Here is a 115,343-nt window from a genome sequence, read left to right on the forward strand (position 1 = left end):
AATGAATTAACTGTTTCAGTCACTCTTCAAGACTTTAATCTTTTTTGCCTTTCGGCTGTCGATAGTGTCTTGCGAGTGCCCACACAGATTGTCTGATTATGTTGTTAAAGAGCGGTGCAACCGAACCTCTCGTTCCGGGTTGCGAGGCTGCGTATCTTACGCTTTTTGCCTCCGGAGTCAAGCGTTTATTTTCGCTTTCGTTCCGCTGTCCTGCGCGGCGTGTCTCAGCTCAGCGTCGGTCAGTGGTGGCGCATTATAGGGAGTTTTTCGGCCCTGACAATAGTTTTTTTGAAAAAAAATACCGACTGCTGGTTATTGCGCCAAATTTGACTTAAGTTGGCAGTTTTTCCAGCGAAATGAAGCCATAATTATATAAAACAGGCCGTAGAGACTCGCTATTAGCATCTATTTTGGTGCAATACGCTAAGTTATTTTCTGTCGTTACAGATAAATTTTCTCGATTTTTTATCAGCCATGCGGTTCTTCGTGCAATTGCAGCACCTGAATCAATCAATCTCGTGCCATTAGGCAGAACCTGAGACAGTTCCTCTGCAAGTAAAGGAAAATGAGTACATCCCAAAATAACAGTGTCTGGTGGTTCTTTCATTCTCAGCCACGGTTTTAATATTTTTTCCAGTTCTTCCAGAGGGATGGTTTCACCGTGCAGCTTTCGTTCTGCCAGTTCGACCAGCTCAGCTGAACCGATAGCATGAACCTGACAATCCGTAGCGAATCTGGTGATAAGTTCTTTAGTATAGTCACGATTGACTGTTGCCCGTGTTGCCAATAGTCCAACTACGCGGTTACAAGTGAGCTTCGCGGCAGGTTTGATAGCAGGAACAACACCCACAACAGGAAAAGAAAAACGCTCACGCAAAGCTGGAAGGCTGACAGTACTCGCGGTGTTGCAGGCAATAACGACAATTGCTAATGGATGCCTTTTCTGGATTTCATCAACAACTTTGACAACCCGCTCAATAATGACTTCTGCCGTTTTCTCGCCATAAGGGAAGGCTTCATTATCGAATGCATATATATAGTGGAGATCCGGCAGCAATTGTCGGATCTCCTGATATACAGATAAACCACCCACACCGGAATCAAATACCAGAATGGTCGGGCGGGCGGTTTTCTTTATATCGAATGTAGTTAAATCAGAAGTTGTAACTGCCTGTGATGAAGTATTCTCGTCCTGGAGTGCGATAGCCATACGCTGTCTCATAATTTTTATCAAACAGATTAGCTATTCTAGCATGGATTGTCAGACGGTCAGTGACTGGATAAGACCCGTTGATATCCCATAGACTGACTCCGCCTAATTTTATTCTTTTCGAGGGGAATGAATTAAAATCCTGATCAAAACGCTGCCCAATATATTGATAAGTGATTCCCCAATCGATATTGCAGATCTCCCAGTCTAACTGATACTTCAACTGCTGTTTCGCTCTGCGAGTTAATTGCTGATTATTGTTATCACGCGGGTCAACATATTGTAGTGTTAATTGGTGTTGGAATATGCCGGTATCCATCATTCCCGTCCATTCAACGCCTTTAATTTTTACCTGCCCTACGTTCAAATAGCGGTTATTGGAAAAATCAATCAATTGCTCAATATCATTACGATAAATGGAGAAACGCCAGCTAAGGTCTCCGGTTAATCCTTCAATTCCACTTTCCCATTGTTTACTATTTTCTGGTTTTAAATCCGGGTTAGCTCCCCAGCCATACAATTGCCCAAGTGTTGGTGCCTTAAACGCTGTCCCATAGGAAATAACAAAACGGTAGCCATCAAGGAATTCCCAAGCAGCCCCTGTTTGCCACGTCATGTTCCAGTTATATTCAGAATGACGGTCTGAGCGTATAGCTCCTTCAAGAATAAAATTCTCTACTTTCTGCTGACCAGTTAAATACACGCCTGTGTTATCAACACTTTTTTGTGCAGGAATATAGTTAGAACCAGCGGCTACAGATTCTCTTTTCCAGTCTACCCCTCCACTAATTGCACCATGACCTATCTGCCAACTGTTACCCCACTGCACATTGTATTGCTTCGAGTCACTTAGCGTTGTGTTTCCCTTATAGATCTTATGCTTAAAATTATAATCTTTAACATGGCTATAACTGGTAATAAGCTGAGATGAGTAGATATCCCGATTAAAAAGAATTCCTGTTTCGTAACTACGGCTAAATAACTTTCGAGTATCCGTAAAGGATCCATCATAGTTTGAGCGATTATCGTAGCCATATGTCCGGGCAAATCCGCTGAGTTGGTCATTAAATTTATGATTAATGCCCAGCCATAGCATTTTACTCATAAATCCGTCTCGATCCGGCTCATTGGTTCCTCTCCCCGCCACCACATCAAATCCTTTAGTATAGGTATAGCCCGCTGCGGCACTCAGTACTGTATCTTCATCCAATTTCTGCTGGGTTGAACCATTGTAATTCTGGTATCCATGCGAACCGATCCCTGCATTGAGGGTCGTCCCTTGCTGCTCTCGTGTTGTGATGATATTGAGTACTCCTCCAATCGCATCTGAGCCATATACAGCAGAACGGGCACCGCGAATATATTCAATTTTTTGCACTAAACTCAGCGGGATCTGGCTAAGGTCAGAAGAGCCTGTAATACCTGCTTGATTTAACCGAATGCCATCGACCAGAATCAAAACATGGCGTGAATCTGAACCGCGTATAAATAAAGAAGAGTTCTGCCCTATTCCACCATTTTGAGCAATATCAACTCCCGGTAAACGGCGCAATACATCAACCAAGCTATTTGACTGCCAGCTGTCTATTTCGTCACGGGTCACAACTGTTACTGGTGCCAGAACAGAAGAAACGGGCTGTTTAAAGCGGTTTGCTGTCACTACCAGCGGATCCTGATTATCTGCGGCGGAGAAATTGCTCCAGCCAGAAAACACCACAATGAAAGTGGCGGATATAAAAGTGTGTGTTTTATTTATCATGGGAAGAATGGAGTCTAACTATTAAAGAGTCATGCTACGATGAAGGCTGGGTAGTGTCCAGAATACCTTCCTATCAAAAAAGCCGGGTAATGAACCAGAAAACTGGACATCCTTTGTACTTTCCCTACAATGCCGCTCGGAAATTTTTCTTAATGTGATCATACGAGAACCAGATAATGCAGAATCTCTTGCCAACGGAAGATTATGAAAACCAATTGATGGAGAAAGTCCATCGTCTGAAAGAAATGATGGTTTCCTTTAGTGCGCCCGAGCCTGAAGTTTTCCGTTCCCCCGCATCTCACTACAGAATGCGTGCAGAATTCCGTATCTGGCATGAGGAAGATGACCTCTACCACATTATGTTTGATCAACAAACCAAGCAGCGTATCCGGATTGATCAGTTTCCCGTAGCCTGCCAACTCATTAATAGCATGATGCAGGCCATTATTGCGGGTGTAAAAAATAATTCAGTATTGCGCCACAAACTGTTTCAGGCTGATTATCTCGCCACTCGCAGCAACAAAATCATTGTTTCCCTCCTTTATCATAAAAAACTGGGGGATGAGTGGCGTGAACAAGCAATCGCATTGCGGGATCAGCTAAAAGCAGAAGGCTTTGATGTTCAGCTTATTGGGCGTGCATCAAAAACCAAAATTATGCTTGATCATGACTATATAGATGAAGAGCTACCTGTCGCCGGTAAGACAATGATTTACCGTCAGGTTGAAAACAGCTTTACCCAGCCAAACGCCAGTATCAATATCCATATGCTGGAGTGGGCGATTAACAGCACCAAAGACGCCAAAGGCGACCTACTTGAACTGTATTGTGGTAATGGTAACTTTTCTCTGGCATTGGCTCAGAACTTTGAACGTGTGCTGGCGACGGAAATTGCTAAACCTTCCGTTGCTGCTGCTCAGTTTAATATTGAAGCCAATCAGATTGATAACGTACAGATTATCCGTATGTCCGCAGAAGAATTCACTCAGGCAATGAATGGAGAGCGGGAGTTCAACCGTCTTCAGGGAATTGACCTGAAGAGTTATCAGTGTGAAACCATTTTTGTCGACCCACCGCGTAGTGGTTTAGATGAGGAAACGGTGAAAATGGTACAGGGATACCCACGCATTCTGTACATTTCCTGTAACCCGGAAACGCTCTGCCAGAATCTGGAAACATTGTCGCAAACCCACAAAATCAGCAAGCTGGCTCTTTTTGATCAGTTCCCTTATACCCACCATATGGAGTGTGGAGTATTACTGGAAAGAATCAATTAATTCTATTATTACTACAACCCGTTTTTACCTTACAAACGCCATAACTGATTATTATGGCGTTTTCATAACATATTTCTCAAACAGTCATCAGTTATGTTTTTCTGACAAGGTTGCCTGTTGTCTGCGCCCTTTTATCTTCCTGTAAAGCCAGAAGACTAATGCCGTTCCAACCACAACAGACAGGAAATTAGAGCCAATTTCTGGGTGGTTAACCCGAATAATTGCGTTATAGGCAAAAAGGCCTAAGAAGAAACAACCAACAGCCAGTTTTGGTAATCCCTCAGCCATGGGATAATTTAAATAACGCTGATGGAGACAATACAGAGATAGTGCAAGTGTGATAATCGGGAAAATTGAAAAAGGTACCAACGAATTAAAAAATGCTGAAAAAGTGCCGTGAGTTGCCAATCCAACGATAAGAGCCAGCAGCATTGTGCTTTTATCCTGGCGATATTGTTCCATCGTGTTGTTCTCCTTTCAGTCGTGTTCAAGGGGTTTTAGGGACAGAAGTCTTAGAGACAGCGGTTTTTAGGACAGTATTTTTTAAGTTAGCCGTTTTTTCTTGCTCCCGCCGATACCAGTAAAAAGCACCTTTGGAAATCATACGCAGTTGTAATACCAAACGTTCTTCGAGACGACGTCTTTTTTCTTCATCAATATCCAGCGCTTCTGCACCCGCACTGAACACAATTGTTACCATCGCTTCGGCTTGTATTTCGGTAAAATGGCGAGGCATATGACTGGCCTGCTCAAGGTAGTCTGCCAGTTCTGCAATAAAATGTTGGATTTCCCGTGCGACAGCGGCACGGAACTCAGCCGATGTACCGGAACGTTCACGCAGTAATAACCTGAATGCATTCGGATTATTACCGATAAACTCCATAAAGGTTGAAACAGAAGTGCGAATGATACTCCCACCTTTTGCGATACGCTGTCGAGCCTGACGCATAAGCTGACGCAGCATTAAGCCGCTTTCATCCACCATAGTCAGCCCTAATTCATCCACATCACGAAAATGGCGATAGAATGAAGTCGGTGCAATTCCTGCTTCCCGGGCGACTTCCCGTAAACTCAGGCTGGTGAAACTACGTTCAGCACTCAGTTGGCTAAATGCTGCTTCAATCAGTGAACGACGGGTTTTCTCTTTCTGTTTCGCTCTGACGCCAGTTACATTATTCACAGCAATCCTGATATACATACTCGACTATACTATGCAGCAAATATATCAGATTCTGCTACATTTGCTGTGATTGTTCTCTTAAAGATATTAACCAATGTTTCCTTCGTTTTATATCAACGCCGGAAACAAAAACCGTACTCTAATTAGGTTATTACGCCAACCAATGTTAATATAGAGTTGTTATTTTGTGTAAAAACAGGTCTTTCCTCTATGCAATATACTCATTTTGATGCCATTGTGATTGGCTCCGGACCCGGTGGAGAAGGGGCAGCAATGGGGTTGGCAAAACAAAGAAAAAACGTTGCAGTTATAGAGCGTTATAACAATATTGGCGGCGGCTGTACCCACTGGGGCACTATCCCGTCCAAAGCTCTCCGCCATGCTGTCAGTCGTATTATTGAATTTAATCAAAATCCTCTCTACAGTGACAACTCCCGCATTCTTCGCTCCTCGTTTTCAGAAATTTTACGTCATGCCGAAGTTGTCATAAATCAGCAAACTAAAATGCGGCAAGGGTTTTATGAGCGCAATCGGTGTAAGATGTTTGCCGGTGAAGCCACCTTTATCGATGAACATCATGTTAGTGTGCGTTATGCTGATGATAGTGTAGATATATTGAGTGCCGACAAAATAATTATTGCCACAGGCTCTCGCCCTTATTGCCCTCCCGATGTCGACTTCACTCATTCCCGTATTTATAACAGCGATACTATTCTGGAGCTGGATCACGAACCACGTCATGTCATTATTTATGGCGCAGGTGTGATTGGCTGCGAATATGCTTCTATCTTCCGTGGGTTGGGCGTTAAGGTCGATTTGATCAATACCCGTGACCATCTGCTGTCATTTCTTGATCAGGAAATGTCTGACGCGTTGTCTTATCATTTCTGGAATAGCGGGATTGTTATCCGCCATAACGAAGAATATGAAAAGATTGAAGGTCTTGAAGATGGCGTCATTATCCATCTGAAATCAGGCAAGAAAGTTAAAGCAGACTGTCTGCTTTATGCCAATGGCCGAACCGGCAACACAGATAAACTCGGGATGGAAAACGTCGGGCTGGAAACCGATAGCCGTGGTTTAATGAAAGTAAACCGGGTTTATCAAACCAGCAATGAAAATATTTATGCTGTTGGTGATGTTATTGGTTATCCCAGCCTCGCTTCTGCCGCCTACAATCAGGGGCATATTGCAGCAAAGGCCATCATGACCGGAGCTAAGAATGCCGAACAGTATCTGGTAGACGATATCCCAACGGGCATTTATACCATCCCTGAAATCAGTTCTGTAGGTAAAACTGAGCAGGAACTCACAGCGATGAAAGTTCCGTATGAAGTGGGACGTGCCCAGTTTAAACATCTGGCCAGAGCACAGATTGCAGGGATGAATGTAGGCAGCATCAAGATATTATTCCACCGCGAGACAAAACAGATCCTCGGCATTCACTGTTTTGGCGAACGTGCAGCGGAGATTATTCATATCGGTCAGGCGATTATGGAACAAAAAGGTGAAGGTAATAGTATTGAATATTTCGTTAATACAACCTTCAACTATCCGACAATGGCCGAAGCTTATCGCGTTGCTGCCCTTAATGGACTGAACCGGTTATTTTGATGTTGTTCCACTGATGTCGAAATAATTCTTCATTCTGGTTCGGATCGCCTCTGCCAGTTGCTCATAGCGATTACGCAGAGGTGAGCCGGGGCGATAAACCAGAATCACAGAACGTTCCGGCAAAGGATTATGACACTCAAGATAACAGATCCCATCACGCTTTTTCTCTTTAGGAACAGCCAAGTCAGGCAACAAAGTGATGCCGCTCCCTGCCGCAACCATATTACGCAATGTTTCCATACTGGTTGCCCTGAAATGAGTATCCTCTTTGGCTCCGGCCTGAAAACAGAACCCCATTGCCTGATCACGTAAGCAGTGGCCATCTTCCAGCATCAATAACTTTTCACCGGTCAGCTCGCTCATATTGATCTTATCCCGATCTGCCCATTTATGTTCTTCATAGACCGCAAGCTTCATCGGTTCCTCAAAAAGAGGAATTTCAATAAACGCTTCCGTTTCTTTTATTGCAGCCAGAATTGCACAGTCTAATTTTCCGCTATCAAGCTGAGCCAGAAGGCTCTGAGTCTGGGCTTCGTGCAGGTACATTTCCAGTTTGGGGAACAACTTATGCAGTTCAGGGATAATCAGTGGCAGGAGATAAGGGCCAACAGTTGGAATAAGACCGATATGTAATGGGCCGGACATACTTTCACCCTGAAGTGAAGCCATTTCCTGTAATACCTTCACTTCTCGCAATACTGTCTTGGCTTGCTCCACCAGCAACATACCCTGTTGTGTAAACAAGACCTTGCGGCTTGTGCGTTCCAGCAGCATTACGCCCAACTCATCCTCAAGTTTGCGTATCTGCCCACTGAGCGTCGGCTGGCTGACATGGCAAGAATCAGCAGCCCTGCGAAAATGCCGATACTCAGCAAGTGCCACAAGATATTCCAAATCGCGGATATTCATTCCCAACCTCATTGTTTTGATATCAATGATAGAATTGATCAATAAATCATTATATGCATGAGAGGAGAAAACTATCAATTCGTGGCGATTTCAGTTTTTTTATAAAGTTACCAGATAAAAAATGACGGAATTCATTCAAAAAATAGATAAATCGGACCACCGCAATAAGCAGGCAGCCCAATTCGTTGACCCGGGGAAGTTATATACTCAGAGGGATTTTAGTTAGCTGAGATGTAGCCTCTGTTTTGCCTCAGCAATAGCCAGCGTTACCTGTTTCTGTGCCACGCCACCTTTTGCCAGACGTTTATCCAGACAGGACTGTAACGATAAAATATCGTATACATCGATTAAAATAGTTTCACTGAACTTTTGTAATTCAGATAATGACAACTCTTCCAGCGCCTTACCTTTCTTTATTGCATCAATCACTACTTCACCAACGATGTGATGCGCTTCACGAAATGGAACACCTTTTGCCACCAGATAATCGGCTAATTCCGTAGCATTAGCGTAGCCCTGCTTTGCTGCCTCCCGGCAACGCTCACGTTTTATCTGAATACCATCCAATACCATTGCTGCCATATGCAGGCAAACCCGCCAGGTATCCAACGCATCAAACAGCCCTTCCTTATCTTCCTGCATATCTTTGTTATAAGCGAGGGGCAGCCCTTTTAATGTCATCATCATACCTGTCAATGCACCCTGTACCCGGCCACATTTACCACGGATAAGTTCCAGTGCGTCAGGATTTTTCTTTTGAGGCATCAAAGAAGAACCAGACGTTACCCGATCCGATAATTCAATAAAGTCCGCTTCTCCACTGTTGAAGAAAATCAGATCTTCGGCAAAACGCGAAAGATGGATCATACTGATGCTGGCATTTGACAGCAGTTCCAGCACATGATCACGGTCTGACACGCTGTCTAGACTATTACGGGTTGCTGATGCAAAACCAAGCCATGATGCCAGTTGTTCCCGATCAATATCATAAGCCGTTCCTGCTAACGCTCCACATCCCAACGGACTGACATCCAGCCGTTTTAAAGTATCCTGCAAACGGCTTTCATCACGGGCAAGCATTTCTGCATATGCGAGACACCAGTGTGCGAAAGTCACCGGCTGTGCCCGCTGTAAATGAGTATACCCCGGCATAACGGCATCCTGATTATTCTCAGCCGTAATCACTAATGCCTGTTGTAATGATGTCAGAGCCTGCCGGATATCCGCTATCTGATCCTTACACCACAACTTCAGGTCAGTCGCGACCTGATCATTACGGCTGCGTCCTGTATGCAGTTTTTTTCCTAAATCCCCAACTTTTGCGATCAGCTGACCTTCCACCCAGCTATGAATATCTTCCGCGTCGCTTTGCAAAATAGCCTCTGGGTTGGTTCTCACTTCATCCAGTAATGCATTCAATGCCAACTCCAGCTTCTGCTGCTCTTCAGATGTCAGAACACCCACTGTGACCAGCGCCTTTGACCATGCGACAGAGCCAACAATATCCTGCTCTGCCAGACGATAATCAAAACACAGGGAATCATTAAACTGCTTAAATTGCTGATCAGCTTCCTGACTGAAGCGCCCACCCCAAAGTGCCATAATTGCATTCCTCTTCTTTTTATTGGCCGGAAATTACTTTTTGCTTTTCAGCGCACGAATGCGGGAAGAAAGCGAATGGAGGCGGATAAACCCTTCAGCATGACTGTGATCATAAACTTCATCCTCGCCAAAAGTAGCAAACTCTTCAGAATAGAGACTATGAGGAGATGTTTTCTGAGTGGCTGTCACCTGCCCCTTATACAGCTTCAGGATCACTTCACCACTGACATTCTCAGCCAGCATCTCTGCCGCAGCCTGAATAGACTGACGCAGCGGCACAAACCAGCGCCCATCGTAAACAACATAAGACATTTCCAGACCCAGCTGCTGACGCCATTTAAAACTGTCACGATCCAGAACTAATTGTTCAATACCGCGCAGAGCCGCCATCATGATGGTTCCTCCCGGTGTTTCATAACAGCCACGGGACTTCATTCCAACCAGACGGTTTTCCACAATATCAATCCGGCCAATACCATGTTTAGCCCCCAGCTCATTCAATTCATTAAGGCATTGATATGGCGACAGTACCTTCCCATTGACGCCGACAACCTCTCCTTTCTCAACAGTGACAGAAAGATATTCAGGTTCGTCAGGAGCATCTTCCGGCGCTACAGTCCACTCCCAACAATCTTTATTCGCCGCATTCCACGTATTTTCCAACACGCCACCTTCGGTGGAAATGTGCCACGCGTTTTCATCACGACTGTAAATTTTTTCCAGCGTTGCCGTAGTAGGAATATCGCGGACTTTCAGGTAATCCAACAACGCCTCGCGGGAACGCAGATCCCACTCTCGCCACGGAGCGACGACTTTCAGATGTGGAGCCAATGCCGTATAGGTACTCTCAAAGCGAACCTGATCATTCCCTTTACCTGTCGCCCCATGCGCCAGCGCATCAGCCCCCACTTTCAGGGCCAGTTCAACCTGCGCTTTAGCAATAATCGGGCGAGCCATTGAAGTACCAAGCAAATAACTGCCTTCGTACAACGCTCCGGTTTTCAGTACCGGATAAACATATTCTTTGATGAATTCTTCACGCAGATCGGCGATATGGCATTCTGAAGCTCCGGAACGTAATGCTTTTTGTTCTATACCCTCCAAATCTTCACGGCTCTGACCAACATCGGCGACAAACGCAATCACATCACAGTTGCCATAATGTTCTTTCAGCCACGGAATGATGGCAGAAGTATCCAAACCGCCAGAATATGCCAGCACAATCTTTTTAATACTGTTTTTTACCGAAGTAGTCGTCGTTGTCATAGAGGTAGCCTTTTACTTTTATTCACCAGCAAGTTTTCACCAGAAAGGTGCCATGCTGTTAATCAGTCAAAACCGTTTTCATTCTCTGTTATGCCAGAATGGTTATGCCAGAATACGAGTGCCAACGGATATACCATTAAATAGAGCAATCAGTTGATCAGCATAACGCCAGCTGGCGATATCCACCGGACGCCCCAGTGTTTTTGCGGCTTCCAGTGCTGCATGGACTTTCACAACCATGCCGTCAGTAATCACACCCTGTTTAATCATCTGCTGTATTTCTTTTTCTGAAACTTCAGGGATCTTGTTGCCTTTTCCGTTCAGAATACCGCTGACATCTGACAGAAAAACTAAATCGGCATCCAGTGACTGTGCGACAGCTGTAGCAGCCTGATCTGCATTCACATTCATTAATTTGCCGTCTTCTGTAATACCAATAGAGCTAATAATGGGGATATAACCGATATCCAGTAAGATTTTCAGCAAATCCGGATTACCGGGGGAAGCCATGCCCGTGTGACCAAACTCCTCGTTAAACTGAGAAACTTTCACAACACAGCCATCACCCAAACATAGACCAACCGCAGGTAAACGGTATTTTATCGCCCAGGAGAGTAAGGTTTTATTGGCTGTGCCAGCCAGTGTCCCGGTAATAATATCAATCTGATCTTCTGGCGTTACACGCAGGCCCTGTTTCTTGATAATCGGCAACTGTAATTTCTGCATCAGTTCATCAACCAAGCAACCGCCCCCATGTACAATGACTAGAGGACGTTTATGCGTTTTTCGATATAACTGTAATGTGGAAAATAATCGTACCAACGCTTCATCACTATCTAATAACACCCCACCCAGCTTGATAACTAATGGCTCCATCAGATTTATCCTCTGTCGATATCAAATAATTTCTGAAATAAAAAAGCTCTGAATTCAAAACACACTAAATTAAAGTAACGCCTGAGTTTCTTCGAACCCAAAGCGAATATTCATACACTGTACTGCCTGCGCTGCTGCACCTTTCAGAAGATTATCCTCAGCCCCGACAATAATCAGATGCTGCCCTTGTACAGCAAAACCAATATCACAGAATGGCAACCCGACGACCCCTTTCAGGGCAGGAACACCTTTTTCATATAACCGAATAAGTGGCTTATCGTGATACGCCTGTTGATATGCATGCCTGACTTGTTCTTCTGTGATACCAGCTTTCAGCTTGCAGGTAATCGTAGCTAAGATCCCTCGCGCAAAATTGCCCAAATGGGGGGTGAAAATCACATCTATCCCTAAATGTGTAGCAATTTCCGGCTGGTGGCGATGATTGAAAACACCGTAAGGCTGCAAACTGACTTCACAAAAATTGTTATTTATTGACGCCTTACGCCCGGCTCCACTCACACCACTGACAGCATTAATAACGGGCCACTGTCCTGTATCCAGCAAACCAGCTTCCAGCAGTGGTTTCAGCGAAAGCTGTGAAACCGTAGGGTAACAACCCGGCACTGCGATCAGCTGAGCTGTTTTAATTTTCTCCGCCTGCCATTCCGCCAGCCCATATACCGCCTGCTCAAGCCAATCGGTATTTTTATGCTCAAATCCATAGTATTCTGAATAAAATAGTGTATTTTGTACGCGATAGGCACCAGATAAATCAAATACGATACAGCCTGCCTGTAGAAATTCCGGGGTAATGTCATGGCTGACTTCGTGTGCGGTAGCAAGGAAAACGATATCAATACCGCTTGCGGCTTCAGCCACATCAGTTAACGGCTGTAAAGGTAAATCAAGGGTTCCTTTATACTGTGGGTAAAGTTCTGACAAGCACTTTCCGGCATCAGAGCTTTGAGCAGAAACCATCAGACCCGCAAGATGTATATAAGGATGGCGTTGCAGACATGCTGCTAACTCCGCTCCGGTATAGCCACTAGCACCAACTATCAGCGTATTAAGCATGGGATTTATTCACCTTGTATTAACCCAATGTATTGTATTAACCCAATGTAGTAACCCGATTACACAATTGAATTTATATTCAATTAAATTGCATTAATATTGATACTATCTTGAATAAGGGCTGTCAACAGTGAATATTAAATTACCAACGTTTATTGAATTATATCGCCAGCTTATCGCAGCACCCTCCATCAGTGCCGTAGATGCAGAGCTAGATCAAAGTAATGAATCGGTTATCTCTCTATTGGCTGACTGGCTGAAACAGATTGGTTTTGAAATTGAGGTTCAGCCTGTGCCGGAATCTCGCGGAAAATTTAATATGCTGGCAACGTTAGGGAGTGGCTCTGGAGGGTTACTTTTATGCGGTCATACAGACACTGTACCATTTGATGCCGGGCGCTGGACTCAGGATCCATTCACACTGACAGAGCGTGATGGCAAATTATACGGACTGGGAACTGCTGATATGAAAGGCTTCTTTGCCTTTATCATTGATGCAATACGAGATATTGATATTAGTAAGCTGTCTCATCCACTCTATATTCTGGCAACCGCAGATGAAGAAACCTCAATGGCTGGTGCCCGATATTTTGCCGCAAACGCAACTATCCGGCCTGATTTTGCCATTATTGGCGAACCGACATCACTACAGCCAATCCGCGCCCATAAAGGGCATGTTGCCCATGCTATCCGTATTGAAGGGAAATCCGGCCACTCCAGTGATCCGGCGCGGGGTGTTAATGCTATTGATTTGATGCATGAATCCATCACTCAGCTGATAAAATTACGTCATACCTTGCAGGAGCGTTACCATAATCCGGCTTTCGCCATTCCCTATCCCACCATGAATTTTGGTCATATCCACGGTGGTGATGCAGCTAACCGGATCTGTGCCTGCTGTGAGCTGCATATGGATATTCGCCCGTTACCCGGCCTAACATTACAGGATTTGAATGAAGCACTGAATGAATCACTGGAACCCGTCAAGCAACGCTGGCCGGGACGCCTGAATGTGACAGAACTTCATCCCCCCATTCCCGGTTATGAGTGCCCGACCAATCACAAACTGGTCGGTGTCATCGAAAGACTATTAGGAACAAAAGCAGAAACCGTCAATTACTGTACGGAAGCGCCTTTTATTCAGCAACTCTGCCCGACAATAGTTCTGGGACCGGGCTCCATTGAGCAGGCCCATCAACCTGATGAATATATAGAAGTGTCGATAATTGAGCCGACAAGGAAACTGATCGCCCAGATTGTGGAGCATTTTTGTTTGGGTGTGGATTAATCTTATCCAAGATAACTTAATATCCTCCCCAGCCTGAAGGCTGGGGACTCCTGCGCACCTTATATTCCACGCCTGAATGCCAAAATTTTACGGCACACTGGATAAATACAATAAACTGACTAATATTAATTAGTTAATGGATAACATCATGAAATAAATCACAAAATAAATGTAATAATCACGTGCAGAATGACGGGTATATGAAAAAAAAGAAAATTTTAATAATCAGAATAGATTTTCTTGGAGATATGATATGTACAACACCTTTAATCCATACCATAAAGAAAACGTATCCAAATGCTGAAATTCATGTTTTAGCCAATAAATATAATGCTCCGGTGCTGGATAGAAATCCTGATATTTCATTTGTTCATACTTATGTTTATAGCAAAAATCGTGAACGCAATGTACATCCCGGGATATTAAATTCATTGATAAATAGGATTGCTCTTATTTTCCGGCTGAGAAAAATGAAATTTGATATTGGAATAATTCCGAATGGTGGATTAAATAAAAATAGCATCCAGTTTATTCGACAATTAAATATACCCGATTGTCGCTGGCACACAAAGGAAAGTGAATTTGATGATAGAGATCCTAATCATGTCACTCATAGGCCAATAAAACATGAGGTTTTATCTGGATTTGACTTGATCCCCGAAGTTGAAACACCCAAGATCAATACATTAAAACCCTATGTTTATCCTGATCCAATTTTACGCGGGGAATGGATGAGAAATATAGGACAGGGAAATAAACCTAAAATAGGTTTGTTTATTTCTAACAAATCAGAAAACAGACAATTGGATATAAGAAAATGGGCTGATTTAGTAAGATTGATAGGAAATGAAGCTGATTTTTTTATTTTCCATGACCAAAATGAAGAAATAAAAGAACAATACTTTACTGCTCTTTCAGTTCATTATCTTAAAACAGAACATGTTCAAGATATGATTGCAGCTACTAGCTGCATGGACATTATTGTTTCAGCCGATAGCGCTCCAGTGCACCTAAGTTCAGCATTACAAATACCTGTGGTCTCTTTGTTTGAAAATAGGCCTGAAAAATATTTACGCTGGCATCCTATTAATGTTGAAAATATCCTTTTAAAAGAAGGAAGTATAGTAAATGATATTGATGTGAGAAAAATATGTGATGCCGTCAATTTTTTACTGAAAAAATGTTACAGCCTCTCTCTGTCTAGTGACAGCTATAGTTAATTATTTATTGGTATGTTAAGTCAATTGATTCCCCTTAATCGTAAAAAGTAAAACAACAACAACTTAAAGCAGCATCCGTGCCATTGCTGCTTTTGCCAACAGCTACCCTCCATACCGAGCAGCTTCCACGTAGCAGTTTGTACAGATACCTTTCCCAACATGAATTTCTTTCCTGATCACACTGAATATTCCTCACTGGAAATAAGCCATTTCCTAATTGACTAAAAATCCTGCTTCGCTCATTCTGTTTGGACATCTAAACGGATAGACATATAAACACTTAAGCATCTAAATATAATCGGAGAAAAACTCCGTTCGTTCACGAGGGTACAGGGTATGAGTTTCTTTCACGCTAATCATCAAGAGGCACTAAATCAGAATCTGGCTGAACTTGAAGGTCAAATTCGTGTTTCCTTCGAATTTTTTCCACCCCAAACGGCTGAAATGGAACAGACTCTGTGGAAGTCCATTGACCGTCTAAGCAAACTCAAGCCTAAGTTTGTTTCCGTGACTTATGGAGCCAATTCTGGTGAGCGTGATCGTACTCATAGCATCATTAAGGGGATCAAAGACAGAACAGGCCTTGAAGCGGCTCCACATCTAACCTGTATTGATGCCAACCGTGAAGAATTGTGTAACATCGCCCACGATTATTGGAGTAGCGGGATTCGTCATATTGTGGCCTTGCGCGGCGATTTACCAAATGGCAGCAGTAAACCTGAAATGTACGGCGCTGATTTGGTTGAACTCTTAAAAAAAGAGGCTGATTTTGATATTTCCGTGGCGGCTTATCCGGAAGTCCATCCCGAAGCAAAAAGTGCGCAATCTGACCTGATTAACCTGAAAAGAAAAATTGATGCCGGTGCCAATCGCGCTATTACTCAATTCTTTTTTGATGTAGAAAGTTATCTTCGCTTTCGTGATCGCTGTGTTTCAACAGGAATTGATGTAGAAATCGTGCCGGGAATTTTACCTGTCTCTAACTTCCGTCAGCTACAGCGGTTTGCGACTATGACTAATGTTCGTATCCCAAGCTGGATGACCAGAATGTTTGAAGGATTGGATGATGATCCTGAAAGCCGCAGCTTAGTGGGCGCTTCAATAGCAATGGATATGGTGAAAATTCTGAGCCGCGAAGGAGTGAAAGATTTCCATTTTTATACTCTGAACCGAGCGGAATTGAGTTATGCAATCTGCCATACATTAGGGGTTCGCCCTTGTTGATTCGTTCACAAAAGCCGGACAAAACTTTAATCTCCGGCTTTATGAGTTTTCATACTCAGTAATAATATACTCTCTCCTACTTCTCTCAAGTTATAAAGACAACGCCAAAATTACATCTAAATATATTCTGCAATATTTATACTTTAGTGTACTTTATCAACTCTCTATTGAAGTAGATGTCGTTATTCACTAAATAAAATCTCATTCAACACGATATCATATCTACCTTTTATCACTAAAAACTCTAATTTATTATAAATAGTTAGTAAGAATCATGTCTAAAAGGAATAACTGCAGGTATGAAAACAAGATATCAGTTTCGCTTTAATCTTACCAACCAAGAGCAGGAACAGCTAGCGAAGTACACTAAACCCAGTAAAAGAGAAGCAATACAAAAAGGTTATAAGCTATTAGGTATTCTAGGAAATATAGCAAAAATCACATTCATGATAATTATGTTAGATAGTGTGTTACTTCTGATGATGTTAGCCAGTGGAAAAATACCTGTATCTCAGATAGATATGATCTTAGTATGGGCAGACATTATCGCAATTGTTTTGCTTTTCTCATTATTTTCTATCCGTGATTCATTAACCAACTATTTTATAAAAAAAAATGCAGTATACGAATCGACTTCACCTGATACTTTATATGTACTCAAAGCTAATCGCTATTTTGTTTATATTTATCATTGCAATATTGAAGTGCGCGTTTTTTGGCCTGACATAGATGATATTTACCGCAAGAAAAACAATGTCTATATACGCAGCAAAGTATTTCATGATATATGCTTCCCTGCAAAAATATTTTTGAACAAGCAAGAATCAAAAGAATTTTATACTTTCGCTCTACACCAGATGGCTAAATACGATTAGATTACTTCCTACCACATAGCAACATCATTTAAAGGATATAAAATGAAAAGACCATTCAGTATTTGGGTCATGTTAGTTCTTCTTCTCATCATGTCATTAGATCATCTTGTTGGAATACTTACCCTACTTATTCCTTTTTCTCAGATCATAGCTAAATACGGACTATTATCTGATGAAGCTCGTACCATTCTGGTGTATTTCTTGATCAGAGTAATTATTTGGGTCGTGCTATCTTATGGGTTTTGGATGACGGTATCACCAAAGAAAAATGCAAAAAAATTCCTTATATTCGCATGGATAATATTAATACTCGTCTTTATATTTAGAAATTATGAAGCATTCGCTGGTACTAATGACAAATATTTGAAGTATGAAAATCCGGCTGAACAGGGTGGTGCTATGATTGCCTTTATGATTCAGTTTATTCTTTATCTTGGCGTCCTATGTAATCTGATTTTCTCAAAGACGGTAGCCAACTACCTTAAAGTAAAAGCCGGTAAGGCAAGTACTCAGAAAATCGATACAAGTAATGAAGTAATAAACAAATCATAAAATTCTTCTAAAAATTAACTAAATAAAATGGCAACCGCAATAAAAATGACTTTAATTAAATATTGCGGTTGCTTTTGATAAACCAAAACACAAATCCAACAATAATAACCATACTATACACTTCGTCTTTCAAGTTGCCTCTTTGTTGGCTGCACTCGTTCCCCCCAGTCACATAGTTATCTATGCTCTTGGGGATTCACTCCCTTGCCGCCGCGATGCATCTTAAAATCCATTATGTATAACAATATTCAGGATATACCACCCAGCCTGATCGCTCATTACCATACCCACTGACAGAGAAGCAAGCATATTGGACAGATAGGTAATAAGCGAATTCGCTCCCTGTAATTTATGTTTGAATGGACTATTGATACGATAAGCAAAACCGGACAGTTTCCCATCCGGTTTCACCATTTTTCTCGTCAAGAAAACGAAATACTAACCTGTATTGCGCATCCCCGCCGCAACTCCTGCTATTGTTACCATCAGCGCCAGCTCTACGCGAGGATCAGGCTGTTCCTGCTGGCGGGAACGTTGTAATAGCTCTGCCTGTAAAACATTCAGCGGGTCTGTATAAACATTACGTAATGCGATGGATTCAGCTATCCACGGTAAATCCGCCATCAGTTGCCCATCACGTGAAACGGCCAGAACAGTCTCGATATCGGCTAAAAGTTGATTACGTAGTTTCGTACCCAATGACCACAGTTTTTTATCAACCAGACGTTGGTCATAATATTCCGCCAGCCATAAATCAGCTTTGGCGAAAACCATCTCCAGCATAGCGATACGCGTCGTAAAAAATGGCCAGTCACGGGACATTTCAGACAAAGTATCCTGCTGGTCAGCCTCTATCACATGCTGTAATGCAGCCCCTGCACCCAGCCATGCGGGAAGCATCAGGCGGTTTTGCGTCCACGCAAAAATCCACGGAATGGCGCGCAGGCTTTCTACTCCACCTGTCGGACGACGTTTGGCAGGGCGCGAGCCTAACGGTAATTTCGCCAGCTCCTGTTCAGGAGTTGCCGAACGGAAATAAGGTACAAATTCCGGCTGCTCACGGACGTAATCACGATACATATCACAGGAAATATCGGAAAGCGTATCCATGATCTGCTTCCATTCAGGTTTCGGCTCTGGCGGTGGCAATAAGTTCGCCTCCAGAATGGCGCTGGCGTACATTGCCAGACTACTGATCGTCACCTGTGGCAAACCGAACTTGAAGCGGATCATTTCTCCCTGCTCTGTTACACGCAACCCTCCTTTCAGGCTGCCCGGCGGCTGAGAAAGTAATGCCGAATGTGCCGGAGCACCACCACGTCCGATTGTTCCTCCCCGGCCGTGAAACAGTGTCAGTTTCACACCTTCTTTTTCACACACTCTGATCAGTGCATCCTGAGCACGATACTGTGCCCACGATGCTGCCATCACGCCCGCATCTTTTGCCGAATCAGAATAGCCAATCATGACCATTTGCTTATCCTGAATCAGTTCACGATACCATTCGATATGGAGCAATTGCTGGATCACGCTTTCCGCGTTATTCAGGTCATCAAGCGTTTCAAACAATGGTGCTACAGGTAATGACAATGAACAATCCGCAGCTTTCAGCAGTAATTTCACTGCCAGTACATCTGAAGGGACTTTCGCCATGGAAATCACATAGGCGGCAATCGCATCCGGTGGCGATTCTGCAATGACTTTACAGGTTTCCAATACTTCCTGAGTTTCTGCACTTGGCTGCCAGTGACGGGGAATTAATGGACGCTTCGAATTCAGTTCACGCAACAAAAAGGCCTGTTTCTCTGTTTCTGACCAGCTCGCATAATCGCCCATTTCCAGATATTGGGTCAGCTCGGCGATAGCATCAGTATGACGGGTACTTTCCTGACGAATATCAATGCGAACCAGTGACAGACCGAAACAACGGATACGACGCAGAATATCCAGCAACTGACCATCGGCGATAATTTCCATACCGCAGGCTTTCAGGGACTGATAACAGGCATAGAGCGGCTGCCATAATTGATCGTTATGCAGCAATAAATCTGTGGGAGGAATAACCTGTTCACCTTTCAGGCGTTTTTCCAGATATGCCAGCGTATTATTTAATTGAGTACGCAGCTGTTTAGCAATTTCACGATAAGGCTCGATAACCTCATCTCCTCCTGCCAGCTGACGTAGCTCTGGCGTGCATTCCGACATCGAAAGCTCGGATACCAGAACCTGAATATCCTTCAGAAACAAGTCAGCGGCTTTCCAGCGGCTAAGTAACAGCACATGGCGGGTAACTTCTGCGGTGACGTTAGGATTTCCATCCCGATCGCCGCCCATCCAGGAAGTAAAACGGATTGGCACCGCTTCCACCGGTAAGCTGTAACCGATAGATTCTTCTAATTGCTCATTGAATTCACGCAAAAACGCAGGAACACCTTCCCACAGGCTATTTTCCACTACCGCAAAACCCCATTTCGCTTCATCAATCGGGGTAGGACGGATCTTGCGGATTTCATCGGTATGCCAGGACTGAGCAACCAACTGGCGTAAACGACGCATGATATTGTTATGCTCGTAATCAGCCAAATCATCATGATCCAGCTGTGCCAGGCAGGTATTCACTTCAACCAATTTATGGATCAGAGTGCGACGGGCAATTTCTGTCGGATGCGCGGTCAGCACCAGTTCAATGGAGAGTTCATTGACCGCCTGAACCAAATCATCATTATTGAAGTTTTTACTTTTCAGCCGTTCAAAGAGTGCTGCTAATGCAACCGGGTTACTGGCTGCTTCACCATGCGGTGAGATGCTGTGATATTGTTCAGCAGCATTGGCCAGATTAAGAAACTGGTTAAACGCTCTGGCAACCGGCAATAATTCATCATTAGATAAATTTTGCAGTGTCGATAACAGTTGCTGGCGATCAGCGTCGTTTCCGGCACGGGATGATTTGGATAACTTCCTTATCGTTTCAACTTTATCAAGAATATCCTTTCCCTGAGCCTCTTTGATCGTGTTTCCCAGTATCTTACCAAGCATACTGACATTACTTCGCATTGCGGAATATTGTTGATTCATGTGAGTCCTGACCTTGTGTTGCTGTATGCATGTTTACCCTTCGCCTTTCAAGCTGCCTCTTTGTTGGCTGCGCTCATTCACCCCGGTCACATAGTTATCTATGCTCCCGGGGATGACTTCCCTTGCCGCCGCGATGCAACTTGAAATCCATTGGGTATATTTAATCTACTATTCATATCAGAAAACAAACAATTTGGGCGGATTTTATGAAATTTTGCTCAAAACTTTCTTTAATCTGAGTCAGACTATTGGCTTTGAAAATTCCCAACAATGAAGGAAAAACAACGAACTTTTGCTGGTAAATGGGGGCTACTTGAGCCTGCTCCAATCAAAAATAAAAGATGGAACAGGCATAAATCAAATATTCTGATAGAAAGTGCGGATTACTATAAAAGTTGCGATAAACGATTCAAATCTGACTGAATCGCACCGGCCGTGACATCACGCCCTGCGCCCGGGCCACGAATGACCAGAGGGTTATCACGATACCAGCGGCTTTCTATGGCGAACACATTATCCCCCGGTAATAACGAAGCTAAAGGATGCTCTGAACGCACCGCTTCCACTCCTACTTTAGCCTTACCTTTGGCATCAAAGCGCGCCACATAGCGCAGTACCATGCCCATTTCACGCGCAGCGTCCAGCCGTTTCTGCATTTGCTCATTAATCGCAGAGCTGTTTTCAAAAAACTCATCAATCGAGCCAACGCTGGCTTCTGGTGGTACAAGTGATTCTATCCGCACCTGATCCGGCTCAATCTCATAGCCAGCCTCACGAGCCAGAATCACTAACTTACGCATCACATCCTGACCGGAAAGATCAATGCGGGGATCAGGCTCTGTTAGCCCTTGTTGCCATGCCTGTTCCACCAGATCGCTGAAAGGAACTGTGCCATCAAACTGGAGGAACAGCCACGATAATGTACCAGAGAAAATCCCACTGATAGACAGGATCGTATCGCCGCTTTCCCGCAAGTCCCTGACAGAATAGTTAATGGGTAACCCTGCACCAACAGTTGCGTTATATAACCAGTGACGGCCTGTTTTTGTAAAAGCATCCCGTATCATGCGATAAGTATTACTGTCGGAGGCACCGGCAGCCTTATTAGCGCTAATCACATGGAAACCATAACTGGCAAAATCGATGTAGTTACTCGCCAACTCTTCACTCGCCGTCACATCAAGTACGACCAAATCATCATAAGGGTGCGCCCTCATCCACAAAAACAGTTCATCATCTGCATGAGTGGTGGCCTCATCATTGAAGAATGCCAATGCCCGGCTTGCATCAATCCCCTGATAATTCAGCAAGCTTCGGCGACTATCAACAATGCCTGCCAGAATGAATTCAAAATCACTGCGCGCCGAGATATTTTTCTGTTCACGCGCAAACAGCTCCAGCCAGCGTGAACCAATATTACCTTTTCCAAACAGAACCAAACCGATCTGTTTTTCTGCCCGGAACAAACTCTGATGTAGTCCCTGAATCAGATGAGATGTCTGACCCAAGCGCAGTACAGCAACCAGACTGATATCATCTTCAGCATGCCAGATAAACTCAACCGGCTGGTCTTTGAGCTGCTGATAAAAACGGTGGCTATGCAACGGATTTTTACATACTCCTGCACCGACCAACGCCACCAGCGAAAACCCTTCACGCAGGGAAAGTTTTCCCGGCAAAGAGGCATCCTGTAATACATCAAGAGCACTGTTAACTATTTCAGAGGTATAACAAAGCTGAATCAAATTGCAGTCAGTATGCAGCCCCGTCGCCAACGGCCTGATTTGGGCGCGCTTCAGCAATGAGTCGATATCTTTATAGGTTTGCTTAAAATCGAGGGCCGAAAAAAGGTGTAACTCAATCAGGCAGACATCATCATGGCTGGTTACAATCTTTGCTCCCATCCCGGATGCCAGAACCCGCTCAATACGGGTAGAACCCTGTTCAGGCTGGTAACTGCAACGTAATTGCAAATCGATATCACTGAGCGAAACAGGCTGTAATGTTCGGGTATGAAGTACAGGAGCAGCCAGACGCGCCAGTTCACTGGCTTCATCCAGACGCAATAATGGCAACAGGCACGCATCGCTGACTTTACGTGGATCGGCACTGTAAACCCCGGCCACATCACTCCAGATTGTCACTTTTTTGGCACCCGCCAATGCCCCAACCTGAGTAGCAGAATAGTCACTGCCATTGCGCCCTAATAGTACGGTTTCTCCTTTTTGGTTACTGGATATAAAACCTGTCACCACCAGACGCTTATCAGAATTCTCAACTAATAACTGGCTCAATAAAGGCTGGGATAAGATAACATCAACCTGCGGCTGGGCCGCCCGTTCAGCACGCAGGAACTGACGCGCATCCAGCCATGCGCTGGAAATACCCTGAGATTCAAGCACTGCGGCCATCAGACGGGCAGACCATATTTCGCCATGACCAACAACTTCAGCGTAGGTAATATCACTCACCGGTTTATCCAGTAATGCGCTCAGCCTTTCCAAATCAGCAATAAAATCTGCGATCAATGTTTCGGCGGCAGCTTCTGGCAACAATCCCCTGATTAATTCCTGCTGATAACGCCGTAAGGCCTGCTGAACCTGATGTGCTGAAATACGATCATTCTGGCTCAGTTTCAGCCAGTCAATCAGCTGGTTCGTCGTACTCCCCGCCGCCGATACCACCATCAAATCACCCGGCTGGCTGTAATTCGCCATAATATCCGCAACCCGCTTATAACATTTCACGTCTGCAAGGCTGCTACCACCAAATTTATGTAACTGGCGGCCAGATTCCGCCCCCGCTATTGCCAGTTCAACCATAATGAATGCTTACCTCGTTGCCGCTGCCTGAAATGCACTATCCAGATCAGCAATTAAATCCTGACTATCTTCTATTCCCACCGAGATACGAAGAAGTGAATCCGTAATTCCCGCCTGTTTCCTTGCTTCTGCCGACATACCAGCATGTGTCATCGTTGCGGTATGAGAAATCAATGATTCCACACCACCCAGCGATTCGGCCAGCGTAAATAATTTTAACGCAGATAAAAAGCCACGCATTGTTTGTTCATCACCAGCAAGCTCAAAACTCAGCATCGCACCAAATCCGGCCTGCTGCCGGAGGGCTATTTCATGACCCGGATGATCTTTCAGCCCCGGATAATAGAGTTTTTTCACCTGTGGCTGTTGTTGCAGATATTCCGCAATGGCAGCCGCATTATTTTGCTGTAGAAGTACCCGGGCTGATAATGTACGAATTCCCCGCAGCAGCAAATAACTGTCGAAAGCCCCGCCTGTTACGCCGATATTATTCGCCCACCATGCCAAATCCTCGGCAATGGCGGGATCTTTAGCAATCACGGCACCAGCAATCACATCAGAGTGCCCATTCAGATATTTTGTACAGGAATGAACAACCAAATCTGCGCCCAAATCCAGTGGCTTCTGTAAAACGGGACTCAGAAATGTGTTATCGACTACAGTTAATGCACCGGCTTCACGAGCCAGTTCACAGATGTACCGGATATCTACGATCCGCAGCAACGGATTACTGGGTGTTTCAATCAATACCAGTTTGGGCTTTTGGGCAAGAGCCTGCTTCAGTGCTGCATCATCCGACTGATCCACAAAAATAACATTGTAGGCTCCACGGCGGCTTAAACTGTCAAACAGGCGATAACTCCCGCCATAGCAATCATGGGGAGCCACCAGCAGATCTCCGGGCTGTAAGAATACCGTGCATAACAAGTGAATCGCTGACATCCCGCTGCTGGTCATCACTGCCCCTGCACCGCCTTCCAGTTCAGCCAGAACCTGCTGGACAACATCACGCCCCGGGTTACCGCGCCGGGAATAGTCATGCGCTCTGGGTTCATTAAATCCCGTGAAATTATACGTACTGGAAAGATAGACGGGAGGCACAACACAGCCATATTGTTCGTCAACATTGATACCACTTTGAACTGCAGCCGTTGCTTGTTTACAACCTGCTATTTGTTTACACCCCACTACTTGTTTAAACCCCATAGCTCTACCCATTATTGTATTTTAGGAGTGACAGAAGAATAACCTCCAGAAATATAGACGTCAATACATCTAGACATCCAAAAAGATTTGAGCTTTAATAATACAATCCGTCTATTACCCCCTGTTTTGATGTCAGATTAGGGCATATTTTCTGAAATCCTTAACCGTAGCGATATAGTCGATAGGGGAAATATGCTAAAATGCGGAATTATCGACACGAACATAGTTCAGAAATAATTTCTTTTATTTCTGATTTCAATTGCTTGATTTAAAACTATTTAAGGTATCTCATGGCTGAGTGGAATGGTGAGTATGTCAGCCCTTATGCTGAACATGGCAAAAAAAGTGAACAAGTCAAAAAGATTACGGTTTCAATTCCATTAAAGGTATTGAAGATACTGACTGATGAACGTACCCGCCGTCAGGTAAATAATCTGCGTCATGCAACAAATAGCGAATTACTGTGTGAAGCATTTCTCCATGCATTCACCGGACAGCCTCTGCCTGACGACGACGATTTACGCAAAGAGCGTCATGATGAAATTCCTGAAGCAGCCAAAGAGATAATGCGTGAGTGTGGGATTGATCCCGATACTTGGGAATATTGATATCTCTTTTATCTCAAGTCGTTGTTTATATGCTGTACTGCGACTTGAAATCAATCAGATGCAGGCAGTTAAAATTGCATTCGTTTAAAGCAAAAACGCCCGGCATATACACCGGGCGTTTTTGTTGGCAGTAAGAATTACTTCTTAGCACCTGGAACGCTGAAACGTTTGTTAAAGCGATCAACACGACCACCAGTCGCAACGTCACGCTGCTTACCAGTGTAGAACGGGTGGCATGCACCACAAACGTCCAAGTTCACATCGTGACCGGTAGATTTGATTTTGATAACGTTACCGCAAGAACAGGATGCAGTAATTTCTTCGTATTTAGGATGAATACCTTGTCTCATGGGGAAAACCTCTGTTAAGGCCGTGTCGCTATCCGGCCTTATTGCCGCCAGACACCACACGTCGTGTTGATTAAAATAAGTTTGGTAATTTTTATACCAAAGGCGGCGGATCATACAGAATATCGTTTTATCGCGCAATGAAATCTGCTGAGTTGCTATGATACTCTTTGTTTATATGTTTGCCATTAATCATCCGGAAATCACTTTATGACAGTTGTTCAGGTTGCGTTACCTGTCCCTTTGGCCCGTTCTTTTGATTACCTGTTACCCGAAGGATTGCCCGTTCCTGCCTCCGGAATACGGGTGCGAGTGCCTTTTGGCAAACGCAGTGCAATTGGTGTTGTCACCGGGATCACCGACAACAGTGAATTCGCTCCTGAACAACTGAAATCAATTACTGAACTTCTTGATGAAACTACCCTTTTCCCTGACGATCTCTGGCAATTACTCCAATGGTCCGCCCGCTATTATCACTACCCGCTCGGGGAAGTTCTTTTTCATGCTATGCCTGTTTTGCTGCGGCAGGGCAAACCAGCAGAATTTTCCCCGCTCTGGCAATGGCAAATAACAGAAACCGGCCAACAAGTGCCACCAGAACAACTTAAACGCTCAGCTAAACAACAACAGGCATTAGCCAAACTTCGCCAGCAATCCGTTTATCGCCATCAGGTTTCTGAATTAGAAATCAGCGAAAGTGCACTACAGGCACTGAAAAAAAAGGGGTTCATTGATTTGCATCCGGTACAACCGGAAGCGGAGAACTGGCGGGAACATTTTCAGGTTATCGGCGAACGGCTGAAACTCAACACCGAACAGGCCACCGCAGTTGGTGCGATTCGCGCAGAAGATAAAATTTTCGCTCCCTGGTTACTTGCTGGTATCACGGGTTCAGGTAAAACCGAAGTTTATCTGAGTGTACTGGAAAATATTCTGGAACAGGGAAAACAGGCGCTGATTCTGGTTCCTGAAATTGGTTTAACACCCCAGACTATTCGCCGATTCAGAGAACGTTTCAATGCACCTGTCGATGTTCTGCATTCGGCTTTAAATGATAGTGAAAGGTTATCCGTATGGTTAAGAGCCAGACGGGGAGAAAATGCGATTGTTATCGGCACCCGCTCCGCACTGTTTACGCCTTTTGCCCACTTAGGTGTCATCATTATTGATGAAGAACATGACAGCTCCTATAAACAACAGGAAGGCTGGCGTTATCACGCCCGTGATCTGGCGGTATTCCGGGCCAAAAAAGAGAGCATTCCCATTATCCTGGGAACCGCCACACCTGCACTGGAAACACTGCACAATGTACAGCAGGGTAAATATCGGCAACTCACTTTGACAAAACGGGCAGGTCACGCCAAACCAGCCACTCAACACCTGCTTGATATGAAAGGGTTACCGCTGACCGTCGGTCTATCTCAGCCACTGATTAACCGCATTAAAGAACATTTAAACGCCGATAATCAGGTTATTCTGTTCCTGAACCGGCGTGGTTATTCGCCTGCCCTGCTCTGCCATGAATGTGGCTGGATAGCAGAATGTCAGCGTTGTGATCACTATTACACCCTTCATCAGAATCATCGCCATCTGCGCTGTCATCACTGTGACAGCCAACGGCCTATCCCACGCCAATGCCCACAATGTGGGACAACAAATCTCATCCCGGTAGGGCTGGGAACGGAGCAACTTGAGGACGGTATCAGCCAACTATTTCCCGATATTCCGGTTACCCGTATCGATAGAGATACCACCAGCCGCAAAGGGGCTTTAGAGCAACAACTGGCTGACGTTCATCAGGGAGGAGCCCGCATTCTAATCGGAACCCAGATGCTGGCAAAAGGCCACCATTTCCCTGATGTCACACTCGTCGCTTTACTGGATGTGGATGGTGCCCTGTTTTCTGCCGATTTTCGTGCCGCTGAGCGCTTTGCTCAACTATATACTCAGGTTTCCGGCCGGGCAGGACGCGCTGGCAAACAGGGAGAGGTCGTCCTTCAGACCCATCATCCCGACCATCCGCTTTTGCAGGTATTGCTGGAAAAAGGCTATGACGCATTTGCCCGGCAAGCAATAGAAGAGCGCCAGCAGGTTCTTCTGCCCCCTTTTGTCAGCCATATCATGCTGCGATCAGAAGATCACGATAATCAGCAGTCTCCTGCTTTTTTACAGCAAATGCGCCAACTACTTGAACAACATCCCCTGTATAATGACCAGCTATGGATTATGGGCCCTGTTCCCGCTTTACAGGCCAAACGCAGTGGTCGTTATCGCTGGCAATTACTGGTGCAGCATCCTTCGCGTATTTATCTCCAGAAAATGATGACTGAGGTCTATCCGGGCATTACAGCATTGCCTCTGGCACGTAAGGTAAAATGGAATATTGATGTCGATCCGACTGAAGGCTAATAAAAATTCAAAACTAAGCAGAACCCCATGAAAAACAGTGAAACTTATTTCCTTAATTTGCGAAGCAGCTCTAAGAAATGATGCGTATCACATTTTTTATGCAAACAAAGTAACGGCTTGAACTGTTAATCTGTTTAAAATGGATTTATTAATATGCCTGTAGAAAACGAATCCGCCAGCGTTTCCCCACAGAAATGGCTGGCGTTTTTTTACTTTCGTTTTTTGACGTTAATTTTTTTAACTTTGCGGATAGCAATCGTTTCACTGCCTGTAGAAAGCGAGGAGTGGCTATGGAAAAAAAGAATTGTGCATTGGCGACAATGAAAGATGTAGCCAAAGTAGCGGGGGTTTCTACCGCAACTGTATCAAGAACGCTAATGAATCCTGATAAAGTTTCTGCGCACACCCGCCAAAAAGTAGAAAATGCAGTACTGGAAGTGGGTTACTATCCCCATAATCTCGCGAAAAATTTAAGGCGGAATGAATCCAGAGCAATTCTGGTCATTGTTCCTAATATCTGCGATCCTTTCTTCAATGAAATTATCCGTGGCATTGAAGAAGCCGCAGCACAACATGGTTATCTGGTTCTGATTGGTGACTGTAAACACCAGCAACAGCAGGAACATGCTTTTATTAACCTGCTTATCACCAAGCGTATTGATGGCATGATACTGCTCGGCTCAAACATTCCATTCGATGTTTCCAAAGAAGAACAGAAAAATATGCCCCCTATGGTGATGGCCAACGAATTTGCGCCTGAGCTGGAACTTCCAACCGTCCACATTGATAACCTGACCTCTGCTTTCAATGCCACGCACCACCTGCAAGCACTAGGCCATAAGCGCATCGCCTGTATCACCGGCCCAGAATCAATGCCCCTGTGCCAATACCGGCTTCAGGGTTACATTCAGGCATTACGCCGTGCCAGTCTGCCTATCCGGGATGAATACATTATCAGAGGCGATTTTACTCACGAAAGTGGCGCTGAATTAGCGGAAAAGCTGCTCACTCTAGCAAATCCACCCAGTGCTATTTTCTGCCATAGCGATGTCATGGCAATCGGGGCAATGTGGCAAGCTAAAAAAATGGGGTTAAAATTACCAGAAGATCTTTCCATTATTGGTTTTGATAATATCAGCACAGCGCAATATAGCGATCCCCCACTGACAACCGTGGCACAGCCATGTTATGAAATTGGGCATAACTCAATGCTTTTGCTGCTGGAACAGCTTCAGGGCCGTATGGTTTCGAAAGGTTCACGATTACTGGATGCTGAACTTCTTATTCGAGGAAGTACTTGTTCGCCTAAAAGCTAGGCAAAGAAAGGCATGTTCAGTAACATTAGGTATCTATTCCTTAATTTTTTTATAACTCAGCGAATTAAATACAGTGGCACAACGAGATTATGTGGGTCGCGGGCATTCTAATCCCCGCAAGAAAGGTTCTGGTAAGAAAAAAAATCAGGCTAAAGGGCTGCCTAAAACACTATTAGTCATTGCTGTAGCTCTGGTCGTCACATTTATTGGCGGGCTTTATTTCATCGTACACACTAAACACGAAAGTGAAAAAAATATACCGCCAGTTGCTCACCAGCCTAAAGGCCATAGTCTGCCACCAAAACCAGAAGAACGCTGGAGTTATATTAAGGAGCTGGAAAACCGGCCTGTGGGCCTGCCATCAATTCAGGATCCATCGCTAACAACCGGCCAGCCAAACAACCGGCCAGCGGAACTGACCCCAGAGCAGCGCCAGTTACTTGAACAGATGCAGGCCGACATGCGCCAGACGCCTGTCCAATTGGCTGAAGTCCCCTATAACAGCGAGCCAGTGCCTCGCTCACGTGTGATTATCAATCCACCGTCACAACAGCCGCCTTCAGAATACGCGCCACAGCAAAATAAGCCGTCAGTGCCACTACAGTCGCCTCAGGCTCAGGTTCCTCAATCACAAGCATCCAATGAAACCAATAAGCCCAAGACAGAGACGAATGGTTCCCGAATAATGTTACAATGCGGTTCGTTCCGTACGATGGAACAGGCGGAATCTGTCCGTGCCAACCTTGCGCTGGCAGGTATTGAGAGTAAGATCACAACCAAGGACAGTTGGAATCGGGTGGTATTAGGGCCGTATAAAAACAGAGAAAGTGCAGAAAAAATGCACAGACGTGTGACTAATACAGGTATTCCCAGCTGTATTCTCCGCCCTGCCGGGGGTTGAAAAACCAAAAAGTTCCCCCCATCTTGATTTCTAATAACGTGCACACGCTGCTTTTGATAAACAATTGTGGCTTACAGCCAAGGTGTTGGTAAGCAAAAGTGTCGTGTGTACCATCTTCTATTTTGTAACCAGGGGCTAACTCGTGACTACAATCGTAAGTGTTCGCCGTAATGGCCAGGTCGTCATCGGTGGTGATGGACAAGCAACAATGGGCCATACCGTTATGAAAGGCAATGTCCGTAAGGTACGCCGCCTTTATAATGACAAGGTTATCGCGGGTTTTGCCGGCGGTACTGCTGATGCCTTCACCCTGTTCGAACTGTTTGAACGCAAACTGGAAATGCATCAGGGCCACCTGACCAAAGCTGCTGTTGAACTTGCAAAAGATTGGCGGACAGACAGAATGCTCCGTAAGCTGGAAGCCCTGCTTGCTGTTGCAGATGAAAATGCATCTCTGATTATTACAGGTAATGGTGACGTGATTCAGCCAGAAAATGATCTCATCGCTATTGGCTCCGGTGGCTCATATGCACAGGCAGCTGCGCGCGCGATGCTGGAAACCACTGAACTCAGTGCCCGGGAAATCGCAGAACGCGCCCTGACTATCGCTGGCGATATCTGTATCTACACCAACCAAAATCATAACTTCGAAGAACTGCCTTCAAAAGCGTAAGGATAGATAGCATGTCTGAAATGACTCCTCGCGAAATTGTCAGCGAACTTGACAACCACATCATCGGTCAGGATAAAGCAAAGCGTGCTGTTGCCATCGCTCTGCGTAACCGCTGGCGTCGTATGCAGTTGGATGAATCACTGCGTTATGAAGTGACCCCGAAAAATATTCTGATGATTGGCCCAACTGGTGTAGGTAAAACCGAAATCGCCCGTCGTCTGGCTAAACTGGCCAATGCGCCTTTTATCAAAGTTGAAGCAACAAAATTCACTGAAGTGGGTTATGTCGGTAAGGAAGTTGATTCCATCATCCGCGATCTGACTGATGCGGCAGTAAAAATGGTGCGCTTGCAATCCATTGAGAAAAACCGCTATCGCGCTGAAGAACTGGCAGAAGAACGTATTCTGGATGTTCTTTTACCTCCAGCGAAAAACAACTGGGGACAAGCTGAAGAGCAACCAGAACAATCTTCTACCCGTCAAGCATTCCGCAAGAAACTGCGTGAAGGCCAGCTGGATGAGAAAGAGATAGAAATCGAAGTGGCAGCTGCTCCGGTTGGTGTTGAGATCATGGCTCCTCCGGGCATGGAAGAAATGACCAACCAGTTGCAGTCTATGTTCCAGAACCTGTCTGGTCAGCGTCAAAAAAGCCGTAAGATGAAGATCAAAGACGCATTCAAGCTGCTGGTGGAAGAAGAAGCTGCGAAGCTGGTGAACCCTGAAGAACTGAAACAGCAGGCAATTGATGCCGTTGAACAGCACGGTATCGTCTTTATTGATGAAATCGATAAAATTTGTAAACGCGGTCAAACCTCCGGCCCGGATGTTTCCCGTGAAGGTGTCCAGCGTGACCTGCTGCCACTGGTTGAAGGCTGTACTGTTTCCACCAAACATGGCATGGTAAAAACTGACCATATTCTGTTCATCGCTTCCGGCGCATTTCAGGTTTCCAGCCCTTCCGATTTGATCCCGGAACTACAGGGTCGTCTGCCTATTCGCGTAGAACTGGAAGCATTGACTACCGAAGATTTTGAACGCATCCTGACTGAACCAAATGCTTCACTGACAGAACAGTACAAGGCATTAATGGCAACGGAAGGCATGCACATTGAATTTACCGCTGATGGTATTCGCAAAATCGCAGAAGCAGCATGGCAGGTTAATGAAACAACCGAAAATATTGGTGCCCGCCGTCTGCATACTGTTCTTGAGCGCATGATGGAAGATATCTCTTTCGACGCCAGCGAATCTCAGGGTCAGTCAGTTGAAATCAACGCTGACTACGTCAAATCACACTTAGACGAACTGGTCGCTGATGAAGATCTGAGTCGATTCATCCTGTAATTGATCTGGATCCTGCTTAGTAACAGTAAAAATGGAATGGGAGGCTTGCCTCCCATTTCTCTATTCTGCTTAAATCAAAATTTATCACATATGACATATTTGATGACAATATGAACTCAACAACGACAAGCAGTCAAATGCAGGCATGGCTGGAAAGTTTGCGTCCGAAAACCCTCCCGCTGGCGATAGCGGCAATTATGACAGGTTCAGCCCTTGCTTCATGGACCGGTCATTTTAGCTGGCCTGTGGCCTTACTAGCCTTCCTGACAGCTTCCCTACTGCAAATTCTGTCTAACCTTGCTAATGATTATGGCGACGTCGCCAAAGGCAGTGATACCGAAAAGCGTATCGGCCCAATGCGGGGTATGCAGAAGGGGCTGATTACAGCCCAACAAATGAAAACCGCGTTAAAAATTACCGTGCTGCTCTCCTGTTTGTCAGGCATTGCGCTTATCGCCGCAGCCTGTCATAGCCTTGGCGATATTATCGGTTTTCTGGGATTAGGTTTACTGGCAATTATTGCAGCCATTACTTATACCGTTGGTACCAAACCTTATGGCTATATGGGGCTGGGTGATCTTTCTGTCCTGATTTTCTTTGGCTGGCTCAGTGTTCTTGGCACGTATTATTTACAGGCCCATACTTTTTCTTTAAGTACCGTTCTGCCAGCAACTGCCTGCGGTTTACTCTCCGTAGCTGTACTGAATATCAATAACCTGCGGGATATCGAGACAGATAGCCAAAATGGCAAAAATACACTGGCAGTCAGGCTCGGTGGCAAAAAAGCACGCTATTATCATGCTGCTCTGCTTACGGGGGCTATGTCCTGCTTTATCGCCTTTACACTTCTGTACCTGAACAACAACGGGTATAGCTGGTTATTTCTGCTGGCTTTCCCCATGCTATTGAAGCATGTACTACAGGTACTGCGCGATCCAACAGCCGAAGGTATGCGTCCTCAATTAGTACAGATGGTCAAAGTGGCACTCCTGACCAATATCCTGTTTTCGATTGGGCTGATACTTAATTAAGCGAGTACATATCAATTTTATCCTCACGTTTTAAGATTGATGATTTTGCCAACGTTAGTCTTAAAAGGATATACTGTCCGTTCCTTGCATAAACCAGACGTAAATCCCATGAAATATGATACTTCCGAACTTTGTGATACCTATCAAGAAGATGTGAATGTGGTAGAGCCATTATTTTCTAACTTTGGTGGGCGTACTTCATTTGGTGGTCAAATCATCACGGTGAAATGTTTTGAAGACAACGGACTGCTCTATGACTTGCTGGAAGAGCCGGGACGCGGGCGCATTTTACTGGTTGATGGTGGTGGATCGGTACGCAAGGCTCTGCTCGATGCCGAGCTGGCCCAGCTTGCTGTCAATAACGAATGGGAAGGTATTGTCATTTATGGCGCTGTGCGTCAGGTAGATTACCTTGCTGAATTTGATATTGGTATTCAGGCGATGGCAGCAATCCCTGCTGGCTCCAGCAGTGAAGGCATCGGGGACAGCGATATCAGAGTGAATTTTGGCGGAGTGACTTTCTTTTCCGGTGATTATCTTTATGCAGACAACACTGGAATGATTTTGTCAGAAGTTCCGCTGGAAATAGATGGGGATGAAGATAGTGATGAAGTGTCATAACTCATAGCCCAACTATCATTCCTGATCATTGATAAAAAAGGGCGCAGTAATTATCGCCCTTTTTTTGCAAAATAATTTCTGCAAAACTCTCTTTCGGTAAAGCCAGCGGATACTTTATTGCACGTCTTCCATTTTACCCAACAAGGTACGTAAGCGTTCTTGCCATGCTGATTGTTCTTGTTTGAGCTGCTCATTTTCACGTACCAGTGAATCACGGTTGTCTGTCGCATTCTGGACATCCTGAGATAACACTGCGTTCTGTTCTTTTAATTCTTCAATTTCCATTTGCAGCAAAGTAATGGTATCAATTGCCTGCTGAACTTTAGATTCCAGCTTTTCAAAAACTTCAAATGACATTCTCGAGCCCCTCTTATAAGCAATGCCTTGATTGTATTTAGCCTGTTAACGCCTGTCTAGTTTCATACTTCTAATGTGTGGCATATACCCTTCATCTTACGAGCTACCTTCTCGTTCACTATACGAACGAAGAAACCCGAAATCTACCGGGTATGACGAGAAATATAGTGACTAATCCTAAATGAAGATAAGATCACATTTTAACGATGAATAAAACCCCAATTAAATGCGAATTCGCTCATTTTGTTGACGCAACACGCAGATTTCAATTTCGCTATTTCTCGTTTCCGCTCATTAACGATAAATTCACACTACCTTTCTCTGCGTAATCAGAACACAGCAAGAAAGGACTAATAATTAATCTCCTCTCTGTACTTTTTATAGGATATAGAAATGGGCCAGACCACCACTCCAACATTATCAGGTCAATGTATTTCAGAGTTTCTGGGTACAGCATTGCTTGTTTTCTTCGGCTTAGGCTGTGTTGCTGCTGCACGTCTTGCAGGTGCACAACTTGGACTGTGGGAAATTAGCATTATCTGGGGCTTTGGTGTTGCCCTGGCTGTTTACCTTACTGCCGGCATTTCTGGTGCACACCTTAATCCCGCAGTAACTATCGCTCTATGCCTATTTGCCAGTTTTGACAGAAAAAAAGTACTTCCTTACATCATTGCCCAAATGCTAGGCGGTTTTGTCGCCGCAGCTCTTGTCTATATGATGTATTACAACCTTTTCCTTGATTATGAGCAAGTTCACAACATTGCTCGTGGGTCGCAAGAAAGTCTTTTCACGGCTGGCGTCTTTTCCACTTACCCTGCAACACAAATATCCGTATTCCATGCATTTATTGTTGAAGTTATCATCGCGGCTGTTTTGCTTTGCCTGATCCTGGCTCTGACAGACGACGGCAACGGTATTCCACGTGGCCCTTTGGCACCACTGACTATCGGCATTCTGATTGCCGTTATCGGTGGTTCTTTTGGTCCTCTGACCGGATTTGCACTGAATCCCGCTCGTGATTTTGGACCTAAATTAGTTGCTTATTTTGCCGGATGGGGAAATATTGCTCTGACCGGAGGTCGGGACATCCCTTATTTCCTTGTTCCATTGGTAGCCCCCATCGTTGGTGCCATTCTGGGTGCATTTGGTTACCGCAAATTAATTTCCCGCCATTTACCACGTGAAAATTAGTTTTGCCTATATTTAGAAATGATAACAGATTAAAAAATAAAAAATTATTAAATAAGACCAGGTTATAGTTATGACAACAGAAAATATCACTGATAAAAAATATATCGTTGCACTGGATCAGGGAACAACCAGTTCAAGGGCGGTGATTCTTGATCACGATGCCAATATTGTCAGTATTTCACAACGTGAATTTCCTCAAATATACCCTAAACCAGGCTGGGTAGAACATGATCCGATGGAAATCTGGGCCAGCCAAAGCTCAACGCTGGTTGAAGTATTGGCAAAAGCCGATATTCGCTCAGACCAAATTGCCAGTATCGGGATCACGAATCAACGGGAAACAACGATTGTCTGGGAAAAAGAGACAGGTAAACCCGTTTACAATGCCATTGTATGGCAGTGTCGCCGAACAGCCGATATCTGTACCCGCCTGAAGAAAAAAGAAGGCCTGGAAGAGTATATCCGTCATAACACTGGTCTGGTTATCGACCCTTACTTTTCCGGAACAAAAATAAAATGGATTCTGGATAATGTTGAGGGTGTCCGCCAACGTGCTGAAAATGGGGAGCTACTGTTTGGTACTGTTGATACTTGGTTAGTCTGGAAAATGACACAAGGTCGCGTACATGTTACCGACTATACCAATGCTTCCCGCACGATGTTGTTTAACATCCATGACCTCGACTGGGATCAGAAGATCCTTGATGAACTGGATATTCCTCGCGTGATGCTGCCAAAAGTTGCGGCCTCCTCTGCAATTTATGGTCAGACTAATATAGGAGGTAAAGGCGGTACTCGTATTCCTATCGCAGGTATCGCAGGCGATCAGCAAGCCGCACTGTACGGCCAGCTATGTGTCCATCCGGGCATGGCAAAAAATACTTATGGCACTGGATGCTTCCTGCTGATGAATACCGGCACCGATGCAGTACGCTCCAGCCACGGTTTGCTAACCACTATAGCCTGTGGCCCACGAGGAGAAGTGAATTACGCTCTGGAAGGTGCCGTGTTTGTGGGAGGAGCATCAATCCAGTGGCTGCGTGATGAACTGAAACTGATCGCTGACGCAGCAGACTCCGAATACTTCGCCACAAAAGTACAAGACAGCAATGGCGTTTATGTTGTTCCGGCCTTTACCGGGCTTGGCGCACCTTATTGGGATCCGTATGCCCGTGGTGCCATTTTTGGGCTGACCCGCGGAGCAAACAGCAACCACATTATTCGGGCGACTCTCGAATCAATCGCTTACCAGACCCGCGATGTACTGGATGCAATGCAGGCTGATTCCGGCGCACGTTTACAGGCGCTGCGCGTAGATGGTGGAGCGGTCGCGAATAATTTCCTGATGCAGTTCCAGTCTGACATCCTCGGCACCCGTGTAGAGCGTCCTGAAGTTCGTGAAAGTACTGCATTAGGTGCGGCATTCCTTGCTGGTCTGGCTGTCGGCTTCTGGAAAGATCTTGATGAAGTGAAAAGTAAAGCGACCATCGAAAAAGAATTCCGCCCAGGCATAGAAACCACAGAGCGTAACCACAAATACAATGGCTGGAAAAAAGCCGTTGCCCGTGCTCAGGAATGGGAAGACCGCGCTTAAAAAGCGTATACATGCGAAAGCTCTGACGCTAATCTGTCAGAGCTTTTTAATATCCGGTGAATTCAATACACAGCGCAATAAGTATCTCAGACAGTACGTTCCTGCTGCTGGATCCTCTGAGAGATTGGCAGCCAACACAATAAAATAAGTAACGCCATACAGAACATCAGCATACCCACGCTGAATTGGCTATTTTGTGGCAGCATCGCCGATAACCATGTAGCCACGCCAGAACCTACATTCTGTAATCCGCCCACCAGCGCACCCGCGGCACCCGCCAGATAAGGGAAGGGTTCCATCGCACCTGTCGTCGCCAGCGGAAATAACATACCCGCTCCAAAAAAGAACAGCGCAGCCGGAAGCAATAACGTCCAGACATTCATAATGCCGAACCAACCGGGCAGCCACATCAGCGTCCCCGCCAGCAGACAGCACATAACAGCATTCCACACCAGCTGATAAAACGTTTTGTTTTCACGCCCTGCATACCATGCCCCCAGAAATGCGGCAGGAATAGGCAGAATAAACAAAATACTGACAGTTAAACTATCCAGCCCTAAAACAGCTCCGAGCAAAACTCCACAGCTAGCTTCAAACACAGCCACTCCCGCCAGACCGCCAATCAGCATAATCAGATAAGAAACAAAAATGCCATTGGATAGCAGCTGATGGAAAGAAACCAGCATTGTATTCTGCGTTGTCTGCTCCGGGCGGGTTTCCGGGAAATGCCGGAATAAAAATAGAATCACGCCTGAACCCAGCAACAATAAAAACCAATAGCAGGCACGCCAGCCAAAATAATGGCCCACGACACCACCAATCATCGGCGCTAATAACGGGCTGACCAGTATCGCCATATTCAACAAACTATTAGCACAACGCAGTGATGCCCCGGTGTATAAATCTCTTGGCACAGTACGTATCATTACGCCTGCGACTCCCGTTCCCAGCCCCTGAAATACACTGACTAGCACCAATGCCAATAAACTGGAAGAAAACAGTGCACATATCGTAGCAACCAGAAAAACTGACATTCCTGCTAAAATGACGGGGCGACGACCGACTTTATCCGACAGTGGCCCATAAAAGAGCTGTGAAAACCCATAAGCGAACAAATAGGCCGCCATAACCCGTTGAACTTCCCCCGCCGGCTTGCCGAAGCTATTCGCTATATCAGCAATCACCGGAACATAAATTGTCTGAGTCATCTGCCCAACAGCAGCTAACGCAATTAACATCAGCAATAAATTGAAATGTGCTATTTTTCTCATCGCATTTACATACAATTTTATTTAAGCAAAATATACCGCCTGATTAAGGTACATTCTCTATCAATCAGATGGGTATAACGGCAACAGCGAAGCCCTCAGGTTATTAATGAACAAACCTGACTACAGACTTCACTAGATTAAATTTTCCCGAGCAATGTATATTTTTTATCGGCAGTATACAATTTTACATGAGGAAAAAATTGCAGTCATATTACCCTGCAATGTCAATAAAAGTGTACATATCCATCTTAAAATACAACGAAAATACAGCTAATTAGACTGCAACACGTAATCGATAAGCCTATTTCCCTCAATCACGTAGAATCACCAGTTGATGAGTCACTCACTCCGTACAATTTCATTCTGTAAAATTTTATTTCGTATAATTTTCTTTCATAATAGTGCAGAGAGGCTAAATGCAATGGCAAACTGGGTTACAGGAAAAGTCACTGACGTCACCAATTGGACAGATTCACTATTCAGTATCAAGCTACATGCACCAATAGAAAAATTTACTGCTGGCCAATTTGCAAAACTTGCTCTCGAAATTGAAGAAGAACGCATCCAGCGGGCCTATTCTTATATCAACGCTCCCAATGACAATAGTCTTGAGTTTTATTTAGTCACTGTACCGAATGGAAAACTCAGCCCTCAGCTTGCCACTTTGCAGGTCGGTGATGAAGTTCTGGTAACAGAACAGGCAGCCGGTTTTTTTGTTCTTGATGAAATCCCTGATTGCCAAAACCTCTGGATGCTCTCAACCGGAACGGGTATAGGGCCTTATCTTTCCATTCTCCAGCTGGGAAGTGATTTGGAGCGGTTTGAAAATATTATCTTAGTTCATGCGGTCAGGCTGGAGCAGGATTTAAGTTATTTACCTCTCATGCGGCAACTGGAAAAAATGTTTCAGGGGAAATTGCGGATCCAGACCATCGTTAGCCGGGAACAGTGCCAGAATTCGCTAATGGGGAGAATTCCGGCACTGATTGAAAATGGTGAACTGGAATCAGCTATCGGCTTATCAATGCAGGCAGAAAACAGCCACGTGATGTTATGCGGAAATCCTCAGATGGTCAGAGATACCCAACAATTGCTTAAAGAACAACGTGGCATGACAAAGCACCTGCGCCGTAGGCCGGGGTATGTGACCAGTGAGCAATACTGGTAGTATACACTTCGTCTTTCAAGTTGCCTCTTTGTTGGCTGCGCTCGCTCACCCCAGTCACATAGTAATCTATGCTCCAGGGGATGAACTCTCTTGCCGCCGCGATGCATCTTGAAATCCATTGTGTATATTCATAAATCAACTCATTGGATATATGACCATTTAATGTTTTTGTGCAGAATTGCCGGCAGAGATGTACTCAACCATTTCTGCCGATTCACCAAAACGGTTTGCACCTTCCGTACCCCGGAATACTCCACAGTCCAGTATGATCATGACAAAAATCAGTGTCGGGATAAAACGGCCAATTCCCCACTGCCATATGGGTGCTAGCATATTCCAGTCGAGAGAGAGCAAAAACCAGGCCAATATCAGCAATAACGCCCACCCTCCGCGTTTATTGCGATCATGCAGGCGCTTCGAAAAAATCGCCGCTGTCGGATACAATATCAGTGCCGTGCATACTGCCGCAAAATTCATGGGGAGAACGTTCATTCCATGCAGAGTGAGGAGAATAAAAATCAGAGCAAAACAGATACCAATTCCGATCCAGAACTCCCGTCGCCCGATGCGACCTTTGAATGAAAATCCCCATTGTTGTAATGTCATGTATTCTTTCCCAATTGTGGATACTGTTTTTCTGCCATTGACACTTTTTCCGCGACTTACATTCGGCGAGTAACAACATGAAAACAGGCATAAATAAACTTCTGCTGACAATATTAATCGCTTTTGGTATCGGTTTACCATTCTCAAGCACTGCAGGTGAGCCTTCTGTCACACCAGATCTGCGCCCGCAGTTAATGTATCTCCTGCCTGATTCCCCGACTTTTGAAGACAATATCCCGGCCTTCCGGGAAAAATACAATAAAAGTCATCCTGATATTCTGCTGCATGAATATAAAGTTATTACGAGTACAGATATCTCTCTGCCTTTTATCCGTGCTGCCAGCAAGATCAACGAAAAAATCTACTCTTCCGCCGTACTGGAAAGAGGCAGTGAAAAAATTAAGAGTCTGCAAATTACATTACTGCCATCCCAACTCGCACAGGAAAAAGAACAAAATCTGCTCCTGACGAAAAAGTATATCGCCGCCATAACCCGCCAGTTTGAGCCCACACTTTCTCTGGAACAGGCTCAGACACAAACAGAGAAACTTTTTAAGATGGCGGAAACACAACCTTTTTACAGTCTAAAAATCGGGGCGATACGCTATATCATCGTAAACAGCAGCGAAAATATAATGACCTTCGCTATTGAACCGATTAAGCTATCACTATCTGACGTACCAGCAAATGAAAATTAGTGACATAGCGCAGAGCTATTCGAGCCGATGATCTTTATACTGTCGGCCTTTCACTGATAGAGAATGGCGTATCACTATTCACAAGAGCACATTCATTTAGTTCGCAATTTGATTATTTTTCTGGTTGGAGGGAAAAACATGCGACATCCATTAGTTATGGGTAACTGGAAACTCAATGGCAGTACCCACATGGTTAACGACCTGATTGCAGGCCTGCGTAAAGAACTGAGCAACGTTGACGGCTGTGGCGTCGCTATTGCACCACCAACTGTTTATGTCACTCTGGCAAATAATGCACTGGCTGGTAGCCGTATCGCACTGGGCGCTCAAGATGTAGGCGTTAATCTTTCCGGTGCATATACAGGCGAAACATCCGCAGAAATGCTGAAAGATGTGGGCGCAAAATATATCATTATCGGTCACTCCGAACGCCGTACTTACCACAAAGAAAGCGATGAGTTCATTGCGAAAAAATTCGCTATTCTGAAAGAACAGGGGCTTATTCCGGTTCTGTGCATTGGCGAAACTGAACAAGAAAATGAAGCAGGCCAGACAGAAGCCGTCTGTGCGCGCCAGATTGATGCCGTTCTGAACACACTGGGAGCAGAAGCGTTTAAAAACACCGTTATTGCTTACGAACCTGTCTGGGCTATCGGCACCGGAAAATCTGCTACTCCTGCACAAGCACAGGCTGTTCATAAATTCATTCGTGATCACATTGCTAAACAGGATGCAGCTATTGCTGAGCAAGTCATTATCCAATACGGTGGCTCTGTTAACGCCAGCAACGCAGCAGAATTGTTTACTCAGCCAGATATCGATGGTGCTCTGGTTGGCGGAGCATCACTGAAAGCAGATGCATTTGCCGTTATCGTGAAAGCAGCAGCTGAAGCGAAAAAAGCCTAAGAGCTTACAAAGATAATCGCCACCGCAGAACGCCGTGGCGATTATCCTTTTCTTACTTGTCAGTTAACGGCGAATAATCTCATCAAATACCCCACCTGTGGCAAAGTGTTCTTTCTGCGCTTTTTCCCAGCCACCAAATACGCCATCAACTGTGAATAACTTCAGCTCAGGAAAAACGGCACGGTATTTTTCGATAATCGTTTTATCACGAGGACGATAATAGTTTTTTGCAGCAATTTCCTGTCCGACCGGTGAATACAGATATTTCAGGTATTCTGTTGCCAGCTCACGCGTGCCTCGCTTATCGACAACTTTATCGACTACCGCTACAGTTGGCTCTGCCAGAATAGACATACCCGGAGTGACAATTTCAAATTGTCCTTTCCCCTGCTCTCCGTTATCTAAAGTATGAATTGCCAGTAATGCTTCATTTTCCCATGCAATCAACACATCCCCAATTCCACGCTCAACAAACGTATTTGTTGCGCCACGGGCACCTGAGTCTAAGACTTCAACATTTTTATACAATGCCTTCACGAAAGCTTTTGCCTTAGACTGGTCCTGATTATTATGAGCCAGCGCGTATCCCCATGCAGCCAGATAATTCCAGCGTGCACCACCAGATGTTTTAGGATTTGGAGTTACAATCGAAACATCAGGCCGGATCAAATCTGACCATTCTTTGATATGTTTAGGGTTTCCCTTTCTTACCAGAAAAACAATCGTTGATGTGTAAGGCGCTGAATTATCGGGTAAGCGGTGAAGCCAATTTTTGGCAATCCGGCCACGCTCTGCAATCGCATCCACATCATAAGCCAGAGCCAGTGTTACCACATCGGCCTGAAGACCATTGATAACTGAAGTTGCCTGTTTGCCTGAACCACCGTGTGATTGCCGGATTGTGACCCGATCTCCGGTTTTCTGCTGCCAATATTGGCTGAATGCCTGATTATATTGCTGATATAACTCACGCGTCGGATCATAAGAAACATTCAGGAGCTGTAAATCTTTCGCCCAAGCATTTCCTCCGGTCAGAATAACCAGCAACAGCACCATCAATGGGGAATACCGGCTTATTCTCCATTTCATCCTCTTCCATTTCATAGGCGTAATCATTGGAAATGCTCTCCTCAATATTGGATATGATTTTCATCGTAAAATTGACAGAAAGCGTTATGCCGCAGAAATAATTTTAAATTTCCACTTATTCATTATGGGAATATGGAATATGAAAAGGAGAGAGATAAAAAGAAAAACAGCCATATAAATATCATATGACTGTATCGGAAAAGCGCTCTTATGAAGGTTAGTAAAGTTTCTTCGCTGTATCTAACCAATCTTTCTTGAAAATACGCTGCATATTCTGCACCGCATCAATAATGTCATGATGAACAAGTTTTTCGTTCTGGATACCAACACAACGGCCACCGCATCCTTCCAGCAACAGCTGAACAGAATAAGCCCCCATACGTGATGCCAGAATACGATCATAAGCCACTGGCGCACCACCACGCTGAATATGACCTAATACCGTTGCCCGCGTTTCGTGACGTGTTTCCGCTTCAATATATTTTGCCAGCTCATCAACATCGCAGACATGCTCCGTAATCGCAACAATGGCATGACGCTTACCTTTCTGGATACCAGCTTGAATTTCAGCCAACAATTCTTCGCGATCAAACGGAATTTCACGTTCAGGCAGCACGATAAACTCACATCCACCTGCAATTGCCGCAGACAACGTCAAGTCACCGCAGTAACGTCCCATCACTTCAACAATAGAAATACGCTTGTGGGAGGTTGAGGTATCGCGCAGACGGTCAATAGCTTCAACAACCGTATCCAACGCTGTAAAATAACCGATAGTGTAATCTGTTCCCGCAACATCATTATCTATCGTACCGGGCAGGCCAATGCAGGGGAAACCCGCCTCAGTCAGTTTTTTCGCTCCCAGATAAGAACCATCACCACCAATCACCACCAGCGCATCAATTTCATTCTTACGCATGTTTTCGATAGCAATTTCACGCACTTTATCATCCCTGAACTCAGGAAAACGTGCGGAACCTAAAAACGTGCCGCCACGGTTAATCATGTCGGAAACACTGTAGCGATCGAGCTTTTTCATCCTGTTTTCATACAGCCCCAGATAGCCATCATAAATACCATAAACCTCTAACCCTTCGGTTAAAGCGGCACGAACAACTCCACGAATAGCGGCGTTCATACCCGGTGCATCTCCACCGCTCGTTAAGACTCCGATTCTTTTAATCTTGTTGATCATGATGACCTCTGACTTATAGATGTAATATTTGCCTAATCTGCTGACTGCCCTTCCAAAAGGGAAGGTTCACGACGATTATTTCACTCAACTTTTGATTGCCAATTCATTAGCTGAATTGATTCAATCGCGCCCATGATACGGAAAAACATTCAGTCTGCATCAATCTTTTGTCTACTTTTTGACATTATTTTGATTATGAATAAATTCTTCTATCAATCCCAATTGTTTTTACGTTCATCAGGAACAACAGAGTTAGGATCCTGATGGATAATAATATCGGCACCGGGAAACCTATCACGCAATTTATTTTCAATTCCTTCGGCTAAAGCATGAGCCTGTACCAACGGTAAATTATCATCTATCTCAAGATGAAACTGAATAAACCTCGTCGGACCCGATTGACGGGTGCGCAGATCATGCCCGCCGGAAACACCGGGGTAATTTCTGATAATTTCTATAATCTCCTGCCGTTCCTCATCTGGCAAGGCACGATCCAGTAAAGACTGAATCGCATCGTATCCCATTCTTAACGCGCTATAGAGAATATACACACCAATTCCCAACGCGAATAAAGCATCTGCTCGTCGGAACCCGTAGACACTCAAAACCAATGCCACCAAAATCGCGCCATTCATTAATAAATCAGATTTGTAATGCAACATATCGGCACGAATAGCCTGACTTTGAGTTTTATTAATCACCCATTTCTGAAAAATAACCAGACAGCTTGTTGAAACAATAGCAATGATGATTACCCAAACACCCACCGCGGCATGTTCTAAAGGCTGGGGAGAAAACAAATGCTGAAAACCTGTCAAAAACAGAAAAATCGCTGAGCCGGAAACAAACATACTTTGGGCAAGAGCAGCCAGTGACTCGGCCTTACCATGCCCAAACGTATGTTCTTCATCCGCGGGCTGAAGGGAATAACGTACGACAAAAAAATTAGTCAGAGAAGCAGCCAGATCGACCAGAGAATCTACCAGTGCCGCCAATAAACTCACCGAGCCGGTAAACCACCAGGCAAAAATCTTCACAACTAACAATATACTGGCCAGTATTGTCGCCACCAGTGCAGCAGTACTGACCCATCGGCCATAATTAATACCCATATTCACAGCCCTCAAAGTTATTCAGGATGGTCTGTATCAGGTATAAAAATAGCGCGTTAAATGGAAAAATATAGGGGCAGAAAAGCAAAGAGAATCGATTCTGTCCAACATACCGCCGTGGCCTTCAATAATCTCACCAAAATCTTTCACGCCGCTGTCACGTTTGATCGCTGACATACACAGTCCACCGATGAACCCCATCAATGTAATAGCCAGTGACATCCCTCCGGCTACCCACGGAGAAAATGGCGTTATCCAATACAGCGACATTCCCAGCAATACCGACGCTAAGATACCGCCGATAAACCCTTCAACCGTTTTATTCGGGCTTAATTTCGGTACAATCGGTCGCTTGCCGAATAATTTCCCGAACACATACTGCAAAACATCAGACATTTGCGCCACAATCATCAAAAACAGCAATAGCTTGATATTCTGCCCCTGATATTCCGCGATATCTAACATCAACAAAGCCGGTGCATGGCTAATGGCAAACACCGTTACCAGCATTCCCCACTGTATTTTTGCGGTACGTTCCAGAAAGTGAGTTGTATCACCGACCAAAGCAATACGGGCCGGTAAAAACAGAAAAACATAAACGGGGATAAACACCGAAAACAGCCCGTACCACTGCATTCCAACCAACACATACTGAACCGGCAGAAAACCGAAGAAACACCAGAACAGTGCCTCATGGTCACTGCGACGAGTCGGGGTGAGAGTGATAAATTCACGCAGAGCAAAAAAAGACATAACAGAAAACAACACAACGGACCCGATTGGCCCGATAACTACGGCCAGCACACAAACAATACACATCATCCACCAGCCACGAATACGGGCATTCAGATTATCGATGGTTGCGTTCCGTTTTTCCCCTGAATAACAGAGTGACAGAATACCGCCAATCACACTGGCAATAATCAGCACCCCAAAAATTCCGCTAAACAACAACATCAAATCATGATCTATCCCTGTCATAACACCAGCTCCTCCAATGCAGTCTGGGCACGTTGTAAAAAGACTTCCTTACTTTCATCATCCGCCAATTTGTCCAGAGGCTGACCAAATGTCGCCGAACAAATAACGGGGATTAATATCCTTTTTCCTTTTGGTAAAGCACGATTTAAATTTTCCAGATAAACAGGGATAAGTTCAGCATCAGGATATTTTCGGGCCAGATGATACAGACCGCTCTTGAACGGATTGATTTGCTCACCATTCCCACGAGTTCCTTCCGGAAAGATAATCAAAGACTCCCCTTGCGCCAGAACACTTTCCAACGGTGCCAGAATTTCTTTTCTGTTACTGTTTTCCCCCTGACGCTCGATCAAGACAGCACAAAATACCTTATGAATAAGATATCGGCGCAGTTTGGTTTTATCCCAATAATCACGAGCTGCAACCGGATGTACTAAATGGCGCAATACCGATGGAAGGCCTGACCAAATGACTAATCCATCCAGGTGACTGGAATGATTCGCATAATAAATCCGGCTCTTGGTCGATGGCTGGCAACCAACCCATCGCACACGTACCCCCGTCAGGACACGACACAGGCCCGATAACATCGCCCCCATGCTTCTCGACAGCAAACTGATTTTATGAATTTTTCCCATATAGGGTATCCCTATCCCTTTTTATATAGAGTAACAGTGATAAGATTTTTTAATTGAACAGACTGGGAAGGTAAGATAATCAAGATTGGCTAAGATAACAACAGGCCTATATACACAATGGATTTCAAGATGCATCGCGGCGGCAAGAGAGTGAATCCCCAAGAGCATAGATAACTATGTGACTGGGGTGAGCGAGCGCGGCCAACAAAGAGGCAACTTGAAAAACGAAGTGTATAGCTTATAACAAGAACTGAAATACCCCCTAATTTACGGCTTATGAGACCTGCCTGACGGAATTTACATGATCGCCCTGTTATTTATTCGTGCCTCAAACCCTAAAATAATAGAGAATATCCGCTAAAATCCGTGTTTGTTCAGGTATGGTTATGTTTATGTTTAAAGAAACAATCAGAAATCATTTATCTTGGAGTACGTTTTTCGTAGGAGGGTACATTTCACTCGTCTACGTTACAGGCGTTACTCGTTATAAAAACTTATTCTTTGCTTTGATAGCACTAGCAGCACTCTACTGGATCATAAAAAACCCTAAAGGATGCCTCGCTGCACTGAAAAATAACCTTGTGTTGGCTTTGGGAATATTCACACTAACCACTATTTATTCTGTCATTATCTCTCCCGACCCAAAACTCAGCTTCCATGAGATAAAAACACCTTTTTTTAGGGATGTAGTACTTTCTGCCATACTGATTACTTTAGCGCTAAGTCAGACGGATAAACTGAAAATCCAGAAAATGATCATCGGCTCATTTCTGCTTGGATTACTCTTTATCACGATGAAAGAGATGTACCTATTTTATCAGGACTATCAGAACGGCATTATGCCTTTCACTAACTACAATCACCGTAATATAGCCCATGGAATTGTATTCTTCTTCCCCGCATTAGTCGCTCTTTGGCATTTTCAAAAACCGAAGAATTATATCCGTCTCGTACTGACAGTTTTGTTGATTCTATCTGTATCTTTTGTACTACTGGGAACACTGGCAAGGGGAGCTTGGCTAGCTGTTTTCGTTATGTTTTTCATGATGATATTGATGAATAAAAACTGGAAAACATTGTTTGTAAGTATCGTAGTTATTTGTGCGGCTTTATTTGCTATTAAATCTGATTACCTTAGCAAAAACTCAAAGTTAGCCTTTAAATTACAACAAACAGATAGTAGTAATCGATATAGCAATGGCACACAAGGTTCAGCATTCAACTTGATTCTGGAACGCCCGATCATAGGATATGGTGCTGGCAGCACAATCTACGATCAAGTTTATAACAACAATGTCAAAAATTATCCCAATTGGATAATCAAAAATTCGATGGGACCACATAATATATTCCTAACCATATGGTTTTCTTCCGGGATATTAGGGTTGAGCACTTTTCTGTCTCTGATATTTATTTATCTGAAACAGTCAGTTAAACAGTGGAGACATGATAACAGCTATTATAAACAAGCCGCATTAATTTTATTCATATCTTTCATTGGATATTTTATCGTGAGAGGAAACTTTGAAACCGTTCAACTTAATATCTTAGGTATTTATCTCGGTTTACTGGTGGCGCTGTGTCAACACAAATTAAATAAAGCAGACATAAAAATTTAATCGTCAAAAGCAACTGTAGATATCAAAAGTATCCACTTAGAAAATTTCGGATCATCTACAGTTGCTTCAAAATTATCACTTTGATTTTAAATAGAATTAATGTTGAAGGGCAGATAAAAAAAAGCCCCGAAACGGGGCTGAAAGACAGGGATGGTGTCTATGGCAAGGAAAATCGTTATTGATGCTGTTCTATGGATAGTTATAACAACACCGATGTAAATACTGGGTATTTCATGCCTGATAGCATCTATGAAGCTGTTTTTCTTTCTCAGGCGTCAGAATCTGATTGCGAATACGCGCAAACTTCTGCACCGATATCAACATTATATTTTGCTATTTTTTCAAGCTGCGCTCTAATCGCAACTTAATCAAAATTCTTTGCCACCAAAAGGCCGTACGCCTTCTGATGTTCTGTCTACATATTCGTTATTAATTGCTCATGCAGATACCGTTTTTTCACCAGACCCCACATCAGCTACCACTACTTTTCAGTTAATGTGATTCCCCCAAAGACACAACTATAGTTATAGTTATAGTTACGCAGAGAGTTGCCAGAATCACTGTTGTCGCATGGCAGACAAGCGATGAATCAACCTCAGAGTCGTCACACGTATCCAACAGTTTCGGCTAGAGCAATCATCGTTCCAAGAACGGGTATTGGCGCTAAAACTAACATTGCTATTTTACGCACTTTGGGTAATTCCTCACTTTATCGAATAGCGCTATTCGATTCAGTGCGGGTAATATAGCCCCACGGCTGCAAACTAGCGTCAGAGCATGTAAAAGAACGTAAAGTCATGGAATAGCAAAATTTGTTATCGTATTTTGCTCTCGGAGGAAGAATGAATGCATAAGATATTATTAGTTGATGATGACCGCGAACTGACAGCTTTATTGAAAGAACTTCTTGAGATGGAAGGGTTCAATGTGGTTATCGCACATGATGGTGAACAGGCATTACAATATATAGACTCTTCAATTGACCTTCTGCTGCTGGATATTATGATGCCGCGCAAAAATGGCATTGAAACCCTGAAAGAGCTGCGTCAATATCATCAGACTCCCGTGATTATGTTAACAGCGAGAGGAAGCGACCTAGATCGCGTTCTGGGGCTGGAACTGGGTGCAGATGATTACTTACCCAAACCATTTAACGATCGCGAACTGGTAGCGCGTATACGCGCGATTCTACGTCGTTCCAACTGGAGTGAACAACAAGCCGACAACAGCACACCTATACTGGAAATCGATAAGCTACAACTCAATCCTGGACGTCAGGAAGCCAGTTTTGACGGCGATATTCTGGATTTAACCGGTACAGAATTCACACTTCTCTATTTGTTAGCTCAACATATTGGGCAAGTTGTTTCTCGTGAACATTTGAGTCAGGAAGTATTAGGAAAACGGTTAACACCTTTTGACAGAGCCATAGATATGCATATTTCTAACCTTCGACGTAAATTACCTAACCGGACTGATGAATTACCCTGGTTCAAAACACTACGTGGGCGCGGATACTTAATGGTTTCAGAGAAATGATTAATAGTTTAACAGCGCGCATATTTGCAATCTTCTGGCTAACACTGGCACTTGTCCTGATGGTGGCACTGATGGTGCCCAAGCTGGATTCCCGGCAATTAACTCCGCTATTAGATAGTGAGTACCATCAGGGAAATCAGTTAGCCAGACATATTGAAGCAGAATTGACCCGCCATCCCCCCAGTGATCTGTTCTGGTGGTTAAGGCTGGATCGCGCCATAGTCAAATGGGTGCCACCGGATCAACGCTTATTTCTCGCAACCGGAGAAGGACGCGTTATCAGTACTGAGAAGCGCGATACGCAACTCGTACGCAATTTTATGGGGCAATCAGATAACTCCGACCACCCTAAAAAGAAAAAATATGGTCGTGTCGAAATAATGGGACCATTTTCAATACGAGATGGTGAAGATTACTATCACCTTTACCTGCTTCGCCCGACAAACAGCCCACAATCAGACTTTATCAATCTGATGTTTGATCGTCCTCTTCTGTTACCAGCAGCAACTATGCTCATCAGCGCGCCATTACTCTTATGGCTGGCGTGGAGTTTGGCAAGACCCGCACGTAAACTAAAAAATGCAGCAGATCAGGTAGCAAAAGGTAATTTAAAACAGCACCCAGAACTGGAATCAGGCCCACAGGAATTTCTGGCAGCCGGCAGCAGCTTTAACCAGATGATTAGTGCACTAGAAAGGATGGTAACTGCTCAGCAACGTCTCATTTCCGACATTTCCCATGAACTGCGTACTCCCCTTACCCGGTTACAGCTCGCCACAGCATTATTACGCCGCCGTCACGGAGAAAGCAAAGAGCTGGAACGCATTGAAACAGAAGCGCAGTTACTGGATAGCATGATTAACGACCTGTTAGTACTTTCCCGTAACCAGCATAAAAACGAACTACTGCGTGAAAACATCAAGGCTAACAAGATATGGAATGACATACTGGAAAATGCCAAATTTGAAGTCGAACAGATGCACAAAACGCTGGATATCGTTTCACCTCCCGGCCCTTGGATTATCTACTGTAACCCGGCAGTACTCGGCAGTGCACTAGAAAATATCGTCCGCAATGCTCTCCGCTATTCCAAAAGCCATATTGCTGTTGCATTTAAAGCTGATAACCATGGAGTGACCATTACCGTTGATGACGATGGTCCAGGGGTGAGTCCTGAAGACCGCGAACATATCTTCCGACCTTTTTATCGGACTGATGAAGCGAGGGATCGGGAATCGGGAGGCACAGGGCTAGGCCTGGCGATAGTAGAGACTGCGGTAGAGCAACATCGGGGCTGGGTAAAGGCAGAGGATAGTCCTTTAGGCGGGCTTAGGCTGGTGATTTGGTTACCGTTGCATGGGAGATAGATAGTGACCTGACTAAAATATAGCTAATAACAGCATGTAATAATTAAAGAAAAAAGATTGTTATACTTGACCTTGAAGCGTTGAGGGTCTAATCTCGTCGCAGCTTAACACAAATTGTTAATATGATTATTTTTGTTAAGAGATAAAATTGTTTTATATTAACAAGATAGCCTTTACCAATTCCTAAATAATAGGCACTCTGGGAGCCATAACCTAGTGCGGTAGCTTTTTTCAAAACCAGATTATATATTCCATAGTCCTTCCTTTCCAATTCTGCATTATTAAAATCAACTGAAAACGTAAAAATGAAAATTCTAGTTACTGGTGGAGCAGGCTTCATCGGCTCTGCATTGATTCGGCATATTATAAATCATACTAATGATAGCGTTATTAATGTTGATAAGCTCACTTACGCAGGAAATTTAGAATCCCTCAAAGAAATCGACAATAATCCACGTTATTCTTTTGAAAAAGTAGATATTTGTGATCGCAGCAGCTTAGATAATATATTAGAAGCATACCAACCTGATGCTATCATGCATTTAGCTGCTGAAAGCCACGTTGATCGTTCGATCAGTGGTCCTAGTGAGTTCATTGAAACCAATATCATTGGTACTTACACTCTTCTGGAAGCCACAAGAAATTATTGGCAACAATTGCCAGAAAACAAAAAAAACAAATTCATTTTTCATCATATTTCAACTGATGAAGTATATGGTGATTTACCTCACCCTGATGAAAGTCCCGAAGACTCTTCCCTTCCTTTATTTACTGAAAAAACGGCTTACGCTCCAAGCAGCCCATATTCCGCCTCAAAAGCATCTAGTGATCATTTAGTAAGAGCTTGGCACAGAACCTATGGATTACCAACCATAGTAACCAATTGTTCCAACAATTATGGACCTTATCATTTTCCAGAAAAATTGATTCCTCTAGTTATTCTGAATGCATTAGAAGGAAAGTCTTTACCTATTTATGGTAAAGGAGATCAAATTCGCGATTGGTTATACGTTGAAGATCATGCCAGAGCACTCCACACAGTAATTACTTCAGGAAAAATTGGCGAAACCTACAATATTGGCGGTCATAACGAAAAGAAGAATATTGATGTAGTTCGTACTATTTGCAAAATCCTTGATGAACTAAAACCAAAACTTCAAGGCTCATATCAAGAACAGATTACATATGTAACAGATAGACTTGGTCATGACCGTCGTTACGCTATTAATGCCTATAAAATCAGCCATGAACTAAATTGGCAACCCCAAGAAACTTTCGAAAGTGGGATTCTTAAGACGATTCAATGGTATTTGGATAACCAAATTTGGGTTCAAAATGTGAAAAGCGGCACCTACCAATCTTGGGTTAACGAGCATTATGGAGAAAACAAATAATGCATATACTACTGTTCGGTAAAAATGGGCAGGTAGGTTGGGAACTGCAACGGGCTTTAGCACCTCTAGGAACAGTTACAGCACTCGATTTTACATCAAAAGATTACTGCGGTGATTTCACTAATCCAGAAGGCATTGCAAAAACTGTCCAATTACTTAAACCTGATGTAATAGTAAATGCTGCAGCACATACAGCAGTAGACAAAGCTGAATCAGAGCGAGAGCTAGCCGAACTGTTAAATTTTCACAGTGTAGAATTTATCGCCAAAGAGGCTCAAAAATTAGGAGCTTGGTTGATACATTACTCTACTGATTATGTGTTTGATGGTAGCGGTGAAACACCTTGGAGTGAAAGTGATATTCCATCTCCTCTCAATGTTTATGGTGAGACTAAATTAGCAGGTGAAATTGCAATACAAACTCACTGTAAGAAACACCTTATCTTCCGAACTAGTTGGGTTTATGCAGCTCGTGGTGCCAACTTTACTAAGACAATGCTAAAACTAGGTAAAGAACGAGAAACACTCTCCATCATTAATGATCAATTCGGAGCTCCAACAGGCGCAGAATTACTGGCTGATTGTACTGCTCATGCAATTCGAGTAACTCAAAACAAACCTGAATTAGCCGGGCTTTATCACTTAATTGCATCAGGGGAGACCACATGGTTCAAGTATGCTCAGTACGTATTTGAACAAGCGCAGCAAGCGGGTTCTTCGCTAGCTATCAAAGAAATTAAACCAGTACCAACTTCCGCATTCCCTACACCAGCACAACGTCCACACAATTCCCGACTCAATACTAACAAATTTCAGAAATCTTTCGATCTAATACTCCCTGACTGGAAAGTAGGAATAGATCGCATGCTCATCGAGATTCTGGAACAATAAAATCAGAAAACTGACCGTATTTTATTTTACAAGAATTAATAAATAATATGACAACACGCAAAGGTATTATTCTGGCAGGAGGATCTGGTACTCGCCTTTATCCTGTCACTATGGCTGTAAGTAAACAATTACTGCCCATTTACGACAAACCAATGATTTATTATCCACTAAGCACATTAATGTTGGCCGGAATTCGGGATATCCTAATTATCAGCACTCCTCAAGATACTCCTCGTTTCCAACAACTTTTAGGCAATGGAAATCAATGGGGAATAAATTTAGAATATAAAATTCAGCCGAGTCCTGATGGATTAGCCCAAGCTTTCATTTTGGGTGAACAATTCATTGGTAATGACAGTTGTGCATTAGTATTAGGCGATAACATTTTTTATGGACATGATCTGCCCAATCAACTAGAAAATGCAACTAAACAAGAAAGTGGTGCAACCGTTTTTGCCTATCACGTAAATGACCCAGAGCGTTATGGTGTTGTTGAGTTTGACAAAAAGAATCAAGCGGTTTCATTAGAAGAAAAACCACTAAATCCTAAAAGCAATTTTGCGGTCACTGGATTATATTTTTATGACAATGACGTCATTGATATAGCTAAAAATTTAAAACCTTCTCTTCGAGGAGAATTAGAAATAACTGATGTAAATCGCATTTATCTCAAATGCAATAAACTTTCAGTTGCTATGATGGGGCGTGGATATGCCTGGTTAGATACCGGAACACATGAAAGTTTAATTAACGCCAGTAACTTTATTCAAACAATAGAAGAACGACAAGGGCTAAAAATTGCTTGTCCAGAAGAGATCGCTTATAAAAAGAACTTTATTAACTCTGAGCAACTTATAAGATTAGCAAAACCCTTGTCAAAAAATACTTATGGTCAATACTTATTGAAAATAGTTAGTGGAAAATAAAATGAATGTAATAAAAACTAGCATTCCAGAAGTTCTAATTTTAGAACCACAAGTATTTGGAGATAATCGAGGTTTTTTCTTTGAAAGTTTTAATAAAAAGATCTTTGAAGATGTGGTTGGCTATCCAGTAAATTTTGTACAAGATAATCACTCAAAGTCAACAAAAGGTGTTCTCAGAGGTCTACACTTTCAAAAAGCACCATATGCTCAAGGTAAGCTAGTTCGTTGTACAGTTGGTGAAGTATTTGATGTGGCTGTAGATATTAGACAAAATTCACCAACCTTTGGTGAGTGGGTTGGGGCATATCTTTCCGCAGAGAATAAACGCCAATTATGGATACCGGAAGGATTTGCTCACGGTTTCTTTACAAAAAGCAGTGTTGCTGAATTATTGTATAAAGCAACAAATTTCTATCACCCTAATTTTGAAGATTCTGTAATTTGGAACGATAAAAGCATATCCATTAATTGGCCGATTGGAGATATCATTCCCATTTTATCCCCAAAAGACTCTCATGCCTTATCCCTAGATAATTTAGAATTAAATTAATATTTAATATAAGTAATTATTATGAATCCAAAGAAAATTTTAGTAGTTTTTGGTACACGTCCCGAAGCTATAAAAATGGCTCCACTTATCCACTGCTTAAACTCAGATAATCGTTTTGAATCCAAAATATGTGTAACAGCGCAACATAGAGAAATGTTAGATCAAGTTTTAGAGTTATTTGGTATAACTCCAGACTATGATCTTAATATCATGAAAGCAGGTCAAAGCCTTACAGAAGTTACTACTAATATACTGAATAATATAAGAGATGTCTTAAGAGAATTTAAACCTGAAATTGTTTTAGTTCACGGCGATACAGCAACAACATTTGCTGCAAGTTTAGCTGCTTACTATGAACAAATATCTGTTGGACATGTAGAAGCAGGACTAAGGACAGGAAATATTTATTCACCTTGGCCAGAAGAAGCAAATCGAAAACTAACTTCAGTTTTGGCAAACTACCATTTCTCGCCTACGGATACATCCAAACAAAATTTGATAAAAGAAAATATCGATGAAAAAAACATCATAATCACAGGGAATACAGTGATTGATTCATTATTTTTTATAAAAAATAAAATAGATAATGATCCCAAATTAAAAGAAAAACTATCTTCTTTATTTTCTTTTTTGAATCCAAATAAGAAAATGATATTAGTCACTGGACATAGAAGAGAAAGTTTTGGCGAAGGATTCGAACGTATTTGTCAAGCATTAGTGAAAACTGCTAATAAACATTATAAAGATATTGAAATCGTTTATCCCATGCATATGAACCCAAATGTAAGAGAACCTGTTAATAGACTTTTAAAAGATGTTGAAAATATACATCTAATCGAACCACAGCAATATTTGCCTTTTATATATCTAATGGATAAAGCTCATATAATTTTAACTGATTCAGGCGGAATTCAAGAGGAAGCTCCCTCTCTGGGAAAGCCAGTTCTAGTTATGCGTAATACAACAGAAAGGCCAGAAGCTATACAAGCAGGAACAGTAAAACTGGTTGGCACTGATGTAGAGAAAATAACAGAAGAATTAGACAATTTATTGACTAATAAAGAAAAATATAAAGAAATGGCTTTTGCAAATAATCCATATGGTGACGGAAAGGCATGCCAAAAAATAGTCAATGCCTTAATATAACTATCTTCACTCTAATCATTTTATTTTTCATTAGTTTAATGATAATTAATCTGACAGAAGCCCAAGAAAAATTCCTTGAATTAATGCATCATAGGTGAATGGTGAATACGTGACCGCATCAAAGCTGTGCTTGTAGCACCAGAAGGCTAACTTCCGAGGTTTTGCGTATTCATGAAAATACAGTAAAACACTATCCTGAAAGATTACTTCCTGAATATAAACTCATCCCTGAAAATGGATACTCTGAAAGCCGTCTGTCTACCGAACAAACAACATATGACAGCACGTTTAATACACACCACCGTGTAAATTGTCGCTTATGGCTAGATACGCTGGTAGGTGACATTAACTCTGGGATGACAAAATAGCTTCACCATCAAGAAATTAGTTACAAGAAACCAATATGTATACCCCATAAATTTGGTGCTAATAACGAATAAACAGCAGCAGTTTATTAAGAAACATGCTGAAAAAAACCGGGGGCTAGAATTAAACTATTTTGTTTATTAATGCCGTATACTCTACCTAGTCCACGTCATGTAAGTTACAGCTGGATAAAGCGTGGGAATAGGGGAGTGTTAAAGCAGTCGAAACCAATTTTTTTTCATGTTACTTTGCCAGAAAAAGCGAAAAAACTGACGACTCGACTGACTGAGAATTTTCATTTTAAAACCTGCATCTTCAAGTTAGGTTGGTATAGTAGAGGTAGAACTTTAATCGTGATAAAAGAGGATACTATAGCCGTAATTTATCATGTATCATGATAACACTACTTCTTTCTCTTCAAATAAATATAAGAAAAGGCATCGCATGCAATCCCTAAAAATGGAAAACTCTGGTGATAGAACATCGCTAGGAAATTAAGAAATGTATAATAGTGCTGAAGAAACAAAAGAAGAATACAGACGGCAATACCACTACTGATATCAGCACATTAGTCCATATATGTATCTTGGGATATTTCAAATACGCTCCCAGATAATTTTATAATACTCTGTGCTCGGGAGTTACATAAACTGATGTCAAAGTTGAGTTACACCTCGCTGGAAAAACATCACTTGAAATTTCAGAGAAAACGGATCTGAATTGAGCAATAAGGTCAGCAATGTGCCTCCAGCAGGGTCGGAGTATTGATGGCAGTTTGTGATTTATAATCGTCTTTTGTCAATGATTATTGTAGAAACCATCATGAAAGCCCCCACCTCAGTAATACCTTGGAACATTTCACCATTCCTCAACTTAGTCGTACTAAACAGCGCTCACAAGTCTGTATTCGGATCATCTTGTTTGTGCTGTTATCTATGATTGTGAGTGTTTCAATGCGATTGAGGAATTCGAAAAATTCAAAGATGGCTGGTTCGGACAAGAACCAGCTCTGCTTTAGTTAGATGAAAGTTCAAGATAAAATCGAACGAAATCATCGTACACCCTGAATATTAGCAGCACTGCTGGAGATCTCATCTTAAACGAATAGTGGTACATATTCTTAATGATTGCAACAGGAAGATGTTGAGTAAACAGCAGCTTGATTCCTATCCTCCTTTAATATTCGGATTTACTGTATGGATTTATAATAGCTTTCCAAAATAAAAGAAGAGTACCGGACTAGAAATACCTTTATTCAACGTATATCATCGTACCAAATCAAAAATATGAAGAAAAAAACCATCTGTTATTAAAATGTACAATAAGATAATAGGGATTTATATGGAATGTGAACATTATTTCAATCTCTAATAAAACCATTTAATACAAAACTTTAAATATAAAATTTTTAATCAATAATCATTCGTGAATTTTAAATAGTTTACTTTAAATTAATAGAAACTAATGTTTTTTTCAAGAAATAAGAACCATTTATATATTTACCATATTCATCAACAAATCTCAAATTGGAAACAAATATAGAAATATATTATTTTATATGAAATTTTTTAACTTTATTAATCCACATTCACTATGATTAAAATATCATTATTCTTGGATAAATATGAATGTAATTAAAAACTTAACTATGCCAATTTTTAAAAAATACTTCCCAATAACACTACTAATTAATGCATCTATATTTTTTTACTGCTCTAACATTCTTATAAAAAAAGAATTCCATGATATATATAGTGATTGGGTTTATATGGTTTTTCTTTTAACTCTTTTCCCCTCAATATGTTTTTCTGCTTTTGATTCATATTTAATTAGAAAATCCAGAATAAAAAAAAAATAAAATATTAATACCTAAAAGCCCTCTTTTTTATGCTTTACTCTCTACGTTGTTGTTTAGTTTTTTTTTCGCAATAATCACAAAATTTAATTTTTATATTTTTATATCTTTACTTATTACCGCCGCAGGGATATTTACCTCAATAATACTTAGATTAGGTAGAGAATTTTTAATTTCTCAAATTTTTAATTTCTCTTGGAAACTATTTATATTAGTTATAATATTGTGTCATATAACCTATAATGATGATATGGAACTACATAAGGAGATATTCTATAGCTTAACTTTTGGATATATAATAACTTTATTTTTCTTTATAAGAAAAATAAAGTTAAAGATCCATAAAGATAAATTTGATAAAAAAACCCATTTATCTTTATTATACTCCACTCTATCTATTGCACTTCTATTTAACTATGAAAAAATAGTCATTTCTTTAGCCTTTTCCAAAGACGTATTTGCAGATTACTTTTTTGCATATACTGTCTTATTTTTGCCTATAAATGTAGTAGCATCTTATATATCTCAAGTTGCCCTTGTAGATTTTAAAGATCATAAAAAAAGCATTTCATTTATTGAAAATTGCAATAAGTATATTTTAATAATAACCTCAATTTTAGTTATTTATTTTTCTTTTATCCACTTATTTACAAAGTTTATATCTATAAATATAAGCATCAATTACATGTTTTATTTTTTGTTTTTCTCTTGCTTAAGAGTTTTAGATTCTTTATTTGCATCTCTATTATCATTACATGCAACGCATAAACAAATAGCCAATTTAAATAAATACCCTAACATATATATGCTTATTTTTATTGTGATAATATATGTGTACCCAAGCCTGACACTAGTTTTGGTGTTTCAGCTTTCCTTATGGTTAATAAGAATCTATATATATTACAAAGTTGCTCATAAATTAAACTTAACTACACCGAATAACAAAGGCGAGCAATTTCTATAGTAGAAGTTTTCTTGGATCATATTTCCAATAATTAGATATTGCAGTAAACTCCTTTTTTCGTGATTATGACTTCAAAGAGTTCATTTAGTATTAATTATGCTTTTTAGCGAGGAACGTCACGAAAGAAGTTGCTTGCCAATACTGCGATAAAACAGAACTGGTACGTAATCATAGGACATGTAAAGCGGGTTATTTATACTATTATTATACTGATAATAAATGAGCATAATATAAAAGGTAATTGATAAGGTGGTAAAGGATTCTGGTATCAACAATACAAGTCATGCTTTGGGCATCAACATGAATACGGTTATACAAACTTTAAAAACTCTTCATTCAAGCAGGTAACATCAAGGTAGGATACTTAGAATCATGTCATGTACATTTGCGAATTGGATGAACAAGGCTCTTTCGTCGGTAACAAAAAAACAACGCCATTGGCTTTGGTATTCTTTTTATACAAAAGATACGTTCTCACCTATAAATTTGACCCCGAAACTTGCTGAAAGCGCTTTGATTTATTGGCATCTTTTAATATTCGTTTTATGACGACCGATAACTGGGGAAGTTATGCCCGAGAAATTGAAGCCGAAAAACATTTGGCGATCAACATTTTTACCCAGTGTATAGGGCGACATGGCCTGACGCTTTGTATTTTTATCAAACGATTATCTAGAAAAATTATTTGTTACTTACGCTCAATAGAAATTCATGAAAAACCTATTAGCATCTACATTGAGCAGCATCATTATAACGCTTTGAAGTCATAACTAGTTTATTGACGATATTTGATACAAAACCAAAATTTCATTAATTTTTCTTCTATTTTAATATATTGAAAATTTATTTAGCGCTAAATAAAAATCCATACAATTGGAAAATGAACATTTCAGCTATTGTGATATATTCGGACAATAATCATACATAATTTTATATGAAAAAAAAACATAATTTACTCTATATATTCTCTGTTTTATTACTAGTTATTTCATCAATGCCTTCAATTTTAGGAAATGCATCATATTTTTCTCTCATTATATTTTTATCAATTAACTTTATATTAAACAAGCACAACCCATCAATTTATATTATTTTGTTACTTTTTTCTCTTTTTTATGTTTTAAACTTAATAAATCCAATTTCCTTCGAAGAAGTTGACATTGTTGTTTTTAATTTTTTATTACAAATAATAGCTATTTTATCTATTCCATATAAAAAATTAATTTATGAGAATATAATTTATGATGCTATAAAAATTCAATTGGTATTGAATGTTATAATTACCATATTATGTATAATGGTTGGGAGTGATTTTACATTTGTTGATGCCACATATGCAAAAGGTTTTGACGGATTTTGGGCATTAAAGGGTATATATTCCACACCACAGATTTTAGCAAGCCTTGCATTATTTTTCATAATTTATTCTTATTCAGAACACAAAAATAACAATATAATTTTAAAACTAATTCCTTATGTTATAATTCCTTTAACTCTAAATAGAGTTAATTTTTTCATAGGTTTTTTTATGATCTTGATCAATCAAAAAATAATAAAAATAAAATATTGGTTATTTTTTTCTATCTTATTGGGAGTTGTTTTTTTATTCTTGCTACCACTACTAGGAAGTGACTTAGCTAAAATAAATACAATAGAAAGTAGGCTTTACTTAACTGAAGGTGTTGTTAATAAAATAAACTTCAACTCTTTTATTAATATCACTTTTGGTAATTTTGGAAAAATTGATTTCTATCTAGCTAAATATGATTTAATGAAAAACTACATAGAAAATGGATATGTTTTTATTTTTAAATATTTTGGATTTATTGGCATAATAACTTATTTATTTTTATCAACTTCATTGATTTATTTTCTTTTTATAAATAAAAAACATAATTTATCTATTTTTGCTTTTTTTTATATGTTTATAACACAGTTATTTACACACGAATTCCTCACAATTGCATATATGCAAATCATTTCCTTATTAATATTTTCATGTCAAAAAAATAAATCATCCTAATTTTATTTTACATTAAGAATACTTATTATCCTTAATATATTAAAATTATAAATTCTATTTACTGATAATAGTAAATGTATAAATAACTAAAAATATTAAAATGACTCTGCTCAATATAGATATATACCAATCGCCATTGAAGATGCTTGATTTATTATTCCAACCCAATCATGCTTGCAACCATGAAAATTCATCTGACACCAGAACAAAAACACGCCCTTGAATTGATGCATGATCGCATTAAGGAGGTGCTTTTGGCCTCAGAAGGTTGGACTGCTCAGATGATTGCGCAGGCTTCGCGTATTCATGAAAGTACAGTCAGCCGTCACCTAAAAGATTTTATCGCACAGGAAAAGCTCACCCCAGACAATGGCGGCTCTGAAAGCCATCTTTCTGCCGAAAAAACTATCGACCTGATTGATTATCTGACCGCTAATTTGATGCATACCACGACCCAGATTGTGGCCTATGTCCATGCACGTTGGCAGGTTTCTTTCAGCGTGGGCGGAATGACAAAATGGCTTCACCGCCAAGGTTTCAGCTACAAAAAATCCCAGGGTGTTCCGCATAAATTCGATGTGCATAAACAGCAACAATTTATTGATGACTACAAGGTGCTGAAAGAGGAAGCGGGGCAGAATGAACCGATCCTATTTATTGATGCGGTGCATCCTTCACAGTCCACCAAGCTCAGTTATGGTTGGATGAAAGCCGGAAAAAATCAGGTAAAAATGGTCGAAACCACCGGTAGTCGTACCCGCCTCAATATTCTGGGCACTCTGAATTTACAACGGATTGGAGACACCGTTATCCGTGAATATCCGCGCATCAATGCCGAAAATATCGCGTATTTCTTCGGCGCGCTCCGGGAAATTTATCCCCTTTCGCAAAAACTCCATATTATTCTGGATGAGGCGGGGTCCCCCCGCGCAGAGTTAGTGAAAGAGATTACCTATGTACTTAATATTGAATTGCATTACCTACCACCTTACAGCCCAAACCTCAATCCGATAGAGCGATTGTGGAAGTATATGAATGAGCAAGTGCGTAATAATATCTATTTTCCGGATGCGAAGACGTTCCGTGAAACCCTTCGTCACTTTTTTCATGTCACTGTGCCAGAAAAAGCGAAAGGACTGACGGCTCGACTGACTGATAATTTTCAGATTTTAAAACCTGCATCTTCAAGTTAGATTGGTATAGATATAGATGCTAATAAGTTTTTCATGAATTTCTATTGAGCGTAAGTAACAAATAATTTTTCTAGATAATCGTTTGATAAAAATACAAAGCGTCAGGCCATGTCGCCCTATACACTGGGTAAAAATGTTGATCGCCAAATGTTTTTCGGCTTCAATTTCTCGGGCATAACTTCCCCAGTTATCGGTCGTCATAAAACGAATATTAAAAGATGCCAATAAATCAAAGCGCTTTCAGCAAGTTTCGGGGTCAAATTTATAGGTGAGAACGTATCTTTTGTATAAAAAGAATACCAGAGCCAATGGCGTTGTTTTTTTGTTATCGACGAAAGAGCCTTGTTCATCCAATTCGCAAATGCACATGACATGATTCTAAGTATCCTGACCTTAAGTTAATTAGGCGAAAACCACCCCATTCTGTGTCAGTAAATTAACAATGTGTTTTTCTTTTAGAAGAGGACATCATCATGAACGACTCCGATAAGCATTCTTTTCACTTACACACGGTCAGGATAAAAATGGAAATGCGCTTTATCATAAGAAGAAGATGACACGCACTAAACTCATTGAGTTTCTAACAATGACACCTAAATAGCTTGTCAAAATGGTAGGAGTATCAAAGAAACTCGATCCTAAATTTGCGAAATTTTTGTTCCCAAAACGCAAAATCACAGAAAAAAGGATCGAGTCATGCTTATCATACCACCCACTTCACGCAATGAACGTCGGCAGATGAAAAAAATCGTTCAAAAAAAAATCTGATAAAAATTATGCACGGCGGATCACGGGGATACTTCTACTGGGTAAAACACATTCTGTCCCCCAAGTGGCAGGGATACTGTGTTGCGCTGAATCTTCCGTTTGGCGTTGGCTGAAAAAGTTTAGAGAACAAGAATGGGCGGGCTTACAGAGCTTACCTGCCGGGCGTCATATTCAGTGGCATTTAGCACGTTATCTGCCTCTTCTCTATTATTTTTTAGAGCACTCCCCCCAGCAAGTTGGCTACATCGGTTCCCGCTGGAGTCTGTCGTTTTTTGTGTTTTTACTCAGAAAATATATGCATATTGCGCTTTCCATCAGCACACTTTACCGTTACTTCTGCAAACAAGGCATTGTCTGGCGACGAGCGGCCCCCACATTAAAACACGCTGATCCCGAATATGACGAAAAAATGGCGCGTATTACTGAAGCGCTCTCTCAGGCTGGCGAAAAACATCCTGTTGTTTATGAAGATGAAGATGAAGTTGATATTGATTTTAATCCTAAAATTGGTGCTGACGGGTACTTTAAAGGCCAACAAAAACGGATTGTGACACCCGGTCAAAATCAAAAATATTATTTTACCGGTTGTCTTGATGCCCAAACAGGAAAGATCGTGTCTACGGGTGACACAAGAAAAAACTCGGATTTATTTATCAATATGTTAGAAGTATTAAAACGAACCTATCGTGATGCAGAAACGTTGAGCGTGATTTTAGATAACTACGGTATCCATAAAAGTAAGAAGGTCAGAGAATGGCTGCTGAATAATCCCACCGTGACGTTGCTGTTTCTTCCGGTCTACTCGCCTTGGTTAAACAAAATAGAACGGTTATGGCAATCACTCCATGAAACGGTGACACGCAATCATTGTTGCCAATTTATGTGGCAGCTTATTCGTAATGTGAAAATTTTTTTGAAAAGGGCGTCGTTAACGACTTGGAAAGAAATGAGAAATATAAGAGTCTCATCATTATGACAAACTATTTAGCATGGAAACCTGTGCCTATGCGCATTACATAGCACGGAAAAACCACTTTACCCGTCCTATATTTACGTATCGGTTCTACTTAACTGCAGTATCAGCAAGCAATTTCTATCCTAACGGTCATCATCCTATTTAATACTTATTAAAAATAAAATAGTTAAAATTTTCAATTCATCCATGAATGAGATAAAAAAACCACCACTTTTTTATCCGATAAATAATAAAGCAATACTTTCTAATAAAATCTATTTTTTTCCGAACCGATACAAAATTAATCTCATTTTTGTCTGAAAGAATTTTTAGATATTTTTTAGAAATGATGTGATTCCGCACACCTCCCAATGTTTATGATAATGTAGTTATACGACATTCGAAATCATTTATTGCTACTTATTTATACCATAGTGGTATGTGGTATAAGTAAATTTCTATTGCTCAGTAGGCCAACAAAGTCGATAGAGGTGATATTGATGGCTAGAGCAAAAATTATTTTTAAAAAGTAAGATAGGAGATAGATAACATCAGTTTTGGCTATTTTAATTTTAGCTAAATAGCCACGCCACACATGAATTAAAAAATTAATGCCACAACCGATTTTTCCTATAACTGAATTTTATAAACCATCACCAAAAAGTTAGAACATTAATATGAAAGTTTTATTTATCACAAGACCAACAGTATTTTCCGGCCCTGGCGGGGATACTATCCAACTATTGAAAACTAGACAGCACTTAGAAGAAATTGGTGTGTCTGTAGATATATTTTCAGGAGGTAATATTAATTTTGAAAACTACGATTTATTCCATTTTTTTAATTTAAGAAATCCACAAGACATTCTATATTATGTTCAGCAAGCTGTTAAATATAATAAACCGACAGTACTTTCCACCATATGGGGAAGTTATTATGAATGCGATAAAAAAGCTAGAGTAGGAATACAAAAATGGATATCTAACATCTTTCCAGAAAACTATGTGGAATACTTTAAAACGTCAGCAAGAATAGTAAAAAATTTTAACTACCACAAAGGTACTTTACCCTATTTATTAAAAGGCCATTTAACCTCCCAAAAGGAAATAGTAAATTTAATCGATGTTATATTACCTAATAGCCCTACAGAGCTATGCCGTGTTAGAACAGATATGGATCATAAAAACAAACCTGGAGTTTCTGTTGTCAATGCTGTAGATATAACCACTTTTAACTATGAAGATATAGATTCGTCAAAATATGCTGATCTTCAAGGCTGTCTGTTAAGTGCAGCAAGAATTGAAATAAGAAAATGTCAATTAGATTTAATTAAAGCAATAAAAGGATTACCATATAAACTAGTCATCGTTGGAAAACCTAGCCCAAATAGTTTATCTTATTATGAAAAGTGTAAGAAAGAAGCTGGTGAAAATGTTATTTTCATAGAACATGTATCACAAGAAGAGCTGGCATCTTTATATAAAGTCTGTAAATCCCATGCATTAATTTCATGGATGGAAACTCCGGGACTATCTTCTTTAGAAGCTGGAGTTATGAAATCAAATTTATTAATAACAGATCGTGGTGATACTAGATTTTATTTTGAGGATTTAGCTACATATTGCGAACCTGGAGATATAAAATCTATAAAAGAAGGAATTATTAATGTAATGGAAAGTGAAATAAACCCAGAATTAAAGAAAAGAATTGAATCAAACTTCACATGGCAAAAAACAGCTATTCAAACCTTAGAAGGTTATAATATGGCTCTAAAAATTCACAAAACTATTTAAGGTGTATGGACGTGTTGTAAATATAAATTTAACAGCATGATGATTTAGTATAATCAATTTAACTAAAAAACAAGGTTATGACTTCAAAGCGTTAATTTGGCATTCTTGTACTTTTTAATGGGGTATCATCATGACTGTGACGATAGAAGTGACTTGCCGATATTGTGGCCAAGCCTTACCTGTTGCATGGTTGCATACAGGTAAGGCTAGTTTCCCCCGCTACTATTGCAAAAACAGCCAAAGAACCTTTCTCGGTATAACGGCCATAAACCGGGTATGAAAGAAAAAATTATGGATATGGCAATGAATGGCTCTGGCGTGAAAGACACAGGCCGTGTATTAGGTCTCGGTATCAATACGGTGATACGGACATTAAAAAACGCTCGCCAAAACAAGTAACATCGCAATAGCTCACTTATGACGATATCACACTTATCTGTGAATTGGATGGGCAATGGTCTTTTGTAAGCAATAAAAAACTATGCCATTGGATTTGATATGCTTTTGATACAAAAAGGAAACAAGCCATCTCCGATGTCTTTGATCCCCGAACGGATGCAACCTATCGAAAATTGCTCAACTTATTAGCACCTTTTAATATTCGTTTCATCACGACCGATAACTGGGGAAGTTATACCAGAGAAGTGATGCCGGAAAAGCATCTGGTAGACAAAATTTTTACCCAACGTATAGAGCAGCATAATCTCAATCTGCGAATTCATATCAAGTGGTTGGCAAGAAAAACTATTTGTTACTCACGCTCAATGGGAATCCACGAAAAATTCATTAGCACATATATTGAAAAACATCATTACAACCCTTTGGAGTCATGACCAAAAATAACTAAGCCTCACGATTATGCTACAAACTATCTTAAATAGTCCTCGTCTGGAATAAGATATTTGCATTAATACAACGCACTAGATTTATTTATCATAAGGCTGGACATCATCTTCCCCTTGAAAGAATTTTTTATCGGAAGAGCCTGTATTCCATGACATGATCTACCGTCGGAATTTGGTCAATGGAATACAATCTTTGTATGTTTTAATGCATACTCAAAAAAGGCTTTTTATATCTGATATTCGAATAGTTATCTAGACTTACTTATAAAAAAGGATTCTTTATTGATGACAGTATTGTTCAAGCAAATAAATACAATACCAAGGCAGCAATAGATGAAGAGAAAGGGATAGTTAAAACCGTGATAGACGTTGAACTAAAATTCATTTAATCGTAGATAGTCAGAGTTTACCCGTCCATTTTTAGCTAGTAGAGGGCGAAATCCATAATATTAAACATGCGAAAAACCTGATAATTCACTCTCCGACATCAGATCTTGTGATTGCAGATAAAAGGATATAATAGAGAATCTTCAAAAATATAGTCGAACATTCAGAGGCTAATTCCTGCCATTCCTTACCCGAAAAAACGAAAATTAGAAAAGCATATAAGCAAAGAGTTATATCGTTACCAATATTTAGTGGAGAATACTTTTGCCAAAAAAACATTTTAGCGTTATAACAACTAGATACGATAAATTAGAGAAAAATTATGCCTGTATGTTGGTACTGGCATTTACCACTATCGTCTGACTACTAATGTGGACTGTTTGATTTATGAATATAAAATATCAATAGCCACTAATTAATTTTTATAGGTATTTTTAATGAAAAAAGTAGCAATAATAGGTACTGTAGGCTTACCTGCTTGTTATGGAGGATTTGAGTCATTAGTCGAAAATTTAACATTTTATTCCTCTTCAAATATAGCTTATGAGGTTTTTTGCTCAGAAAAGCACTATAAACAAAAAATAGAATATTATAACAAAGCAAAAATGATATATTCTTCATTAAATGCTAATGGCATAGAAAGCATACCATATGACATCATCTCTTTGATAAAATGTTTAAAAATCAAGCCTGATGTTACTCTAATCTTAGGGGTGTCTGGGTGTGTATTTTTACCAATATATAAATTATTTTCATCATCAAAAGTCATTACCAACATTGATGGGTTAGAATGGAAAAGAAAAAAATGGGGTTTCATCGCTAGAAAGTTTTTAAAATTTTCAGAATACTTAGCAGTTAAATATTCTGATGTTATAATATCAGATAATCAAGTTATTGCTGAGCATGTAGAAAAAACTTACGGAAAAAATAGTAAAGTTATAGCCTATGGTGGTGATCACGCAATAGTAAAAAATAATAATATTTCTTCATCAAAAAATGATGAAAATGATAATTATTTTTTGTCCTTATGTAGAATTGAGCCGGAAAATAATATTGAATTAATACTTAGTGCATTTACAGAAATAAAATCTCCTTTAAAATTCATAGGTAATTGGGATAGTAGTGAATATGGGAGAAATTTAAAGAAAAAATTTGATAAATATAATAACATTCAAATAATAGATCCAATATATGATATAAACACTCTTTATAAATTAAGATCAAATTGTAAAGGTTATATCCATGGACATTCTGCTGGCGGTACAAATCCCTCATTGGTTGAAGCTATGCATTTCGAAAAGCCAATATTTGCTTTTGATTGTAATTTTAATCGCTACAGTACTGAAAATAACGCTTTCTATTTTTCTACTTCTCAAGAACTCATTGAAAAATTAAGCTCAGTAACTAATGAATCTATGAATAATTGTTCTGAAATAATGAAAGAAATCGCATTAAGAAAATACAAATGGGACATTATCACTCATATGTATGAAAAGACCTATCTATAATATAAATAAATTTTATGAGGTGTTCTTCCTATTGTGGCCAATGACAATTGGGCTACACTTCCAATAAAATTAGATATTGAGATATACTCTTCTTTTTTGTTATTGGTGAATAATGGCTACAGTTGATATGGTTTGTCGTTGCTATCACAAAAAAAAAGACGTTAGAAAGGAGGCATAGAAAAGACAGTAACGAACACACCCTCGTTATCACTGTTATGCTTGTCGTAAAATTTTTCAACTGAATTATACCTATCAAGCCTACAATCCTATAATAAAATAGTGGATTGTTGATATGGTAATAAATAACTCCAGCATCAAGGATATTGCTTTCGTTCTGAAAGTCAGCATTACACCCACGCAGGCTCTAGTGTGTCTGGGAGCCAAATATGAAGCGGATAATGGCGAATGTATTTAGTGATCACAGCAGGAAGACGTTGAAAAACTGCCTGATTCTGTCTCCTTTTAGTATCTAGCTCTACCGTACAGATGATTATGCCGTTTACAATAGTCTTCCTGGGGAAAAACACCTCACTTTCCCTGGAAAGAAATTAACCCAATGTATCGAGAAATACCAATTTCACTCTTCGTATCCAGATAAAGAGTCTGAATTAAGAGACTGATAAGTTATTCCAAATCCGAAGAGATGTACGATAAAGTGATTGAGCGTGACGACTATATTTCACAGCCATCTAGCTATTAGGTTCATGATCCGTTAAGCATAATCAACTTCTGATAAAATGTTTTTTTACTTCAACTGTCACCATTTAATTTTTCAGAAAAATGTTGATTATAAACAGATTAAATACGCATCCCAGAAATAGATACTGTAGAAAATTACCATTATATCTTTAACAATTTACTAACCCATGCTAAACATCGTCCTATTCGAACCAGAAATCCCGCCTAATACAGGCAATATCATTCGACTGTGTGCCAACACTGGCTGTCAGCTCCATTTAATCCAGCCTTTAGGTTTCACATGGGATGATAAACGCCTGCGCCGTGCAGGGCTGGATTATCACGAATTCGCCAATATCAAGCAACATCACGATTACCAAGCATTTCTGGAAAGTGAGGGATTAAGTTCAGCAAACTCACAATCCCCCACCGGTGCTCGCCTGTTTGCTTTAACAACAAAAGGCACCCCGACACACAGTAATGTGAGTTATCGTGATGGTGATTATCTGATGTTCGGTCCGGAAACTCGCGGCCTGCCACCTTATGTGCTGGATAACATGCCGCCCGAACAGAAGATAAGAATTCCAATGCTACCGGATAGTCGCAGTATGAATCTTTCTAATACTGTGGCGGTGGTAGTGTTTGAAGCATGGCGGCAACTTGGTTATCAGGGTGCTTTATTGAGGGATTAATACATATACCCGTCGTCTTTCAAACTGCCTCTTTGTTGGCTGCACTCACTCACGTCACATAGTTATCTATGCTCCCGGGGGAGTTCCCTTGCCACCGCGATGCAACTAGAAATCCATTGGGTATAAGCACTCAGCGCCTGACAGCACTGAGTGTTATTAATTCTGATCTATCAAAAACAAAGAGATTTTAAATCCCATCCCCGTTCTCAAAACCATTACTCATTCCATTAAAATGCTGGTCCATATCCAGAGATGGTTTCTCACTTTCCGGTTTACCAACAATCCTCGCTGGAACACCTGCCACCGTTGTATGTGGTGGAACAGGTCTTAACACTACTGAACCTGCACCAATTTTCGCACCACGACCAATTTCGATATTACCGAGTATCTTAGCACCAGCACCAATCATCACACCTTCACGCACTTTCGGGTGTCGATCTCCGCATGCTTTCCCAGTCCCGCCAAGCGTCACCGATTGCAGGATAGAAACATCATTTTCAACAATCGCGGTTTCACCGATAACAATGCCTGTTGCGTGGTCAAGCATAATGCCGCAGCCAATTCTTGCAGCCGGATGAATATCCACACCAAAAGAAACGGAAATCTGGTTTTGCATGTAAACGGCCAACGCTTTACGGTCTTGCTTCCATAGCCAGTGTGCAATGCGATACCCCTGTAGCGCATGAAAACCTTTCAGGTAAAGCAGAGGTGTGGAGTATTTATCTACGGCGGGGTCACGCAACCTGACGGCTTTGATATCATAGGCTGCCGATTCGATCATCTCTGGCTCACAGCCATAAGCATCTTCAACTACCTCTCTGACCGCAATTGCAGGCATAATTGGTGTCGCCAGCTTGTTTGCCAGCATGTAGCTTAAAGCACTGCCAAGGTTTTCATGTTTAAGTAATGTTGCGTGGAAAAAGCTGGCTAACATAGGCTCACAATCGGCTAGCTCTCTCGCCTCATGTTTTATATTTTCCCAAACTTCTCTTAGTTCTTCTCGAGACATATCAATCATTCTCATGTGATTGTTTTTATACCCGTCGTCTTTCAAGTTGCCTCTTTGTTGGCTGGGCTCACTCATTCCCCTGCCGCCGCGATACAGCTTAAAATCCATAGGGTATATTATGTATGGATATTTTGGGTAACTTAACCGTGGGAATCTTCTCCTTCATCCCTTGTCGCTCTTCCCAATAATGCCTGAGCTGCTTCGAGTACATTTTTGTTACGATATAGTATCTGGTAGATTTGCTCTGTAATAGGCATTTCAACACCAACTCGTCTGGCTAGTGCCCTAACCTCTTTGGTATTACGATAACCTTCGACAACCTGCCCTATTTCACTCTGTGCAGTGTCAACGTTAACTCCCTGCCCCAGCATCATACCGAAACGACGGTTACGGGATTGGTTATCCGTACAAGTCAGTACTAAGTCGCCCAACCCTGCCATGCCCATAAATGTGGAAGGATCCGCCCCCAGAGCAACACCAAGTCGGCTCATTTCAGCCAGACCACGAGTTATCAGTGCAGTACGGGCATTGGCGCCGAAACCCATACCATCGGAGATCCCGGCACCAATAGCAATCACGTTTTTGACTGCACCACCAAGCTGTACTCCGATAAAATCAGGATTTTTGTATACTCGGAAGCTTTTACCACAATGCAAAAGCTGCTGGAGTTCTTCACCAAATTCAGGTGTTGTCGCAGATACCGCAATTGCTGTCGGTAAACCTGCCGCCAGTTCTTTCGCAAATGTTGGGCCGGACACCACCGCTAACGGGATTTCATTGCCTAATATCTCACGTGCCACATCCTGTAATAAACGACCAGTTTCTGCTTCAAGGCCTTTAGTGGCCCAAACAATGCGGGAATCTGGTTGTAGGTGAGGCTTTATCTGCTGTAAAACATCGCCGAAGACATGGCTGGGAACCACGATCAGGATATTTCGGCTGGCTGAAATAGCACACCTCAGCTCAGCTTCAAGCTGTAAACTATCAGGGAAAGAAACATCCGGTAAAAATGCCTGATTACATCTGGCTTGTTGTAAAGCTCGGACATGCTCAGGATTATGCCCCCAGAGCACAACATTATGCCCGTTACGGGCCAGTGTAATGGCTAAAGCGGTGCCGTATGAGCCGGCACCGATAACTGTCATAGAAGCAGTATTCATTAGGCTTCCTGTGTTGCCTCATCAGACTGGGAGTCAGACTGCTGCTGCAAGTAATTCATGAACAGAGCATCAAAGTTAACTGGTGCCAAGTTCAATTGTGGGAAAGTACCACGACCTACCAGACTGGTGATGCATTCACGGGCATACGGGAACAAAATGTTCGGGCAATATGCACCCAAGCAGTGCGCCAGTTGAGTTCCTTCGATGCCATCAACAGAGAAAATACCAGCCTGTTGAACTTCACACAAGAACGCAGTTTCTTCACCCAATGTCGCCGTAACAGTGACACGCAGAACAACTTCATAAACTCCCTGAACCAATTCACTAGAAGCAGTATCCAGATCCAGCTTAACTTCTGGCTGCCATTCTTCTTGGAAGATCTGAGGTGCTTTAGGGGCTTCGAAAGAAATGTCTTTCGTGTATACGCGTTGGATCTGGAAAGCCATTTCTGTGTTGTTTTGTTCTGACATAATAATTTTTACCTTTTGTATGTCCTTATTAAATATTGACTATGTAAGTATACTGCCTACATTAACATTCGTTACTTTTTGCCACGGGCTAATGGTAAGTTTTCACCTGTCCACCCGGCAATTCCCTCTTTCAGGGTATAAACTTGTTCAAAGCCAGCTTTCACCAGATTTTCTGCCGGTGTTTTCGATTCCAGACCATTCGCAGAAACAACGATAACAGGCTGCTTTTTATGTTTTTCCAACTCACCCAGATTGTTATCTTTAATCTCAGATGGAGTCAGGTTAACAGAACCAATGATATGCCCTCTGCGGAAATCGTCACGGGAGCGTAAATCCACGACGATACCATCTTCTTTATTGATGAAATGGATGACCTGTGCGCGAGTGATATCTTTACTCTTGGAGAACACACTTTTTAGTGTCAGGACGATAACAGCCACTAACAGGGCAATCCAGACGAGGCTCAGGATCGTGTTCCGGCTAATAAATTGCATGATTTCTTGCAGCATGGAGGGCAACAACTCCCATTAGTTAATAACAAAAATCTTAAGGTAACAGAGTATACCTGTGTGTTGTGTCAATTACAGCCAGTTAGCATCAACCTAATGCAGTTTTTGCGGAGAGTTTCGAGAAAAAATAAAAAATCCTCATGAAATACTTGATTGCCATATTCCGCTAAAATATTTCATGCCAAACTGGTCAGATACAGGATTTTCGATAATAAATGAGCTAAATTCACTAAAATTTAGATTATGATTCGGGAAGACAAAAAAACTGTCCATTCTCTGGTCAGAGTCAATTTCACATGAAATAATCGGGCACAACAGACATATAATAGACAAGTACTGTAAATAGTTAGTGTAGAGCGGGGAAAGGTACTGAATCAAATGGCTGATAATCAGGGTTTCAAAAGTTTTAACTTTCGGAAGAAGCAAAAACAGTGGCAATTTAGTAGCAGCGCTTTACTGTTCTGTGCCCTGCTGTTTGCGTTTTTCTGTTCAGGAACCTTTGCCAATCAAATTTCAGAAAATAAAAACCAGCTCAAAGATATTCAGCAGGATATTGCTGAAAAAGAGAAAAGTGTCAAACAACAGCAAAAACAACGCACAGAACTCCTCAGCCAGCTCAAGGAGCAAGAGAGTACCATTTCAGAAGTGGGTCGTTCACTGCATAGCACGCAGCTTCACCTGAATAAACTGGGGAATGAAATCACCTCCCTGACGAAAAATATTCAGCGCCTGCAAATACAACAAAAAGAACAGCGCAAACGGCTTGCCAGCCAGTTGGATGCAGCATTCCGGCAAGGAAATCATCAAGGGTTAGAATTACTGCTCAATGGCCAAGAAGCTCAGCGCAAAGAACGTATACTGGCTTATTACAGTTATCTGAATCAGGCGCGCCAAGAGACTATCGCTCAGCTACAAGAAACAACAGATAAACTGAATCAGCAAAAAAAACTGCAACAGGGCAAACAAAACGAGCAACAAACGCTACTAAGCAGCCAAAAACAACAAAAACAAAAAATGGAAGTTGCCCGCACAGCTCGGCAAAATACGCTGACAACTCTCGAATCCGCATTGAAGAAAGATCAACAGAGTCTGGCTGAACTTCGGCAAAACGAAACTCGCCTACGCAATAAAATTGCAAAAGCAGAACGGGAAGCTAAGGCTCGCGCGGAACGTGAGGCGCGTGAAGCTGCACGTGTTCGTGCACAAGTTGCGGCTAAGCAAAAACAAGCCCAACAAAAAGGCTCCAGCTATAAACCAACGGAAGATGAACGTGCATTGATGGCTCGAACGGGTGGACTTGGTCGTCCTGCTGGGCAGGCGATCTGGCCTGTTCGTGGTCGGGTTATTCACAGTTTCGGGGAAACAATACAGGGAGAATTACGCTGGAAAGGTATTGTTATTTCCGCAGCGGAAGGAACGGAAGTCAAAGCAATTTCAGACGGACGAGTATTACTGGCCGACTGGCTACAGGGCTATGGTCTGGTTGTCGTGGTTGAACACGGCAAGGGAGATATGAGTATTTACGGGTACAACCAGAGTGCTCTGGTCAGCGTTGGTCAACAAGTCCGTGCTGGTCAGCCAATTGCTCTGGTAGGAAGTAGTGGTGGGCAGCAGCAGCCTTCATTGTACTTTGAAATTCGCCGTCAGGGACGTGCTGTTAATCCGTTACCGTGGTTAGGAAAATAACAGAGGGAAACCATCGTGCAGCATCTATTAATACAGTGCCTCCATTCATTCACTCTATTATTTGGAATGCTGCGCTTTCGGCTTATTCGGTGCTGGAAAGTATTACCGCTTTTTGTGTTTTCATTTACTCTGAATGCTCATGCTGCGCGTTTGGCTATTGTCATTGATGATTTTGGCTACCGCCTTCACAATGAAAACAAAATATTACAAATGCCATCTGCAATATCAATCGCAGTATTGCCTGACTCACCACATGGCAGGGAAATGGCACAAAAAGCCCACAAACAAGGGCGGGAAATTTTAATTCACCTGCCAATGTCACCTCTTAGCAAACAACCGTTGGAAAAAAATACCCTGCACCCTTCGATGAATAAAGAGGAAATTGAAGCCATTATTTACGATGCCATACAGAAAGTGCCCTATGCGACTGGTATGAATAACCATATGGGCAGCGCAATGACTTCTAATCTTAGCGGTATGAAAAAAGTCATGGGTGCCCTATCTCAATATCATCTCTATTTTCTGGATAGTGTAACCATTGGGAGTACTCAGGTTTCTAAAGCATCGATAGGAACACCTGTACAGATACTCCGCCGAAATGTCTTTCTGGATAATGTTCAGACAGAAGCAGAAACTCTGCATCAACTCAATCGCGCTATTGCTCTGGCTCGTAAACAAGGATCCGCTATCGCAATTGGTCACCCGTACCCAACAACGATTCGTGCATTACGGCAAGGGTTAGCAACATTACCAGATGATATTGAGCTGGTAGCTCCCAGCAAATTGCTCAACCACGCTAGGCCAGATAAACAGACTGAACAAGAATGTATTAATTCCCAGAGATTCAAAACTAAATCCGGAATAACATCAGAGTCCAGAGTGCAATATCTCAAAATGGTTGGAGAAACATTAGTTCCCAGTGCAATCATTCATATCCTGCAACAGCACTTTGAAAAGTTACATAGTATTGATCAAATAAAGTCACAACAGGAAGAGGCTATGAAGGATAAGTCTGTGCAAGATAAAGCAGGAATAAAAGAGAAGACCACACAAAATAAAACAGGTGCTCATAAAACAGTCAGCACCTGTTCTGGCTCTTAACAACTATTTTACTAAGCTGTATATGATGCTATCCGCTAATCCCAATGCAGAATAACTTTGCCAGATTGCCCTGAACGCATGATATCAAAGCCTTTCTGGTAATCATCTATTGAGAACTGGTGAGTGATAATTGGAGTCAGATCCAGACCAGACTGAATCAATGCCGCCATTTTGTACCATGTTTCGAACATTTCCCGTCCGTAGATACCTTTAATAAACAGCCCCTTGAAAATAACCTGATTCCAGTCAATCGCCATATCAGAAGGTGGGATCCCCAATAAAGCGATACGCCCACCATGGTTCATAGCATTTAGCAAGGTACGGAAAGCCGGTGGTGCTCCTGACATTTCCAAGCCGATATCAAATCCTTCTGTCATACCCAGTTCTGACATAACATCCGTCAGATTTTCCTTACTGACATTCACGGCTCGAGTGACACCCATTTGTCTAGCCAGTTCAAGACGATACTCATTCACATCCGTGATAACAACATGACGAGCGCCAACATGCTTGCACACAGCCGCGGCCATGATGCCAATAGGCCCAGCACCTGATACCAGTACATCTTCTCCCACTAAATCAAAGGAAAGAGCAGTATGAACAGCGTTGCCAAAGGGATCAAAAATTGCAGCCAGTTCGTCAGAGATATTGTCGGGAATTTTGAAAGCATTAAATGCCGGAATAACCAGATATTCCGCAAATGAACCGGGACGGTTTACCCCAACTCCCGTTGTATTGCGGCACAAATGAGTACGCCCGCCACGGCAGTTACGGCAATAACCACAAGTAATATGGCCTTCTCCTGATACGCGGTCGCCAATCCTGAAGCCTTTGACTTCCTGACCAATTGCGACCACTTCCCCCACATATTCGTGCCCAACAACCATTGGCACCGGAATAGTTTTCTGGGACCACTCATCCCAATTATAAATATGCACATCCGTCCCGCAGATCGCGGTTTTACGGATTTTAATCATCACATCATTGTGGCCCAATTCCGGTGTGGGCACTTCCGTCATCCAAATCCCTTCTTCTGGCTTTAATTTTGACAACGCTTTCATAGTGATACCTTATGCAATAATATTCAATTGCTTACCGATACGTGTAAATGCATCCACTACATGTTCAATTTGTTCTTTGGTATGGGCGGCTGAGATCTGAGTACGGATGCGAGCCTGGCCTTTCGGCACGACCGGGTAGAAGAAGCCAATCACATAGATCCCTTCTTTCAACAGCTCGGCAGCAAATTCCTGCGCCAGTTTTGCATCCCCTAACATGACAGGAATGATGGCATGATCAGCTCCAGCCAGAGTAAAACCAGCCGCTGTCATTTTTTCACGGAATAAGTTGGCGTTTCTCCAAAGGCGCTCGCGTAGTTCGTCTCCGTCTTTCAGCATATCCAGAACTTTGATAGATGCGGCAACAATGGAAGGAGCAAGGGAATTGGAGAACAAATAAGGGCGTGAACGCTGACGCAACCACTCCACAACCTCTTTACGGGCGGCGGTATAACCACCAGATGCGCCACCCAAGGCTTTACCGAGTGTACCTGTGATGATGTCAACACGCCCCATGACATCACAGTATTCATGAGTACCACGGCCATGCTTACCAACGAACCCGACTGCGTGAGAATCATCAACCATGACCAGTGCGCCAAATTCATCTGCCAAATCACAGATAGATTTCAGATCGGCAATAACACCATCCATTGAGAACACACCGTCAGTTGCAATCAGGATATTCTGGGCACCTTCGGCTTTTGCTTTCTCCAGCTGTGCCCTGAGTTCCTGCATATTATTATTGGCATAACGATAACGTTTTGCTTTGCACAAACGGATACCATCAATGATGGAAGCATGGTTCAGTGCATCTGAGATAATCGCGTCTTCTGGCCCGAATAATGTTTCGAACAGACCGCCGTTTGCATCAAAACATGAAGAGTACAGAATGGCATCTTCAAAGCCTAAAAATTCAGCGATTTTATTTTCTAATTCTTTGTGGGAATCCTGCGTACCACAAATGAAACGGACGGATGCCATGCCAAAACCATGGCTGTCCATTCCTGCTTTTGCAGCCGCGATCAGGTCAGGGTGATTCGCCAACCCTAAGTAGTTATTGGCACAGAAATTAATGACATTGTTACCATCGGCAACGGCAATATCTGCATCTTGTGCAGAGGTAATAATACGTTCACTTTTGAACAACCCTTCCGCGCGGGTTTGTTCCAACTGCTCATTAATTTTCTGATAAAACGAAGCTGACATCTTTCTCTCCTGCTTACCTGAATAAATGAAGTAATAATGCACAATGTATTCTACTTATAGATATCGCCAGTGACGACAGAGAGGAAAGAGATAATATCAAGTTTGTAAAGCGGATCACGGCCTGAAACCTGAGATGTTACAGGATTTCAGGATATTCCCCTATATCAGCAGCTGTCGTCAGTAGGGTTAAGTGATATGATACGCACCAAAGTAAAGCGAACTGACTATTTAGAGGTGGGCCAAATGATTATTGTCACTGGCGGCGCAGGGTTTATTGGCAGCAATATTGTCAAGGCACTGAATGACGAAGGCTACAGAGATATTCTGGTTGTTGATAATCTGAAAGATGGCACAAAATTCGCCAATCTGGTTGATCTGGATATCGCAGATTATATGGATAAAGAAGATTTCATTGCCAGCATCGTTGCAGGTGATGATCTAGGCGATATTGATGCTATTTTCCATGAAGGTGCCTGTTCTTCCACAACAGAGTGGGATGGCAAATATATGATGGACAATAATTATCAGTACTCTAAAGATGTACTGCATTACTGCCTTGAACGACAGATCCCATTCCTGTATGCCTCTTCTGCCGCCACTTATGGTGGTCGCAGTGACAATTTTATTGAAGAGCGCCAGTACGAAAAACCTCTTAATGTGTATGGCTACTCAAAATTCCTGTTTGATCAGTATGTCCGTGATATTCTGCCACATGCAGATTCTCAAATTTGTGGTTTCCGTTATTTCAATGTTTACGGGCCGCGCGAAGGGCATAAAGGCAGCATGGCCAGTGTCGCCTTCCATTTAAATACACAGATTAATCAAGGCCAGAATCCGAAATTATTTGCAGGCAGCGAGCATTTCCGCCGGGATTTTATTTATGTTGGTGATGTTGCGACGGTGAACCTGTGGTTCTGGAAGAACAGCGTTTCTGGCATTTTTAACTGTGGAACTGGACGTGCCGAATCTTTCCAGGCTGTTGCTGACGCTGTTACCGAGTTCCATAAAGAAAAGTCTCCAGCCGTGGAATACATTGAATTTCCGGAAAAATTAAAGGGCCGTTATCAGAGCTTCACTCAGGCTGATCTGACAAAACTTCGTGCTGCGGGTTATGACAAGTCATTCAAAACCGTTGCTGAAGGTGTTACCGAATATATGCAATGGCTTAATCAGGATAATTAATCGACCTTTATGAAGATATTGGTGATCGGCCCATCATGGGTGGGTGATATGATGATGTCACAAAGCCTCTACCGTACCTTGAAGGCTTTGTACCCAAATGCAGAAATTGATGTGATGGCGCCGGAATGGTGTCGTCCATTACTGGCAAAAATGCCGGAGGTTAATCAGGCTCTGGCAATGCCTCTGGGGCATGGAGCACTTGGCCTCGGTGAGCGCCGCCGTCTTGGGGTAGCACTGCGTGAACGTAAATATGATCGTGCTTACATCCTCCCTAATTCGTTTAAATCTGCTTTGGTGCCTTTCTTCGCCAATATCCCTCTTCGTACAGGCTGGCGTGGTGAAATGCGCTACGGTTTGCTGAATGATATCCGCACTCTGAATAAAAGTGCTTTTCCGCTTATGGTTCAGCGCTATGTCGCTCTTGCATATGACGGGAAAACTGTACACAGTGCGGAAGATCTTTCTCACCCTCTGTTATGGCCTCAATTGGCAGTCAGTGAGCAAGATATTGCAGAATCAACCGCCGCGTTTAATATCGACGATCATCGCCCAGTTATCGGTTTTTGTCCCGGTGCAGAATTTGGCCCGGCGAAACGCTGGCCCCATTATCATTACGCCGCACTTGCCGAACAGCTGATCACCCAAAAGGGCTATCAGATACTGCTGTTTGGCTCGGCTAAAGACAATGAAGCCGGTGAAGATATCCGCTCACTTTTGAGTGAAGACGCCCGCAAACAGTGCCTCAACCTTGCAGGCAAGACTTCCCTTGAACAAGCGGTGAACATTATCGCAGCCTGTGATGCTATTGTTACCAATGATTCAGGTTTAATGCATGTCGCGGCAGCCCTGAACCGTCCGCTGGTGGCACTATATGGTCCAAGCAGCCCTGATTTCACTCCCCCTCTGTCAGATAAAGCTGAAGTGATCCGCCTGATTACCGGCTATCACAAGATCAGGAAAGGTGACAGTGATGGTGGCTACCATCAGAGCCTTATTGATATTCAGCCAGCGCTGGTTTTGACCTCACTGGAAAAACTCTTACAGGCGGAGAACCAGCGTTAATGCGTGTTTTACTGGTAAAAACCTCTTCAATGGGTGATGTGTTACATACCTTGCCCGCATTAACAGATGCCAAAAAACACATACCGAATATTAAATTTGACTGGGTCGTTGAAGAAGGTTTTGCCCAAATTCCCACATGGCACAGTGCAGTTGAAACTGTTATTCCGGTTGCTATTCGGCGTTGGAGAAAAAACTGGTTCCGGAAAGATATCCGTGAAGAACGGGTACGTTTCAGGGAACAGTTACAGCAACAAAAATATGACGCAATTATTGATGCTCAGGGCCTGTTAAAAAGTGCTTTTTTCGTGACACGATTGGCGTATGGCATAAAACATGGCTATGACAGAAAAAGCGTTCGTGAACCACTTGCCTGTTTTTTCTACGATCAGCGTCACTCTGTGAGCAAGCAGCAACATGCCGTAGAGCGCATCCGTGAGTTGTTTGCAGATAGTCTGGTTTATCAAAAACCGGTAGATTCTGGCGATTACGCTATTGCCCGCCACTTTCTGAATCAGCAAACTGAAGGTAAAAATAGTTATCTTGTATTCCTGCAAGCGACTACTCGTGATGAGAAACACTGGCCGGAAGACCACTGGAGGCAGCTTATTGCAGAAATTCAGCCTACTGGTATGAAAATCAAACTTCCCTGGGGAGCAGAGCATGAACACCAGCGAGCATTACGGCTGGCAGAAGGTTTTTACCATGTTGAAGTATTGCCAAAACTAACATTAGCAGAAGTTGCACGAATTATTGCCGGTGCGAAAGCTGTTGTTTCTGTTGATACCGGATTGAGTCACCTTACCGCAGCACTTGATCGACCGAATATTACACTGTTCGGCCCAACAGACCCGGGTTTAATAGGCGGTTATGGGAAAGAACAGCATTCTCTGAAGTCAAAAGATAATACGATGAAGAGTATTAAACCATCAGAGGTCATGCTGTTCTTGCAGGATGTGCTACTTTCGAGGTAAAGCTGGTTTCGCAAGCGAACTTAAAGCATCTTCGAATTCATGTAAGAACTTTTCATAATTCATACTTTCTTTAGACCACTCGATAGCGTTTCTGCTCATTGATTCATATAACGATGGATCTTTGAGTAAACGTTCAATTGCATCAGCACAATCAATATGTGAAAGCAATTTAGGTTCTGTTAATTGATCATTAATGGGATCATATACTTGATGAGGAAAATTTATATCAATACCAGTGAGTTTTTTATGTTCTTCGATCGAAATGGTGGGTTTTAGACCTATACCACAATATCCGTCTTTAACAGCTTCTGGTTGACCATCTACTAACGGGAAAATCACTGGTACAGAATTACTTAATGCTTCAATGCATGATAGACCAAATGCTTCAGTTGCAGGCGTACTCATATATAAATCAATCTTTTCATAAAACGCTTTCATATCTGATTGATACCCAAGAAAATCAATTTGATCATCAACGCTTAAATTAAATGCTAACTCTCTCAATTGCTGATCGCAGTCACCACTGCCTGCGATCAGCAATTTTGCAATTATTCCTCTTCTTTTAAGTTCATGCAACACTAAAATAGAAACACTTATTCCTTTCAAGCCTACTAAGCGAGATGCGGTCCCTAAAGTAATATTTTTTTCATTGATAGATTGCTTAGGAATAAGCACCGGTTGCATATCTAGTCGGTTCAGTACAGTAACTATCTTTTTTCTAAAAGAATACCTTAATTGCATTACTCTAGCTGATGCATGGCTATTTGAAATAACAGCATCTACCATATTTAAAAAATCAAATGTCTTATTATTCAAAGCATAACGCCACCCACAACCACAATCATAATAAATAAACTGTCTACATTTTGGTTTTATAAGCAATTTAGGAACTAAGTCCCAAACAATAACACAATCTGCATTTAGCCTATTAATATTAAAAGTTAAAATATATTTTCTGATAAATGCTGGCCATTTTAAATTATAGGAATTAAATACTCTATTTACCATATTAAGATATATTCCAGATAATGTAGAAGCAACATTTTCGTCAATCGTATTGCTTAAGCAATATATTATATTTTCATTATGACTATTTCTAATATATTTCACAAAGCGCTTTTCAACACCACCAAATCCCTGTAAATTAATAAGATGAATAACTTTCATAGTATTTTTAACCCACTAATTTTATCCAAGAAAATAAGCACCATAAAAAACAAAATAATTACTATCATGATATTAAAATGTTCATATTAATATTATTTACATTGAATATAAAAACCAGCATATAATTATATTACCCTTCTTTTTCAAGCTAATCATTTTTTAATATCAGATTCCATTTTTGACCTAATTTATAATCCCATATTTCGGGAGTAATCACATCTAGCCCATTGCAGGGAGTAAATGTTATTTCTCCAAAATAAATAACATCATTTACAATATAAAAGTCAACCCTACAATAATCTAATTCACGAGATAACATTTCAGCTAAGTATATTAACTCACTTAACTTACTAGGTTTATCTAAACTAAAACTTGCATTTTTATATCCCATAGTAAATGGCTGCAACTTCCAATCTCTATCATATATATTTATGAATCTTTCTTTACCAAATCTGTTAAATTGAACTTCAAAAAACTCTACTTTTCCACCAAAGCAGTGCAATTTATAGTCTTCAGGGAGAAAAGCATCGTCACTATTTCCAAAAATATCCAAATATTCCTCACATATTATTTGGGGTTGAATATTTTTATAATGCCACTCTCTAGTCCTTTTATACATATCATTCTTCAGGTGAAAATTTAATTTTTTATTAGCTTTTTTATAATTGAATGATTTTTTTTCTTTGCAAATTATAACACTTCCTGCGTCATGATTACATTTTAAAACAAATCTATCTGGAAGAGATTTATATTTTATATCGTTAGTATTTTTGTAACATCCCAACAATTTTATCAGATATTCTTCTCCTATAGTTTTTTTGACATACTCTCTCACTTGAAGTTTATCTGCTAGCTTAGTATATAAAGGATTCTTATCTTTTAGAATCCTATAATTTATTTTCTCATTAAACGTTTGTGGGTTATCTAAGTTCATATCTTTTTTAAATTTTTTCCTAAAAAGATCCCTTCTATAATTTTCATCAGAAACAAAATAAAATTTATATATATTGGATATTCTTTTAATCCACTTTGACAAAGACATAATTAACAACTCATTTATTATTCAAAGAAAATAATCTACCGCACCTAGGTACGATACCCCGAACACCAATAAAGCCATATAGACTGATTAAATATCACCTCCTCTAATAATAAGTATATCTCCTGTTTTCCATAACTACAAATAAAAAACATTATCAATTTAAAACATAATTATTTTAGAAGATATAGAATCTATAATATGGAAATTTAGTGTATCATCGATACCAAGTACAACCTTATGAAGTTATCGGGTTTGATACTCTCCTGTTACATATGGAAAAGCTGTGACAAATAGACTGATTATCGGTACTTTTGGGGCAATCGCTATATGCATGAGCTCTGCATTCTCAATAATAAGAATATCTAATGCACTTATTTTTTAATTAATTATACTAATAAATTTTTCTAATAAGCACAATTAATACTAGTATGGTATCCATTTGACAATAATCCCATGAATTTTTACTGTAAATGAATATCGTTAATCACCTTTATTAATGGTTTTTTTCATCATTATATTTTTTAATTATTTACCTTCCAACTTTTAGAAGGATAACTCTGAAAAACTGATGGCTTTATTTAATATTGCCTGAGAAATATAATGTAAAATTCTCAGGCAGAGATATATTTTAATCACCTAATTTATTATCTGATAATGAATTATAATCTATTACTTTATAATTAAACTCAAAGACTTTCACTTCATTATTACAAATATCATTAGATATATATTTACAATCGCTTTTAATCCTAGACTCATGTATACCTATCCATTCAGAATAAATAGATAGGAAATCAAAACCACTTCTCAGTGCGTCAATATAAATTCGACTCTTACTATCATAAGACGTAATAAAAAAAGGAACTTGATAATTTTGCTTATATTTATCGCCATGTGTCAATTTTTGATCTTTTAATTTTCCATTATAAAAAGATACTCCATGATCAGAAAAATACATCATTGACCATTTTTTCTTGGCTTTATTAGCTTCATCAACAATCTTTGATAACAGTTTATCTGTATTTTTAATACTCTGGATATAGCATGATATATCTTTATTCAAATAAAAATTATCATATTTTCCATTTGTTCTTTCACAAAAATTAGTATGAGATCCCATTAAGTGAACAAAAATTATCTTTCTATTTTTATTGTCATTTAATGCATCGACAATTTTAGGTAATAATGAATCATCTGATAATTTTACATAACCATATTCTCCTTTATTAGAGAAAAAATAAGAGTCTGCTTTCTGACCAATCGCACTTACACCTGAATCATGCTCACCTAACATACCTTGGTTTGATAACCAATAAGTATAGTATCCACTTTTATTCGCTAACGATACTATATTATTATTAACTTTTAACTCACCATGTTCTCTTAATGAAAAAGAGTTTGTTAATGATTGAACAGTTGAAGATGCAGCAGAAATATAATTCTTGAATAATACTCCGTTAGCATGGCTCATAAAAGGTGTATTTCCTAAAGAAAAACCATAACTATTCATCATGTCTTTCCTAGCACTCTCACCAATAACAACAATATAGGTATTATATTTATTTTCCTGTATTGATGGCTGCCAATCATCAGCCAAACTTAGTAATCTATTTTGTTCTTCATATTGCTTTTTTACTTCAACATTAGATGAATATATTTCACAAAAAAATCTTATGGGAGTGAAGCGTATTGATAATAAATCAAGCCTTTTTTCTATAATAAAAGTTTTAATCGGATTAAAGAATATACTAAAAAAAACAAAAAAACAAAAAAATAAAAAAACTCTTTTATTTTCTATCTTTAATGATAAATTAAAACATAGCCACCCAAAAAACATAACAAACAAACTAGATATAAAATAATAAATAGGAATAGCACTAATAAATTCAAAGCTTTCATTTTCATTTGTATAATACAATGATATTATTGAATTCAAAGATGGAGGGCCATAAATCAACCCAACGGGAAAATAAACAGCCGATAATGAAATTAGAAAGATAATCGCAAGCTTATAAATTAATTTAAATTCATTGAATATCACAAGAAGAAAAGATAACAAAATTGAATAAAAAAGTCTAAAGGAATACCCTAAGGAATAATTTACCAAACAACTAAATATAAATATTAATACAATTGGAACAAATTTTTCTTTATTTGATTTTTTAATTTCCATAAAAAAACATGAAATATATTTATTAAAATAATCTGACATAATTAAAATCTCTATTAAAATAGATTTTTATAATAAAAACACAAGGAATAAATTAACCTCATACATCATTGAAAGTTAAATTCCTTATTTTACTTTTTTGAAAATTTCAGCCGATAATACTCCCCCAATGTCATTCCCTGAACCAACGGCTTCAAAAACTCAAATAACCCCTCTAAATCCTGATAAAGTTGTTCTATCTGTTTTTCATCCTTAAATGTCGGACTACCGCCGGGCATAAACTCCGATGAGTGCAACATAAATTCAACATAATCACTACCAGATGCCAATGTTTGCTGGACAACAGTTTTCATTTGTTCCAGGTTACCACCTTTTGGGCGCAGCCAGTTAACCGATGGAGAACGTTGCTTCCCTCTGAGAGAGTCATATTTTTGCTTAATAAAAGTCATAAACGGAGAATGCTTATACTGGATACTCATTGGTACCTGTAACAAAGCAGAGTCTCCTTCTTTGGAAATATCCTGCAAATTCATAAAATAAGCATGAGACGGAAAGTGGCTATAATCTGTTCCACCATTTCCATTAGGAGCACCTTTAGTAAAACTCCAGTTAACTTTAGGTGTAACAGAGCAATCTATCTGATAGCCATATTCAACCAACAATTGTGCATAATATTCGTTAAATGCCCAGCGACCCGCACGATGACTCACCATTTTAGTCTGAAGTTTTTCTTCAAGCAGATTTGTCATCAATTTGATTTTTGCCTTGATCTGATCTTTCGGATACTCAATCAGGTACGGCTTATAATGCATATCATCATCAGTCAGGGATATAATCGGAGGATTGTTCCAGGCATGCAGATGCATACCGATCTCTCCTGTATTTCTGGTAATGACATCTTTAGCAAATTCGATATAGCTATCATCCATTGCCATTTCGTAATTAGTTAACCAAACAGGTTTAAACTCAAAACGCTCACATAAGTTCTGAAATCTGGGTAGGTAATGAGTATTTTTCGTTGAGATATGATCTCGATTTTGCCATAGATCATCACCTTCAGTATCGATCGTGATAATAAAAGCGGGTAATGACATCAACATGCACCAAAATGTGATAATAATAGTTGCCCTAATGGTACTCATAGTAATTACATAGCGCAATTAGAGAATCTTAGCGACTAACTTGAGTGTAAAATCAATCCAGCAAGGCTGTTTTTATTTATATCTAAAGAACTCAATATATGGAAAGAAAAAATAATAAAATCAAAAGAATTCTGGTGATAAAACTACAACATCATGGCGATATGTTGCTGACCACTCCAGTTATCAATACATTGGCTCATCATTACCCTAATGCAAAAATTGATGTCCTTCTTTATCAAGAAACGCTACCCATGCTGGAGAATTTAAAAGAAATCTCCCAAATTTTTTCAATAGACAGAAAATGGAAACAGCTAAGGACAAAGAAAAAATTATCACATGAGTGGCAATTGCTGAAAACATTAAGGCAACAACGCTATGACTTAGTTATAAACCTAGCAGATCAGTGGCGAAGCGCATTTATCACCCGTTTTACTGGTGCTCCTATCCGCTTGGCACTTGATTACCCCAAGCGCCAGAATTGGAAATGGCGTTTATGCCATACTGAGGTCATATCCACAGATGATCACGAATCTCTGCATACAGTAGAACAAAATCTTTCTGTTCTTAATCCACTGAATCTTAATCCCCTCATAACCAAGGTAACAATGAGTTATAGTGAACAAGATTCACAGTGGGTAAAATCATCTCTTTTGAATCATCAAATTTCTGGGCAATATATAGTAATTCAGCCTACTTCTCGCTGGTTCTTTAAATGCTGGAATGAGAAGAAAATGGCACAAGTAATAACTGCCTTACAGAAGGATGGACAAAAAATTATTATTACTTCAGGGCCTGATAATCGGGAGCTAGAGATGGTCAATACTATCTTATCCCACTGCCCTGAGAAGGAGAAAATCCTGTCTCTCGCAGGTTTGTTAACCTTACCTAAACTTGCGGCACTAATCGATCATGCTAATTTATTTATAGGGGTAGATTCAGTCCCTATGCACATGGCTGCTGCACTGAAAACGCCCTGTATTGCGTTATTTGGACCATCAAAACTCACATTCTGGAAGCCTTGGGAATCAATTGGTGAAGTGATTTGGGCTGGTGATTATGGCAATATTCCGCACCCTGATGATATCAAAACTCATACAAATGAACGCTATCTCGACCTGATATCAGCAGATACAGTCATTTCAGCCGCAAGGAAATATATTTCATGAAACCTCTCCGTTTAGCTATTGTCCGTCAAAAATACCGCCCAGATGGAGGGGCTGAACGTTTTGTCTCTAGAGCATTAGAAGCGTTAAATCATCAAGACATTGAGCTCAATGTCATTACGCGCTCCTGGCAGGGAGAGAGTAATCCTAACTGGAATATTCATCTATGTAACCCTGTTAAGCTTGGCAGAATCAGTCGCGAGCGAGGCTTTGCCCAGGCTGCCCGAAAATTATGGCAAAAAGAACAATTCGATTTAGTTCAAAGTCACGAAAGAATTGCTGGTTGCGATATTTATAGAGCTGGAGATGGAGTGCATAAGTCTTGGCTACATCAACGATCACGCATTTTACCTAAATGGAAGGCAAAATGGTTGTTAAATAGCCGCTATCACCGCTATATAATGAACGCCGAAAAGGAAATGTATTCAGATAACTCACTGAAGCAAGTAATTTGCAATGCTGAGATGATTAAAAATGAAATTATTGAGGAATTTGGTATATCTGAAGACAAGATTTCCGTGATATACAATGCCATTGATAATAAGAAATTCTTTCCTGCTGATGAACAAATCCGTCAGCAATTACGTAAACAATACGAGATACCTTTTACTGCAAAATGTCTGGTCTACGTTGGTTCAGGATTTGAGCGTAAAGGCTTAGCCGTTGCAATAAAAACAGTAGCAAAAACAGGTGACTACCTACTAGTTATAGGTAAAGACAAAGAACAAAAAAAGTATCAGGAACTTGCTAAAGAGTTAGGATGTTATCCTCGTATCCGATTTATGGGACTACAAAAAAACACCCTCCATTTTTATCAAATGTCTGATACGTTATTGTTGCCAACACTGTATGATCCATTTCCGAATGTCATCCTTGAAGCTATGTCATGTGGTTTGCCTGTGATCACCAGCACAACCTGTGGTGGAGCAGAATTTATTACCGAAGGTAAAAATGGCTTTGTCTGTGATGCCTTGGATCTCCCCAAATTGGAGGAAGCAGTCCGTTGTATACCTGACTATATTTTAGGTACAGATATGTCTATAGCAGCAAGAGAGAAGGTGATAAATTCAACTCCTGAAAATTTATCACAACAATTAATTCAGCTTTATCAACGAGTTTTAGCATAGTGAAAGAACATATTCTTTTTGTTATTGATGGGTTACCGGGGGGAGGAGCTGAAAATGTGACTCTCCGACTAGCTACTGGTTTACATCAATTAGGTTACCAAGTCTCATTACTTTCACTTAACACCCAATTGGCTTACACGATACCAGAAGGTATTCACTATGTTGTCAGCCTTGATCATTATAAGGGTCCGTTAAGAAAGGTAAATGAACTTAGTCGCCGAGCTAAAGCTATGGATAAGGTGCTACTGGAGCTTTTTCAGCAAAAAGGTAAACCAGTTCTTGTTCTTTCTAACCTACATAAAACTGATCGTATCGTAGTTAAATCAAAATTATTGCATGATTGCAATGTGTGGCATTGCATTCATGGTGTTTTCTCAAAGTCATACTTGAGCAATAAAAATACCTTTTCTTCTTGGACAAAAAAAGAAAAGATAAAAAAAGTTTATAAGAATAGAAAAATCATCTGTGTTTCTAATGCAATCTGTAAGGATTTGTTAGAGAACATAGGCGTTCAGCCAGCACAGATAAAAACCATTTATAACCCATTTGACTTCAATGAAATAAAAAAGAAGTCTTTACAACCCAATCCTTACCAGAACTTAAACTATCTGCTACATATTGGTCGTTTTCATGAAGTAAAACGTCAAGACAGATTGATAGAAGCTTTTGCAAAGGCCAAACTTCCATGCAAACTTCTTATCGTAGGGAATGGTTCTGAAGAAATAGAAAACGGTATTAAGAAAAAAATTCGTGAATTAGGCCTAAATGATAATGTTATTTTAGCGGGATTCCATTCTAATCCACTCCCTATTATTCACGATGCCAAAGCAGTAATCATCAGTTCTGACAGTGAAGGGCTACCCACCGTACTAATCGAAGCATTGATTTGTCATACGCCAATAGCCAGCACGGATTGCCCAGGTGGAGTCAGAGAAATCATGACACATGGGCTCGAAAAATATTTAGCAGAACTGACTTCTGACGCGTTAGCGGAAAAAATGCAGCTTGCTTATACTCAGCCTCCAAAGATCTCAAACATAATGTATGAAAAATTTGAGTTAAGAAATATTATAAAGCAATACATTGCGTTAATAGAAAAATAGCCCAAGCTATTGCCATTTGGGTATAAAGGGTATCCGCATTTTGCACACTTTCTTCAATCCAATGTGATACTATAGCCGCAGTCTATTTCAGTGAATTTGATAGAATGTTGCTTCGCTTATATCAGGTACTTCTCTACCTTATCCAACCTATTATCTGGTTGCGCCTGCTACTGCGCAGCCGTAAATCTCCGGCTTACCGTAAGCGCTGGAGTGAACGCTATGGTTTCTGTGCCCAAAAGGTGAAACCGGGAGGAATCTTACTCCATTCGGTTTCAGTCGGAGAAACATTAGCTGCTATTCCTCTCGTCAGGATATTACGGCACCATTATCCTTTTCTGCCAATCACTGTAACAACGATGACGCCAACCGGTTCGGAAAGAGTACTTTCTGCACTGGGGGCCGATGTTAACCATGTTTATTTACCGTATGATTTGCCGGGTTCTATGGGGCGCTTCCTTGATAATATCAATCCCAAGCTGGTGATTATTATGGAAACTGAACTATGGCCTAATCTCATTACCCAGCTGCATCAGCGAGGAATACCACTGGTTATTGCTAATGCCAGACTTTCAGCACGCTCTGCTACCGGATATCAGAAAATAAACAGTTTTATCAAAACTATTCTAAATAAAATAACACTCATCGCAGCACAAAATCAGGAAGATGGTGAGCGTTTTATTGAATTAGGACTAAAACGAACCCAGCTGGCAGTCACAGGCAGTCTGAAATTCGATATTTCTGTTACACCAGAACTGGCAGCCAAAGCTGTTACACTTCGTCGCCAATGGGCTGCACACCGTCCCGTATGGATAGCCACCAGTACTCATGAAGGTGAAGAAACGATTATACTGGATGCGCATCGAAATTTATTAAAACAGCATCCTGATTTACTGTTAATTTTAGTTCCACGCCATCCTGAGCGTTTTGCTAAGGCAGAGGAATTAACACAGAAAGCAGGGCTAAAGTCAGTACTGAGGAGTTCCGGCACTATCCCTGATGCCAATATTCAGGTTGTTATCGGCGATACGATGGGTGAACTGATGCTCTTGTACGGGATCGCTGATTTAGCTTTTGTCGGTGGTAGCTTAATCGAGCGCGGTGGTCATAACCCTCTGGAAGCTGCCGCTCATGCAATCCCTGTCATAATGGGCCCACATACATTCAATTTTAAAGATATCTGTGCCAAGCTGAATAAAGCTGATGGCCTTATCACGGTTACAAATAGCTCGTCTTTAAGTAGTGCTGTTAATAGTCTGCTGATAGATGAAGACTACCGCCTTTATTACGGTCGTCACGCCGCCGAAGTACTACATGAAAATCAGGGCGCATTGCAACGTTTGTTAAAATTACTGGAACCCTACCTCCCACCACGGAGCCATTAATGAGTGTGAGAAAACGCCTGTCCGTTGTGATGATTGCCAAAAATGCCGCTGATTTGATTGGTGATTGCCTGTTATCTGTGGATTGGGCGGATGAAATTATCGTTTTGGACTCTGGTAGTACCGATGCTACCTGCCAGATAGCCACAGAGATGGGTGCGAAAGTATACACCAATACACAATGGCCAGGCTTCGGTTCACAACGGCAACTTGCTCAATCTTATGCCAACGGTGATTACATCTTCATGATTGATACCGATGAGCGGGTTACTCCGGAATTAAAGGCTTCAATTGAACAGGTTTTAGCAGCACCTGACGATAATAAAGTCTATGCCTGCGCTCGCCAGAACTTATTCATGAGCCGGTTCATGAAGCACAGTGGCTGGTATCCTGATAAAGTCACCCGCCTTTATTGCCGTGAACGTTATCAATATAACGATAATCAGGTTCATGAATCACTTGATACTCAGGGTGCCAGTGTCGTGACATTAAAAGGTGACTTACGCCATTTAACTTGTCGCAATCTGATGGAGTTCCAGCAGAAACAACTTAATTACGCAAAAGACTGGGCCAAACAACGCCACGAACAAGGTAAAACCACCGGGTATTTTTCTATTATCAGCCATACTCTGGGCGCATTTTTTAAAACATGGCTGCTAAGAGCAGGTTTCCTTGATGGCAAACAGGGGTTAATATTAGCTGTTGTCAATGCTCAATATACATTCAATAAATATGCAGCACTCTGGGAACTCACCCAAACAGAGAATCAAAGGCAATGAAAAAAAAAGCAATTTATCCCGGTACTTTTGATCCTATCACTTACGGTCATCTCGATATTGTGACCCGTGCAGCTAATATGTTTGACCATGTTTTGCTGGCAATCGCCAACAGTGACAGAAAAAACCCTATGTTCACTCTCGAAGAACGCATCGCGCTGGCAACAGAAGTAACTTCTCATTTAGATAATGTTGAAGTCGCTGGATTCAGCGAATTGATGGCCAATTTTGCGAAAAAACAGCAAGCGACAATTTTAATTCGTGGTGTTCGTTCAATTTCTGATTTTGAATATGAATGGCAGCTTGCCAATATGAATCGGCATTTTATGTCCGAGCTGGAAAGCGTCTTCTTATTACCTTCTCAAAATTTATCCTTTGTATCATCATCCTTGATTAAAGATGTTGCCCGTCATGATGGCGATGTTTCATCATTCTTGCCAGAACCGGTTACACAAGCCATGTTGAAAAAGCTAGCGAATTAATCTTTCCGGGGGCGCCTACGCCCCCCAAGTACAGATCTAAGCACAATCAATGCTGGCATCGCCGACAAAAAAATGTGCTTCTTTGCCCCAGTTTTATGCTGTCAATTTTTTCACCACATATTGGGCAAGACTCGCCTTTCTTACCGTAAACAAATAACTCTTGCGCGAAATATCCTGGTTTTCCATCCGATTGCAGAAAATCTTTCAGTGTTGTTCCTCCCTGTTCAATAGAACGACGCAAGATCTGCTTTATTGTATCAGCCAGCAGGTGTGCTTCTTCCTGAGTCAATGAGTGCGCAGGACGTTCAGGCAAAATATGAGCAACATACAGAGCTTCATTGGCATAAATATTACCCACACCAACAACCACTTTGTTATCCATTATCCAGGGCTTAATTGCCGTTCTCTTGTTGCGGGAAAGGGTATAAAGATATTCACCATCAAACAAATCAGACAGAGGTTCAGGGCCTAAATGAGCCAATACAGAGCACTCTTCCAGGCTCTGACTCCATAGCCAGGCACCAAATCGCCGTGGGTCGGTATAACGAAGAATTTTGCCATCGGCCATCACTAAATCGATATGATCATGTTTTGCCGGAGGAGAGTCATGCAGCAAAATACGCAAACTGCCGGACATACCCAGATGAACAATAATCCATCCATCAGATAATTCTATCAGCAGATACTTTGCCCGACGCTGTACGCTGATTACACGGCTATCCGATAACTTCATAATCTGCTCAGAAACAGGCCAGCGCAAACGTGAGTTTCGTACTTCAACATAATGAATCACATTTCCGGCCAAATGTGGCTCAATTCCCCTGCGACTGGTTTCAACCTCTGGTAGCTCCGGCATATTTACTCCTTGGATAAACGTTCTACAGCACCTATTTCAGCAGATTATACTCAAGAAAGATTTTTCTCTATCTCCTGCATAATTAATTTTGCACGTTGATCCCAATTAAAATGCTCCTCAACCAATCTCTGGGAGTGTTCCGTTTTGAGCACTATTTCAGCCGGGTTATCAATTAATAACTGAATTTGTTGCGCAAAACTTTCTGCGTTTTCACTGTGGGCAAAACTCACTGACTTCTCATCAACAGCATCACGAATGGAAGGAAAATCAGAAATAACAACGGGTTTTCCCATTGCCATATATTCAAAAAGTTTAAGAGGGGATGTATAACGACTACCAATGCTGGTTTTTGTCAACGGCAGGATGCAAATATCATTATCTGCAATGACTCGAAAACGATCTTTAGGATGGATAAACCCCATAAAATTAACTCTGTCACTGACACCAATCTGCTGTGCTACAAATTTTAGCTGCTCAATCTGCTCACTATTTCCGCCAGCTATATTCAATACTGCATTATTGAGGTAACACATCGATTTCATAGCAGTCGGTACACCTTTCCAGCGGTGTAAACTACCCAGATACAATACCTGTGTTGTTTCTCCTTTCTGGTATTGTTTACCAGAAGAGGCCATTTTTGTTTCTTCAACTGCCAACAGATCAACACCATCAGGTGCAACAATAATCGGCGTTTTTACACAATATTCTGTATAAATGTCATCACGCAGTAGTGAAGTCAGCACAAAAATAGCGCTGGTGCGCTGATAAACGTGCTGTTCAATTTTTCTCAGTTTAGAGTATTTGCGTTTATTAACATAGGTATTCAAATCACGGGATTCTTTAAAAGACTGAGAAAAAATTTCATGGCTTTCAAAGAAATGGGGAATATCAGGATGTTTGTGCAACAGATAATTAGCCATCTTAATATTGCGAGTAAAAATGGCATCTATCTTATGTTTTCGCAACCAGCAGGAAACCTGAAAATAAAATAATTTTTGCGTGTTGACAGGAAAATACCATCTACGCCGCATATCACGCAAAGCAATTAATTCAACAGAGGAAGGTAATTTTCTGCCGAGGATTTCCTCGACATTATTTCGGCCAGCAGGTGTAATCAAACAAACCTCGTGCCCCTGACGAGCAAAAGCATCCACATTCTGCAAAATTTGCAGTGAAGCAACTCGAAAATCAGGTACAGGGTAAGGGTCAATATAAGCAATCTTCATTATTTTTTTATAGTGTCTAATAAACGGTTTGCAGAATGCTCCCAGGTATACAGGGTTTCTATTCTCTGACGAGCACGTTTCCCCATATTTTTTCCTCTATCCGGTAAAGAAAGGAGATGATTAACGGCTCCGGCAATAGCCGTCTCACTACCCGGTGCGACCAGAATACCAGACTGGTTTTCATTTCCCACCACTTCAGGTATGCCACCGATATAACTAGCAATAACAGGACGTCCGCATGCCATTGCCTCTGCAATAGTAATACCGAATGCTTCATCGCCAATACTCGGAAATATCCCAGCATCCCCTGCGGCATAAAACTCAGGTAATTGGTCATGGCTAACAGGAGGATGGAAAATCACTGATTGTTCTAATCTTAACTCAGCAACTTTTCTTTCAAGTTGCTTTAGTTCTTCACCTGCGCCAATAATTAATAATTTAACATCCTTATCTCGCAGCAAAGCCATTGCTTTGATAGCAACTTTCATACCTTTCCAGCCCACTAAGCGGCCAGCAAAAGTCAGCAAAAACGTATTTTCATGGATCCCAAGCTTGCTCCTGACATCAGAGTGAGCGGGTTTAAATTTATCAATATCTACTCCATTGTAGATAACATTTGGAAATTGTTTGAAATGATGCTGAATCTGCCAACCGTTAAAATGGCTACAGGCGGCCCAGGCTGATATTTTTTTCCCTAACAACCGATCACCTTTAAAAAAGCTGGTTCCCCCACTCATATAACAAAACTTAGTACGGGAATGAGTTGGCATCATTCTGGGCCAGAAAAAATCAAAAGGTTTTGTCAGTATGACCCAGTCAAAATTTTCAGCAATCACCGCCTCACGGGCATGACGGGCAAACGAGTAACGTTCAACAATTCGCTGAAAACGACGACCGATATTGATTACACGTTCTCTGGGGATAAATGGGAAAGTATGGATCCGAATATTTCGATTGCCCAATTCTGGTTTAATATCCCCTGTACCTCCGAAAATATGGATCTCATGCCCTGCGTCAGTCAACGCCTTCGCTAGCTCCCAAACTGCGGTCTGAATACCACCATAGGACATCGTCACGGTGACATCAATAAACCCTATTTTCATCGTTTTTATTATCCTTTGTCTTCGGCTTCCAATATGCTTTTCACTGATTGCCAGACCTGTTCCACTGATATATCTGACATATGATCTTCGCGAGTTGCCTGACGATAATCCACCGGATGCTCGATGACAGCCAATTTTGCATGCTGTTGTGGAGCAAGAAAGCGACCGGGGTGAAAGCTATGGTACATAGCAACCATTGGTATCCCCAATGCTCCGGCCAAATGCGTTGTTCCCGTATCAACACCAACATATAAACTCAGTTGACTTATAATCGCCGCATTTTGACGCATCGTCGTTTTTCCAGCCAGAGATATACACCTTTGTGCGCCTAATTGCTCAGACAAGCGTTCTGCCACTTCAGCACTATCCTGACTGCCCAGTAGTAAAATAGAAGCTGACGGGTAATGAGAATAAATTCGTTCAGCTAGTTCATGAAAAGAGTCTACTGGCCAGTCACGATAAGATTTCGCTGGAAAACTTTGTAGCTGGAAGCCAATCCTTAATTTATCTTCAAGCCCGTGGAGATGTAAAAAAGAGTGGGCATACTCTGCTTCACTCGGACTCACGCAATATTTCAAACGCCAGTCATGGATCGCAATACCAAGGGCATTCGCTAATAACGCTCTTTCCTGCTGAGCCTGCATAAGCTCTTGCGGTTTTTCTACAGATAATTCATTTAAAGTTTGACTGGAATGTTCAGAAAAACAAACAACGACATTCGCTTTTCTTCTGGCATATTGTAGCAATGGCTCATCATTACTATATACCAATGCCAAATCATAGCTATGACGAGAAAACCATCCTCTCCACTTCGCTTTTGTTTTTGAAAAAGCAATTATTGAATTAATTTCATCAATATTCTCAAGAATCTCTTTTGTTCTTTTATGCGCCAATACATCAATATTGGCTTCCGGCCAGCTTAGTTTCAAAGCTCGAATTACTGGTGTGACGAGTAATGTATCACCAAAACGTGCAATATTGATGATCAAAATATTTTTAGGCTGCATAATGATGAATTATAAAATTATCCATTAAAGAGATTACTCAAAAGAGCCGAGGTCAAGGTTATTTAATATGTATTGGTGAAACTAACTATCAATTTTGCTTTAATATAATAATTCATGCTGTATTTGATAAAGCAATGATAAGAGCATAAATTACTATTTTCTGCCACTGGTAATAAATATAGACTCCATTTTATCCAGCATATTATCCATACCAAATTCAGATATTGCCCGTTTCAGTGAGGCATCTCCCATCTGTAAACGTAGTTCTGCATTTCTTATTAGTAATTCTAACTTATTAGTTAATTGTTCGACACACTTAGGCTCGATAATATAGCCAGTTTCACCATCAATCACAGCCTCAGAAATCGCGCCAACCGATGTCGATATGACCGGTAAACCACAGGCCATTGCCTGCATAATACCTTGCGGTACTCCTTCGTTACCAAAAGAAGGCAATGCAAAAATATCCATTGAGTTTAAACAGTCCGGTACATCCTGCCGATTGCCAAGAAAGATAACACTATCCGTCAGGCCTTCCTGCTTAACCCATGGTTCAAGATTTTTTCGCTGTGGCCCGTCGCCAACAAACAGTAATTGCCACTCCGGATAGCGTTTATGGAGTGCTTTCCAGCTATCCAACAGATAGCGGTGCCCCTTCCAGGTTCGCATTGTTGCCACAATCCCAATTGTCGGTTTATCTGCAATTCCAATACGTTGACGGCACTCCTGTTTATTTTTAGGATGAAAACGGGTCAGATCAATGCCTGTGGGAACAGATGTCATGTGGGATAAAGGGTAACGATTGTTTGTGTGCAGAGACTGGCGCAACTTTTCTCCAGTCGTCACGATATGGCGGCTAGACTGCAAATAAAGCCAGCGGGTCGCTATAGACGTTGAAACATTGGTGGAAACGTGTCGGGTCCGGACTATCGGGGGCATGCCCTTTAATGTGGCACTCGCCGCAGCTACCAGCCAGGAATCAGTCGAACTGTGGGTGTTAATGACATCAAACCGTTGGCCTTCAGCCTTTAACCAGCGGCGCATTGCTGTAAAACATGAGAAGCGTTTTTTTTCAATCGGCAATGCCACAACAGGAACACCATAATGGTGAGCCTCACGATAGAGTGTAGAAGTAGGACAGCAAACGATAACCACATGATGTCCACGGCGCATCATACCCTGAGATTCCGTCAGAATACGAATCTCCTGCCCTCCCCAACCACATGATGATTCTGTGTGTAAGATATTTAAGGTTTTTCTAGTCATTTTCAGAGTCACGCCTGACGATTCATATATCAAAAAAACGTAGTATAACTGAACGACCGTTTACGTTCACGAGTAACCATATCCATCTAAATATATGAAGGTTTCAATTGCATCAGGCATAAAAAAGCCCAGCAATTTGCTGGGCTTTTTCAATCCACTAAAATTATTTAATTTTAGCTTCTTTGTACATTACATGCTGACGAACAACTGGATCAAACTTTTTCATTTCCAGTTTTTCAGGCATAGTACGCTTGTTCTTCGTAGTGGTATAGAAGTGACCAGTACCAGCAGAAGAAACCAGCTTAATTTTATCGCGAATACCTTTAGCCATTTTTCAGCTCCTTAGTATTTCTCACCGCGGGCACGCAGTTCAGCAAGAACTGTATCGATACCCTTTTTGTCGATCACACGCATACCTTTAGCAGTTACACGCAGAGTTACAAAACGCTTCTCAGACTCAACCCAGAAACGGTGAGAGTGCAGGTTAGGCAGAAAACGACGCTTGGTCGCATTTAATGCGTGAGAGCGGTTGTTGCCACTCACAGGACGCTTGCCAGTAACTTGGCAGACTCGGGACATGTCTATTCTCCAAAAATCAATTCAGCTCGAGCTTTGTATTGGGTATGGCCGCCTCGTCAGGCTTAGGAGCCCATCTCAGCAAATTTTCTTTACTGATAAAAAACGTTGCTGAAAAGACTCACAATTTCTCAGCAAAAAATTCACTGAGATAGGCTCTTCTCGCCAGGCCCAAGATCCTCAAAGGTGGCGTAGTATACGCCCTCATTCGCCGATGCTCAAGTCCCGAACAGCTAAGATCTGATCGGTTCGTGCAAAAACCGTATTAAATCCAGCCTCTTTCTACAAATGAAACACAATATTGTTTGCCAATAACAATATGATCTAAAACTTTAACCCCGATTAAATCACAAGCCTCAATGATTTTTTCTGTTACCAGTTTGTCAGCCAGACTGGGTTCCGGGTTACCGGAAGGATGATTATGGGCCAGGATAATGGATGCAGCATTTACTTTAACTGCCTGTTTTACAATTTCACGCGGGTGGACTTCAACTTTGTTTATCGTTCCTTTAAACATTTCATCATGACAAATGACTTTATGCTGATTTGTCAAAAACAGGACAACAAAAATCTCCCGATCCTGCCAGGCTAATAAATCCTGCAAATAATTTTGGGTTGCGACCGGGCTGCTCATCACATCTTCATGGATAAATTGGCTGGAGAAGAAACGTTTTGCCAGTTCAGAGACGGCTTGTAACTGCACGTATTTGCATAATCCCATACCTTTATGTGAGCAAAAATCAGCATAATCAGCTGAAAGCAGATGGTACAGGGAACCGAATGATTGCAATAGATGCTCAGCCATTTGTACAACAGGCACACCTCTGGCTCCTGTGCGTAAAAATATCGCTAACAGCTCTGCATCCGTCAGGGCAACCGCACCATATGCCAGTAGTTTCTCCCGGGGAGCAAGATCTGAATTCACTTCATCGCTTTTTTCCACCATCGTGATATCCATTCGCTCCCCCTTTTTACTTATCCTGTGTCTGGTGAACAGCCATCATGGCGCATACTGCCGATACTCACATCGCTAATATCTCATGATGAAAAAACAACCGCCAGAGCCATTCTTATGCTTTGCGTAACGCTTCGCAAACTTGTCATTTAGTCATCACAAAACAGAGGCGTTCTCAGCTCCATATTCTCAGTACTTTATTTTCTTATGATAGAATCTTGGTAATCGTAACTTACAGGTGGACAATCAGAATGGCAGGACTTTCCGGCAACGAACTTTCTGGTAAGCATCTTTCTGGTAAACAGATTGTGCTCGGTATCAGTGGCGGTATTGCTGCTTATAAAACAGCGGAGCTGGTACGTCGTTTACGCGATCGCGGTGCACAAGTGCGCGTAGTGATGACACCAGCAGCAGAAGCTTTTATTACTCCTCTGACATTACAGGCCGTCTCAGGTCATCCAGTTTCTGCTGATCTTTTAGACCCAGCGGCAGAAGCGGCTATGGGGCATATTGAACTGGCGAAATGGGCTGACTTGATCATTCTTGCCCCTGCTACCGCCGATCTGCTGGCCCGTTTAAGTGCTGGTATGGCAAACGATTTAGTAACGACTATTTGCCTGGCTTCAGCAGCACCTCTGGCAGTTGTTCCTGCAATGAACCAGCAAATGTACCGGGCCAAAGCTACTCAGCATAATCTCAACATACTAAGAGAGCGTAATGTGCTGATTTGGGGTCCGGATGAAGGCAGTCAGGCCTGTGGTGATGTAGGGCCGGGAAGAATGATTGAACCGATGGAGATCGTCGAGCGGGCAACTCAGCACTTAAACCCTGTCAGAGATTTTGTGGGCCTTCAAATCACAATTACTGCCGGCCCGACTCGTGAGGCATTAGATCCTGTCCGTTTTATTACTAATCATAGCTCCGGAAAAATGGGCTTTTCTATCGCTCAGGCAGCGGCAGAACGTGGTGCGGAAGTCACGTTGATTACCGGCCCTGTTAATTTGCCGACGCCTCTGCACGTCAAACGTATTGATGTCACCAGCGCACTGGAAATGTACAAACAAGTACAGGAAACGGCTGCTTCACAGCATATTTTCATCGGCTGTGCTGCCGTCTCTGATTATCGCTTCAAGCAGACTGCAACTGAAAAACTCAAGAAACAGGGTGATGAAATCACCTATACATTAGTCAAAAATCCTGACATCGTAGCGAGTGTTGCGGCAATGGAAAAACATCGCCCCTTTGTCGTTGGATTTGCAGCCGAAACCCGGAATGTGGAAGAATACGCCCGCGGAAAACTCAGGCAGAAGAATCTGGACCTGATTTGCGCGAACGATGTATCGCTGGCTGAACATGGCTTTAACAGTGATACCAACGCATTACAGCTGTTCTGGCATGATGGCAGCACTAATTTACCGCACAGTGGTAAATTACAACTCAGCCACCGCTTATTAGACGAGATATTCAAACGCTATGATGAAAAAAATCGACGTTAAAATCCTTGATCCCCGCATCGGACAAGAATTTCCTTTACCGACTTACGCTACTCCTGGTTCTGCGGGTTTAGATTTACGTGCTTGTCTGGATAATGCAGTGGAACTGGCTCCCGGTCAGACTGAACTTCTTCCCACGGGGCTTGCTATCCATATCGCGGATGAACAACTCGCTGCGGTCATCCTTCCCCGCTCTGGTCTGGGTCATAAACACGGGGTAGTACTGGGTAATCTAGTCGGGCTGATTGACTCTGATTATCAGGGGCAGCTGATGGTTTCTGTCTGGAACCGCGGAGATAAGACCTTCGTCATTGAACCGGGTGAACGCATTGCACAAATGGTGCTTGTCCCCGTTGTTCAGGCTGAGTTTAACTTGGTAGAAGATTTTGAAAGCAGTGAACGTGGCAGTGGTGGTTTTGGTCATTCCGGTCGTCAATAATTTTCCTAACGCCTGATACCATTAACCCACTTTTATATTTTTGCCTATCTTTGTATGGGCAAAATGTATACCCAATCAGTTTTGAGTTGCGATTTATACCCAATGGATTTCAAGTTGCATCGCGGCTGCAAGGGAATGACAAATTCGTCGGGAACGAATTTGCCCAGCCAAAGGCTGGCCTCCGGTGAGAGGCAGGAGCCTCTCAGTAATCCCGGGGAGCATAGATAACTATGTGACCGGGGTGAATGAATGCAGCCAACAAAGAGGCAGCTTGAAAGGCGAAAGGTATAGATATTTTGCTGTCTTAGCAGGGGTATTACCAGACATGGCAGAAATAGAACGTACAAAAAAGAAAAACAGACGTGAAGAAATCTTGCAGGCACTGGCACATATGCTTGAATCCAGCGATGGCAGCCAGCGTATTACCACAGCAAAACTTGCCGCCAACGTCGGTGTTTCTGAAGCCGCACTTTATCGTCATTTTCCAAGCAAAACCCGGATGTTTGACAGCCTGATCGAGTTCATTGAAGACTCTTTGATTTCACGTATCAATCTCATCCTACAGGATGAAAAAGAGACTATTCCCCGACTCCGGTTAATCCTGATGCTGATTTTAGGCTTTGCAGAAAAAAACCCGGGGCTGACCCGTATCATGACAGGCCATGCCCTGATGTTTGAGCAGGACAAGCTACAAAGCCGCATTAACCAGCTGTTTGAACGCATTGAAGTACAGCTTCGTCAGATCTTAAAAGAGAAGAAAATACGGGATGGTCAGGGTTTCAGTTATGATGAAACCGTACTGGCATCACAATTGCTGGCTTTTTGTGAAGGAATGCTCTCTCGCTTCGTTCGCTCTGAATTTCGTTATCGACCAACGAAAGAATTTGAAGTGCGCTGGCCTTTGATATTAACGCAATTACAATAAATCACGCTTACCACTTTTCATGATAGAAATTTGATAACAGGCGTTTTTTTACATTAATTTGTGTTAACATGATTTGGCTAGCTGAGTTGACTACCCAATCGCTCAGTAATGACATTCCAGCCATATTATATACGGAATGTTATTTCTACTACTCACCCCGCCCACCATTGGGCGAGGGATTTTTTTTAGCCTGCTATTACGGCAGAACTTATCAATCAGATACCATACTCGCGACGGTAAGCTTCCACAGCTTCCAAATGAGACTGCATTTCCGGATTTTCCCGCAGATAAGTGATCAAGTCATTTAAAGTAATGATAGAGAAGACCTGACACTGGTAATCACGTTCAACTTCCTGAATTGCTGAAAGTGTTTCCCGCCCGCGCTCCTGACGATCCAGACACAAAATAACGCCAGATAACGTTGCACCATGTTGTTTGATGATTTCCATCGATTCACGAATCGCAGTTCCGGCTGTTATCACATCATCTACCACTACAACTCTGCCTTGTAGTGGGCTACCGACCAGCGTTCCGCCTTCCCCATGATCTTTCGCTTCTTTGCGATTAAAGCAATAAGGCATATCAATATCATGATGCTCCGCCAATGCTACAGCGGTTGTCGTTGCAATTGGGATCCCTTTATAAGCTGGCCCGAACAGCAGATCACACGGGATACCACTATCCTGTAATGCTGCAGCATAAAAACGACCAATCAATGCCAAATCACGTCCGGTATTAAAAAGACCCGCATTGAAAAAATATGGGCTCTTACGACCGGATTTCAGCGTAAACTCGCCAAATTTCAGCACTTGCTTTTTCAGTGCCAGTTCAATAAATTCGCGCTGATAGGCTTTCATGGGTTTCTCCTTTTGTGCATTATTATCATTCTTGTTGCTGTTATTACAGACATAAAAAAGGCGACTCTTCAGCCGCCTGATCTATTTACTTTTCTAGCGCATCTCGCTGCGCCGCAAAAATAGTTTCCAATCCCCCTTTTGCAAGGGAAAGCAATGAGAGCAGTTCATCATGGCTGAATGGCTCACCTTCTGCCGTACCCTGAACTTCAATCATCCGGCCATCATCCATCATGACAACGTTCATATCAGTTTCAGCCGCAGAGTCTTCTACATACTCCAAATCACAACGGCCTTCACCTTCAACAATACCAACAGAAACAGCTGCTACCATTGATTTCAGCGGGCTTTCTTTCAGTTTGCCATCAGCAACCAGTTTATTCAGTGCATCTACCAGAGCCACACATGCGCCGGAAATCGCGGCAGTACGCGTGCCGCCATCTGCCTGAATAACATCACAGTCTAACGTGATGGTATATTCACCCAGCTTTTTCAGATCGACTGCCGCACGCAATGAACGGGCAATCAGACGCTGGATTTCCATTGTACGGCCAGTCTGCTTGCCTCTTGCTGCTTCACGGGCATTGCGGGTATTTGTCGCCCGCGGCAACATTCCATATTCTGCTGTGATCCAGCCCTGCCCCTGACCTTTCAGGAAACGGGGGATCCCTTCTTCAACGGAGGCATTACATAACACCTTGGTATCCCCAAACTCAACCAGAACTGAGCCTTCCGCATGTTTAGTGTAATTACGGGTGATTGTAATAGGACGAACCTGCTCTACTGCTCTTCCTGCCGGACGCATTCCTATCTGGCTCATAGTGTTCTCTCCGCTGTTAATACTTTATTGGGGGCGCATTATACGGCCTAACGTGGCGAATGCCTATCCTGCATCTGCATGGAGCGTTATAATCTTTCATCATTTTATAAATTGGGAATGAGTTATGATCCGTAGCATGACCGCTTTTGCGCGGCGAGATATCAAGGGAGACTGGGGAAACGCGGCCTGGGAACTGCGTTCTGTCAATCAACGTTACCTGGAAACTTACATTCGTCTGCCGGAGCAATTCAGAAGTCTGGAACCCGTCATCCGTGAGCGTATTCGTTCCCGCCTGACTCGCGGCAAAGTGGAGTGTAACCTGCGCTTTGAACTGGATACCCGTACTCAGGGCACACTGATTCTTAATGAAAAGCTGGCAAAACAGCTCGTTGAAGCTGCTGGCTGGATCAAACAACAGAGCAACGAAGGGGAAATCAACCCTGTCGATATTCTGCGCTGGCCGGGTGTAATGTCTGCCGAAGAACAGGATCTCGATGCCATCAGCGCACAACTGCTGGCAGAACTCGATCTGGCACTGGATGCCTTTATCCAAAGCCGTGAAACTGAAGGTCAGGCACTTAAGGCGCTGATCGAGAAGCGCTTAGATGCCGTAACAGTAGAAGTGGGTAAAGTTCGTGAACAGATGCCGGCCATCCTGCAATGGCAAAGAGAGCGTTTACAAACTAAGCTGGAAGAAGCCCAGATCCAATTAGAAAATAACCGACTTGAGCAAGAGCTTATCTTGTTGGCTCAGCGTATTGATGTAGCGGAAGAGCTGGATCGTTTAGACGCACATATCAAAGAAACACGTAATATTCTGAAAAAGAAAGAAGCCGTCGGCCGTCGGCTGGATTTCATGATGCAGGAATTTAACCGCGAGTCGAATACGCTGGCATCAAAATCAATTAATTCCGATGTAACAAATTCTGCGATTGAGTTGAAAGTGTTGATTGAGCAGATGCGTGAGCAAATACAAAATATTGAATAACGTTTCATAACCTCTCACAACATTTCACAAAGCCAGTAATATCTGAGTATTACTGGCTTTTGTTATCCTAACGAAGCACGCTTTCTTCCTGTGGAAGAGCGGATTTGGGCAATCCGAAAATTTTGTCAAAAGCCCAGTTGAAAAAGAACGTATAGATAGGGATGAAAATAATTAGTGCGAAATCCAGTATGAGCGCCTGAAGTAAGCTGATTGAAAGCCACCATGCAATAAGCGGGATTAAGAAGATAACCAAAGTTAGCTGAAATAAAACAGCATGTACGACTCGACGCCAGAATGTCCGGATGCGTGATTGCTGACGCGATTCCCAGAACTCAAACAATGTATTAAAGATAAAATTCCAACTGACCGCGATGGTTGTAATGACCAGAGCCAGGGGACCTGTAACGCCCGCCGAATTACCGGATAAGAAAGCGAGTGTCAGCGATGAAATCATCCAGCCGATAACTTCATAAGCAGTAATGAAAACCACTTTACGTTTAATGCCCTGCATATTTTATTCGAAACCTGTTTTTGTGCTGTTATTTTGAAACTGGCAAGTTAAATCAATAAACGTGATAATAAAAGTTAACTACTATCAGTTTTATTGAAAGGTTAGATATGCCATTCACCAGCGACAACTTACTCGTGTTCCTGACAGTATTAGATAAAGGCTCATTTTCAGCCGCAGCCAGAACACTACACCGGGTTCCCTCTGCGGTTAGCATGGCAATCGCTAATCTTGAAGCGGAGTTGGGATTTGCCTTATTTGATCGAAAAAGCCGGGAACCTGTACCGACTGAGAAAGCAAAAACCTTGGCTCCTTACGCGCGGGAGATTGTCGATAACTTACGGCAGCTTAATGTTTTTTCACATGAATTGACGCAAGGAGTCGAGAGTACACTAACGATTGGTGTATCTACGGGAGTTAATCCACAAAAATTATTCCTTGCTTTGCATACAATTAATCAACGTTATCCATTAATGAATGTTGAGATTATTACCGCTCCTCAGGACGATATTCTGCCTTTACTGCACCAGAATCGTATTCAATTGGCATTAGTTTTTGGCGGGTTACATGTTAATCCACAGGAACAAATTTATTGCATTGGTCATGAATCATTTATTGCAACAATCTCATCATCTCACCCTTCTTTATCTCATCAGACTTCCCTTTATATTGAGGATTTAGTCCAAACCCGGCAGATTATTATTGCCAGTCATCACCGTGAACCGAGTGATCTTCGTACTCAGGTCGCAACGAAATATTGGCGCACAGATAATTTTTCGATGGCACTCGGTCTGGTTGAAGCAGGTATGGGATGGGGAAATCTTCCTTACTCTCTCATTAAAGAAAAATTAATTGACAGATCACTGAAACAACTGGAATTCCGTAATACAAAAAATGGATTAGTATTACCTATACATGTTGTGTGCCTGAAAGGAAATGCGCTTAAGCGTGGTGCACAAGAATGCGTTGAATTATTACAGCAGAATTTACAACCAAATCACGACGAACAGATAAATGCCGTGCCTATCACAATTAGATAAAAATAGTTAGAAAAAATGAATTATCGTCTATAAAGTATCCATCGTAATTTAAGACTCTTTGTCTCTCAAATTAACAGGATAACCCGATGAGAATGGTCAACGAATACACAACAGATAGATAAGCCGCAGCAATCCTCGTTTTTTCGATTGTTGCGGCGTCCTCAAGAACCTATCAATTCTATGAGCACGCCGCCAAATCCTTAACTTTAGGAGATGGATTCGTGCACACAAAAGATTTTTCCTGGCAATATTCTCTTACCGCCACAATATTATTGTTATCTCCATTTAATTTACTGCCATCGCTGGCGATGGATATGTACCTGCCCGTAATGCCTTTCATCGCTGATGCTCTTGGTGCCGGAGCAGGAACAATCCAACTGACGTTGACGGTATACATGATCCTATTTGGAGTCGGTCAGCTTCTCTTTGGCCCGCTGTCAGACAGGTTCGGTCGCCGCCCGGTTTTACTTAGTGGTGGAGTTGTTTATACGTTAGCTTCATTTGGCCTTGCCATCACTTCATCACCAGAAATTTTTTTGGGTTTCAGAATTATTCAGGCCTGCGGAGCTTCAGCGTGTCTCGTAGCGATGTTCGCCGCTGTGCGCGATATTTATTCTGGCCGCAAAGAAATCAACTTTATCTATGGCTTACTCGGCTCTATGCTTGCCATGGTTCCGGCTATAGCGCCTTTGCTCGGAACACTGGTTGATGTCTGGCTGGGTTGGCGCGCAATTTTTGTTTTATTGGGAATGGCTATGGCAGCTACGGTTATTGTGTACGGGGTATTCTGCCCAGAAACGCGGCAACAAAGGACTGCAGCATTAAAATGGTCGCAGCTACTTCTTCCTGTAAAAAGCATGAATTTCTGGCTGTACACATTCTGCTACAGTGCGGGTCTAGGGAGCTTCTTCGTCTTCTTTTCAACCGCTCCATGGGTAATGATGAACCGGCAAGGATTATCACAAATTACTTTCAGCTTGCTGTTTTCCACAGTGGCTATCGCAATGATGATAGCTGCGCGAAGTGTGGGAAATTTGATCGTACGCTGGGGGCTACTGAATACGTTACGAATGGGTATGTTTTGCCTGATAGCAGGAGCATTGTTGTTATCAGCCGGAGAAACTTTCATACCTAATTCAGTATTGGGTTTCATTATCCCGATGTGGCTTGTCGGAGTTGGAATCGCTATAGCAATTGCCGTCGCACCTAATGGTGCACTACAGGGTTTTGATCATATGGCCGGAACGGTAACGGCATTCTACTCCTGTCTGGGTGGAGTGTTGTTGGGAATTGGTGGAACGCTCACTATTACTCTTTTTTCCAATACCACTACCTGGCCGATTATCGTTTATTGTCTTGTTCTGGCAATAGGAGTGCTTTGTTTTTCTTACATTAATAGTAGGCAATCTGGGCCGCGTTATTAGCGGATTAACCTGAAAATATCACGGCACGAACGGCTTCTTTCTGATAATTCGTGCCGTATTTTCTGGTAATAAACTTATGGTTTATGGTAATACCCATAATATAAATACGCTCTACTAAGGGGTCATAAAATATGTCTTCTGTTCCATTTGTAACAGCATTTGCAGCTGAAGATCATCTAACACTCATCGGAACAGATATTGATACTAATGCTCATAAGCACACTTTTCTGCAATTACTGATCTCCTTAGATGGCAAACCCATAACGGTTACTATTTCTGGGCAAACTTTACAAACTAAATCGATTTTAATTAATAGCGATGTCATTCATGATGTTACATTGAATAACAGGTTTTATTGGCTGACATTGATTAACCATACATCTCCTTTAGGATTGTGTTTAAAGCATCAGTTAATAAATGGAAAAATAAATTATGTAGTATTGGATTACAATAAATTAGCATCTGAGTGTAGGGCAATATCAGCTCAATATACTTCATTGCAGGAAAAAACTTATCTCGTACACTGGGATAATCTACATAAAAAGGCACTGACACAAACTTGCAATCTTAATCACACAATAGGTGATAACCGTTTAAAAGCTATATTAGGTCACCTAATTTTTTCACAAGAAACCTATCATAGTGTCCTTGATATATCAGCAAAAATACCTCTTTCCCCAAGTCGTTTATCACATCTTTTTTCTGAAAAAACAGGGGGAAATCTAAAAAGTTATATTCTTTTTCACCAGCTTGTTAATGCTCTATTTTTAATTGCCAAAGGTAAAAAAGTAACAGATGCTGCCATGCAATGTGGTTTTGATAGTGCTTCACACCTTACCTCCACCACCAGAAAGTTGATGGGTATAAAACCAAGCTTCGCGAAAAAAATCAGCGGATTTTTGAAAGTTTTCTCCTCATAAGTTTTTTAGTCTTAAGTAATTTAAACGAGGAGAAAATAGGTAATGAAACAGTATCTTTCATGCACAGCTTTATTAGATTTTTATGCCGAAAATATTCAGCATTTAATTACCGAGAAAGGCTGGCTAAACCTGGCTCAGACTGAAAGAATAAAAGTAATTTATAATTTTGTTAAAGATGATATTACTTTTGGATTTAATGAGGATGATTCACTTACAGCGTCAAAAATATTACAAATGGGTTATGGTCAGTGTAATACCAAATCTATTTTATTTATGGCTCTTCTTCGTGCGCTAGGCCTTCCCTGTCGCTTACACGGCTTTACCATTGATAAATCACTACAATACGGAATTATGCTAGGGGAAATATATGAAATGGCTCCGCAGGAGATTTATCATACATGGGTTGAAGTCTATATTAATGGGCAATGGCTAAACTTTGAAGGTATCATTTTAGATAAAGGCTATCTTACTTCGCTACAGAAAAAATACGCAACTCATAAAGGAAAATTTGTAGGCTATGGTGTGGCAATTGATGATTTAGCTAATGCGCCTATTGAATGGCATGGAGATAATAGCACGTATATTCAACGGGCCGGAATAGTACAGGATTTAGGTCTATTTGATTCACCGGATGATTTCTTTAGCAAGTATGAACAGAAAATGACATTACAGGAAAAAGAAATATTTGCGAACAAGATACGCCATGAAATAAATCGGAATATTAATCATATTCGTGACAGCTAAGTAGCTCTGGTCGTTATTTACCAGATTCCCCTGAGATTGAATTGAAGCACCCCATTTCCCAACAATAATAGTTCCCCGCCAGATGGCGGGGAGAATATCGGGCTTAAAATCTGTAACCTACTCCAAGATTAAATCCATTTATAGGGCTGTTCATATCCGCTATTTTGAACGTAGTACCTTCATAACCCAAGTTGATCACGAAATCATCTATGGGATTAATTTCAACACCAGCACCATACGCAAAAGAACCTTTTTTCTTGGATATATCACCGCTAACTTTATCACGCTCGAAATTAATCTTAGCATTTGTATAAGCCAATCCCACTAAGCCATACAAACTCACCTGAGGATTTATTCGGTACGCCGGGCCAACAAGGAATGAGGTGTATTTAATATCACCTTTATGTTTTGTCAGACCTTTTGTCTCTGATTTATTAGATAAACCACCCTTGCCTGCCATATAGGTCAAAGAGCCAATAACACTGACAGGGTCATCCCATTCATATCGATACTTGAGATTTACCCCTTTAATATCTTTGAAATTTTTTACTTTACTTTGTGCATAACCAATGGAAGCGTTTTGTGAATCAGCATAAGCAAAAGAACCCACCACCAATCCTGATGTAAGCAAAGACAACAAAAAAACTTTTTTCATATCCATGCCCTTTTTGTAAAAAAGAAAATGTAAAAAAATTCATTTCAGCCAGCCATAAAATATGACTGACTAAAAATAACCCTTTATATTCTCTTGACAGCTTCCGGAAAAAAGCAAAAAAAAAAGAGCTTTTATCTACTTATTTTGGCTAAGATCACAAAAATAAAAATTTCATATCCCAACAGTAGATAAATTACAGTTATTCATCAATGCTGTATTCCTAACCAAATAAATCACCAGCTATCTGAGGCACCCTTATTATCACTCTTACCGCCACCACCAGTGAAAATGTCTTTATTATCAGAAAGCTCTGCATTTTCGACGAATATATCGGAACTACTAACAGGAGATGCAGAATCCGAGCCACCAAAGAAGCGTTTAAATAATCCTCCCACCAATGATGCGCCGAAAAAGAGCACAATTAACACCAGAATAACTGGCAGGAAGAAAATCAGCAGATAATATCCCAGAGGAAGAGCAGGAAATACACCTACCAGACTGAGTACAAACGTAATAACAGCGACTGTTGAGGCGCATTTGAGAAAACGTTTAAACCAGCCACCTGTACGGAACACCGCCAATGGCAGAATTACCATACCAAGCAGCCAGAGGATCAACGGAGCTGAAAAGTCTTCACCTGATGATACATTATCTAATATATTGTCGTTATCGCCAGCAATGTTCGATACACCCTGCGGTGCTTTCTCTTGCCCTGCGTTTTTTATCAATACCCCAATGGAATCAATACTGGCGCGTATCCCTTCGTAATAGTCTCCCTCTTTGAAGGCCGGTTTTGCATCCTTACTCAGAATATTTGCTACCTTTGAATCCGGCAGCTGCTTTGTGAGGCCAGAACCAATAGTAATCCGCATTTTGTGGTCATCGTATGCCACTAAAAACAGAATGCCATCATTACGCTGTTTACTACCTAACTTCCATTCAGCAAATACGCGGGAAGAAAAGGTTTCAACGCTATCGCTTCCTATCGTTGGTACAATCAAAACCGCCATTTGTACTTTATATTCCGAACGCAGTTTTTCCAGCTGGCGAATCAGTCGTTGATGTTCATTCTTAGTCAAGATATTGGGTATATCTGTAATACTCTGGCTAAGAGCCGGAACTTCAACGAGCGTCGTTTCCTGTCGAACTTCTTTTGCGGATACACTGCTTATGCTCAAAAGCAGCGTAAATAGGATAATAATATGCTTTATTATTGAGTGGCTGTATCTTTGGGGGGATGTCTTACTGGTACTAAAACCATCCGTTGGTTGGCTGGAAATCATGAACATCAAATATCCTTAGGTTTATTTTCTAATATATCGCAGCAATATATTATATTTATCTTTCCTTTGACGTCTAATACCGTAATTATCTAAATAATTTACCTAATAATGCCGAATTTAATATGGTACGAAGTGAGGAAATAGCGCTACTTCGTCTACATTGGCTTTTCTGAGGAAAGCCAATGTAGCAATCATATACGTAATGGATTTCAGGCTCTGCCTGCGGTGATGATCTGCTTCTATCGGCTCTCTGCGGTAATCTTTGCTGATTTCCATGCAGTAAATAGCGCCAGTATGGGCGCAATGGCAAAAAGTAAAAAGAGCCAGTGGGAAGCAGAAGCCGCTCCTTCCAGACCACCCGGCTGATAAAAACCGAATATATTGGTCACCATTCCGGCCAGTGCAGAGCCGAATGCAGTAGCAAACAACTGAACCGTTGTAATGGATGAACCGGCAATATTTCTGTCAGCCTCACTGGAAACCTGCAAAATACGGGTCAGTAAATGAGGCCAGCCAAAGCCCACACCAAAACCAAATAGCCCAAGCCCCAGAATGATTGGTAATATTATTTGCCATTCACCTATGGATTTATAAGGCAGCATCGCAAGCAGCAGCAGCATCCCCACCAGCATAAAAGCAGGGCCGCTTACAATCGCAAAACGCATTTTCGCCCCCTGCCAACTGGCACTCATTACTTCCCCAATAGTCCAGCCAATTGCTGCCATTGCAACCATATAACCAGAGGCTAAAGGAGACTGTTCGTGCAGAACTTGCAAAAAATAGGGAACAAAAACATCTCCTGACAACCCAATAACTAAAAGCATCATAGTTGCGAATAAGGTGAGATGAGGTGAATTCAGACTCAGCGCATTTTCAGGCAGTAACTTCACCGAAGCCTTACGTTCATAGAGAACTAACAGAAATACCAGCACTACTGCCGTCATAATACCGAGAATATTAATGCTCACATCTTGTGACAGGCTCCCTGAGGAAACAGCAAGTACAGCAACAGATAATAGGATCAGCTGGGTAATGGGCAAAGCCATTTTGCTTGTCTTCTGTTTTTGCTTCGGAGGTAAAATTCGATAACTAAATAAGGCATAAAGCAAAATCACGGGTAACATCATGCCAAATGCATAACGCCATGCATTCATTTCAGCAAAAATGCCACCAATAGCCGGCCCGATTAAAGTTGCCACTCCCCAGGTACCGGAAATCAACGCCATCGCTTTAGGCCAGAGAGATTCCTCAAACACCAGATTAATCATCAAATAAGAAAGAGCGAATAAAAATCCACCACCAAGCCCCTGAATGGTTCTCCCAACTAGCATGGATTCCATTGTTGGCGCCAAAGCACACCATAAACTACCGATTAAAAAAATCAGGGCAGCAACCAAATAGGCATTTCTCGCACCTGATGTATGCAGTAATCTCGCTGAAAGTATGGAACCAATAATGGATGCTACAACAAACAGCGTTGTATTCCAGGCATAGAGATTTAATCCACCGATATCCTTTACGGCAGAAGGCAGGAGCGTAATCGCAATTAAGGTATTGGCGGCCATCAGCCCGATACCGATCGAAAGTACTATTGCACTGGGTGCGTTTTTACTGGAAAACAGATCCCTCCAGCGATTTTCCTTCGTTATTATCATGCTTATTATCCTGAACTCAGGTTGAGTTGTGAAATATCTTACGTTAAATTAAACAAGGTAAATCTTGGAATAAATTACTGTCAGGTTCAACAATATGTCAAGCATTGACTTGGAAAATAGCACTATTTCCGTACAATCCGTTAGTGAACGGTTATTGATGCTGTTAAAAACACAAGGCGCTATGCAAGCCGCAGATGCCGGTAAGCTCTTAGGCACGACAGGGGAAGCAGCCCGTCAACAATTTGTGAAACTGGCTAAAGAAGGGCTGGTTGAAGGACGCTCTGAAACAAGGGGAGTTGGCCGCCCTATCCAGCTTTGGCATTTAACTGACAAAGGGAACGCCAAATTTCCGGATACACACGCAGATTTAACCGTTCAGATGATTACGATTATCCGTGAGCAATTAGGTGAATCCGCACTGGATGTAGTGATCCAATCCCGCGAACAGGAAATTACTGAAAAATATAAAACAGCGCTAAAAGGCGCTGCCGATCTACAAGAAAAGATTGAGCGTCTGGTTAAAATCCGCTGTCAGGAGGGGTATATGGCGCAATATTTTATTCAGGAAGATGGCACTATTTTATTTGTCGAAAACCACTGCCCCATCTGTGCCGCTGCCAGTATCTGCCAGAGTTTTTGTCGTACTGAGCTGAAAATGTTCCGGGACATTCTTCAGGCACAAGTAGAACGAACTGAATATATTCTGAATGACGATAGGCGCTGTGCTTACCGCATTACGCCACTGAGATAAACCTATACACTTCGTCTTTCAAGTTGCCTCTTTCATTGGCGGCGGCGAAGTGTATAGCCATACAGTGGTTACTCCTTACCCGCCACAGATAACTGCTGGTAAATATAATGCTTATAGCTTTCTACCAGCGCCTTATCCTGACAGTCGTTAAGCTCCCCCCCACACAAATGACGCATGGTCATATTTGCCTGATAGAAAGCGGGAACGCTCAACCGTGCTCTTTCCAAAATCATACCACCGAGAAAAGAGATATCGGTCAGTTTACCGGTCGTTATCGGTGCTCCCTGTTTCAGGTTATCCCTCATGGTAAATTGCGTCAGATGTGCCGGATCAGAAAGGGTAGAA

At 41.6% G+C, this 115,343-nt stretch carries 101 protein-coding genes and 5 pseudogenes (1 of these 106 running past the window's edge); 58 read left to right on the forward strand and 48 right to left on the reverse strand.

What is annotated here, in order from left to right; translation table 11 throughout:
• Nucleotides 1–331 precede the first annotated feature (331 nt).
• Both murI and btuB read right to left on the reverse strand, forming a co-directional pair.
• Nucleotides 332–1,210 carry a glutamate racemase gene (gene murI, locus AACS90_RS17265; protein ID WP_099120830.1) on the reverse strand — a complete coding sequence of 293 codons (879 nt, stop codon included), beginning with the start codon at nt 1,208–1,210 and terminating at the stop codon, nt 332–334.
• A complete protein-coding gene (gene btuB, locus AACS90_RS17270) occupies nt 1,155–2,969 on the reverse strand; it encodes a TonB-dependent vitamin B12 receptor BtuB (RefSeq protein WP_099120832.1) in 1,815 nt (604 codons plus the stop codon). Before btuB ends, murI begins: the two co-directional genes overlap by 56 nt.
• A 176-nt stretch (nt 2,970–3,145) precedes the next feature.
• On the opposite strand from btuB, the gene trmA reads away from it, so the two are divergent.
• Nucleotides 3,146–4,246: a tRNA (uridine(54)-C5)-methyltransferase TrmA gene (trmA, locus tag AACS90_RS17275; RefSeq protein WP_099120833.1), complete on the forward strand. Its 1,101-nt coding sequence runs from the start codon at nt 3,146–3,148 to the stop codon at nt 4,244–4,246.
• Between the two features lie 87 nt (nt 4,247–4,333).
• Here trmA and AACS90_RS17280 read toward each other — a convergent pair whose 3' ends face one another.
• Nucleotides 4,334–4,708: a YijD family membrane protein gene (locus AACS90_RS17280; protein ID WP_099111268.1), complete on the reverse strand. Its 375-nt coding sequence runs from the start codon at nt 4,706–4,708 to the stop codon at nt 4,334–4,336.
• A 25-nt stretch (nt 4,709–4,733) separates the two neighbouring features.
• The gene (gene fabR / locus AACS90_RS17285; RefSeq protein WP_228858013.1) at nt 4,734–5,426 is read right to left on the reverse strand and encodes an HTH-type transcriptional repressor FabR; all 693 of its coding nucleotides are present in this window, start codon (nt 5,424–5,426) and stop codon (nt 4,734–4,736) included.
• A gap of 210 nt (nt 5,427–5,636) precedes the next feature.
• Between fabR and sthA the strand changes: the two genes are divergently transcribed.
• A complete protein-coding gene (gene sthA / locus AACS90_RS17290) occupies nt 5,637–7,040 on the forward strand; it encodes a Si-specific NAD(P)(+) transhydrogenase (RefSeq protein ID WP_099120835.1) in 1,404 nt (467 codons plus the stop codon).
• Here sthA and oxyR read toward each other — a convergent pair.
• The 5 genes from oxyR to argC form a co-directional block, all read right to left on the reverse strand.
• Entirely contained in the window at nt 7,032–7,949 is a 918-nt protein-coding gene (gene oxyR, locus AACS90_RS17295) for a DNA-binding transcriptional regulator OxyR (protein ID WP_099120837.1), read from the reverse strand. The genes sthA and oxyR overlap by 9 nt on opposite strands.
• 222 nt (nt 7,950–8,171) lie before the next feature.
• Nucleotides 8,172–9,551, reverse strand: a complete 1,380-nt coding sequence (argH, locus tag AACS90_RS17300) for an argininosuccinate lyase (RefSeq protein ID WP_099120839.1) — start codon at nt 9,549–9,551, stop codon at nt 8,172–8,174.
• A 33-nt stretch (nt 9,552–9,584) separates the two neighbouring features.
• Complete coding sequence (locus AACS90_RS17305; RefSeq protein WP_099120840.1) at nt 9,585–10,817, reverse strand: argininosuccinate synthase; 1,233 nt, start codon at nt 10,815–10,817, stop codon at nt 9,585–9,587.
• A gap of 102 nt (nt 10,818–10,919) precedes the next feature.
• Complete coding sequence (gene argB / locus AACS90_RS17310; RefSeq protein ID WP_099120842.1) at nt 10,920–11,693, reverse strand: acetylglutamate kinase; 774 nt, start codon at nt 11,691–11,693, stop codon at nt 10,920–10,922.
• Nucleotides 11,694–11,762: 69 nt separating this feature from the next.
• Entirely contained in the window at nt 11,763–12,767 is a 1,005-nt protein-coding gene (gene argC, locus AACS90_RS17315) for an N-acetyl-gamma-glutamyl-phosphate reductase (protein ID WP_099120843.1), read from the reverse strand.
• Between the two features lie 130 nt (nt 12,768–12,897).
• Between argC and argE the strand changes: the two genes are divergently transcribed.
• From argE to AACS90_RS17340, 5 genes are all read left to right on the forward strand, one after another.
• Nucleotides 12,898–14,055, forward strand: coding sequence for an acetylornithine deacetylase (argE, locus tag AACS90_RS17320; RefSeq protein ID WP_099120845.1), 1,158 nt, complete (start codon nt 12,898–12,900; stop codon nt 14,053–14,055).
• Between the two features lie 200 nt (nt 14,056–14,255).
• On the forward strand, nt 14,256–15,275 hold the full coding sequence (locus tag AACS90_RS17325) for a glycosyltransferase family 9 protein (protein WP_099120847.1): 1,020 nt from the start codon (nt 14,256–14,258) through the stop codon (nt 15,273–15,275).
• A gap of 336 nt (nt 15,276–15,611) precedes the next feature.
• A complete protein-coding gene (gene metF, locus AACS90_RS17330; protein ID WP_099111258.1) occupies nt 15,612–16,499 on the forward strand; it encodes a methylenetetrahydrofolate reductase in 888 nt (295 codons plus the stop codon).
• 299 nt (nt 16,500–16,798) lie between these two features.
• On the forward strand, nt 16,799–17,374 hold the full coding sequence (locus AACS90_RS17335; RefSeq protein ID WP_099120849.1) for a hypothetical protein: 576 nt from the start codon (nt 16,799–16,801) through the stop codon (nt 17,372–17,374).
• A 42-nt stretch (nt 17,375–17,416) separates the two neighbouring features.
• The gene (locus AACS90_RS17340) at nt 17,417–17,926 is read left to right on the forward strand and encodes a hypothetical protein (RefSeq protein WP_099120850.1); all 510 of its coding nucleotides are present in this window, start codon (nt 17,417–17,419) and stop codon (nt 17,924–17,926) included.
• 222 nt (nt 17,927–18,148) lie between these two features.
• Here the strand turns inward: AACS90_RS17340 and AACS90_RS17345 are convergent, their stop codons facing one another.
• From AACS90_RS17345 to metB, 4 genes are all read right to left on the reverse strand, one after another.
• Nucleotides 18,149–18,340 (reverse strand): hypothetical protein, encoded by a 192-nt coding sequence (locus tag AACS90_RS17345; RefSeq protein ID WP_099120852.1) that lies wholly within the window; start codon nt 18,338–18,340, stop codon nt 18,149–18,151.
• Nucleotides 18,341–18,364: 24 nt separating this feature from the next.
• Nucleotides 18,365–21,001 carry a phosphoenolpyruvate carboxylase gene (gene ppc, locus AACS90_RS17350; protein WP_099120853.1) on the reverse strand — a complete coding sequence of 879 codons (2,637 nt, stop codon included), beginning with the start codon at nt 20,999–21,001 and terminating at the stop codon, nt 18,365–18,367.
• Nucleotides 21,002–21,387: 386 nt separating this feature from the next.
• A complete protein-coding gene (locus AACS90_RS17355) occupies nt 21,388–23,823 on the reverse strand; it encodes a bifunctional aspartate kinase/homoserine dehydrogenase II (protein WP_099120855.1) in 2,436 nt (811 codons plus the stop codon).
• A gap of 9 nt (nt 23,824–23,832) precedes the next feature.
• Complete coding sequence (metB, locus tag AACS90_RS17360; protein ID WP_099120856.1) at nt 23,833–25,029, reverse strand: cystathionine gamma-synthase; 1,197 nt, start codon at nt 25,027–25,029, stop codon at nt 23,833–23,835.
• Nucleotides 25,030–25,319: 290 nt separating this feature from the next.
• Here metB and metJ point away from each other — a divergent pair, with 290 nt between their 5' ends.
• Nucleotides 25,320–25,637: a met regulon transcriptional regulator MetJ gene (metJ, locus tag AACS90_RS17365; RefSeq protein ID WP_099111253.1), complete on the forward strand. Its 318-nt coding sequence runs from the start codon at nt 25,320–25,322 to the stop codon at nt 25,635–25,637.
• Between the two features lie 137 nt (nt 25,638–25,774).
• Here the strand turns inward: metJ and rpmE are convergent, their stop codons facing one another.
• Complete coding sequence (gene rpmE / locus AACS90_RS17370; RefSeq protein ID WP_099111252.1) at nt 25,775–25,987, reverse strand: 50S ribosomal protein L31; 213 nt, start codon at nt 25,985–25,987, stop codon at nt 25,775–25,777.
• 207 nt (nt 25,988–26,194) lie between these two features.
• On the opposite strand from rpmE, the gene priA reads away from it, so the two are divergent.
• The 7 genes from priA (at nt 26,195) to rraA (ending at nt 34,278) form a co-directional block, all read left to right on the forward strand.
• Nucleotides 26,195–28,393 carry a primosomal protein N' gene (priA, locus tag AACS90_RS17375; RefSeq protein ID WP_099120858.1) on the forward strand — a complete coding sequence of 733 codons (2,199 nt, stop codon included), beginning with the start codon at nt 26,195–26,197 and terminating at the stop codon, nt 28,391–28,393.
• A 290-nt stretch (nt 28,394–28,683) separates the two neighbouring features.
• The gene (cytR, locus tag AACS90_RS17380; protein ID WP_099120859.1) at nt 28,684–29,709 is read left to right on the forward strand and encodes a DNA-binding transcriptional regulator CytR; all 1,026 of its coding nucleotides are present in this window, start codon (nt 28,684–28,686) and stop codon (nt 29,707–29,709) included.
• Between the two features lie 73 nt (nt 29,710–29,782).
• A complete protein-coding gene (ftsN, locus tag AACS90_RS17385; protein WP_099120861.1) occupies nt 29,783–30,610 on the forward strand; it encodes a cell division protein FtsN in 828 nt (275 codons plus the stop codon).
• Between the two features lie 142 nt (nt 30,611–30,752).
• Entirely contained in the window at nt 30,753–31,283 is a 531-nt protein-coding gene (gene hslV, locus AACS90_RS17390) for an ATP-dependent protease subunit HslV (protein WP_099120862.1), read from the forward strand.
• An 11-nt stretch (nt 31,284–31,294) separates the two neighbouring features.
• Complete coding sequence (hslU, locus tag AACS90_RS17395) at nt 31,295–32,626, forward strand: HslU--HslV peptidase ATPase subunit (RefSeq protein ID WP_099120864.1); 1,332 nt, start codon at nt 31,295–31,297, stop codon at nt 32,624–32,626.
• A 110-nt stretch (nt 32,627–32,736) separates the two neighbouring features.
• Nucleotides 32,737–33,657: a 1,4-dihydroxy-2-naphthoate polyprenyltransferase gene (locus tag AACS90_RS17400; RefSeq protein ID WP_099120865.1), complete on the forward strand. Its 921-nt coding sequence runs from the start codon at nt 32,737–32,739 to the stop codon at nt 33,655–33,657.
• A gap of 108 nt (nt 33,658–33,765) precedes the next feature.
• The gene (gene rraA / locus AACS90_RS17405) at nt 33,766–34,278 is read left to right on the forward strand and encodes a ribonuclease E activity regulator RraA (RefSeq protein WP_099120866.1); all 513 of its coding nucleotides are present in this window, start codon (nt 33,766–33,768) and stop codon (nt 34,276–34,278) included.
• Between the two features lie 114 nt (nt 34,279–34,392).
• Here rraA and zapB read toward each other — a convergent pair whose 3' ends face one another.
• Nucleotides 34,393–34,635 carry a cell division protein ZapB gene (gene zapB, locus AACS90_RS17410; protein WP_099120868.1) on the reverse strand — a complete coding sequence of 81 codons (243 nt, stop codon included), beginning with the start codon at nt 34,633–34,635 and terminating at the stop codon, nt 34,393–34,395.
• Between the two features lie 393 nt (nt 34,636–35,028).
• Between zapB and AACS90_RS17415 the strand changes: the two genes are divergently transcribed.
• Together AACS90_RS17415 and glpK are read left to right on the forward strand one after the other, a co-directional pair.
• Nucleotides 35,029–35,826, forward strand: a complete 798-nt coding sequence (locus tag AACS90_RS17415) for an MIP/aquaporin family protein (protein ID WP_099120870.1) — start codon at nt 35,029–35,031, stop codon at nt 35,824–35,826.
• A 70-nt stretch (nt 35,827–35,896) separates the two neighbouring features.
• Nucleotides 35,897–37,420, forward strand: a complete 1,524-nt coding sequence (gene glpK / locus AACS90_RS17420) for a glycerol kinase GlpK (protein WP_099120871.1) — start codon at nt 35,897–35,899, stop codon at nt 37,418–37,420.
• An 86-nt stretch (nt 37,421–37,506) separates the two neighbouring features.
• On the opposite strand, the gene emrD is transcribed toward glpK, so the two are convergent.
• Complete coding sequence (gene emrD / locus AACS90_RS17425) at nt 37,507–38,691, reverse strand: multidrug efflux MFS transporter EmrD (protein ID WP_099120873.1); 1,185 nt, start codon at nt 38,689–38,691, stop codon at nt 37,507–37,509.
• 421 nt (nt 38,692–39,112) lie between these two features.
• On the opposite strand from emrD, the gene fpr reads away from it, so the two are divergent.
• A complete protein-coding gene (fpr, locus tag AACS90_RS17430; protein ID WP_099120875.1) occupies nt 39,113–39,859 on the forward strand; it encodes a ferredoxin--NADP(+) reductase in 747 nt (248 codons plus the stop codon).
• 159 nt (nt 39,860–40,018) lie between these two features.
• On the opposite strand, the gene AACS90_RS17435 is transcribed toward fpr, so the two are convergent.
• The gene (locus AACS90_RS17435) at nt 40,019–40,465 is read right to left on the reverse strand and encodes a DUF805 domain-containing protein (protein ID WP_099111239.1); all 447 of its coding nucleotides are present in this window, start codon (nt 40,463–40,465) and stop codon (nt 40,019–40,021) included.
• A 77-nt stretch (nt 40,466–40,542) separates the two neighbouring features.
• On the opposite strand from AACS90_RS17435, the gene AACS90_RS17440 reads away from it, so the two are divergent.
• On the forward strand, nt 40,543–41,163 hold the full coding sequence (locus tag AACS90_RS17440; RefSeq protein ID WP_099120877.1) for a DUF1454 family protein: 621 nt from the start codon (nt 40,543–40,545) through the stop codon (nt 41,161–41,163).
• Between the two features lie 138 nt (nt 41,164–41,301).
• Complete coding sequence (tpiA, locus tag AACS90_RS17445; protein WP_099120878.1) at nt 41,302–42,069, forward strand: triose-phosphate isomerase; 768 nt, start codon at nt 41,302–41,304, stop codon at nt 42,067–42,069.
• A 63-nt stretch (nt 42,070–42,132) separates the two neighbouring features.
• Here the strand turns inward: tpiA and AACS90_RS17450 are convergent, their stop codons facing one another.
• From AACS90_RS17450 to AACS90_RS17470, 5 genes are all read right to left on the reverse strand, one after another.
• Nucleotides 42,133–43,125 (reverse strand): sulfate ABC transporter substrate-binding protein, encoded by a 993-nt coding sequence (locus AACS90_RS17450; RefSeq protein ID WP_099120879.1) that lies wholly within the window; start codon nt 43,123–43,125, stop codon nt 42,133–42,135.
• A gap of 250 nt (nt 43,126–43,375) precedes the next feature.
• The gene (gene pfkA / locus AACS90_RS17455; RefSeq protein WP_099111235.1) at nt 43,376–44,353 is read right to left on the reverse strand and encodes a 6-phosphofructokinase; all 978 of its coding nucleotides are present in this window, start codon (nt 44,351–44,353) and stop codon (nt 43,376–43,378) included.
• 212 nt (nt 44,354–44,565) lie between these two features.
• Complete coding sequence (gene fieF / locus AACS90_RS17460) at nt 44,566–45,465, reverse strand: CDF family cation-efflux transporter FieF (RefSeq protein WP_099120881.1); 900 nt, start codon at nt 45,463–45,465, stop codon at nt 44,566–44,568.
• A 36-nt stretch (nt 45,466–45,501) separates the two neighbouring features.
• Complete coding sequence (locus AACS90_RS17465) at nt 45,502–46,446, reverse strand: phosphatidate cytidylyltransferase (protein WP_099120883.1); 945 nt, start codon at nt 46,444–46,446, stop codon at nt 45,502–45,504.
• Entirely contained in the window at nt 46,443–47,084 is a 642-nt protein-coding gene (locus AACS90_RS17470) for a lysophospholipid acyltransferase family protein (RefSeq protein WP_099120885.1), read from the reverse strand. Before AACS90_RS17470 ends, AACS90_RS17465 begins: the two co-directional genes overlap by 4 nt.
• Nucleotides 47,085–47,476: 392 nt before the next feature.
• On the opposite strand from AACS90_RS17470, the gene rfaL reads away from it, so the two are divergent.
• From rfaL to AACS90_RS17520, 11 genes are all read left to right on the forward strand, one after another.
• Nucleotides 47,477–48,703 (forward strand): O-antigen ligase RfaL, encoded by a 1,227-nt coding sequence (gene rfaL, locus AACS90_RS17475; protein WP_193757143.1) that lies wholly within the window; start codon nt 47,477–47,479, stop codon nt 48,701–48,703.
• Nucleotides 48,704–49,549: 846 nt separating this feature from the next.
• Nucleotides 49,550–50,242, forward strand: coding sequence for an envelope stress response regulator transcription factor CpxR (gene cpxR, locus AACS90_RS17480; protein WP_099120888.1), 693 nt, complete (start codon nt 49,550–49,552; stop codon nt 50,240–50,242).
• The gene (gene cpxA / locus AACS90_RS17485; protein ID WP_099120890.1) at nt 50,239–51,609 is read left to right on the forward strand and encodes an envelope stress sensor histidine kinase CpxA; all 1,371 of its coding nucleotides are present in this window, start codon (nt 50,239–50,241) and stop codon (nt 51,607–51,609) included. The genes cpxR and cpxA overlap by 4 nt, the downstream gene beginning before the upstream one ends.
• Before the next feature lie 305 nt (nt 51,610–51,914).
• Nucleotides 51,915–53,003 (forward strand): dTDP-glucose 4,6-dehydratase, encoded by a 1,089-nt coding sequence (gene rfbB, locus AACS90_RS17490; RefSeq protein ID WP_099120892.1) that lies wholly within the window; start codon nt 51,915–51,917, stop codon nt 53,001–53,003.
• On the forward strand, nt 53,003–53,893 hold the full coding sequence (rfbD, locus tag AACS90_RS17495; protein ID WP_099120894.1) for a dTDP-4-dehydrorhamnose reductase: 891 nt from the start codon (nt 53,003–53,005) through the stop codon (nt 53,891–53,893). Before rfbB ends, rfbD begins: the two co-directional genes overlap by 1 nt.
• Nucleotides 53,894–53,940: 47 nt before the next feature.
• Nucleotides 53,941–54,819, forward strand: coding sequence for a glucose-1-phosphate thymidylyltransferase RfbA (gene rfbA, locus AACS90_RS17500; RefSeq protein ID WP_099120896.1), 879 nt, complete (start codon nt 53,941–53,943; stop codon nt 54,817–54,819).
• Nucleotide 54,820: 1 nt separating this feature from the next.
• Entirely contained in the window at nt 54,821–55,369 is a 549-nt protein-coding gene (rfbC, locus tag AACS90_RS17505) for a dTDP-4-dehydrorhamnose 3,5-epimerase (protein ID WP_099120897.1), read from the forward strand.
• Nucleotides 55,370–55,390: 21 nt separating this feature from the next.
• Nucleotides 55,391–56,515, forward strand: coding sequence for a non-hydrolyzing UDP-N-acetylglucosamine 2-epimerase (gene wecB / locus AACS90_RS17510; protein ID WP_099120899.1), 1,125 nt, complete (start codon nt 55,391–55,393; stop codon nt 56,513–56,515).
• Between the two features lie 3,730 nt (nt 56,516–60,245).
• Nucleotides 60,246–60,470: an IS1 family transposase gene (locus AACS90_RS23350; RefSeq protein ID WP_099120902.1), complete on the forward strand. Its 225-nt coding sequence runs from the start codon at nt 60,246–60,248 to the stop codon at nt 60,468–60,470.
• A 164-nt stretch (nt 60,471–60,634) separates the two neighbouring features.
• Nucleotides 60,635–61,723 (forward strand): hypothetical protein, encoded by a 1,089-nt coding sequence (locus AACS90_RS17515; protein WP_099120904.1) that lies wholly within the window; start codon nt 60,635–60,637, stop codon nt 61,721–61,723.
• Nucleotides 61,724–61,905: 182 nt separating this feature from the next.
• Complete coding sequence (locus tag AACS90_RS17520; protein ID WP_153043642.1) at nt 61,906–62,916, forward strand: IS630 family transposase; 1,011 nt, start codon at nt 61,906–61,908, stop codon at nt 62,914–62,916.
• Here the strand turns inward: AACS90_RS17520 and AACS90_RS23355 are convergent.
• On the reverse strand, nt 62,908–63,141 hold the full coding sequence (locus tag AACS90_RS23355; protein WP_371635192.1) for an IS1 family transposase: 234 nt from the start codon (nt 63,139–63,141) through the stop codon (nt 62,908–62,910). The genes AACS90_RS17520 and AACS90_RS23355 overlap by 9 nt on opposite strands.
• Before the next feature lie 471 nt (nt 63,142–63,612).
• On the opposite strand from AACS90_RS23355, the pseudogene AACS90_RS17525 reads away from it, so the two are divergent.
• From AACS90_RS17525 to trmL, 7 genes and pseudogenes are all read left to right on the forward strand, one after another.
• Nucleotides 63,613–64,660 (forward strand): annotated as a pseudogene (locus AACS90_RS17525) (IS630 family transposase).
• Nucleotides 64,661–65,316: 656 nt separating this feature from the next.
• The gene (locus tag AACS90_RS17530) at nt 65,317–66,432 is read left to right on the forward strand and encodes a glycosyltransferase (RefSeq protein WP_099120909.1); all 1,116 of its coding nucleotides are present in this window, start codon (nt 65,317–65,319) and stop codon (nt 66,430–66,432) included.
• Nucleotides 66,433–66,562: 130 nt separating this feature from the next.
• Nucleotides 66,563–67,265, forward strand: a pseudogene (locus tag AACS90_RS17535) (IS1 family transposase).
• Nucleotides 67,266–67,290: 25 nt separating this feature from the next.
• Nucleotides 67,291–68,027: pseudogene (locus tag AACS90_RS17540) on the forward strand (IS5 family transposase).
• A 74-nt stretch (nt 68,028–68,101) separates the two neighbouring features.
• Nucleotides 68,102–69,172 carry a DUF1972 domain-containing protein gene (locus tag AACS90_RS17545; RefSeq protein ID WP_099120914.1) on the forward strand — a complete coding sequence of 357 codons (1,071 nt, stop codon included), beginning with the start codon at nt 68,102–68,104 and terminating at the stop codon, nt 69,170–69,172.
• A gap of 112 nt (nt 69,173–69,284) precedes the next feature.
• Nucleotides 69,285–69,872 (forward strand): annotated as a pseudogene (locus AACS90_RS23360) (IS1 family transposase).
• Between the two features lie 166 nt (nt 69,873–70,038).
• A complete protein-coding gene (trmL, locus tag AACS90_RS17555) occupies nt 70,039–70,542 on the forward strand; it encodes a tRNA (uridine(34)/cytosine(34)/5-carboxymethylaminomethyluridine(34)-2'-O)-methyltransferase TrmL (RefSeq protein ID WP_099120915.1) in 504 nt (167 codons plus the stop codon).
• Nucleotides 70,543–70,729: 187 nt separating this feature from the next.
• Here the strand turns inward: trmL and cysE are convergent, their stop codons facing one another.
• From cysE to AACS90_RS17575, 4 genes are all read right to left on the reverse strand, one after another.
• Nucleotides 70,730–71,551 (reverse strand): serine O-acetyltransferase, encoded by an 822-nt coding sequence (gene cysE / locus AACS90_RS17560; RefSeq protein ID WP_099121068.1) that lies wholly within the window; start codon nt 71,549–71,551, stop codon nt 70,730–70,732.
• Between the two features lie 140 nt (nt 71,552–71,691).
• Nucleotides 71,692–72,711, reverse strand: coding sequence for an NAD(P)H-dependent glycerol-3-phosphate dehydrogenase (gene gpsA / locus AACS90_RS17565; protein ID WP_099120917.1), 1,020 nt, complete (start codon nt 72,709–72,711; stop codon nt 71,692–71,694).
• Complete coding sequence (gene secB, locus AACS90_RS17570) at nt 72,711–73,181, reverse strand: protein-export chaperone SecB (RefSeq protein WP_099120919.1); 471 nt, start codon at nt 73,179–73,181, stop codon at nt 72,711–72,713. Before secB ends, gpsA begins: the two co-directional genes overlap by 1 nt.
• Before the next feature lie 71 nt (nt 73,182–73,252).
• Nucleotides 73,253–73,690, reverse strand: coding sequence for a rhodanese-like domain-containing protein (locus AACS90_RS17575; protein WP_099110004.1), 438 nt, complete (start codon nt 73,688–73,690; stop codon nt 73,253–73,255).
• Between the two features lie 378 nt (nt 73,691–74,068).
• Between AACS90_RS17575 and envC the strand changes: the two genes are divergently transcribed.
• Complete coding sequence (gene envC / locus AACS90_RS17580) at nt 74,069–75,376, forward strand: murein hydrolase activator EnvC (protein ID WP_099120920.1); 1,308 nt, start codon at nt 74,069–74,071, stop codon at nt 75,374–75,376.
• A gap of 66 nt (nt 75,377–75,442) precedes the next feature.
• On the forward strand, nt 75,443–76,477 hold the full coding sequence (locus AACS90_RS17585) for a divergent polysaccharide deacetylase family protein (RefSeq protein WP_099121070.1): 1,035 nt from the start codon (nt 75,443–75,445) through the stop codon (nt 76,475–76,477).
• A gap of 35 nt (nt 76,478–76,512) precedes the next feature.
• On the opposite strand, the gene tdh is transcribed toward AACS90_RS17585, so the two are convergent.
• Nucleotides 76,513–77,538, reverse strand: a complete 1,026-nt coding sequence (gene tdh, locus AACS90_RS17590) for an L-threonine 3-dehydrogenase (protein ID WP_099120922.1) — start codon at nt 77,536–77,538, stop codon at nt 76,513–76,515.
• Nucleotides 77,539–77,547: 9 nt separating this feature from the next.
• Nucleotides 77,548–78,744, reverse strand: a complete 1,197-nt coding sequence (gene kbl, locus AACS90_RS17595; RefSeq protein ID WP_099120923.1) for a glycine C-acetyltransferase — start codon at nt 78,742–78,744, stop codon at nt 77,548–77,550.
• A 243-nt stretch (nt 78,745–78,987) separates the two neighbouring features.
• Here kbl and rfaD point away from each other — a divergent pair, with 243 nt between their 5' ends.
• From rfaD to rfaC, 3 genes are read left to right on the forward strand one after another with little or no spacing between them, the layout of a single operon-like run.
• Complete coding sequence (gene rfaD, locus AACS90_RS17600) at nt 78,988–79,926, forward strand: ADP-glyceromanno-heptose 6-epimerase (protein WP_099120925.1); 939 nt, start codon at nt 78,988–78,990, stop codon at nt 79,924–79,926.
• 9 nt (nt 79,927–79,935) lie between these two features.
• A complete protein-coding gene (gene rfaF / locus AACS90_RS17605) occupies nt 79,936–80,988 on the forward strand; it encodes an ADP-heptose--LPS heptosyltransferase RfaF (protein WP_099120926.1) in 1,053 nt (350 codons plus the stop codon).
• Nucleotides 80,988–81,959 (forward strand): lipopolysaccharide heptosyltransferase RfaC, encoded by a 972-nt coding sequence (gene rfaC, locus AACS90_RS17610; protein ID WP_099120928.1) that lies wholly within the window; start codon nt 80,988–80,990, stop codon nt 81,957–81,959. Before rfaF ends, rfaC begins: the two co-directional genes overlap by 1 nt.
• Here rfaC and AACS90_RS17615 read toward each other — a convergent pair.
• The 4 genes from AACS90_RS17615 to AACS90_RS17630 form a co-directional block, all read right to left on the reverse strand.
• Nucleotides 81,945–83,126: a glycosyltransferase family 4 protein gene (locus AACS90_RS17615; protein WP_099120929.1), complete on the reverse strand. Its 1,182-nt coding sequence runs from the start codon at nt 83,124–83,126 to the stop codon at nt 81,945–81,947. The two genes, rfaC and AACS90_RS17615, sit on opposite strands and share 15 nt — an antisense overlap.
• A 148-nt stretch (nt 83,127–83,274) precedes the next feature.
• Nucleotides 83,275–84,168 carry an ATP-grasp fold amidoligase family protein gene (locus AACS90_RS17620; RefSeq protein ID WP_099120931.1) on the reverse strand — a complete coding sequence of 298 codons (894 nt, stop codon included), beginning with the start codon at nt 84,166–84,168 and terminating at the stop codon, nt 83,275–83,277.
• A gap of 628 nt (nt 84,169–84,796) precedes the next feature.
• Nucleotides 84,797–86,341, reverse strand: a complete 1,545-nt coding sequence (locus AACS90_RS17625; RefSeq protein ID WP_339373630.1) for a phosphoethanolamine transferase — start codon at nt 86,339–86,341, stop codon at nt 84,797–84,799.
• A gap of 128 nt (nt 86,342–86,469) precedes the next feature.
• Nucleotides 86,470–87,432: a polysaccharide deacetylase family protein gene (locus tag AACS90_RS17630; protein ID WP_099120933.1), complete on the reverse strand. Its 963-nt coding sequence runs from the start codon at nt 87,430–87,432 to the stop codon at nt 86,470–86,472.
• Between the two features lie 146 nt (nt 87,433–87,578).
• On the opposite strand from AACS90_RS17630, the gene rfaQ reads away from it, so the two are divergent.
• The 6 genes from rfaQ to coaD all read left to right on the forward strand — a co-directional run bounded on the left by rfaQ (nt 87,579) and on the right by coaD (nt 93,510).
• Nucleotides 87,579–88,646, forward strand: coding sequence for a putative lipopolysaccharide heptosyltransferase III (gene rfaQ / locus AACS90_RS17635; protein ID WP_099120935.1), 1,068 nt, complete (start codon nt 87,579–87,581; stop codon nt 88,644–88,646).
• Nucleotides 88,643–89,770: a glycosyltransferase family 4 protein gene (locus AACS90_RS17640; protein WP_099120937.1), complete on the forward strand. Its 1,128-nt coding sequence runs from the start codon at nt 88,643–88,645 to the stop codon at nt 89,768–89,770. The genes rfaQ and AACS90_RS17640 overlap by 4 nt, the downstream gene beginning before the upstream one ends.
• Nucleotides 89,770–90,873 carry a glycosyltransferase gene (locus tag AACS90_RS17645; RefSeq protein ID WP_099120938.1) on the forward strand — a complete coding sequence of 368 codons (1,104 nt, stop codon included), beginning with the start codon at nt 89,770–89,772 and terminating at the stop codon, nt 90,871–90,873. The genes AACS90_RS17640 and AACS90_RS17645 overlap by 1 nt, the downstream gene beginning before the upstream one ends.
• Nucleotides 90,874–90,977: 104 nt before the next feature.
• On the forward strand, nt 90,978–92,255 hold the full coding sequence (waaA, locus tag AACS90_RS17650; protein ID WP_099120940.1) for a lipid IV(A) 3-deoxy-D-manno-octulosonic acid transferase: 1,278 nt from the start codon (nt 90,978–90,980) through the stop codon (nt 92,253–92,255).
• Nucleotides 92,255–93,031: a glycosyltransferase family 2 protein gene (locus tag AACS90_RS17655; RefSeq protein WP_099120941.1), complete on the forward strand. Its 777-nt coding sequence runs from the start codon at nt 92,255–92,257 to the stop codon at nt 93,029–93,031. Before waaA ends, AACS90_RS17655 begins: the two co-directional genes overlap by 1 nt.
• A complete protein-coding gene (coaD, locus tag AACS90_RS17660) occupies nt 93,028–93,510 on the forward strand; it encodes a pantetheine-phosphate adenylyltransferase (protein ID WP_099120943.1) in 483 nt (160 codons plus the stop codon). The genes AACS90_RS17655 and coaD overlap by 4 nt, the downstream gene beginning before the upstream one ends.
• Before the next feature lie 46 nt (nt 93,511–93,556).
• Here coaD and mutM read toward each other — a convergent pair whose 3' ends face one another.
• The 8 genes from mutM to radC all read right to left on the reverse strand — a co-directional run bounded on the left by mutM (nt 93,557) and on the right by radC (nt 100,502).
• Nucleotides 93,557–94,366 carry a bifunctional DNA-formamidopyrimidine glycosylase/DNA-(apurinic or apyrimidinic site) lyase gene (gene mutM, locus AACS90_RS17665; RefSeq protein WP_099120944.1) on the reverse strand — a complete coding sequence of 270 codons (810 nt, stop codon included), beginning with the start codon at nt 94,364–94,366 and terminating at the stop codon, nt 93,557–93,559.
• A 50-nt stretch (nt 94,367–94,416) separates the two neighbouring features.
• Nucleotides 94,417–95,592, reverse strand: coding sequence for a glycosyltransferase (locus tag AACS90_RS17670; RefSeq protein ID WP_099120946.1), 1,176 nt, complete (start codon nt 95,590–95,592; stop codon nt 94,417–94,419).
• Complete coding sequence (locus AACS90_RS17675) at nt 95,592–96,695, reverse strand: glycosyltransferase family 4 protein (RefSeq protein WP_099120948.1); 1,104 nt, start codon at nt 96,693–96,695, stop codon at nt 95,592–95,594. Before AACS90_RS17675 ends, AACS90_RS17670 begins: the two co-directional genes overlap by 1 nt.
• An 8-nt stretch (nt 96,696–96,703) precedes the next feature.
• Nucleotides 96,704–97,702, reverse strand: a complete 999-nt coding sequence (locus AACS90_RS17680; protein ID WP_099120949.1) for a glycosyltransferase family 9 protein — start codon at nt 97,700–97,702, stop codon at nt 96,704–96,706.
• A 153-nt stretch (nt 97,703–97,855) separates the two neighbouring features.
• Nucleotides 97,856–98,968 carry a glycosyltransferase family 4 protein gene (locus tag AACS90_RS17685; RefSeq protein WP_099120951.1) on the reverse strand — a complete coding sequence of 371 codons (1,113 nt, stop codon included), beginning with the start codon at nt 98,966–98,968 and terminating at the stop codon, nt 97,856–97,858.
• A 163-nt stretch (nt 98,969–99,131) separates the two neighbouring features.
• Complete coding sequence (gene rpmG, locus AACS90_RS17690; protein ID WP_010847629.1) at nt 99,132–99,299, reverse strand: 50S ribosomal protein L33; 168 nt, start codon at nt 99,297–99,299, stop codon at nt 99,132–99,134.
• Nucleotides 99,300–99,310: 11 nt separating this feature from the next.
• On the reverse strand, nt 99,311–99,547 hold the full coding sequence (rpmB, locus tag AACS90_RS17695) for a 50S ribosomal protein L28 (protein ID WP_045967846.1): 237 nt from the start codon (nt 99,545–99,547) through the stop codon (nt 99,311–99,313).
• 262 nt (nt 99,548–99,809) lie between these two features.
• Nucleotides 99,810–100,502, reverse strand: a complete 693-nt coding sequence (gene radC / locus AACS90_RS17700) for a RadC family protein (RefSeq protein WP_099120952.1) — start codon at nt 100,500–100,502, stop codon at nt 99,810–99,812.
• A gap of 248 nt (nt 100,503–100,750) precedes the next feature.
• Here radC and coaBC point away from each other — a divergent pair, with 248 nt between their 5' ends.
• The 3 genes from coaBC (at nt 100,751) to slmA (ending at nt 103,356) form a co-directional block, all read left to right on the forward strand.
• On the forward strand, nt 100,751–101,995 hold the full coding sequence (coaBC, locus tag AACS90_RS17705) for a bifunctional phosphopantothenoylcysteine decarboxylase/phosphopantothenate--cysteine ligase CoaBC (protein WP_099120954.1): 1,245 nt from the start codon (nt 100,751–100,753) through the stop codon (nt 101,993–101,995).
• A complete protein-coding gene (gene dut / locus AACS90_RS17710) occupies nt 101,973–102,431 on the forward strand; it encodes a dUTP diphosphatase (protein WP_099120955.1) in 459 nt (152 codons plus the stop codon). Before coaBC ends, dut begins: the two co-directional genes overlap by 23 nt.
• Nucleotides 102,432–102,756: 325 nt before the next feature.
• The gene (slmA, locus tag AACS90_RS17715) at nt 102,757–103,356 is read left to right on the forward strand and encodes a nucleoid occlusion factor SlmA (RefSeq protein WP_099120957.1); all 600 of its coding nucleotides are present in this window, start codon (nt 102,757–102,759) and stop codon (nt 103,354–103,356) included.
• A 215-nt stretch (nt 103,357–103,571) separates the two neighbouring features.
• Here the strand turns inward: slmA and pyrE are convergent, their stop codons facing one another.
• Both pyrE and rph read right to left on the reverse strand, forming a co-directional pair.
• Complete coding sequence (gene pyrE, locus AACS90_RS17720) at nt 103,572–104,213, reverse strand: orotate phosphoribosyltransferase (RefSeq protein ID WP_099120959.1); 642 nt, start codon at nt 104,211–104,213, stop codon at nt 103,572–103,574.
• 85 nt (nt 104,214–104,298) lie between these two features.
• Nucleotides 104,299–105,015: a ribonuclease PH gene (gene rph, locus AACS90_RS17725; RefSeq protein ID WP_099121072.1), complete on the reverse strand. Its 717-nt coding sequence runs from the start codon at nt 105,013–105,015 to the stop codon at nt 104,299–104,301.
• A gap of 139 nt (nt 105,016–105,154) precedes the next feature.
• Here rph and AACS90_RS17730 point away from each other — a divergent pair, with 139 nt between their 5' ends.
• A complete protein-coding gene (locus AACS90_RS17730) occupies nt 105,155–106,018 on the forward strand; it encodes a YicC/YloC family endoribonuclease (protein WP_099120960.1) in 864 nt (287 codons plus the stop codon).
• A gap of 67 nt (nt 106,019–106,085) precedes the next feature.
• Here AACS90_RS17730 and AACS90_RS17735 read toward each other — a convergent pair whose 3' ends face one another.
• The gene (locus AACS90_RS17735; protein WP_099120961.1) at nt 106,086–106,529 is read right to left on the reverse strand and encodes a PACE efflux transporter; all 444 of its coding nucleotides are present in this window, start codon (nt 106,527–106,529) and stop codon (nt 106,086–106,088) included.
• A gap of 107 nt (nt 106,530–106,636) precedes the next feature.
• On the opposite strand from AACS90_RS17735, the gene AACS90_RS17740 reads away from it, so the two are divergent.
• The 4 genes and pseudogenes from AACS90_RS17740 (at nt 106,637) to AACS90_RS17755 (ending at nt 110,654) form a co-directional block, all read left to right on the forward strand.
• Nucleotides 106,637–107,566, forward strand: a complete 930-nt coding sequence (locus AACS90_RS17740) for a LysR family transcriptional regulator (protein WP_099120963.1) — start codon at nt 106,637–106,639, stop codon at nt 107,564–107,566.
• A gap of 221 nt (nt 107,567–107,787) precedes the next feature.
• Nucleotides 107,788–108,981, forward strand: a pseudogene (cml, locus tag AACS90_RS17745) (CmlA/FloR family chloramphenicol efflux MFS transporter); the annotation flags it as partial.
• A gap of 140 nt (nt 108,982–109,121) precedes the next feature.
• The gene (locus tag AACS90_RS17750) at nt 109,122–109,910 is read left to right on the forward strand and encodes a helix-turn-helix transcriptional regulator (protein ID WP_099120966.1); all 789 of its coding nucleotides are present in this window, start codon (nt 109,122–109,124) and stop codon (nt 109,908–109,910) included.
• A 42-nt stretch (nt 109,911–109,952) separates the two neighbouring features.
• Nucleotides 109,953–110,654, forward strand: a complete 702-nt coding sequence (locus AACS90_RS17755) for a transglutaminase-like domain-containing protein (RefSeq protein WP_099120967.1) — start codon at nt 109,953–109,955, stop codon at nt 110,652–110,654.
• A 103-nt stretch (nt 110,655–110,757) separates the two neighbouring features.
• On the opposite strand, the gene AACS90_RS17760 is transcribed toward AACS90_RS17755, so the two are convergent.
• The 3 genes from AACS90_RS17760 to AACS90_RS17770 all read right to left on the reverse strand — a co-directional run bounded on the left by AACS90_RS17760 (nt 110,758) and on the right by AACS90_RS17770 (nt 114,247).
• Entirely contained in the window at nt 110,758–111,309 is a 552-nt protein-coding gene (locus AACS90_RS17760) for an Ail/Lom family outer membrane beta-barrel protein (protein ID WP_099120969.1), read from the reverse strand.
• A 233-nt stretch (nt 111,310–111,542) separates the two neighbouring features.
• Nucleotides 111,543–112,598: a TPM domain-containing protein gene (locus AACS90_RS17765; protein ID WP_099120971.1), complete on the reverse strand. Its 1,056-nt coding sequence runs from the start codon at nt 112,596–112,598 to the stop codon at nt 111,543–111,545.
• 233 nt (nt 112,599–112,831) lie between these two features.
• Nucleotides 112,832–114,247, reverse strand: coding sequence for an MFS transporter (locus tag AACS90_RS17770; RefSeq protein ID WP_099120972.1), 1,416 nt, complete (start codon nt 114,245–114,247; stop codon nt 112,832–112,834).
• A 94-nt stretch (nt 114,248–114,341) separates the two neighbouring features.
• Between AACS90_RS17770 and AACS90_RS17775 the strand changes: the two genes are divergently transcribed.
• The gene (locus tag AACS90_RS17775) at nt 114,342–114,998 is read left to right on the forward strand and encodes a helix-turn-helix transcriptional regulator (protein WP_099120974.1); all 657 of its coding nucleotides are present in this window, start codon (nt 114,342–114,344) and stop codon (nt 114,996–114,998) included.
• A gap of 68 nt (nt 114,999–115,066) precedes the next feature.
• Here AACS90_RS17775 and AACS90_RS17780 read toward each other — a convergent pair whose 3' ends face one another.
• On the reverse strand, nt 115,067–115,343 hold the end of the coding sequence (locus tag AACS90_RS17780; protein ID WP_099120976.1) for an LTA synthase family protein. The gene runs 1,373 nt beyond the window's last position; the window shows 277 of its 1,650 coding nt (coding positions 1,374–1,650); the start codon falls outside the window, past its right edge; it ends in the stop codon at nt 115,067–115,069.

The sequence above is a fragment of the Xenorhabdus sp. KK7.4 genome, assembly GCF_963876465.1.
GTDB classification, from domain to species: domain Bacteria; phylum Pseudomonadota; class Gammaproteobacteria; order Enterobacterales; family Enterobacteriaceae; genus Xenorhabdus; species Xenorhabdus stockiae.

Bases quoted from the DNA above. Each gene is read 5' to 3' on its own strand.
- murI (WP_099120830.1), bottom strand. From the start codon at position 1,210: ATGGCTATCGCACTCCAGGACGAGAATACTTCATCACAGGCAGTTACA.
- btuB (WP_099120832.1), bottom strand. From the start codon at position 2,969: ATGATAAATAAAACACACACTTTTATATCCGCCACTTTCATTGTGGTG.
- trmA (WP_099120833.1), top strand. From the start codon at position 3,146: ATGCAGAATCTCTTGCCAACGGAAGATTATGAAAACCAATTGATGGAG.
- AACS90_RS17280 (WP_099111268.1), bottom strand. From the start codon at position 4,708: ATGGAACAATATCGCCAGGATAAAAGCACAATGCTGCTGGCTCTTATC.
- sthA (WP_099120835.1), top strand. From the start codon at position 5,637: ATGCAATATACTCATTTTGATGCCATTGTGATTGGCTCCGGACCCGGT.
- oxyR (WP_099120837.1), bottom strand. From the start codon at position 7,949: ATGAATATCCGCGATTTGGAATATCTTGTGGCACTTGCTGAGTATCGG.
- argH (WP_099120839.1), bottom strand. From the start codon at position 9,551: ATGGCACTTTGGGGTGGGCGCTTCAGTCAGGAAGCTGATCAGCAATTT.
- AACS90_RS17305 (WP_099120840.1), bottom strand. From the start codon at position 10,817: ATGACAACGACGACTACTTCGGTAAAAAACAGTATTAAAAAGATTGTG.
- argB (WP_099120842.1), bottom strand. From the start codon at position 11,693: ATGGAGCCATTAGTTATCAAGCTGGGTGGGGTGTTATTAGATAGTGAT.
- argC (WP_099120843.1), bottom strand. From the start codon at position 12,767: ATGCTTAATACGCTGATAGTTGGTGCTAGTGGCTATACCGGAGCGGAG.
- AACS90_RS17325 (WP_099120847.1), top strand. From the start codon at position 14,256: ATGAAAAAAAAGAAAATTTTAATAATCAGAATAGATTTTCTTGGAGAT.
- metF (WP_099111258.1), top strand. From the start codon at position 15,612: ATGAGTTTCTTTCACGCTAATCATCAAGAGGCACTAAATCAGAATCTG.
- AACS90_RS17335 (WP_099120849.1), top strand. From the start codon at position 16,799: ATGAAAACAAGATATCAGTTTCGCTTTAATCTTACCAACCAAGAGCAG.
- AACS90_RS17340 (WP_099120850.1), top strand. From the start codon at position 17,417: ATGAAAAGACCATTCAGTATTTGGGTCATGTTAGTTCTTCTTCTCATC.
- AACS90_RS17345 (WP_099120852.1), bottom strand. From the start codon at position 18,340: ATGGTGAAACCGGATGGGAAACTGTCCGGTTTTGCTTATCGTATCAAT.
- ppc (WP_099120853.1), bottom strand. From the start codon at position 21,001: ATGAATCAACAATATTCCGCAATGCGAAGTAATGTCAGTATGCTTGGT.
- AACS90_RS17355 (WP_099120855.1), bottom strand. From the start codon at position 23,823: ATGGTTGAACTGGCAATAGCGGGGGCGGAATCTGGCCGCCAGTTACAT.
- metB (WP_099120856.1), bottom strand. From the start codon at position 25,029: ATGGGGTTTAAACAAGTAGTGGGGTGTAAACAAATAGCAGGTTGTAAA.
- metJ (WP_099111253.1), top strand. From the start codon at position 25,320: ATGGCTGAGTGGAATGGTGAGTATGTCAGCCCTTATGCTGAACATGGC.
- rpmE (WP_099111252.1), bottom strand. From the start codon at position 25,987: ATGAGACAAGGTATTCATCCTAAATACGAAGAAATTACTGCATCCTGT.
- priA (WP_099120858.1), top strand. From the start codon at position 26,195: ATGACAGTTGTTCAGGTTGCGTTACCTGTCCCTTTGGCCCGTTCTTTT.
- cytR (WP_099120859.1), top strand. From the start codon at position 28,684: ATGGAAAAAAAGAATTGTGCATTGGCGACAATGAAAGATGTAGCCAAA.
- hslU (WP_099120864.1), top strand. From the start codon at position 31,295: ATGTCTGAAATGACTCCTCGCGAAATTGTCAGCGAACTTGACAACCAC.
- AACS90_RS17400 (WP_099120865.1), top strand. From the start codon at position 32,737: ATGAACTCAACAACGACAAGCAGTCAAATGCAGGCATGGCTGGAAAGT.
- rraA (WP_099120866.1), top strand. From the start codon at position 33,766: ATGAAATATGATACTTCCGAACTTTGTGATACCTATCAAGAAGATGTG.
- zapB (WP_099120868.1), bottom strand. From the start codon at position 34,635: ATGTCATTTGAAGTTTTTGAAAAGCTGGAATCTAAAGTTCAGCAGGCA.
- AACS90_RS17415 (WP_099120870.1), top strand. From the start codon at position 35,029: ATGGGCCAGACCACCACTCCAACATTATCAGGTCAATGTATTTCAGAG.
- glpK (WP_099120871.1), top strand. From the start codon at position 35,897: ATGACAACAGAAAATATCACTGATAAAAAATATATCGTTGCACTGGAT.
- emrD (WP_099120873.1), bottom strand. From the start codon at position 38,691: ATGAGAAAAATAGCACATTTCAATTTATTGCTGATGTTAATTGCGTTA.
- fpr (WP_099120875.1), top strand. From the start codon at position 39,113: ATGGCAAACTGGGTTACAGGAAAAGTCACTGACGTCACCAATTGGACA.
- AACS90_RS17435 (WP_099111239.1), bottom strand. From the start codon at position 40,465: ATGACATTACAACAATGGGGATTTTCATTCAAAGGTCGCATCGGGCGA.
- AACS90_RS17440 (WP_099120877.1), top strand. From the start codon at position 40,543: ATGAAAACAGGCATAAATAAACTTCTGCTGACAATATTAATCGCTTTT.
- tpiA (WP_099120878.1), top strand. From the start codon at position 41,302: ATGCGACATCCATTAGTTATGGGTAACTGGAAACTCAATGGCAGTACC.
- AACS90_RS17450 (WP_099120879.1), bottom strand. From the start codon at position 43,125: ATGGTGCTGTTGCTGGTTATTCTGACCGGAGGAAATGCTTGGGCGAAA.
- pfkA (WP_099111235.1), bottom strand. From the start codon at position 44,353: ATGATCAACAAGATTAAAAGAATCGGAGTCTTAACGAGCGGTGGAGAT.
- fieF (WP_099120881.1), bottom strand. From the start codon at position 45,465: ATGGGTATTAATTATGGCCGATGGGTCAGTACTGCTGCACTGGTGGCG.
- AACS90_RS17465 (WP_099120883.1), bottom strand. From the start codon at position 46,446: ATGACAGGGATAGATCATGATTTGATGTTGTTGTTTAGCGGAATTTTT.
- AACS90_RS17470 (WP_099120885.1), bottom strand. From the start codon at position 47,084: ATGGGAAAAATTCATAAAATCAGTTTGCTGTCGAGAAGCATGGGGGCG.
- rfaL (WP_193757143.1), top strand. From the start codon at position 47,477: ATGTTTAAAGAAACAATCAGAAATCATTTATCTTGGAGTACGTTTTTC.
- cpxR (WP_099120888.1), top strand. From the start codon at position 49,550: ATGCATAAGATATTATTAGTTGATGATGACCGCGAACTGACAGCTTTA.
- cpxA (WP_099120890.1), top strand. From the start codon at position 50,239: ATGATTAATAGTTTAACAGCGCGCATATTTGCAATCTTCTGGCTAACA.
- rfbB (WP_099120892.1), top strand. From the start codon at position 51,915: ATGAAAATTCTAGTTACTGGTGGAGCAGGCTTCATCGGCTCTGCATTG.
- rfbD (WP_099120894.1), top strand. From the start codon at position 53,003: ATGCATATACTACTGTTCGGTAAAAATGGGCAGGTAGGTTGGGAACTG.
- rfbA (WP_099120896.1), top strand. From the start codon at position 53,941: ATGACAACACGCAAAGGTATTATTCTGGCAGGAGGATCTGGTACTCGC.
- rfbC (WP_099120897.1), top strand. From the start codon at position 54,821: ATGAATGTAATAAAAACTAGCATTCCAGAAGTTCTAATTTTAGAACCA.
- wecB (WP_099120899.1), top strand. From the start codon at position 55,391: ATGAATCCAAAGAAAATTTTAGTAGTTTTTGGTACACGTCCCGAAGCT.
- AACS90_RS23350 (WP_099120902.1), top strand. From the start codon at position 60,246: ATGACGACCGATAACTGGGGAAGTTATGCCCGAGAAATTGAAGCCGAA.
- AACS90_RS17515 (WP_099120904.1), top strand. From the start codon at position 60,635: ATGAAAAAAAAACATAATTTACTCTATATATTCTCTGTTTTATTACTA.
- AACS90_RS17520 (WP_153043642.1), top strand. From the start codon at position 61,906: ATGAAAATTCATCTGACACCAGAACAAAAACACGCCCTTGAATTGATG.
- AACS90_RS17530 (WP_099120909.1), top strand. From the start codon at position 65,317: ATGAAAGTTTTATTTATCACAAGACCAACAGTATTTTCCGGCCCTGGC.
- AACS90_RS17545 (WP_099120914.1), top strand. From the start codon at position 68,102: ATGAAAAAAGTAGCAATAATAGGTACTGTAGGCTTACCTGCTTGTTAT.
- trmL (WP_099120915.1), top strand. From the start codon at position 70,039: ATGCTAAACATCGTCCTATTCGAACCAGAAATCCCGCCTAATACAGGC.
- cysE (WP_099121068.1), bottom strand. From the start codon at position 71,551: ATGTCTCGAGAAGAACTAAGAGAAGTTTGGGAAAATATAAAACATGAG.
- gpsA (WP_099120917.1), bottom strand. From the start codon at position 72,711: ATGAATACTGCTTCTATGACAGTTATCGGTGCCGGCTCATACGGCACC.
- secB (WP_099120919.1), bottom strand. From the start codon at position 73,181: ATGTCAGAACAAAACAACACAGAAATGGCTTTCCAGATCCAACGCGTA.
- AACS90_RS17575 (WP_099110004.1), bottom strand. From the start codon at position 73,690: ATGCTGCAAGAAATCATGCAATTTATTAGCCGGAACACGATCCTGAGC.
- envC (WP_099120920.1), top strand. From the start codon at position 74,069: ATGGCTGATAATCAGGGTTTCAAAAGTTTTAACTTTCGGAAGAAGCAA.
- AACS90_RS17585 (WP_099121070.1), top strand. From the start codon at position 75,443: ATGCTGCGCTTTCGGCTTATTCGGTGCTGGAAAGTATTACCGCTTTTT.
- tdh (WP_099120922.1), bottom strand. From the start codon at position 77,538: ATGAAAGCGTTGTCAAAATTAAAGCCAGAAGAAGGGATTTGGATGACG.
- kbl (WP_099120923.1), bottom strand. From the start codon at position 78,744: ATGTCAGCTTCGTTTTATCAGAAAATTAATGAGCAGTTGGAACAAACC.
- rfaD (WP_099120925.1), top strand. From the start codon at position 78,988: ATGATTATTGTCACTGGCGGCGCAGGGTTTATTGGCAGCAATATTGTC.
- rfaF (WP_099120926.1), top strand. From the start codon at position 79,936: ATGAAGATATTGGTGATCGGCCCATCATGGGTGGGTGATATGATGATG.
- rfaC (WP_099120928.1), top strand. From the start codon at position 80,988: ATGCGTGTTTTACTGGTAAAAACCTCTTCAATGGGTGATGTGTTACAT.
- AACS90_RS17615 (WP_099120929.1), bottom strand. From the start codon at position 83,126: ATGAAAGTTATTCATCTTATTAATTTACAGGGATTTGGTGGTGTTGAA.
- AACS90_RS17620 (WP_099120931.1), bottom strand. From the start codon at position 84,168: ATGTCTTTGTCAAAGTGGATTAAAAGAATATCCAATATATATAAATTT.
- AACS90_RS17625 (WP_339373630.1), bottom strand. From the start codon at position 86,341: ATGGAAATTAAAAAATCAAATAAAGAAAAATTTGTTCCAATTGTATTA.
- AACS90_RS17630 (WP_099120933.1), bottom strand. From the start codon at position 87,432: ATGTCATTACCCGCTTTTATTATCACGATCGATACTGAAGGTGATGAT.
- rfaQ (WP_099120935.1), top strand. From the start codon at position 87,579: ATGGAAAGAAAAAATAATAAAATCAAAAGAATTCTGGTGATAAAACTA.
- AACS90_RS17640 (WP_099120937.1), top strand. From the start codon at position 88,643: ATGAAACCTCTCCGTTTAGCTATTGTCCGTCAAAAATACCGCCCAGAT.
- waaA (WP_099120940.1), top strand. From the start codon at position 90,978: ATGTTGCTTCGCTTATATCAGGTACTTCTCTACCTTATCCAACCTATT.
- AACS90_RS17655 (WP_099120941.1), top strand. From the start codon at position 92,255: ATGAGTGTGAGAAAACGCCTGTCCGTTGTGATGATTGCCAAAAATGCC.
- coaD (WP_099120943.1), top strand. From the start codon at position 93,028: ATGAAAAAAAAAGCAATTTATCCCGGTACTTTTGATCCTATCACTTAC.
- mutM (WP_099120944.1), bottom strand. From the start codon at position 94,366: ATGCCGGAGCTACCAGAGGTTGAAACCAGTCGCAGGGGAATTGAGCCA.
- AACS90_RS17670 (WP_099120946.1), bottom strand. From the start codon at position 95,592: ATGAAGATTGCTTATATTGACCCTTACCCTGTACCTGATTTTCGAGTT.
- AACS90_RS17675 (WP_099120948.1), bottom strand. From the start codon at position 96,695: ATGAAAATAGGGTTTATTGATGTCACCGTGACGATGTCCTATGGTGGT.
- AACS90_RS17680 (WP_099120949.1), bottom strand. From the start codon at position 97,702: ATGCAGCCTAAAAATATTTTGATCATCAATATTGCACGTTTTGGTGAT.
- AACS90_RS17685 (WP_099120951.1), bottom strand. From the start codon at position 98,968: ATGACTAGAAAAACCTTAAATATCTTACACACAGAATCATCATGTGGT.
- rpmG (WP_010847629.1), bottom strand. From the start codon at position 99,299: ATGGCTAAAGGTATTCGCGATAAAATTAAGCTGGTTTCTTCTGCTGGT.
- rpmB (WP_045967846.1), bottom strand. From the start codon at position 99,547: ATGTCCCGAGTCTGCCAAGTTACTGGCAAGCGTCCTGTGAGTGGCAAC.
- radC (WP_099120952.1), bottom strand. From the start codon at position 100,502: ATGGATATCACGATGGTGGAAAAAAGCGATGAAGTGAATTCAGATCTT.
- coaBC (WP_099120954.1), top strand. From the start codon at position 100,751: ATGGCAGGACTTTCCGGCAACGAACTTTCTGGTAAGCATCTTTCTGGT.
- dut (WP_099120955.1), top strand. From the start codon at position 101,973: ATGATGAAAAAAATCGACGTTAAAATCCTTGATCCCCGCATCGGACAA.
- slmA (WP_099120957.1), top strand. From the start codon at position 102,757: ATGGCAGAAATAGAACGTACAAAAAAGAAAAACAGACGTGAAGAAATC.
- pyrE (WP_099120959.1), bottom strand. From the start codon at position 104,213: ATGAAAGCCTATCAGCGCGAATTTATTGAACTGGCACTGAAAAAGCAA.
- rph (WP_099121072.1), bottom strand. From the start codon at position 105,015: ATGCGTCCGGCAGGAAGAGCAGTAGAGCAGGTTCGTCCTATTACAATC.
- AACS90_RS17730 (WP_099120960.1), top strand. From the start codon at position 105,155: ATGATCCGTAGCATGACCGCTTTTGCGCGGCGAGATATCAAGGGAGAC.
- AACS90_RS17735 (WP_099120961.1), bottom strand. From the start codon at position 106,529: ATGCAGGGCATTAAACGTAAAGTGGTTTTCATTACTGCTTATGAAGTT.
- AACS90_RS17740 (WP_099120963.1), top strand. From the start codon at position 106,637: ATGCCATTCACCAGCGACAACTTACTCGTGTTCCTGACAGTATTAGAT.
- AACS90_RS17750 (WP_099120966.1), top strand. From the start codon at position 109,122: ATGTCTTCTGTTCCATTTGTAACAGCATTTGCAGCTGAAGATCATCTA.
- AACS90_RS17755 (WP_099120967.1), top strand. From the start codon at position 109,953: ATGAAACAGTATCTTTCATGCACAGCTTTATTAGATTTTTATGCCGAA.
- AACS90_RS17760 (WP_099120969.1), bottom strand. From the start codon at position 111,309: ATGAAAAAAGTTTTTTTGTTGTCTTTGCTTACATCAGGATTGGTGGTG.
- AACS90_RS17765 (WP_099120971.1), bottom strand. From the start codon at position 112,598: ATGTTCATGATTTCCAGCCAACCAACGGATGGTTTTAGTACCAGTAAG.
- AACS90_RS17770 (WP_099120972.1), bottom strand. From the start codon at position 114,247: ATGATAATAACGAAGGAAAATCGCTGGAGGGATCTGTTTTCCAGTAAA.
- AACS90_RS17775 (WP_099120974.1), top strand. From the start codon at position 114,342: ATGTCAAGCATTGACTTGGAAAATAGCACTATTTCCGTACAATCCGTT.